Origin of the sequence: Bacillus altitudinis 41KF2b, assembly GCF_000691145.1 — a bacterium.
GTDB classification, from domain to species: domain Bacteria; phylum Bacillota; class Bacilli; order Bacillales; family Bacillaceae; genus Bacillus; species Bacillus altitudinis.
This window is the reverse complement of sequence record NZ_ASJC01000006.1, coordinates 57,672-173,014: the sequence shown is the minus strand read 5'-3', so window position 1 is coordinate 173,014 and position 115,343 is coordinate 57,672. Positions and strand designations below refer to the sequence as shown.

The following is a 115,343-nucleotide window of genomic DNA, read 5'->3' as shown; positions in this document are numbered from 1 at the left end:
GCTGTTCCAAGCTCTCAATGGGTGTATTTTTTAAAAATCCTGACGAATGATCAATTCCATCTACTCCATCAGTCCCTTTTTGAGCACCGCCGCCTCCGCCTAACGGTTCGACCACAGACATTTTTCTGCCTCCTGTTTGATCATCAGGAACAGAGAGAACGACGATAGCAGATTGACCTGCACCTGCCGCCGGCACTGCTTCAGGCAACAGCTTACCAATAGCACCTAGCACGACATTATACAGTCTCATTGTAATGGAATGCCGAATACCGACAGAAGCCGGATATTCTGGATGGACAAGCGTTCCTTTAGGTGAAATCACGTCTATCGGATACGTAATCCCACCATTAATCGGAATAAAAGGATCTTTACTAATGATGTAATTGATCAACCCTTGATACAAGAAGGAGTGCTTTTGACCATTGGTGACAAGATTAAAAGCTGTCTTAACTTGCGGGTCACACTCAGAGAAGTCCAGTGTCAGCTGTTTCCCTTTGACCGTCAGCTTTATCTTTAATCGGATCGGCACGTCCGAAATCATATCATCATCCAAGTAATCAGCGAATTCACTCGTTCCATCAGGGATGGCTTCAATTACTTTGCCTGCGCGATCCTCTGCTTGCTTCAGCAGATCAATCATTCCTTGCTTCACTTCGTTTTTTCCAAATTTCTCGATCATTTCTTTTAGTCTGATTTCTGCTGTATTAACAGCGGCAATCATCGCATTAATATCGCCATCATTTAAATGACTCGCCCGGCTATTAGCTCTTAAAAAGGTACGAACAACCTGATTCTCTTTTCCACCTTCATAGATTTTCACTGGTGGAATTCTTAATCCTTCCTGATGAACATCTGTTGCAGTTGGAGAAATGCTTGAAGGGACAAGACCTCCCACATCACTTACATGAACAAAAGACCAGGCATAGCTGACAATTTCATCTTCTATAAAAATGGGTTTGATGATATGGACATCTGGCAAATGAGTCGCTAAACCGTCTGTCGTATAAGGATCATTTGTGATGATAATGTCACCCGGCTGCATCGGTCCGCTTTCTTCAATCGCTTTTTTGAGACTCAGCCCTAAAAAGATCGTGACACCGACTGTTTTTGGGTAAACAAAGAAATCCCCAGAAGGCGTGGCTAATGCTGTGGCAAAATCCGCCGATTCTTTTACGAATGTTGTAAAGGATGTCCGCTCAATGACATGTCCCATGCCTGATGCAATCGCATTAAAATAACTCCTCATCATCTCAAGCTTTGCTGGATCAGTTCCCATGTAAAGCCGCCTCCCTTGAAATCACCAAGTTTCCTGAATGGTCTATGCTGCCTGCCCAGTTTGGCAAAATCAATGTTGTCGTATCATCTTGCTCAATGATGGCAGGTCCTTTCACAACAGCACCTAATGACAAAGTACTCCGATTGTAAACAGATGCTTCGTACTCTTTTTCTTCTATAAAGATTCGTCTGTATGATTGTGGTATTAAAGGCTGTCCGCTACTTTCATCACCAGGAGAGAAAGGCAGTGGAGGCGTTTCACCTATAACCCGAACTCGCAAATGAGTAAATTCAATGTTCGCCTGATCATCTCTATGGCCATATTGACGCTCATGCAGGTTGTGGAAAGCTTCAATCAGGTGATAGACGTCTTGTTCCTGCTTTAGCCAATCCACCGATAATGGCAATTCAATCTCAAATGCCTGTCCTTGATAGCGGGCATCTGCTAATAACAAAATGGACGTTTGTTTGATATGTTGAATGTTTTGCTGGCTGAACCAATCCGTTGCTTTGCGAGAGAGCATTTCATAATCTTGTTTTAATTCGTCAATCGTATAGTCTTGTAAGCAGATTTTCTTAGACAACACAGCATCATGGATAAAATCGGCTGTAAGTGCACCTAGCGCACATAATGTTCCTGGACTTGGAGGGACGACCACATTTTTTGCATGAATTTCTCTCGCAAGGAAATTCGCAACAACAGGCCCTGCCCCGCCAAATGCCAACAAACTAAAATCTCTAGGGTCAAACCCTTGCTGCTCCATGACATTGCTTAGTTCTGTGTACATATTGGCAACAGCCACTTGAATCAACTGGTCAGCCGCCTGTTCGACTGTTTTATGAAGCTGATCAGCAATTGGCTGAAAGGCTATTTCCGCTGCAGACCTCTGCAATTGTAAATGTCCTCCGGCAAACCGATCTTGATTGAGGTAACCGCATATGAGAAACGCATCGGTTAAAGCAGCTTTTTTTCCCTTTCCATACGAAGCAGGTCCAGGCTGCGAGCCAACTGATTCCGGTCCTGCTTTAAGAAGCCCGCCTTGATCAAGCCATGCGACAGAACCTCCGCCAGCCCCTATCGAATACATTGCAACAGATGGAAGAATGATCGGAAATCCTGAAAGCTGATTCGATTGAGCCATTGTAGGCTGCCCATTTTGAATGATCGAGATATCTGCACTTGTGCCACCAACATCAAACGTAATTAAATTGGGTTCATTTGCAGAAGTTGCAATTCTCGCCGCACCAATTACACCAGCTGCCGGGCCAGAAAAAAGTGTTTTAACGGGTGAAGTGGCTGCACTTTCTGCATCCATTAAACCACCATTTGATTGGGTAATGTATGGAGAAATTGGTACACCTTCTTCTTTCAAGCGGCTTTTCAACGTTTGTAAATATTGTTTCACCTTTGGTTGAATGTACAAATTGACAACAGACATCACTGTCCGCTCATATTCCCTCATTTGGGGCCATAACTCAGAAGACGTCAGGACTTCTAACTGTGGGTAATGATGATGAATATAGGCTTTTGCCTGTAATTCATGAACTGGATTCTGATAGCTATGTAAAAAAGAAATGACAATGCCTGCTAGTTTTTTAGACATGACCTGCTGGACAGCATCATCTAATTGCTGCAGTTGGAGAGGTTTTTTGATCGAACCATCGTGTATGAGCCTTTCAGAGATTGGATATACATGTTTTCGTGGTATCAATGGTTCTGGCAATTGAGAATTGAAGTCATAAGGAATGGGTAGACGTAAACGCTGTAATGACAAAATGTCTTGAAAACCTTCCGTTACAAAAAGGGCTAAATCTGCTCCCTTTCTCTGCAATAATGTATTAAGACCGATTGTCATCCCGTGTACGAGATATTGTATTTTGGATAAATCGACACCTCTTTCTTTTAGAAGTTTCAGCCCATTGATAATTCCTTGAGCTGGGTCATCTGTCACTGTAGGTGTCTTGAGTTCAGTCAGCTCCCCTGTCGCTTCATTCATCAGCGATAAATCAGTAAATGTTCCACCTATGTCTATTCCGAGCCGATAAGAGACATCCGCCATTTGTACTTCCCTCCTGCAATGTAATTGGAATCATATTTTGATAAATTACGACATTTTTTGATATTTGACTCCATATTATTAAAGCATATCGGTCTAGTCAATTTTATTTTTTTGAAATTTCTGTGTGTTAAAATCTTGAAATTAGCCTAAAAACCAATCATAAAGCCATTTTGCATCAGCATATATGTTTTTTGAGTAGCAAAATTAAATTTTTATGAGTTTGTACAACGAGGAAAAGAGCATAAAGAGGTAAAAAACGTTTTTCGAACTTTAAAAGACGTTTTTTCAAAACGAGGAGAAATTGGTAAGTAATTCTGCTATACTTCTGTTTACAAAATACGCTAAAGAGAAAGAGAGCTAGCATCTATGAAACTTCTTAAAACCATTCTCTTGCTTTTATTGATTGTCATTGGTATAGCGACAGGCTATGTCCAACTAGGGCAACATAAACAAGAGACGACAAACTCTTCTTATGACAAAACCATTCACTTTCCATCAGATCGATATCCAGAAACCGCGAAGCACATAGAAGAAGCTATTGACGAAGGTCATTCTTCCATTTGCACCATTGATCGAAAAAATAGTGATGAGCAAAGAGACAAATCACTTCATGGCATTCCTACAAAGCGTGGTTATGATCGTGATGAATGGCCAATGGCGATGTGTAAAGAAGGTGGAGCAGGGGCTTCTGTCAAATATGTACGTCCTTCGGATAATAGGGGGGCAGGCTCTTGGGTAAGTCATCAATTATCAGATGATCCTGATGGCACAAGAATCCAATTTATTATCGAGTAGCACTATCTTTCCTTTTTTCATAACAAAAATTTCTGTGTAAGTGCATTCACGTATATCAAACATTTTTTTCATGCCGATAATCCTTAAGGAGGGATACCCTACCTTATACCTAAAGGAGTAAAAAGCATGAAGAAAAAAGGAAAACTGAGGCTTGGCGCCAAAATAATGCTGATCTTTTTAAGTGTCCTCATCGTATTTTCAGCAGTGGTTGGTTATGTAGTGAACCGCGAAATGACAGAGAACATTAAGCAAATGGCCACCGAAAAAGCAAAAGGCGATCTAAAGCTAGGATACGCTTACCTAACTGAAAAGGTTGCTGGCTCGTGGCAGATAAAAGATGGCAAGCTTTACAAAGGAAATACTCAAATCAATAACCATGACACATTGGTTGATCAATTAGCCGAATATACTGGTGATACAATCACGATTTTCCAAGGAAATACCCGTGTTGCCACAAATGTCATGTTAAACGGGAAACGAGCTGTAGGAACTGAAGTCTCACCTGAAGTAAAGGCCGCTGTTTTGGATAAAGGCGAGAATTATTACGGAACAGCCAATGTTGCCGGGAAAGACTACCAAACGGCTTATATGCCCATCAAAAATGATACAGGGGAAACGATTGGTATTTTCTATACCGGTGCAAATCAAAGCATGATTTCACAAATGCTTCAGTCTTTCTTTATTCAATTTGTCACGGTTCTACTGTTAAGTTTAATTGTTTCTGTTATCATTATTTCTATTTTCACAAAGCGGATTCAGACACGTCTCAAACATATGGCATCTGCTATTAAGAGTGCAGGCGAAGGAAATTTAACCATCAACGTGACAGATCACACAGGCGATGAACTTTCTGAGCTGGCAGGTCACTTTAATAAGATGCGTGAGAAATTAAATCAAACCATTTTAAATGTGATCAAAACATCTGAATTAGTAGCCACCTCTTCTGAGGAGCTGTCAGCTAGCGCAGAAGAAACGAGTGCAGCATCAGAGAAGATTACCCATACCATTCAAGAAGTCGCTCAATCGTCTGAACAGCAATCAGCCCAAATGACAGCTAGTGAGCACACGATGAGACAAGTATCTAACGAGCTAGTAAACATCACTGAAAATGCGGGACAAATGGCAACAAGAAGCCAGTCCGCACAAGAAATGGCCCAAAAAGGTGTACAAAATATCGGTGAAGTCAATTCACAAATGACATCTATTGCAAAATCAATTGAAGAGAACGGTACAGCAATTCAAGCGCTAGAAACACGTTCAGCCGAGATTGATCAAATTTCCAAAGTGATTACAGATATCGCTAACCAAACTAATCTACTTGCTCTTAATGCGGCCATTGAGGCAGCACGCGCAGGTGAACACGGAAAAGGTTTTGCCGTTGTGGCAGACGAAGTGAGGAAGCTCGCAGAAGAATCGCAAACATCATCCAACATGATTTCACATCTCATTTCCGAAATACAAAAAGAGATGAATCATTCGACAAGTGCCATTAAACGAGTACGAGAGGAAGCGGCTCAAGGGGCTGTTCTTATTTCTCATACAGAGGATTCATTTATTGACATTCAGCAGTCAATGAAGGAAATGGCAGATGGCATTCAACATTTATCGGATGCATCCCAAAAAATCGCAGCTTATACAAATGATGCGAAGCAGACCTTTGCCTCTATCACAGAAGGCGTTAAACTGACGAGTGAACATTCACAACAAGTAGCAGGTTTAACAGAAGAACAATTTGCAGCAATGGAAGAAGTAACAGCTTCATCAGAGGCTCTTGCCCATTTAGCAGGAGACCTAAAAGAAATGGTTTCGCAATTTCACATCTAGATCCCTCATACAGTAGCGCAAGACGGCGACAATCGTCTTGCTGCCTAACATTCTCTTCAATTATCATACTTTCAAACATTCACTTTTCAACATGATCGCCAGCTGGACAAATTTTATGAATAAAGGAGTTATCTATATGAATGATTTAAATCAAACGTATCCCCTATCTATCTCCTATCACCAAATCACCGTATACACTGGAAGCACGACGCCACCTGTGATTGATTGGACAGATGACGATATTCTTCAAGGATTCGCAACTGGGGATCGAGGTATTTCTTTTGAAGGCATCAATAACGGAAAGGCTTCTATTATCGTGACATTAAACAGCCATGAGCCTCCATCATCCGTTGATAGAGTCATCACAGTGCCATTTACTCATTCAAGTGATCATGTTTATCTAACAAGCGTCATGGCACAGATACTGTCTTTCTCCATTCCAAAAGGAGACTATCAGCTCACCTGCTATATATCTGAGCACCCTGATCAAGATCTCTATTATTTTGATTTTCAGACTGCTTAGATCACGCCTGGTCGTACTGCTCAAGCCATTTTTCTGCAAAATCGACTGATTCTCTCATCGGCAATAAATACGAATTGGCTAGCCCGATTTGACTGTGGTTATAACTACATCCTGATTGTAAAAAGTCACGACCAATCTGTTCAAATAGTTCTTCTCTTGTGATGATATCTTGATACTCTTTCCACACCCTCCAACCATTCTCTAAAATGGGGGCCCCTCGTGTCATGAGGTCTTGCTGTGAGATTCGATATTCAGCTAAGTGAAAAGCTGTCACACTTTCGAATGACGTGCCAATTAGCAGCACTTTTGCATCAAGATCGTACATACGTCCAAGAGGTGAATTTTCTCCTAAACCATAAGGAAGCGCATGGTGGTTCAACACTTCATGTTTCCTTTTCCCCCAGGCGGTGAATGAGAAATGAGGATGATTGCTTCTTTCTACGCCTGGGTATTTCCAAAAGGTCTCCGCTACCTTTCCCATTGCTGTTGGAGCTGTGTAAGCTGGATCAAATGCAGGCATCGTGTCTTTGATCGGTTTCCACCAAGAATAAGGAACAGGCGGATTGATCCAATCAGCAGGATCAGACAGCTCTAATGTTTGTGCCGGCATAATCAGTGTTCCTTCATCTGTTAAAATATCCATCATAGCTTGTATAACGGCTATGGCCCCTCCATTCACCCAGCCAATAGATGACAAGGATGAGTGGACACATAAGGTCATGCCCTTCCTTACACCAAGTTGAACCAAATCCGCTTTGATTCTTTCCTTTGTGATCGGTTCAGCCTGATGTTCAATTAATCTTTTCATCGGTTATTTCCTCCTGCGCCTCATCTATTCTTGATGAGTGAGACGTTTCACAGCGATAGACAATTTATAATTTGCATGCTTTGTTAGCTCCGTTAAAAATTGATCAAGCTCATCATGACTGGAGAAATGTCCTTCAGCCATATAACAGCCCTCTCCACTTATTTTAAACAGGTTTTTGATTTCTTCCTTTTGATGGAGAAACGATAAAAGCGGTTCATGATCATGACTTCGGGTAAAGAGCTGTAAAAATGTTTGGATGTTCTGCTGTGTCCGCCAGTTAATTGAAATGGTATAAGCTTCAACAACCCCCTCTTCTTCAAGCTTTAACACTCTATTTTTAGCAGCTTGACCGGTTAAATGGACTTTTTCACCAAGTGCTTTCATCGTCAATCGGCTATTCTTTGAGAGTTCTTTTAATATATCCATATCTGTTTTGTCTAGCATTGGCTCACCTCTTTCAAAAATCAAGTCGTTCCGTTGAAAGACTTTCATGATCCTCTGTCACATGAGGCTCTTTTAATATACTGTAAACTTAATGAGAAAAAAAGGAGACCTTTCTAATGAAAATAACACTTATTCGTAATGCTACTTTATACCTTCAATATGGTTCGTCAACATTTTTAATCGATCCCTTTTTAGCAGCAAAAGGAACCTATCCACCATTCCCGCATACTGCCAATCAACATGCAAACAATCCAATTGTGGATCTGCCTGCAAACATTGATTTGGACAAGATATTACAGCCTGATGCTGTCCTGCTCACTCATTTACATGTAGATCACTTTGACGACGAGGCAAAAAAGAGGTTAGCGCAAACTTTGCCGATCTATACTCAATCAGAGAAAGATCGCACGGAAGTAAAAGAAGCTGGATTTCAGCATGTCACATGCATTGAAGATGAAATGGAAATTTGCGGTGTTCATATCAAACGAACTGGCGGGCAGCACGGGACAGGAGAAACTGCTAAACGGATGGGACAAGTGAGCGGTTTTGTTTTCTCTCATCCTGATGAGCCTACTCTTTATATTGCAGGAGATACCATTTGGTGTGATGAGCCGAAAGAGGTTGTGAATACATGCCAGCCAGATATTATTGTGGTCAATAGTGGGGCTGCCCAATTTTTAGAGGGAGACCCAATTACGATGACAAAGGAAGAGATTGTAGACATTCACCATACTCAACCACAAGCTCAAATCATCGCCTGTCACCTTGAAGCCGTGAATCATTGTTTATTAACAAGAGCCGCATTAACATCTTACATTCAAAAGAAACATGCAGATCAGGCCATTTTTGTCCCTCAAGATGGTGAGACGCTGACCTTTTAACACATAAACAATAAAAACCGGCACCTTGCTGCCGGTTTTCTTAAACTTATGGTCGATGGTGCTGTGGTTTTTTTAGTAATGGAACAAACCCGTTATTTTTTAAGTGATTGTAATGTTCATCCATTCGTTTTGTGATGTGCGTGCCTTGTTCCTTCGTTAACACACCATACTGAACGTATTTTTCGATCACTTCTTTTCGTTTAGACAAAATTTGCTGTTCAAGTACTTCAATTTGTTTTTGTTGCTCTGTCGTTAATTTTACTTGATGCGTGACGGGGCGCTTTTCCATTTGGGGTGTTTCTCCATGAGCCGTATTCACCTGAAAACCAAATAATAGCACCATCGTTAGTATGATCAAACCACTTGTTTTTTTCATCTCTGTCGTTCCCTCCTTTATTCGATTTTAATTTGCGCACTCTTTCCTTTTTTATACATTATTCATCCCATCAAATTGCACATAATATTCTTACTTTTTCGCTTTTCATCTGAAAACGTTGTCCTAACTGAAAAAGCGTGCTATGTTTTGTTTTGTATAAAAAATAGAGGAGGATTCTTAAATGAGTCGTTTTTATCATAGAAAACCTATATGGGTGCTGCTTGTTGTGTCTGCTCTCATGCTTGTCATGTCTGCTTGCAATCAATCAGGCTCATCTCAGTCTGGAGAATCAAAGTGGGATCAGATTCAAAAGAAAGGGAAAATCGTGGTCGCTACTTCAGGCACCTTGTATCCTACGTCTTACCATGATACATCAAACGGCAAGGATCAATTGACTGGCTATGAAGTGGAAGTCGTCAAAGAAGCATTTAAGCGCCTTGACGTAAAAGTAGAATTTAAAGAAATGGGTTATGACGGTATGCTCAGTGCCATTAATTCAGGTCAGGTGGATGCCGCTGCAAACGATATCGACATCACAGATGACAGGAAAGATAAGTTCGCCTTTTCAACACCTTATAAATACTCATATGGAACCGCTATCGTCAGAAAAGATGATCTGTCAGGTATTAAAACGCTAAAGGATTTAAAAGGAAAGAAAGCAGCAGGTGCTGCAACGACCATTTATATGGATGTTGCCCGTAAGTATGGTGCAAAAGAAGTCATCTATGATAATGCCACAAACGAGCAATATTTAAAGGATGTTGCAAACGGCCGTACAGATGTCATTTTAAATGACTACTACTTGCAAACACTGGCGCTTGCTGCATTCCCTAAGCTAAATATTACGATCCATCCAGACTTAAAATACATGCCGAATGAACAAGGGTTTGTGATGAAAAAAGACAATACAGAGCTTCAAAAAGAATTAAATCGTGTATTAAAAGAGATGAAAAAAGACGGAACCATGAAAAAGATTTCGGAGAAATTCTTTAATCATGCTGACGTCTCAAAGAAAATTGATGTTGATGTCGAAGATGTCGACATTTCTAAATAAGGAGCCGCAGCCGTGGGAGATATTCATTTAGAATATATCTTTAATCCTGCACTGGCAAAAGCGTCATTTCCGTTTGTGATGAAAGGCATCTGGCTGACGCTGCTCATTTCTTTTGTGAGCATGTTTTTTGGTACGATTCTAGGCTTTTTTATTGCCCTTGCTAGAATGGCAAATACATGGTTCCTTCGGCTGCCTGCACGGCTGTATATTTCATTCATGCGAGGGGTTCCCATTCTGGTCATTTTGTTTATCCTTTATTTCGGATTCCCTTACATCGGCATTGAATTTACAGCTGTCACTGCTGCTATTATTGGATTCAGCTTCAATAGTGCTGCATACATTGCCGAAATTAACCGGGCGGCTCTCTCCTCTGTTCCAAGTGGTCAAGTGGAAGCCGCCAAATCACTTGGTCTCAGTTATTGGCAAACGATGCGTGGAGTCATTTTGCCTCAATCCGTGCGCATTGCACTGCCGCCCCTGACCAACGTCATGCTTGATTTAATCAAAGCTTCCTCACTAGCGGCAATGATTACTGTGCCAGAACTCTTCCAGCAAGCAAAAATTGTGGGTGGACGAGAATTTGATTATATGACCATGTATATATTGGTTGCCTTGATTTACTGGGGCATATGCAGTGTGGTCTCATTGCTCCAAGACTTTTTGGAAAAACGCTATGCAAAATATCTATAACAACAAAAAGCAGATCCATGGGATCTGCTTAGATTGTTAACAAAGGGCTAAAATGAACTTGATTTTAGCCCTTTGTTTCCTTTTCAGCGTAAAAGAAAACCTTTGCAGTCTAGGAAGGACGAGCACTGGAGCAGAGCGAATTTGACATTCGTGAGCACCAGCGCGCAGGACTGACACCGAATGCGAGGGTTTGTCTTCACGCTGAGCAAATCCATTGGATCTGCTTTTTAATGTATCAACCATAACCACACATACAATCCCAATAACGTGATGATCAGCGTCGGTATGGTTAGAATGATTCCAGCTTTCATGTATGCCCCCCAAGAAATATGCACACCTTTTTTCTTCAAGACATGAAGCCACAGCAATGTCGCCAATGAACCGATTGGGGTCATTTTCGGCCCAAGGTTTGAGCCGATGACGTTGGCATAAATCAGTGCATCTCTCATCACACCTGCTGTATCTGTGTGACCGATGGCAATCGCATCGATTAAAACGGTTGGGAGGTTGTTCATGACAGAAGATAGCACGGCTGCCAGAACCCCCATAAACATCGTTCCCGCAAGTAAACCGTGTGACGCCCCCTGTTCAATCCACGCCGCTAAAATTTCTGTCAGGCCGACATTTTTCAGCCCATACACCACGACATACATGCCGATAGAGAAAAACACAATCGACCACGGTGCTTCTTTGACGACTCGTTTTGTCGCCACTTGTGGACTCCGTTTCGCCAGCCATAAGAAAGCAATGGCAATGCCTCCTACAATGATTGACACCGGAATGCCTGCCAATTCCCCAGCAAAATATCCAACAAGCAAGCACCCTAACACATACCAAGATAACCGGAACATGCGCAGATCACGAATGGCCGAAGCTGGTTCCTTCGCCTGCGAAACATCGTACGTTTTCGGGATGAGTTTCCGATAAAACACATACAACACAAGCATACTAGCGCCAAGCGATACAAGGTTTGGGACGAACATGTTTGCTGTATATTCAAGAAAGCCAATATGAAAATAATCGGCTGATACGATATTGACCAAGTTACTAATGACAAATGGCAAAGACGTCGTATCTGCAATAAAGCCGCTTGCCATGACAAATGGCAGGATCATACGCTCATCCAGCTTCAGCGCTCTGACCACAGATAAAACGATCGGAGTTAAGATAAGTGCCGCTCCATCGTTGGCAAAAAAAGCTGCTACCACAGCGCCGAGCAATGTTAAATAAATAAACATGCGGACCCCGTTCCCTCTTGCGGCTTTTGCCATATGAAGTGCCGCCCATTCAAAAAAACCAATCTCATCTAAAATCAATGAAATGATGATAATTCCAATAAATGCAAAGGTGGCGTTCCAAACAATTTGGGTAACTTCCCATACATCGTCCAAATGAACGACCCCAAAAGCAAGAGCAAGAATCGCTCCCCCGCACGCTGACCATCCAATGGTTAAACGTCCTGGCTGCCAAATGACAAGGACGAGGGTCATGATGAAAATTAAAATGGCCAAGGTGACTGATCCCAAAGGTGGCCCTCCTTTCACTTTCCTCATAAAATCTTTATCTATCATACAACGAAATAAGGCAATTGTATGCCATTTTATGATCTCGCATAAAAATCCGCAGGTCATCCTTTGCACCTGCGGAGTCCACGCCTATTGATCTTTTTTCATCAGCATCAATTCGATAAATAACTCACAACGCTGGCTAAAATGACTTAAATCGATAGACGTCATTTCAAAAATTTGTTTCATTCGATAGTTTAGTGTATTTTGATGAATAAACAACTGCTCTGCAGCTGGCTTTAGCTTGCAATTATTCAATAAGTAGACCTCTAAGGTTTTTAAAAATGATGTTTGGCTGTCACGGTCTTTTTCCTTTAAGCGCAACAAATCTGGATTAAAGTCGTTTTTCTTTTTTTGGTGACTGTAAATCGGGTCTAAGAACCGGAAGACCCCCAAATGCTCGTAATCGTATGGAATCAATTCCTGCCCCCCGACAATCTTCACTGCTTTCACGACTTCTATCGCTTCAAATCGACTTGTGCTCATTTTCATGACATCTCGATATTCTCTTCCCATCCCAATATATAAAGGAGATGGGTGTGTATGCGTTTTCGATTGAAGATGGGCGACGACATCCGCAGCGGTCGCTTTTGGTGAGTGTCGATCTGACAAACTGCCTAATATCACGACGATGTCTGCTTGCACAGAGTAGACGTGATTGACCTTGTCTTCTAGCTGTAAATAGGTTCTAATCATATCCTTCACATCTTCTGCCGTCTCACTTTTATTATCGGCGGCATGAACAACCATCACCGTAAAGACAGCTGGCAGTGGAATGCTTAAATTCTCAGCTTCCCATTTCAGCTCTTCTTCTGTATAAAAATGATCATCCATGACCTTTTTGAAGAACTCTTCAATCTTGCCTTCCTTTTTCTCCAACTGTTTCTTATTTTTATAAATAACTTTTCCAACCTGAAACGATGCCTCGTGTAAAAATTGCAGCTCCTCTTGAGAGAGAGAATCTTCAATGTCCTGCACCCAAATAAAGCCGACAACCTCTTGTTTGTGCTTGGCGCTCACAGCCACTCGTCGATTAAACCCGAGCTCCTCATGACCATTCACATAAAAAGGATTTGAATCTGTATATAGCTGCTCAATGACCCCTGTTTTTTTTAACCAATCCACCACAGCTCCCGGACATTCCTTTGAGAAAATGGTTTGCTGATTGACTGGGTCGAACTGCTGGATGCTGTAAGAATTATAAGCAAGCAGCTGACATTCAGTACTTTCTAAAATGACTGGTTTCTTTAAATAACCACTAATAAATGCAATTAATTTATCGACATCAAAAAATGTATGAAGCTTTTCTAATATCTCTTCCATCCCGATTGCTCCCTGAATAAGTGATACATTTATCATACTTCTTTCCAGTCATATTTGTATAGAAACAAGTCGTAGACAGGTAAAAAAAGCATGAACTCGCCTGCACGAGTTCATGCTTTTCCATATTAAAACATTTCGCTGATCGTTTTGGCCTGCATGTGCAGAGCAAGGTAATCTGGACCGCCTGCTTTTGAATCAGTTCCTGACATTTTAAAGCCGCCAAATGGGTGGTAACCCACAATCGCTCCCGTACAGTTACGGTTAAAGTAAAGGTTCCCGACATGGAACTCCTGCTTCGCACGGTTGATGTGATCACGATTATTTGTAATGACCGCACCGGTTAACCCGTATTCTGTGTTGTTGGCTACTTCAAGCGCCTCATCAAAGCTTGAGACTTTTGAGAAAGCTAGGACAGGTCCAAAGATTTCTTCTTGCATTAAACGAGATGTTGGCTCTAGATCTGCAAACACGGTTGGATGAATGAAGTACCCTTCTGAATCATCACTTGTTCCGCCAGTGACTAGACGGCCTTCTTGCTTGCCAATCTCGATATATTCTGTGATCTTGTCAAAGGAAGCTTGATCAATGACAGGTCCCATGTACACATCAGCTGATAACGGATTCGCTGTTGTTTTCGTTTCTGTGATTTCTTTCACTCGCTCAACGACTTGGTCATACAGCTTCTCGTGGACGACAGCACGAGATCCAGCTGAACATTTTTGACCTGAGAACCCGAAGGCTGATGTGAAAATGGCGTTAGCCGCTAATTCAACATCTGCATCCTCATCTACAACGACTGTATCTTTACCGCCCATTTCAGCAATGACACGCTTTAAATGCTGTTGTCCTGGCTGTACTTTTGCCGCACGTTCAAAAATACGTGTGCCCACTTCTCTTGATCCAGTGAATGTAATAAGGCTTGTTTTCGGATGATCTACTAAGTAATCTCCTACTTCTGCTCCGCTACCTGGCACGAAGTTGACAACACCTTTCGGAAGACCTGCTTGCTCCAGTTCTTCTACAAAGCGGGCTGCAATGACAGGCGTCGCACTTGCTGGTTTTAAAACAACTGTATTCCCTGTGACGATTGGTGCAACGGTTGTTCCTGCCATGATCGCAAACAAGAAGTTCCATGGTGGAATGACAAGCGTCACGCCAGTTGGTGTGTACACATATTGATTGCGTTCCCCTTCGCGGCTGTTCACCGGTTTGCCTTTCGCAAGCTCTAGCATTTGACGGGCATAATACTCTAGGAAGTCAATGGCTTCTGCTGTATCTGCATCCGCTTCATTCCAAGGCTTCCCTGCTTCTTTTACGAGAAGGGCTGAATACTCATGCTTTTTACGGCGAATGCTTGCCGCAGCGCGGAATAAGACGCCGGCTCTTTCTTCTGGAGACGTGTAGCGCCATGTTTCAAACGCTTTTGCCGCAGCTTGAATCGCTTGCTCTGCCTCTTCTTTCCCAGCTTTTGATACGGTACCCACGACTTCTTCCTTCTTCGCTGGATTGATCGAGACAATCTTGTCTGTTGTTTCGATTCTTTCTCCATTAATCACAAGCGGATAGGTTTGCCCAAGTGATTCTGTTACTTTGGCTAATGCTTGTTCAAACGCTTGGCGATTTTCTTCCTGGCTAAAATCCGTGAATGGTTCATGCTTGTAAGGTGTTGTCATCTTTGTCACGCTCCCGTTTCAAATTATTTTCTCGTCATCCCTTTTAAAGCAAATGCAATGTTTGCCGGTCGTTCTGCAAGACGTCTCATGTAGTAGCCATACCACTCTCGTCCATACGGGGTGTAGACCCTCATTTGATAGCCTTCCTTCACGAGTGCTTGCTGCGTTTCTGATCTCATGCCATACAGCATTTGAAATTCGAACTGATCTGTCTGTATATTGTGTTTTTTCACAATATGTTTCGTAAATTCGATCATTTGATCGTCATGTGTCGCAATGGCTGTATAGTTCCCTGAGAGTAACTGCTTTTCGATCAGCTTCTTGTAATTCTGATCGACGTCTTTTTTGTTTGGATACGCCACTTCGGCGGATTCCTTATAGGCACCCTTTACAAGTCTTAAAAATGGCTGCAACTCATTTAGGTCATCAAGATCTTGTTCTGTTCTGTACAAATACGCCTGCAAAACCGTACTGACATACTCATATTGAGATTTCATTTCTTTAAAAATGTCCAGCGTTTTTTGACAGCGCTGTTCATCCTCCATATCAATTGTCACCATAATACGGTGTTTCTCTGCCGTATCTAAAATGCTTTTCATATTGCGATACACGAGATCATCGTCAATATCTAAGCCAAGAGATGTCATTTTAAGTGATACGTGGGAATTGAGTCCCGCCTCTGCAATTCGCTGAATGGTTTGAATACACTCATTCGTCCGCTCATTTGCAATCTCTGCCTTTGTGACAAACTCACCGAGGTGATCGACCGTTACGGCCATACCTTGATCATTTAATCGTTTGATGACAGGGATAGCGCTCTCAAAATCCTTCCCACCGATGATTTTCTTTGATGCAACAGCACTTCCCCAATTACGAGCAATATGGTTCAAGAGACTGCTCTTTGACAAAAACAAGAAGAAATTTCTTGTGACCGACTCCATAAAGGGCACCTCCCACTCTTTGTAAGCTATGTCTTTATTGTAAGGCTCATGAGCTGTCCGCTACAATATTTGAAGATGACAAAAATTCTGACTTTTTTTGTGGTTTTATCACAATAAGAGATAAAAAAGAGCCTGCCGCTAACCGGCTGGCTCTTTCATGCTTACGCCCACACCTCATCAAGGGTAGACTGCAAAAGCTCATTTAATTCTTGCATCAGATTGTCTTTCGGCTGATTGTAGCTTTTCACCAATTCATCAAAACGCACCAGCTCTTGATCAATAAATGGATGGACATGAGCGAGACGGTTCTCTACATCCATTTCTTCTCCGTCCATTTTACGTTTGAGCAGTTCGTGAATTTCTGCTAACAGCGGGCCTTCCTCCACTAGCTCCTTGAGTAATTCATGAAAGTCCATTGGTGGAACTGTTCGGTAACGTTCAATCCACTGGCAGGCAAGCAGCGGACGAAGCACATAGAAATACTTCTTGATTCGCACCTGCTCCCCTCGTAAATGCCGGCTTTCATTCCGCTTCGCCATATTGAGGTAATGATACATCAAAGCCGCAGGGTAAAACGCTCGATCCTTTAATTCTCTTAGCTGCTTTGCCAAAGAGAAAGATTCAGCATAGATGATATCAGAAGACAGCCATTCCATAATGGATGGATTCGATTTATTGAATAAACGCAACGCCTTTCGCAGCTCCCAGCCGCTTATATCAAGCATGTCATCAATTGGCCGTTCAATGACATCACGATGCTCCTCCATCGCCCAGTACCATTCCTTCCGGGGAACGTATAAAAAGCGAACATCATAATCACTGTCAGTTGAAGGAAATCCCCATGCCCTGCTGCCCGATTCAACGGCGAGACAAATCTTGATGTCATACGTTTCTTCGATGATTTTCAGCTCTTCCTTAATTCTTTCTCTCAAGTGTCCATCAACTCTTTCTATAGAATTCTGCATGACTTCTTCACCTTTTGGGAAAATACGAATAAGACATATATGAAAAAGGAGTTGGATCTGATGTCTATATCTCGCATTATGAAATGGATCACTGGGATTTTTGAAGCTTGCCTTGCTATCCCTGTGATCGGAGGTCTATTCGTTATCAGCAATGGCTATTCACCGCTCATGGTCATGCTTATTCTGCATATTATCACACTCGTCTTATCGAAGCGAGACCAGGGACCAATGATCGGAAGTATCATTGGAATTGTCACATCCTGCCTTGCATGGATTCCGATTCTCGGATTCATCCTTCACATCATCACAGCCCTTGCCCTGATCGTTACAGCATTAGTACCTGATGAAAAAACAAGACAGAACACCAGTTATTAAGCTGAACGCTCCAATAGCTGAAAAAGACAAAGAGCTAAAATGAATGTCATTTTAGCTCTTTGTCATGCTCTTATGTTGATAGAAGCAAATGCTTTTGTAAAAAGGACAGCTTCTCTGTTTGAAAAGCAGGAATAAACTCGTGCCCAAAATATCGGTACACTTTCAGCTCTTTATCTGTTTCTAAATGATTGTATGCCGCAAACACGGTGGATGGCGGTGTCACTTGATCAATCAGACCGATCGCCATCAATGTTGGCTGTTTCACCCAGCCGGCTAAATTGATTAAATCAAAGTAACTTAATGTCTCAAATCCCTTTTCTTCAGCTTCAGGATCACTGTTTCTGCGAAAGTATGAATTGATTTCTAAATAAGGCTGCTCCAAGGCAACATCAACTGCACGCTCAAAATTTGATAAGTAAGGATAGTCTGCCACAACGACTTTTGGAATATCTGAAAGGGCTGCGGCCGCAATCGCTAACGCACCCCCCTGACTTCCACCGATCACGCCGATACGGTGTTCATCTACTTCGGGGAAAGACTGAATGACTTCGAGTGCACGAACAGCATCTAGATAAACACCTCGATAATAGTACGTATCCTTCGATAAAATGCCTTTTGTCATCCACCCTAATGCATGCCCGCCTGGCGTCACTGATGTGTCTTCACTGCCACCTTGACCACGGACAAGCATTCCAAACGTCGCATAGCCATGCAGCGCCCAGTTGACGATGTCGTGAATGCCGCCGTCATAGCTGGCATTATAGCCATGAAAACGAACGAGCGCTGGATGCGGACCAGTTTGATCAGGCACAGCATAAAAGCCTTCAATTTTAGAATGTCCAAAGCTTTGATACGTCAGGCGGTACACCTTGACGCCTTTCACTGGATAGTCATAAGATTCAAGTGTTGGCTCTGCCTCCACTTGGTGCAGTTCTTCGAGCGATTTCTTCCAAAAGTCTGAGAAATCAGGACGTGCTGTTTTCTTTGGTTTATATTTTTTTAGCTCTTCTAGTGATAAATCGAACAATTGCATATCATACTATTCCCCTTTGTTTTATTAGTTATGAGTATCATACCACTCATTTCTTGATTGAGAAAGTCATTTAACAAAACCTTCTGACATTTCTATTGGCAAAGATAGCGGAAAGCTTTATGATAAAGAAACTGGCTTGAAGACTAGATGTTTCAGGCAATATCACCCGAACCATTCATTGCATGAAACGAATAAAGGAGGAAGACCGACATGAACATCGCCCTGATTCAAATGGACGTACAAATAGGAGGACCTGATGTAAACTTTCAGAAAGCAGAAGCGTTTTTAGAAGAGGCCATCCGCCAACAGCCTGATTTGATTATTCTACCTGAAATGTGGAATACCGGCTATGCGCTGGAACAAGCGGATGAGCTTGCCGATGCAGATGGCGAGCGAACAAAACAACTCTTCTCTTCCTTTGCCCGCAAGCACCAAGTGTATCTCATCGCAGGCAGTGTTTTAAATAAGAGGACAGAAGATGAAAACATCACCAATACAATGTATGTCTTTAACCGCCAAGGTGAGCTTTTGTTAGATTATGATAAAATTCATTTATTCCGCTTAATGGATGAACACAACTATTTAACCGCCGGTCATCAGCTTGGTTTATTTAACTATGATGAAGATGTCAAGATTGGCACCATGATCTGCTATGACCTCCGCTTCCCTCAGCTTTCTAGGACGCTCGTGAACAAAGGGGCGAAGGTGCTTGTTAATACCGCTCAATGGCCGTCAGCAAGAGTGAACCATTGGCGCAGTCTGCTCATCGCAAGAGCCATTGAGAATCAGTCATTTGTGATTGCGGTGAACCGGACAGGCACAAGCAGAGACACTGAATTCCCTGGTCACTCCATGGTGATTGACCCGCTCGGACGCATTCTGCTTGAGACAAATGATGAAGAAGACATTTATTATGCAAACATTGATCTTCAGCTCGTAGATGAAGTGAGACAACAAATCCCCGTCATGACAGATCAGCGGCTGGATTTATATTAGAAAGCAGGGGCCCCCTGCTTTCAGCGTGTAGACAAACCCTCGCATTCGGTGTCAGTCCTGTGTGCCGGTGCTCACGAATGTCAAATTCGCTCCGCGTCGGTACTCGTCCTTCCTAAACTGCAAAGGTTTTCTATCACGCTGAAAAAAGGTAAAAGCAGGGGGATCCCCTGCTTTTTGCGTTTAATTAAACGTTTGTTTAAGCTTTTCCTTGATTCTGTTGAAGGTCCATGAAGGCTTGAGCGGCTTTCGTTAAATATCTTTCTTCCACATATGCAAACACAAGTGTACGGGTTGGGCATGAATCAATGTGTAAATAAGTGACTGCTTTCCTTTCCTCTTGTGCCACCATTTTCGGCACCACCGTCACACCTAGCTCATTTTCAACCAATGCCTGAGCTGTTTGAATATGACTTGTTTCAAATGCAATCCTCGGCCGAAAGCCATGATGACGGCACAGTTCCGTGACCACTTGCCGAAAGCCATATCCCTCTTTCAGCATAATAAATGGGGCATCTTCCAGAAGATGAAACGGGACAGACCCTTCTTGATCCGCTTGATTGATGATTTCATTGAGTTCATCCGTCAACCACGGTTGAGCCGTTTGCGGAATGGCGAGGAGAAGCGGCTCTGTCAGCATTTGTTTTGTTTTCAATGATTCATGCTCGACAGGCAGAGAAAGAATCGCAAGATCCAGTTTCCCAGCGAGTAAACGTCTTTCTAGCTCACGAGGCGATTCTTCTATCAAATGAACGTGAACGTGCGGATACGTTTGACAATAGGTTTTTAATAAACTTGGCAGGACATATCCCCCTGTGACAGCTGGCGCACCGATCTTCAGTTCTTTCCCTACCTCATAAGCAGCTTCCCCCATCTCACGTAACAAATCATCTCGTTCCTTCAAAATGGTCTCTGCTCTTTTAATCAATCGGTTTCCTTGAGGTGTAGGAGTGACTTGTCCATACTTCCGAATAAACAGAGGAGTATCTAATTCCTCCTCAAGTTTTTTAATTTGCTGACTTAACGAGGGCTGTGCAATGTGAAGTTTTTCCGCTGCTTTTGTAAAGCTTTGCTGCCGGTACACTTCCATGACATATTCCATCATTCGTATATCCACTTCTCTCACCTCATAGGTTTTAACTATTCATATCATATCTTTTATGTCTTAGACAAATCACGGGAAGAACCCTACGATAAAGAAACAACAAAAAGGGGGTAAAGGAATGAATCCATATTCAAAAGCCGAGAAACAATTCTCACAAAATGCAGAGAACTACCGAGATTCACCCATCTTTGCAGCTGGAAAAGAACTTGAATGGATGAAAACGGCGGCGAAGGCAAAGGGCGATGAGCATCTACTTGATATCGGCTGCGCAGCAGGTCATACCGTTTTTTCCTTTTCAGACGTCATCTCTAAAGGCATCGGGATTGATGTCACACACAAAATGATCGAGGTTGCTACAGCACTTGCAAAAGAGCGACAGCTGAACCACATTACGTTTGAGCAGGCATCCGCAGACGCATTGCCCTTTTCTGATGCATCATTTGATCTCGTCACATGCCGATTTGCTGCTCATCACTTCCCACATCTCCCGGCAGCTATGTCTGAAATCAGCCGGGTCTTAAAGAAAGGCGGCAAATTTCTACTTGTCGATCATTATGCACCTGAAAACCAAGCACAGGATGACTTTATTAATCATTTAAATAGACTGAGAGATCCTTCCCATGTGCGAGAAAGCTCGTTATCAGAATGGAAAGAGCTTTTCGCTGACAACCATCTGACGAAAGAAGATATCCGTTACTGGGATCTGCATATTGATTATCAGGACTGGATCATACGTGGACGTACACCAGAAAATGTTCAAAAGGAAATCGTTGCCCACCTTCATGCTGCAGACGATGAAACGAAACAGCTGTTTCAACTGCAATTCGACGAACATCGTCAGCCAACATCCTTTTGCCTAAAAGCCGCACTACTTCAAGGGATCAAACATTAAACTGATCGAAAAAGTCTACCCTAGCCGGTAGACTTTTATATTTCGATTATGCATTTCCACTATCTGATAGATATACTTTTCATGTTCATGACAAGGAGTGCTGATAATGTTTTATTATAAGATAATTGAACTGAGGTAGGTTAGGCTTTTTCAAAAGTGTACGTAAATCCTCTGAATAAAAAAAGAACCTACCCTCTTTAGAATAAGTTCTTCACTGCATGCATCACTTACGGTGCAATATCCTCTAAAACTTTCTCTCTCGTTTCGATCATTTTAAAAGCAAGAATTGCTCCCACTACAGTCACACTTGCAAAAAGAATAAAAATAGTTGAAACACCGCTCACCTCTAAAATAAAACCTATCATAATAGGAGCGATCGCTGAGGCCAGCCTGAGCCACGCTGTAGCAAATGCCGTACCAATTACCCTCATACGGGTTGGATAGATTTCAGGTGTATATAAATAGAGAAGAACTGTAATTGTCCCCATCATTCCGTAGGCAGCGGACCCTAAATAAATAACGCTTTCTGGAGAATTTGCTCCGCTGATCCATAAAGCCGTTAATAAAGCACCTGTTACGATAAATGCAATGGTTGCCCAGCGCTTCCGTCCTACTTTATCGATTAAAAATGCACAAGCGAATACCCCTATGGTCTGTAAAATATTTGTGAGAGAGGCTGCCCTTAATGAATCTCCAACTGGCAAATTGTAAACCGTATTATAAAGACTCGGTAACCAATTATTTAATCCATTCGATACAAAGTAGGCAGAAAACCATAGTCCCCATACGATCAATGTTCTTTTACGATAAAAAGTAGAAAAGAGCTCTTTCCAGTCGCCTTTTTCAGTGCTGCTGGACACTTGCTTTGCAACAGGCATTCGTTTGTCCGTACTAGCTTCAATCTCTTCAATGATTCTTTCGGCTTCATCTAACCTGCCTTTTGAAATAAGCCATCTTGGAGATTCACGCAACATGAAAAAGAAGACAAAGACGATTAAACCGCCAATTCCACCAATCAAGAACATCCATTTCCACCCAAAGCTAGGGACAACAAATGCACCAATTTGAGCTGAGATCATTAATCCTAATGGAAAAATCATCTCATAGAGCATAAAAAATCTCCCTCTGCCTTGGGCCCGGGACAACTCATTGATATATGAGGCCGCTACTGGCACTTCTCCTCCTACTCCAATCCCCTGTATAAAACGAAAAATAAAAAGGGCCATAAAGTTACCTGAAAATACACATGCGATACTCATAATAGACATGAGAAACACAGTCCACTTTGCACTAAATACACGGCCACGTCTTTCTGCTAACCATCCAAAGAAAATAGCACCAATCGCTTGTCCGATATAACCAGACCCAATAAGAAGTCCAATTTGAGCAGGTGATAAGTTCCACATGCCGATGAGAACTGGGAGAACAAACGCTAAAGATAGTGCATCAAAAGCATCAAAAAAGGTAGCAGATCCCATAATGATACGAGGTTTTAAATGCCATCTCGAAAAAGGTACACTTTCCATCCTAGTCAATAGTTGTGAAGCTCTATCAACAACTTGCTCATCATGAGAATTTGAATTTCCGCTGAGTTCTAACGTCATGATATCTCCTCCTTAATAGAGGAAATGATGCAAAAGTACATGCTGATGAGCACAAAAGAAATCGCTTACATTTTAAATGAAGAGACATTCTAAAGCGATCATATGAGTTTTCAGCATCTATCATTTCTTTTTTGGCGTTCCCGTGGTGCCACGATCTACATAGTACATCGGGAAGATATGTTCCATCTTCTCTAACTGTTCTCCTTCTACTAACTGCGTTAGTAAAGAAACCGCTTTTCTTCCCATTCCAACTAAATCAACATGAACAGAAGATAAAGAAGGGGTTAGAAAACTTGCAATGGGCACATCATCAGCACCAACGACAGACAAATCATGAGGTATTGACACATTTGCGATATCTGCCGCTTTCATGACCCCTATCGCCAAAAAATCTGAAGAGCAAACAACTCCAGTCATGTGCTGGTTTCCTTGGAGAAATTGAGAAACCACTTCTACTACTTTTCCCCCATCAAATTCATCTAACTCAAACACAAGCTCTTTGTTCATTGTTAATCCTAAACTTTTCAGTGTACGCTCATACCCCTTGTAATACCTCACACTATGCATCGAACTCATTGGACCATTGACCAGTCCAATGGTTCGATGACCTTTATCAAATAAGGCCGTGACAGATTGGCACACACCTTCCTCATCATCTGGCCTGACACATGGAAATGGAGAATCCTCTAAGTAACTTCCGACAACGATAATGGGAATAGCTAAACTTTTTAACCAATCCATGCTCAATTCTTCATTTCTTGGAGAAAATAAAATGGCACCATCTACAGCCTGCGTTTCAAGTAATCGCTGCTGCTGTACAGATGTAAATGACATCAACATATTGAATTCAGTCTCATCTAATTCCTTCGCTATCCCATCTAAAATCGTCGAAAAAAATGGATTATTCAAAATATATGAACCACGCGGAACCACGACAGCAATATTGCCAGTCTTTCTTTTAACGAGCCCTCTAGCTCCTAAATTAGGACGATAGCCTAATTCATCAATCACTTGTTTAATTCTTTCAGCCGTTTGAGCACCTACTCCTGGTTTGCCACTTAATACTCGTGAAACAGAAGCGATAGACACTCCAGCTTTCAATGCGACATCTTTAATACTTACTGACACATTTCATACCTCCGGGAGTCTGTTGTTTTATACTCTATTATAACCTGACTCACCTTCATCATGAAATCAATGGTCTGTTATTTACTAACGTTTTCCTTAAGTAAACCAACACTTTGAAGGCCCTGACGAATCTCTTCTTTTTCCTTATGAGTTAAAGGTAATACTGGCTTCCTCGCAAGCGAACTGCTGATCAAACCTCGCTGGAACATCGCTTCCTTCATTCGCAGATGAGAGGTAGAGGAAGGTTCATCCATTTTATACACAGCATGCTTTAATTCAAAGATTCTATCGTACACTTTATTAGCCGCTACAAGGTCTTGTTCTTCCACACATTTCACAAGCTCAGCAATCAAATCTGGTACAAAACAGCCGAAACCTACAAGCGCCCCATCAATTCCTTGAACTAATGTTGGCAATAAATATTCATCGTGACATGTGAGCAATGATACATCTGGTGCATGCTTTTTCAGTGCGCGCACATCGACTTCATATTGCGCCATGTCTCTTTGACCGATTTTAAATGAGACAACGTTTGGAATCTCCGACATTTCTAATAATTGACTGGTTGTATAAGAGGTTTTTGTCCATGTTGGATACTGATGGACGATGATTGAAATGTCAATTGCTTCTGCAACATCTTTAAAGAATTGGACAGGTGACTCAGGCTGCATACCGAATCTCAGCCATGAATGTGGCGGCATAAGAAGAATACCTTCTCCACCAGCTGCCTCCACTGCTTTTGCATGCTGGATCGCTTCAATTGTCCCTTCAGCTGAAACCCCAGAAATGACAGGAATTTCTCCCTTTAATTCGTCGGCTGCAATGCGCACAGCTTCAGCTCGTTCATGTGGCAGCAAAGTCATAATCTCGCCAGTATGTCCATTGACAACGATCCCATTAATCCCTTCGTGCTCCGCCACCCAGCGAACAAGCTTACGAAAAGCAGGTTCATCAATTGAATAGTCATCTTTAAAAGGAATTAAGACTGCCGGGAATACACCGCTCCATTTTTCTTTATTTTTCATCAACAAATTCCTCCCCATCCGTTATAGTAAACGTTTACGGTAAGCGTTTACGTTAATAATCATAGAATGATCTAACCGAAGGTGTCAACAATATTTTTAAAAATTATAATAATTCAAAAAAACGATTATTAGAATTTAGATACTATTTTATTTTTTCAAAAAAAGAAAATGAGAGATATATTTCGTTTCCCATATCAATCAAAAAACCTCATCATCTTGACCTAGTTGTAGTCTGATCACCACTTTTTTCAAACGGCTAGACACACCACACAAAGGATGCATACATTTTGATATAGTGACGAAGGAAAAAACATCTTTTCTTCTTTTTTTCATCCATCATCCAACTTAGACTGTGATTTCTTTGACTACTCCTGATCTAATAGAAAAAGTCTACCCCATAGGATAGACTTTTTTATTTCGAATATAGATCCCAGCCAAGCTTGAGTGTGTCGACAATATAATTGGCGACTTCTTCAGCTTCTAGATGATCTGTTTCCACTCTTGAGTTATGAAGGGAATAAATTTCCCGGCGCTCTTCAAACAGCTCTTTCATCTCGTCAAGCGTGCGGTTATGAAGAACAGGACGGTTTTCAATTAAAATATCCAGCCGTTGTTTCCAATTCTCCCAAGATAGGTCAAGGAAAAGAACCGTACAATGCTTTAAGCAAGATCGTTTGATTTCTTCCTGTTTAAACGCACCGCCTCCAAGAGACACGATCTTTAGCTGAGTATGTTCACATAAATCGACGATATAGTCCTTTTCAGCCTGTCTGAAGAACGCTTCTCCTTTTTGCTGAAACATTTCTGGAATCGTCATGTTGTACTTTTTCTCAATCTCCTGATCAACATCAATAAAATCTCTATATAACTTTTTGGCAACAAGCTGCCCAATGGTTGTTTTCCCAACGCCCATAAAGCCAATGAGGACAATATTTCGCTGTCTCACAGGAATCTCTCTATTGTTTTTCATGTTCGTGACACGTCCTCCTTACGACAAGGAATGCTACATAATGTTTCTATTATATGATAAATGGACTGAGAAAAGATAGGCATTCTTAAAAATTGTGTTTGACGACGTAACCGAGCTGTTCGGAGAGCTTTTCGGCATGCTCTTTCACTTTTTGCTGCAGCTGAGGGATGACATCTTCAGTAAATCGTTGGGTTGGTCCAGATATGGATAAACATGCCTGCACTTCCCCATGAATGTTAAAGATCGGTGCCGCCACTGCCGCCGATCCGACTTCCCGTTCATCAATACTGCAAGCGGTATGCGTTTCAAGAATATGACGACATTCTTTTTGCCATTCCTCCATCGTCATGTGATCAGCCTCAGACGCGAAAACTTGCTGTTGAAACTCTTCGCTTTGGAAAGCAAGCAGCACCTTTCCACCAGCACCAGCGTATAACGGCAGCTTCTCACCGATTTTCACAAGATGCCGAATCGATTGCAGCCCTTCGGCTTGTTCAATACATACCCTGCTTTTGTGATCCAGCACATACAGGTTGACGGTTTCCTTTGTTTCATCACGAAGTGTGTACATGAGCGGTTTTGCCAGTTCCCTCAATTTGATGGACTTCCCAGCAATATAACCGAGAAGATAAAGTCTTTGACCGAGCCGGTACTTCATTGTCTCTTGGTTCTTTTCCACAAAATGATTCATTTCAAGTGCCTTGAGCAGTCTCGTTGTGGTAGACATTGCTAAGTTCATCTCTTTTGAAATGTCTGTTAGCGTCAACTCTTGACGTTCTTCGCTAAAGCAAGAAAGAATATCCAAAGCGCGCTGAACGGTACGCAATCCTGATTCTTCTTTTGACTTCTTATCAGCCATGTTCACTTTCTCCTTTTCCCCTTTGATTTCTTATCGACATGATTGACCAATTTTGCTATAATCCATTTTAAATGTTCCATTAAAAGAAAACAAATTCCACTGTACGGAATAAAACCAATAGATGTTTTGATGGAGGAGATATCATGATCTACCTGCTCATTTTCACACTTCTTATTAGCTTATACATCGTTCATCAACTATTCCCTGCTCCCATTCTCTCCTATTTGGTTGGTCTGCTGGCGGCTGCTTCGCTCATCATTTCCTTTAAGAAGGCAAGTGGGCTTTATTTGAAAACGGGTGCTATGTTTCTCTTGATTGGATTGGTGTTATTTTTCTGGTCAGAACAGCCTTTGCATACGCTTTTTCTTCATTTTCATTCCATGCTAGGCTTGCTTTCTTTATTTTTCATGTTGCCATTTATTCATTCTCTCATACATGTTGGACATTTCGATACTCAATTAAATAAACTGCTTACTTTACATACAACGAGTACAAATCAGCTTTATCGCAAGAGTTCATTTGTCACTCATGTTCTTGGCATGTTTTTAAATATCGCAACGATTCCCTTATTATATACATCCATGAAACCATCGCTGAACGCCCTTCAGGAACAAATCAAACAGCACCTTTATACGCGCAATCTTTTAAGGTCATATGCGCTATGTCTTAGCTGGAGTCCTGTCGAAGTACTGGTGAGTGTCACCATTGATGCAACCAAATTGAAATATTATCAGATTGCACCCGTTACGTTTTGTTTAATGGTGCTTGTGCTGTTGACGGATTGGTTGCTGTTTTCTCGTCAAAGCAAACGATTGCCGCATATCATCCAGCCGGCGGAAGCTCACTCCAACCCTCATCGCATCAAGAGAAAAACCCTTCAGCTTGCTTTTATGCTGCTCAGTTTTATGACATTCGTTTCGCTTGTTGACGCCTGGATTGGGAAAGGTTATCTGTTCGCTGTTGTGCTGACGATTATTCCTTTCGCTCTATTATTCTCGTCTATCATCAATAAACGAAAACAATATGTAGCCGTCGCTATTCCCCATTGGAAAGAACGGACCCGCCAGCTCTCCAATTATATGTGTCTATTTTTAAGCGCAGGCTTCTTTGTCGATATGCTGCTTGTCACAAACAGCCTGCAGCCGATTCAAGCATTTATCGTCAGTATATCAGATCATGCCATTTGGGTTTATGGGGTCATCGGGCTGTATTTTCTCATCACCGCTCTTTGCGGTTTTCACCCGCTCGTTTCGCTTGCTCTATTAGTGAGCTTGATGGCACCTGTCATTCATGAACTGCCTGCCCTTCCCATCGCCATCATGCTCATTATCGCTGGAACCTCAACGGTCATGTTTAGCCCATATAATGTATCTGTTTCCCTATTAGCAGATGTGATGAAGGTCAACCCTTACCGAATCACTCGATGGAATATCTGGTTTGCTGGTTTTTATATCAGCATGGGGATCGCATGTGCAACGATCATCACCGTCATCTTTTATTCATAGAAAAAGAGAACCCAATGAGTTCTCTTTTTCTTGCTCTCTATTATTTTAATTGAATCCGTTCAATCTTACCTACAATAAAGATATACGACAACGCTCCCCCTAATGCCACTAGGCTGACGAATAAAATACCGCCGTTGTAAGAGCCTGTCGCCGATACAATGAATCCGATGATCAGCGGGGTGATGATGCCGGATAAGTTAGCAAAAAAGTTGAATACGCCGCCAGCCAGACCGACCATTTCTCGTGGTGCTACCTCAGACAGCATGGTCCAGGAGATATTAGACAGTCCTTGTGCAAAGGAAGCGATGGATAAAATGGTCAGCACAAGCGGAATATTCGTTGTAAAATTCGCTAAAACAATGGTACTTGTCAGAAGCAAGCCGACCACAACCGGTAGCTTTCTCGCTATATTGACCGATACACCCTTTTTAAGCAGCCAGTCAGACACATATCCTCCAAACAGTACCCCAAAGAATGCAGCAATGTATGGCAGAGATGCCGCAAAACCCACTTTGAGAAAGGCCATATTTTTCGCCTCTGCTAAATAGGTCGGAAACCATGTTAAAAAGAAAAAGAGGGTAGACGCAACAGAAAATTGACCAATATAGAGTCCAATCAATTTACGATATTTCAAAAGTGCGGCAAAGTCTGCCCATTTCAGTTTCTCCTGTGATGCCACTGTCAGCCCTTCGCCTTGACGGATCAATTCTAACTCATCTTCATTGATCTTCGGATGCTCTTTCGGTTCGTGATAATACTTGTACCAAAAGAAAGCAAATATAATACCGAGCGCACCAGCAGTGATAAAGACGGTTCTCCAATCGAAAGTTGTCATGATCCAAAAAAGAAGAGGTGTCGCAAATGCAAGCCCCACATACTCACCAGCGGTATAAACCCCTGTTGCAAATGCGCGTTCCCGCCTTGGAAACCATGTGGTCACAATGCGATTATTCGCAGGAAATGCGGGAGATTCTGTAATTCCGATAAACAAACGGCAGCCAAATAAGAAGGCAAAGCTGTTCGCAAACGCCTGTAAACCGGTGAAAATAGACCAAGTAATGAGTGATATTCCATACGTTACCTTTGATCCAAATTTATCAAGAATAAAGCCGCCAGGGATCTGCATGGCTGTATAGGTCCAGCTAAATGCTGAAAAGATGAGGCCTAATAAGGCAGGGTTTAATTGCAATGAAGACTGAATCGCAGGTGCAACAATGGATACACTGGCTCGATCAATATAGTTAATAGCGGTAATAAAAAACAACAGAATCAAGATGCCGAAACGAGCTTTTGTTGGTTTCGCATAAGCAGGCCGCAAGTCGTTCCCCTTCAGTTCTGAATGCACTTTCATAACCATCCTCCTTTGTTTCCGCAGCGTGCGGATCGGTTGAGTGTCTTAAATGACCCCTTTTTCTTCTAACTGTTTACACTCTTCTTCTGTGAAGCCAAGCATTTTCGTTAAAATTTCATAATTATGTTCACCTAAATCAGGCGCAATATGGCGAATACGGCCGGGGGTTTTTTCAAACTTCGGAATGATCCCAGGCACTTTCACTTTTCCAAGACGCGGATGATGCACCTCGACAATATTTTCTCGTGCTTTAAATTGCGGATGCTCAAAGATATCCCGAATGCTTAGAATCGGACTCACAGGCACACCATGTGTATCTAGAATGTCTAGGACGTCATCTCTTGTTTTGGACGCAATCCACTGCGAGACGATCGCATCCATTTCATCGTTATGCTTCAGCCTGGCTGCATTCACAGAGAATTTCTCGTTCTCAAGTAAATCTAAGCGATTCATCGCCTCTGCCAATCGATTAAAGGTCGAATCTGTACTCGTCACAAGAACCAAATAATGCCCGTCCTTTGTCTCATAGGTGCCGGCAGGGCTTGAATGACCGCTTAACCCTGGTGAACGCTCACGCACCTTCCCTAGCTTGTCATATTCAGCAACCAAAAATTCTAACATGCGGAACACAGATTCATAGAGAGCCAAATCCACCATTTGCCCAGTTCCTTCTGAATGTGTGTCACGGTAATACATCGCTGTCACAGTGGCAAACGCCACATAAATTCCTGCGATATAATCCGTAAGGGAAAAGGAAGGGCTGACTGGATGCCGATCTGTAAACCCTTGAATATATGTAAAGCCGCTAAACGCCGTCGCAGGTGTACCAAATCCCGCCTTGTCCTTAAACGGACCGGTTTGCCCATAACCCGAAACACGAATCATAATTAAACGAGGGTTGATTTCTTTTAATACATCGTACCCAACGTCCCATTTTTCAAGTGTTCCTGGACGAAAATTTTCAATGATCACATCAACCTGCGCTGCAAGCTTTTTAAAAATGTCTTTTGCTTCTTCTTTGTGTAAATCGAGTGTAAGAGATTTCTTATTCCTTGAAAGCCCTGACCATCTCAAAGGTTCACCATCTGCAAAAGGGCCAACATGCCGCAGTGTATCCCCTTTTCCGGGAATCTCGACTTTAATGACCTCTGCACCGAAATCCCCTAGAAGCACCGCGCCGTATGGTGCAGCAATCATCGTAGAAACATCTAATATTTTGATTCCTTCAAGCGGTGTATTCTTATTCATTGCTTGACTCCCTTTCATTCAATTGATAAAGGGCTAAAATGCTTTCTATTTTAGCCCCTTTTCTTCTTTCTCTCGTGCAAGGTTTTTTTAGTCCTTCGGAAGCTGCCCTTGCGGTGTATAGAGCCAAATCAGCCATAAAGGTTCGTCCCCTGTGTTCACATGCTGATGTGAGACACCATCTGGAATAAACATAAAGTCATTTTGTTTAAATGATTGTCTTTCTCCATCGCAAATGACTTCGCCAGACCCTTTAATCACATAATCAAATTCCTCTGAACCCGGGTGATTGTGTACCGAGCTTGCTTCGCCCGGCTCAAAAATAGTGAGACCTGCCATCATATGCTCTGACCCTACGGTATCTGGTGTGATCGTTTGAAACACTTTCCGAATCATTTTCTCTTCTGGATGATCTAAACCTAACCATAATGGATGACCGTCTTGAAATGGATTTAATACTTTAATTTTCATTGTTGATTCCTCCCTAGTCATGTTTAGTTCACACTGACATGTGAACGTTTTGTATTTGGTGAATAAATATCATTAATGTTCCAATGTCCATCAGTAGGCACTGGATCATTTTTCATCGCTACATCAATGACACATGGCTCCTGAGAAGCGATTGCTTCAGCCAAAGCTTCTTTGAATTCAGAAGCCGCCGTAATTTTGATCCCCTTCATCCCATAACCTCTTGCAATGGCTGCAAAATCAGGCGAATAGCTTTCTCCATCTTTTCTAAAAACAGTGCCGTAAGTCGTTTCATAGTGTGCCATTTGCAAGCCGGCGATCGTCCCAAACGCACTGTTGTTCATCACAATCCACACGACAGGAATGTTTTCTTCCATGGCTGTTGCGAGAACAGATGGATTTTGACCGAAACCGCCGTCCCCAACAAGTGATACAACGACACGGTCAGGTTGGGCAATCTTTGCTCCAAGTGCAGCAGGAGCGCCAAATCCCATCGTCGCAAAACCACCTGGGGTTAAAATAGTGCCTGGCGTGTATACAGGAAATTGCTGTCCGACCCCATTTTTATTCCAGCCAACATCGGTTGTAATGAAGGCATCAGGTGGCAATACTTCCCGCACTTCCTGCAAAATACGCTGTGGTTTCATTGGGAAAGACTCGTCTTGAATATTCGTCAAATTGCTCTTCTGAAATTCCTCACGATATGCCGCAATGTCCTTTTTCAATTGAGGGCGATCCAGACCTTCTGGCAGCCTTTCTTTCGCCACACGATTAAGTACAGTCAGCGCCTGCTTGAGATCTGCTACTGCTCCAATTTCCACAGGATAATTTCGGCCAATTTCATTCGGATCAATGTCAATATGGATGAGCTTGGTTGATTGGAAATTGAACGTATACTCCGATTCCCACGAACTCGCATCTGCTTCAGCAAAACGGGTGCCTAATGCCAATATATAATCCGCTGCTTTACACTGATCATTGATAAATTTCGTCCCCCAAAATCCTGTCATGCCAAGGGTCATTGGATGATCATCTGGCATCGCCCCTTTCCCCATCAAAGAATGGGCAACAGGGATACTCAAATGGTCAGAAAATGACTTTAACTCTTCTGCTGCATCGGCTAGTAAAATGCCTCCCCCTACATATAAAAGCGGTTTGTCTGCCTGCAGCAATCGATCTATTATCCGATTCGCTGTTTGATCATCAATAGATGGTTTTTCAACGGTGTGTGTATGATGAGCGATTTGTTCAAATAACGACACATCTAAGTCTTTTGAAAACACATCCATCGGAACTGAAATCAGGACTGGCCCAGGGCGGCCGCTTTCAGCTAACTGAAACGCTTTTGATAAAATTTCTGGAAATAATTCTGGAATGTCGACTCGCCATGCTCTTTTCACAAACGGGCGATAAATTTCGTATTGAGAAGCATCGGAATGAAGATTGATTTCTTGGTGTGGGTGCTTTCCGTAGTAATGACTTGGAACATCTCCTGCAATGACAACCATTGGAATGGAATCGAGTGCGGCATTCGCTACGCCTGTTGCCGCATTGGTGAGTCCAGGACCTAAATGACTGAGCACAACAGCCGTCTGTTTTTTCGCTCGTGCATAACCGTCTGCTGCATGCGCCGCTATCTGTTCATGTCTGACATTCACAAATTGAATACGGCTTTTTTCTAACGCTGATAAAAAAGCAATATTCGTATGACCGCACAGACCGAAGATATGCTCAACTCCTCGATTTTCTAAATACTGAATGACCTGTGTAGATATATTCTTCTTCATGTTTCTCTCCTCTCACGGTGCAGCTATGAATCTGCTACTCACTGATTCTTTGAAAACACAATCGATAGAACGGTATTCAAATCCTGTATCGCAACTTGTCCAGGTGCTGAGCTTTCTTTCCCTACAGCAAAGGTCATGACAGACCCAAAGAGTCCACCTACCATTCTTGTGAAGGCGCCGTATTCCCCCATCGCCATCGAAATAACGGGGATGGACAGATGCTTTTTCGCCTTGCCAGTCGCAGAGAGCAGTGTCAGTGCATCCTCATAGGAATGCGGCATGACGGCGATCTTTGCAATGTCGGCACCGACCGATTCTGCATTGGTGAATAGTTCCACGAGCCGATCCGCCTCCGGGGTACGCTGGAAATCGTGGTACGACACAATCAAGATGACCCCGTTTCTCTTAGCCGCCTGACTGACTTGCTGGATATGCGAGACATCATGCATTAATTCAAAATCAACGGCAGCCACAAGATGAGTGGTACAAAGCTCGACAAGCAGGGAAACTTTTTCATCCTCTGAGAGTGAGATGCGTTCGCCGCCCTCTTTTTCAGAACGAATGGTGAATAAAAATGGGATGTTATCTGCCTTTTCGATCATCCCTTTTAGGATGTCGATGACTTGTTCCTTGTCATTGAGGTGATTGAAAAAATCCGCTCGCCACTCTATTACATCAGGCTTCTTCTCAGCTAACACCTCAACTTCAAGAAACAATTCTTCCTTTGTTTGTCCAATGAGCGGCGTACAAATCATCGGCTGACCGCCTGTCTGCGCACTCTTTACCTTTTGCTGAAAGACATTCACATCCATCTGCCCCCTTTATAGCCCACTTGGCAGCACAACCATTTTGGTTTCGGTCATCTCCTCGATGGCGAAACGTGGGCCTTCCCTTCCAATACCGCTTCTTTTAATCCCACCATATGGCCAGTGATCTAGTCTGAAATTCGATGTCCCATTGATGACTACGCCGCCAGTTTCAAGCTCTTTTGCTGCGTGTAACGCAACATCTAGCTGATTCGTAAAGACACCTGCCTGCAAACCATATCGACTATCGTTTGCTTCTTTGATTGCCTCATCCAGCTCCTCATATGGGAGAATGCTGACAACTGGACCGAACACTTCTTCACAGACGACCTTGGCTTGTTTTGGCGGGTTTAGCAAAATAGCCGGTGTGATGCTTGCGCCATTTCGTTGTCCTCCAGATAGAAGCTCGGCACCCATTTTCTCTGCCTCTTGTATCCATGTCTCCACACGTTTTGCTGCCTGTACATCAACCATACAGCCGATATCACTTTCACTAGACAGCGGATCTCCAACGACGAGCTGTTCTACTTTTTGTTTAAGTGTCTCAGTAAACGTCGACAAAATTTGCTTGTGGACATAAATTCTTTGAACAGAAATACAGCTTTGACCAGAGTTGCTAAAGCCCGTTTTGGCACAAAGAGATGCGGCTTGCTCGATATCTGCATCATGATGAACAATCGTCGCTCCATTTCCTCCGAGTTCCAGCAGTACCTTTTTTAATCCAGCAGAGTTTGAAATATGTTCTCCGCCCACCGCACCGCCAGTAAAAGAAACAAGATTGGTTCTTTCATCCATGACTAACTGTCTGCCGGCGTCTACTCCTCCAATCACAAGCTGCAGGCTCTTTTCTGGAAACCCTGCTTCAAGCAGGAGCTTAACAAACGCTGTGGCGACAGCTGATGTTTGCGGTGCTGGTTTTAAAATAATGGCATTCCCTGCCGCAAAAGCTGGACCGATTTTGTGACAAATTAAGTTGAGAGGCGCATTAAAAGGCGTAATCGCCAGCACAACCCCAACCGGCACTTTAAATGTCATCGCCATTGCTCTCTGTCCACGGGAAGATACATTGCCAGGAATGGTCTCACCGATTAGTCGATTGGCTTCTTCGGCTGACTGCGCCAGCGTTTCAATTGATCGTGAGACTTCATCTCTTGTATTTTTAAGCGGTTTGCCTAATTCTAAAGAAATGAGTTTTGCAAAATGCTCTTTTTGTTCTTCCAATAAGACAGCTGCCTTTGTTAGAAGCGTTGAGCGTTCTAATGCTGATATTGCCGCTATTTGTTTTTTAGCTTGCTGCGCAATAGAAAGCGCTTGTTCTATATCTTCTGAGGATGCAAGATAGGATGTACCAATCATTTCCCCAGAGTATGGATTGATGATATCTTCTTTGCCATGGTTTGCATCCAGCCATTCGCCGTTTATATATGACAACGCTTTCAATTCACTCAAATTCTCTCACCCTCCTTCAAGTGCCGCGTCCCGACCCCCGCATAACGAACCAGTCTTTCTTCATTCGGACAAGGACCTTTCACTAGGGCACCTTTTGTCAGCTCTTCATATGCATGCGCCACGATGCCCATTCCTCTGGATAAGGAAAAGATGCCTTTTGCCGCTTCAGCTGGAATGCTTAATTCACATTGGATCGCAGCAGATACACCATCTATGTTCATCGTAATTTTTTTCCCTTTTAATTGTTCAAGCTCATGCCTAATCGCCTCAGCTAACCGTAAGTACGTTCCGCTGATATCACCTTGCTGCACATATGTTTGACTCAGCTCATACAGACGCCTCACTCTCGGATCATCATCATGCAGCTGATGTCCGATTCCCGGAATTTTTTCCTTGCGGGCTAACCACGTCTGACATACTTGCTTTGCAGCAGACTTGATATCCTCGTGTTCATCGTAGGCTGCTTTGGCTTCGTATAACATACGCATCGCCTTTTCTCCGGCTCCGCCATGAATATCACCTAATAGATTCACCCCTGTTGCAACAGAAGAATTAAACGAAATGCCGCACGTAACCGCCATTCTTGCCGCTGCAATAGACGGTGCTCTTGGCCCATGATCCGCACCTGCGACCAGAACACTTTCAAAAAGAGCTGCCTTCGAATCATCTAGTAATTCACCAACAAGCAGTAAATAAAGCATTTGTGGATACGATAATTGACCAATAAGCTCTTCAATTGGATAGCCCCGAAGTTCAATTGAATTTTTTTGAATATGACTAATCTCAGTCTCCCACCAAGCGCCTCCTTCTTTGTATATTTCCAGTGCACTTCGATTTTTCATTGTGTGAATCATTCCTTTAGCCTCTTATTTGGAGATGAACGACTCCTTTAATTCCGTCTAGTGGAATTCAATTTCACTTTTTGGAATGTGTTTTCATTGTAAGCGCATTCGTTTTTATCGTCAATCATTTTTTCTGAAAATACTGTCTTTTGATGAGAAATTAAGTGAATCGAACTAATTATTTCACCACTTATTCTTCAAAATATCCTTTATTTAGTCAAACAGACTTGTGTAGATCGTTCTACTAATTAATGAACCATTTTCGATTCATTCTGTCAAATTCAGCTGAAATTTGACATAAAAAGACCTCTCCATCTTCTGGAGAGGTCACTTATTTTATTTCCACCAGTCGTCAAACATAGAAGCGGGTACTTGACGTTTATGTTCTGATTGAACATAGCGTTTTTCAATCGCTTCTGCTGCTTGATCTGAAACTGGTTTTCCTTCTAAGTAATCATCAATTTCATTGTACGTAATACCAAGTTCTGTTTCATCCGTTTGCTGAGGCTTATCATCCAGCAGATCGGCTGTCGGTTTCTTTAAGTATAATCGCTCCGGCGCCTGAAGGGTCTCAAGCAACAACCGTCCTTGGCGTTTCGTTAAACCTGTGAGCGGAAGGACATCTGCACCGCCATCCCCATACTTCGTGAAAAAGCCCGTCACAGCTTCAGCTGCATGATCCGTTCCAATGACAAGTAAGCCTTCCTGTCCACCGACGGCATACTGTGCGATCATTCTCATGCGTGCTTTGACGTTCCCTTTATTAAAATCAGACAGCGCACCGCCTGTTTCCTTTTGGTATTGTTCACTGAATGCCGTCACGGCAGGCGCGATATCATATTTCCAAGACTTGTCCGGCCGAATAAATGATAGAGCCAGCTGCGCATCGTCTTCATCTTGCTGCGTGCCATGCGGAAGACGGACTGCAATAAAGACAGCATCCTCTTTTCCTTCTTGACGAAGCTCACTTACAGCGAGCTGAGCGAGACGGCCGGCAAGCGTTGAATCCTGTCCGCCGCTAATACCGAGAACGAATCCTTTTGCACCGGTCTTTTTCAAGTAAGCCTTTAGAAATCCAACCCGTTTTTCGATCTCCTGCTTTGGGTCAATTGAGGGCTGCACATGCAACTCTTGGCTGATTTTTTTCTGCAAACTCATACACTTTTCCTCCTAAGCATCCTCTACATGAAGAGAACAGGTTTTACTTCCATTTCAATTGATTTACCTACGATTTTAGCCACTTTATTATATCATGTTTTGAAAAAAGATATTTTTTAGACGTTCCCCTTTTTCATAAATGATCAAACATTCACAAACGAAATAGACCAAGTCTCTTTGACTGGTCTTTCCTTTTCAATCAATCTCCACCCGAATGGATGTACAGCTTGAGCCATTGCATTTTCCAATGTCGGCAGGACATGCAGACACCGCGACGATGAGATCCATTTCTGCACGCAGACGAATGTAATCACCAGGGAGCGATTTTGGTAGCTCGACAGACAGTTTTCCTTTCTCATCAATGACTGTATTCATAAACGCATTAAAAGGATAATACATATCCTCCTTTGGAATCCCGAATGGCTCAAAAGCCGTTCTGAGATTATCGTAGCATGTATGCATGACCTCTAGGTGCGTCCTGCCGTATAAGAGCTGATACATTTCTTGCCGGCACGCAGGCATATATAAATCATGACATTCGACTGTATCTTCGATGACCGTAAACATTGGTTTATATAAATTAGAATAAAGCTGATCTCCCTTTTTCACCTTGGAAGAGAACAGGCTATCCATTGTAGCGCCTTGATCAAATTTTTCATAAAAATCCTTTTCATGATAGGCCATCACGTCTGCTACTTGCTGCCCTTCGACATCAACCACTCGCATACATTGTCCTTTTCCTAACCGAAAGCCAAATCCATCCTTTGGTAAAATCACGTATTCTCCGTTCATCACATGCACTCCTTTCCATGTTGACAGTATGCCCAAAACGTCCTCTTGATCATGTATAAAAAAAAGAGGCGGTCACAAGCTAATGCTATTGAATCGGAAAGGTGTTGCACACAAATTGAAAGAAGAACAATCTTTATCTTGGTGGCAGCTTTCTCTTATCGGAGTCGGCTGTACAATCGGCACTGGTTTCTTCCTTGGTTCCAGCATCGCCATTACAAAATCCGGTTATTCCGTCTGCATTTCATTTTTGCTTGCGGCAGTCGGCACATATCTCGTCTTTAAACACCTGGCTGCGATGACAGCCGAGAACCCAGATAAGGGATCATTTTGTTCCTATGCCCGAAAAGCCTATGGGCGCTGGGCGGGTTTTAGTAATGGCTGGGTGTATTGGTTTTCAGAAATGCTGATCACAGGGAGTCAGCTGACGGCGATTTCTCTTTTTACTCGTCACTGGTTTCCATCCATTCCACTATGGGTGTTTTCAGCGATTTATTCCGCTCTTGCCCTGCTTGTGATTATCATTGGGCTTTCTTCTTTTCAAAAGACGGAAAATGTTCTTGCCGTGCTGAAAACCGGGGCGATCCTATTGTTTGTCGTCCTTGCCGTTCTTGTTTTATGCGGCATTCTCACAGAGCATAGGCCCACCCTACACCTGCCAAATAAAGACCATGAATGGATGCCGCTCGGCCCACTCGGTCTATGGAATGGGCTGATTTATGCGTTTTATGCTTTCGGGGGAATTGAAGTCATGGGGCTGATGGCGGTTCATTTAAAAGACCCGAAAGATGCCGCAAAATCTGGACGTGTGATGCTGATCATTCTTGCTGTCATTTATATCGTCTCCATCGGACTTGCGCTTTTGCTTGTGCCAGTGACAGCCTTTAACGAGAATAGCAGTCCATTTATTACATCACTGGAACCATTTCATTTATCGATTTTTCTTCATATCTTTAATGGCATTTTCATTATTGCTGGGTTTTCCACATTGGTTGCCTCCCTCTATGCAGTCACGACGCTGCTTGGCACGATGTCGGAACATCACGATGCACCTGCTTGTTTTAAACAAAAAGAACCATCTCATGTCAGATGGTCTTCGATCTTGTTAACTGCTGCTGGATTGATTGTCTCGATTTTGCTGGCACTCTTTTTGTCCAAACACATATATGAGCATCTCACAACAGCAGCCGGCTTAACTCTTTTATACACATGGGTGTTTATTCTGCTTTCGAGCAAAAAGCTGTCAAAACCATCTACTCGTCAAACGTGTGAAACGGTTCTTGCCCTGCTCTTGATTGGTGCGGCTGTTTCAGGCACTCTGACAGAGGCAAGCGGACGACCCGGCTTTTTTATAAGCATTGGGATCATCGCCGTGATTGGCATCATGGTACTCTTTATGAGAAAAAAGTGGAAACAGGATCAGGCCGCATCATAATTTCATCATGTTTTTTAAAGCAGTAAATGGGCATTTGGCGGAGGCTGGTTTCTCCGCCTCTTCATCTGGGAGAAAATATTGCTTCCATTCATGATTTGTTGGATCACCGTACCATTTTAACGATGGATGGACGTCAACTTGATCATATGCTTTGAGCCGCTTGCGAACGAGCTGGCTCATTTTTTGTCCAAACTTGGTCGATCCATTCAATTTTTCGAACACCCATCTGGGCTGAAATGCCATCATGACATATGGAAAGTGGCGGCTCTTTCTGAGCTTATGAGCTGGTGTTGAACACAGAATAAAATAAGCCTCGCCATGAAAGCAGTACTCCCATTCATGGTGATGAGGGTCCAGTGGAATCTCCGCTGGCCATGGCACTTCATCTTTTTGATGTAACCGTTGAAGCAATGACCAGAACTGCTGCTCAAATTCTTCAATTGGGCTTTCCTTTAAATCCTGCGGAGTTTCAAAAAAGCAGATAAATGAAGCGTATTGACCAGTTTGTTTAGCGCAGCCTTGATATTCTTTTAGCAGCTCTGCTAACTCATTCACTGCCCCGTCTCCCCGCAGATCACCGACAAATCCATAGCGTAAATGATCGAGAAAAAATCCTTGTCTGCCTGGTACACACGGAAATGTATCTGCCTCATCCCCTACCATCTCTCCAAACTGTGTGAAGGCATCTTGCTTCCATTCTTCGAGTGATCGTAGATTTTGATCAAGGCAACTTTTTGCATACAGCTGGGCCATTTTCTTCCACCTCGTTTTAGCGTCTTCTCCATAGCCTATGAGGAGGAAAAAGCTGTGGTGACTGTCCTTCAACGACTTTCACTGGACATTCACAAGGTAGTTGATTTGCCAGATGAGGCAGGAATTCACTTCCATTTATCTAATCATGTATGAGTATGCTTCTGCATATCATCATTTAGCCGCCTCTATCTAATAGAGTTGGTCATTATAAAAGAAATGGGTGAATGACATGCGTCTTCTTTTTCTCCATCCGATGTATCTGATCTTATTTACACTACCAGTGATGGCTTTCCTTTGGGGATTTGTTGGTTATCTGCTATTTAAACGGATATTTCCTGTCCTCATATTAACGTCCGTGATTTCGATGATTTTCATCTTCGCTTATACTGGATTTGACCTTAGCAATCTATATTGGGTCCTTCTGATGACGGCTTTTGCTTTTGTATCAAGCGGATTCTCGAAGGTCATACACGTTCATGTTCAAGAGAAAAAACGGGAAAAGCCTTTATGATTGTTTCTTCTTTAAAAAGGCGGAATCAAGCAGCCAATAAATGAAGGCCGCGCAAAAGCTAAATAGATAAACTTTGTAGCTAATAAAGACGACAACACCATAATCAATCCATAATGCGAGCGCCGTACAAACCACCCACGCCCCGATAAAATAAACCAATAAATCACGGCGTCGAAACTTCTCAGGATGACGGTGTAAAATCATTTGGATAGGTGTAGCAAATAGGACATAAGCGATCAAAATGAAAAGACTGGTGACCTCCACATAACTGAATCTGGATTCAGGTGGGGCAAACAACATGGTATAAACAAATGTCGCTGTGATCACAGACAAAATCAGCATACACACATAGTTGAATGCTGGCAGGAACATACGCATGGCAAAAACTCCTTCAATTTTATGTATCTCTTCCATCATTATTGAAGAATGTCCTATTTCTGTCAAATATGAAAAAGGGCTAAAATGATTTAGATTTTAGCCCTTTTTCTTATCAACCATTCTATCCAATGAGCGCCATGATTCCTTGATATCCAAAATAGGCACCGAAGCCAAGTAAAGAGAGACCTGCCAGAACGGATAAGCCGTGCAACATTCGTTCATTTAAATACCGTCTAAACGTACTGGCAAGCAGCGCCATACAGAAATCCCATATGAGCATGCCGATAAAAATAGCCATGCTGTACATCAGCATTTGAGATGCTCCATACTTTTCAATCGTATTGGCCAAAATACTTCCATAAATTCCAAGCCAAAATAAAATACTAAGCGGATTGGAAAGAGAAATAAAAAATCCCGTCATGAACGAATGCCCGATCGACGTGTTTCCTCCATCCTTCTTTGGGCTTTCCTGCAAATTGATTTTACGAAGGCTTTCAATACCGGTATAGGTCAGAACGAAAAAGCCGAACAGCCACAAAAAGGTTTTCACAAGAGGTGCAGTCAAAAGCTGGGCGACACCAAAATAGATGAGGAGCATATAGACAATATCCGCAGCCATAGCCCCCACACCAAAAATCCAAGCGTGCCAAAATCCACTTTTAATTCCTCTGTCGATTTGGGCTGCATTGACTGGCCCAACAGGCGCTGAAAGTGACAACCCTAAAAAGATATAACCAAAAAACACCGCCACATAGACGTCCTCCTTTTGATGCTGACTTGTACATGTTATTCACGCTTTCGTTGTTTTAGTACAAGTCCTTCGTCACCTTTTCTGAAGATATGCTATACAAAAGGAGGAGCCACCAGAGCAGCTGCTTATCGATCGGCTTTCATCGCCGGCGGCTGTGTGGGTATGGTTTCTTTTTTCCGAGATCGATTCATTTGAATGGCAGCCGCAAAAAGGAGAACAGCTAAAAAGGCGAAAACAAAGACGGCGCTTGCCGCACCTGCCCACTCAAGGCTAAACCCAATCAAAAAGGACAAACAAGCTCCACCTAAACTAGCGGCGGCAATAAAATAACTCGTGGCCTCGTCGATGGCATTTTCAATCATTAATGCAGAAGCCGTCAAGGCAATGGGGAACATGCCAGCTGCGCACAGACCGATGAAAAAGATAAGAATTAGCTGCGCGGCGATGTGGGTGGCTAGAGCAAATACGGCGAGCAGCACAATCATCAGCGCTGCGCTTAACTTTAAAAAACGCAGCGGATGCAGCTGATCGGCTTTTCTCGCAATGACAGTTCTGCCAATGACGATCGCTGTCCAAAAAGTAGAGACCGCAAAAAGACCCCAGTTGTCTCCCCCTTTTTCTAGCATGATCGACGGTAAAAAGTTCGCAAAGTTCGTTTCAATTCCTGCGTAGAAAAACGCAAAACAGATCATCAACACCACAATCATTCGATTCCCTCGATCAAACAGCAAGGACGGTTTCTTCATGTCTTGAATTGGAGCCGCCATCTGCCCACGAGGGAGTTTATTCATAAAGGTAAGCCAGAGCATGAGAAAAAAAGTCAGTGCACCGACTTGAAATAAAAACACATAATGCCACGTTTCCTCTGTCACAGTCAACAGAATCAATAGAGGAAATAATAATGCACCTAATCCAAAAAAGACCTCCATGATGCTGATTCGCTTTGCACTGTTTGCCATTGAAATGACATACGCCCCGGCCGTCGTCTCAAGACTGCCTGCACCGCTCCCAAGGAAAAAACCTGCCACCACAAGAATCGTCCAGCCCGGCACTAAAAGGCCAAGAAGAAGCGCTCCGATCATCAGCAGCAATCCCATCGTCAGAACAGTGCCGTAGCCTTTTTTCCTCACAAGAATGGGCGACAAAAGAACGCCTGTCAAAAAGCCAATAAACTGAAAGAAGATTAAAGAAGATAATTCCCCAGGACCCTTATCATAACTAGACAGCAAATAAGGCGTTAAACTGCCAAAAAACACATGAATGGTCCCAATAAAAAAATAAAAGATACAGCCAAAATAAAACACCTTTTTCATCTTTTCACTTCCTCTAAAAAGGAGCGGAGTTATGATATCCTCCGCTCCACCTCTTCATTAATATGCACGGGCAGAGACGACAGCCTCTTCCCTCTCGAAGCATGTATTCAGCGCAGCCTGCGCGCGATAACCATCTTCAAAATCAGCTACCTTCATATGAGATGGATATGAGTTTGTATTTACCCAATGCATCAGCTGATCACGGAATGTATCAGACCATCCATAAAATTCATTCGGCGGATCTGTCAGCAATGTTTGCGGCATTTGATGACGCTCTACACACAAACCATCACTGATCTCATATTCGTTTTTCATGTTTGTATGGTATTTAAAAACCTTGTCATGCCCCACCACTTCTACACTAAATCCACATTCCTCGGGCTGCGTACTTTTGGACGTCACCAAATGAAAGAACACTTGATTCTCCATTTGTCCAAAAATTTCGGTATGGTCATCAACCTGTACCTTTTTCTCTTCTTTTTCCTTTACATGTGTCAGCATCTTCGTATTAAGGGATTCTTTTTTCATTTCACTGCCAAATAAGTACCACAGCATATCAATCAAATGAATCCCTAAATCTCCTAATGCACCACTTGTACGCAGACTTTCGCCGCTGTCTCTCCACGAAAATGTCTTTCTTCTAAGGGCACTATTTTTCTTAAAATGTGTCCGTACTGTCAAAACGCGTCCTAATTCACCATTGGCAATCAAGTTCTTCAAAATATTCACAAAAGATAAATAGCGATAGTTAAAGCCCATACTGGCTTGAACCTGGAACTGTTTGGCTGTCTCCACCATTTCCTTCGCTTCTTTTAACGATACAGCCATCGGTTTTTCACATAAAATCGGCTGTCCTGCTCTAAGCGCCTGAAGGGCATGGTCCTTGTGACAGAAGTTAGGGGAAGCAATGATCAATCCATCTGATGCATCCGCTAGTGTTTCGATACTGGCATACACCCGTCCGCCGTACTGTTTAATAAATCCTTGTGCGACGGATTCGTGCAAGTCATAGACCCCAGATAATTCTGCACCTTTGATCGTTGATAATGCTCTAGCATGTGCTTTTGCAATATTCCCTGCTCCAACAATTCCAATTTTCTTCATGAATGTGCCTCCTCATGTTTATACATCACTGTTTTCAATGTTTCATAGATTCCTTTTGCATACCCATGATGACAAATTTGATGATGGTGCCGTTTGGCTTCGGCTGTTGCATTTTGGACAAGAAAGCCGTGCGTGACGGATTGAAGCATCCGCAGGTCATTCCCACTATCACCAAAAGCAAAGCCCTTATCTTTTGACAGGTTATATTGATTCAGCATAAACCGAACGATTTCATCCTTTCCTGTTCCAACTGGTAAAAAATCAACGTCATAGCAATCCGCAGGGTCACCCGCAAGTGGGTTGCATTTATTGATGTTCACCGCCACACCCCGCTCCTTCGCAAGTGTTTGGATGAACGATAGATGATGGAGATCTGTTCGTTCATCCTGCTCCTGATAATAGAAATTCTTTTTATACCCAGAGCTGCCTAGCTGCGTTTGCGGCCTAAGGGTAATCCCCTTTTCACGTACGGCTTGCAGAATATCTTCAATTTTTTCGTCTGAAAAGCCTTGTGCATCAAGCCGTTTCATCCATTCTGCATCTGGCTGTCCAAATTTCCCATCTGATGTATACACGATTTCAGTTCCTAAATTCGACGCAATGAAATGCGGGAATTGATAGAAACCACCCTTCTCCATTTTGCTCGTAACAGAATCGAGGCTGCTTCCCGTCACCCAGCCCAGCATGAGCTGTCCGGCTTCGCTCTTTTCTGCCACAAAAGCTTCCAGCCGTTTTACATCCTCTCTCTGCTCCTCGGTCATTCCGTGAGAATAATAGGTCTCATCGAAATCACAGAAGACGATCCACTGCGGATGTTGCGGTTGATGCACAAGCTTTTTATTGAATGGAAGATTTGATAACATGATGGACCCCCTCGATGACTTTCTCCTGATCTTGCAGCGGCATTCCTGGGTAAAGCGGCAAGTGGAGTAATTGCTGTACGGCTTTTTCCGTATGTGGTAGTTCCGTTTGTCTATACTTTTGAGAAACAAGATTCGTTTGATGCTGATGCGATAAGATTGGGTAATAGACGTCTGTTTCTATGCCCATTTCCAGTAATTTCTCTGCCAGCTCATCTCGGCTTCCCTTCACCACTCTGATCGGGAATAGATGCCATACATGATCGTCTGTCAGCTTCGGAAGCTTTATATAGCCTTCATCTTCCAGCGTTTGCAGCTGATCTATGTATCTCTTTGCCAAGTAAAAACGTTTAAAGTTTTGTAAACCTAAATATTTCATTCGTTCTAGCCCGATTGCGGCCTGTAAGTTATCAATCTTAGAATTAAAGCCATAGTCACTGCGCTTCACGTTTTTCTTTCCTGGTTCAAAACCGTGATAGCTGATTTCCATGCATTTTTCTGCTAGGGCTTCATCATTTGTTGCGATGGCTCCTGCCTTCCCGCAAACTCCAAGGTTTTTGTAAGGATTAAAGCTGAGAACAAGTCCATCCCCAAATGCCCCAAGCCCGCTGCTGCCAATCGCCTGACAGCCATCCTCAATGATCGATAGACCATGCCGTTTCGCAATCGTCGAAATGGCCTTCATATCCGCTTGCTTTCCATACAAATGAACCGGGAGAATACATACTGTCTTATCTGTGATATGCTTTTCTATTTCATTCGCCGCTAGGCAGTAGGTGTCTGGATCAATATCGGCATAGACTGGAACCGCACCAATCGCAAGCACTGCATTTTCTGTTGCAGCAAAGCTGTTAGCAGGTAGGATGACCTCATCTCCAGGATGGACGCCTGCTGATATTAAACTGATCATCAAGGCATCTGTTCCACTTGATGTGGCAATGACATATTTTTTCCCTAAGTACGCTGCGAGCGTCTTTTCAAACTTTGGAATATAAGGGCCTGATGTAAAACGGCCTGAACTTAATACTTCTTTCAGCACCTGCATAATATCATCGATCTCATCCTCCGAAATCAGTTTATCGACCGGCAGGAACGGTATCTTTTTTTCCTTATTTTGTTTATAATGGAAGAGAATTTTTTCCAAACCCGTACGCGCAATATCTTGCTCAAGGAACGCAGCAAGCTTATCATTCGCTAGATTCTTTTCAACTGAATCAGCCTTTACTTGAACACCTTGATTGATCATATCCAGCAACGGTAGATAATCCTTGCTTTTACCTGATATCTTCGTCAATATTTGCATTCCATTCCCTCCAATTAATCAATTCCATTTGTTAATATTTAACTTGTTTCACATTGTAAATGATGTTATCGATTTCAGAACAATAACTTTGTGTAAAGGATTTGTTAATATGTGTACAATTTATGAAATTGCCAAACGCTGCGGGGTTTCAACGACCACTGTTTCTCGGGTGCTGAACAACCATCCATATGTATCAGAAGAAAAGCGCCAGCACATTTTACAGGTGATGAAGGAAATGGAGTATACACCAAGCTCAGCAGCCCGCACCCTTCGGTCACATCAGACAAAAACCATTGCTGTGTCTGTTCCAGCTGTGGACCATCCTTTTTTTGCACAATTGATTAAAGGCATTTCAAAGGAAGCACTAGATCAAGGGTATAAAGCCATCGTGCTCCAGACGTTTTATCAAGAATCAGTAGAACTTGAAGGGCTTCAATTATTAAAAAGAAAAGAAGTAGATGGTGTCATATTGGGGGCGTTAGAAAATAAGTGGGAAACAATCGAGCCATTTTTAGCAAACGGCCCAATCGTCATGGCAAATGAATTTCATCAAACAGCAGACATTCCGATTATCGGATATGATGAGCGGGAAGCTGCCTATAAAGCGGTTGACTACTTGATTCAATCAGGGCGTACATCCATTGGATTTTGCTTTGATACAGAAAGCAGTGAAGCGCAAAAACAAAGAAAGCAAGGCTATCTTGATGCGCTTTCTGATCACGGTTTGCCGCTTAAAGAAGATTGGCTGTTCGGCGAGGCTTTTACCATTGAAGACGGCTTTCGTTTGATGGACTTAATCCACCGGATGCCGGATGCGCCGGATGCGATTTTCACCGGCAATGATCAAGTGGCAGCAGGCCTCATTAAACAAGCCATTTCATATGGATATGACATTCCTAAGGATGTAGCGGTGATCGGTTATGACAATCAAGACATTTGCGAGGTGACAGCACCAACGATCACGACCATCGACATCCCCATCGTCGAACTTGGCCAGCAGTCTGTCAAACAAATGATTCAGCTGCTACAAGATCAAAAACCATTACAACGTGAACATATTCAACTGCCTACTCGGCTTGTCACACGAGAATCTACATAAAAAAAAGACTGAGAAATCTCTCAGTCTCAGCGTGTAGACAAACCCTCGCATTCTTTGTCAGTCCTGCGCTCTGGTGCTCACGAATGCCGAATTCGCTCCGCTCCAGTGCTCGTCCTTCCTAGACTGCAAAGGTTTTCTTTCACGCTGAAAAGAAGACAAAGGGCTAAAAAAAGTATATTTTAGCCCTTTGTTAACAATCTGAAGACTGAGAAATCTCTCAGTCTTTCATTTTTCAATCAATCGATCAACCTATATAAATTGAGCAAGAATGAATGTCCATATACATACGATGCCGAGCAAAATGAAGCTGTACTTCACTGTTTTTTGGAAGAGCTCAGATTCTTTACCTGTTTCTCCAACAGCTGCTGTTGCAATAGCGATAGATTGTGGAGAAATTAATTTCGCCATTACACCACCGGTCGTATTTGCCCCGATTAACAAACCTGCCTGAGAGCCGATTTGAGAAGCGGTGACTGCTTGAAGGTTACCAAATAAGGCATTGTTACTCACAACAGATCCCGTAATAAACACGCCGATCCAGCCAAGCACTGGGCTGACAAGCGGGAATAAATCGCCTGTTTTAGCAAGTGCTAGTCCGATAGCAGAACTTAGGCCTGCAAAGTTCGCCAAGTTGGCAAAGCCCATGACAAAACAAATCGTAAGAACAGGGACCCAAAGCTCTTTGACCGCTGCATTTAAGCAGGCAGCCCCTTCTTTTAATGTAATATGTCTGCTGAACAACCCTGTCAGCATCACCGCAATTAGAATGGCGGTACCTGTTGCACTAATAACATCAATTTTAAAGATCGCATCAATCGGTGTTTCTGTTTGGGCAATTGGTGGTAATTTCACAATTTGCTGATGCAGAAACGGCATTTTCACTAAAATGGTTGTCCAGTTAAGCGGTCCTCCTACAGCAAATAATGCTTTAAAAGCTGGTAGGCTCCATACAGTAATGACGGCAGTTAAAATATAAAACGGAGACCATGCTTTCAGCACCTCAACTCCGCTAAACGTTTGTTTTTGTTCAATGGCCGGTGCGCCTTCTTCACGGTAAATGTGTTTTGGCTGCCATTTTCGAAGAAATAGTGCCAGAATTCCCATACTCGCTAAAGCTGAAATAATATTGGCAAGCTCAGGACCCATCGTGACCATTGTAACAGCCTGCAGAATCGCATAGCTTCCACTCACAACAAGCAAGGCTGGTAGTGTTTCTTTGATTCCCTTAAAGCCGTCTACAATGAGAATCAGCAGAAATGGGATACAGAAAGAAATAAACGGAATGGTGTACACAAGGGTTTGAGACAGCTCAAGCGGCGTCATATTTCCCATTTGCGCCCCTGTAATAACCGGGATACCTACTGCACCAAAAGCCCCAGACGCAGCATTCGCAATCAAGCAGAGCATTGCGGCTTTTAGTGGTTTAAACCCAAGCTCTGTTAAAAGAGCGGCACTAATCGCAATCGGTACACCGAATCCAGCGGCTCCCTCTAAAAATGCGTTAAAACTAAAACCAATTAATAAGAGCTGTAACCGTTGATCTTTAGAAATTCCTGCAATACTAGAACGAATGACATCAAACTTTCCAGACTTCACAGCAATTTTATAGAGCCACACGGCCATGATGACGATATACCCAATCGGCCACAGCCCATTAGATACACCGAGCACCACAGCAGATAATGCTTTTTCAATTGGCATATGAAAGAAGAAAACAGCTGTTACAAAACTGACGATCAAGGTAAAACAAGCGGCTAATACCCCTTTTAACTTAAATACAGTTAATGCTAGTAGGAAAAACAAGATTGGAAGCATGGCCACCAATGCACTGACGAACTCATTACCAAACGGATCATATATTTGCTGCCACATAGTGATTCATCCTTTTCTGCTCAGATAGGTTGCCTTTGATTGATTAAAAATGAGGAGCTAAAATCTCTTTTAACACATTTACACTGCGCGCGAATTTTTCTTTTTCTGTGTCATTCAGTGCGAGCTCCATCACTTCAGTTGCACCATTTCGGTTCACGAGGGCAGGTACACCAATGTAGACATCTTCTGCTCCGTATTCTCCATCTAAATAAGTGCTGACAGTCAAAATGCTGTTTTCATTGTGCAAAATGGCTCTAGTAATACGGGCTAAACTCATCGCTACGCCGTAATAAGTCGCGCCTTTTTTCTCAATGATTTGGTAAGCGGCATGACGGACATTTTCCATGATGTCGTCTAAATCTTCTTGTTTGTATTGATCATTTCTCTTCATTAGTTCTGTGATCGGTACACTTCCGATATTCGCATGGCTCCAAACAGCAAGCTCTGTATCCCCATGCTCTCCAATGATGTACGCATGCACATTGTGCGCCGCTGCTTCAAAGTACTCACTAAGCATGTATCTGAATCTTGCCGTATCAAGCGTTGTTCCACTACCAATCACTCGTTCTTTTGGCAGTCCGCTGAATTTCCAAGTCGCATATGTCAAAATATCAACTGGGTTCGTAGCAACTAAGAAAATACCATCGAATCCGCTTTTCATCACATTGTCTACAATGCCTTTAAATATATTTAAATTTTTCTCAACAAGATCAAGTCTCGTTTCACCTGGCTTTTGGTTTGCACCAGCGCAGATACATACAATATCAGCATCCTGACAATCCTCATAATCTCCATACCAAGTATTCACAGGATGCGGGGCGAATGCTTTCCCGTGGTTTAAATCCATGACGTCACCCATTGCTTTATCTTGATTCAAATCGATGACTACCAATTCATCTGTGATTGCTTGATTTATTAATGTAAAGGCATAACTGCTGCCGACAAAACCTGCTCCAATAAGTGCTACTTTGTTTACTTTTTCGTTTGTCATTTATCTCATCCTCCTGAGTAAAACTAGGTTGTTTTTCTTATGTGAAATATTTCACATTCTTATTGTGCAACACTTCACAAACTTTTGCAAGGGGATTGCTCAAAAAAATAATGTAGCCATTTTGTGAACACTCATATTGTGGTTTTAAACCGCTGTCCCCATACATGTTCTCATAAGAAAAAAGCCACCAAACACTCTTTGGTGGCTTCTCTCTTATTTAATAAGGTCCCCAATTGATCATGACACCGATACAAATAAAGACAAGGCCGATGACGAACCAAATGAGCGCAAGCGGCACCATAAAACGCAGCCATTTCACGTATGGAATCCCACTTGCAGCCAAGACAGCCATCAACACACCTGAAGTCGGATTCACGCAGTTGACCACCCCTTCACCGAGCATCACTGCTTCTACCGCTACTTGTCTCGTGATACCCATTAAATCAGCAAGCGGCGCAAGAATCGGTATAAAGACAACCGCTTCTCCTGATCCTGATGAAATCAAAAAGTGAAGGAGCGCACTGGCGATATACATGCCGATCGCACCAGCGATTGGACTAAACCCTGTCAGCATACTCGCAAGCCCATTCACCACAGTATCAAGCAGCTTGCCGTTTTCCAAAATGACTGAAATGCAGCGTGCCATGCCAACAATGAGTGCGCCGTATACAAGGCTTTGACAGCCGACAATAAACGTTTTTGCAATATCATTGGCAGCTAATCCCCCAAGCAGTCCAGCAGCAATTGCCATGAAAATGAACACACCAGCCATTTCCTTATCGGTCCAGCCAAGCTGAAGCGCACCATATAAGAACCCCCCAAGCGACAAACCGCACACCGCTAAAATCAGCTTATGTCTACCGGTGAATTCAGGCTTGTCCACAGATTCCGCATCAGCTCCTCCTAGCCCTTTAGCTGGAAACCACTCGTCACCAAGCAGGCTCCCCTTTTCTTTATTTTTCAAGCGTTTTGTATATAAATAGATGTACACAATACTAGATAGGAGAAAACAAAGATAAATGATGACACGCAGCCCAATACCAGAAAAAATCGGCAGTTCTGCAATCGTTTGTGATAAACCTAATGGAGATGGAGACAAAATGGTTGCGTTAAAACCTGCATAACAGCCGATGTAAATAACCGCCGCTCCCGCCACTGCATCCCACTTTAAAGAACGTGCCACAATGATTCCAATAGGAATAAAGCCAATGACTGAGTTCACCACAATTCCGGTCGTCCCAAGTACAGAAAACAATCCGCCAACAATACAAATAAACAATAGCTGTTTCGTTTGGAACCGGCTGATGACATTGTGAATCATCCCATTAATGGCACCTGTCTTTTCCAAAATTGCAATGGTTCCGCCAGTAAAAAGAATCAGAAAAATAATAGAGGATGAACCAACCATCCCTTCTTGAATCGCTGTAAAAAAACCAACCGGACTAACTGGTGATTGATCAATACGGTGATAACTGCCAGGAACAGCTGTTGTGATCTCTCCTGACGTTTTCCGATCAAATTCACCGGCTGGTACAAAATACGTTGCGATCGTACAAATTAAAGCAATCATAAATAAGAGTACATATGCATCCGGCATCTGAAGTTTTCTTTTTTGTTTCTCAGGTGCTGATACTGTTGCTGTTTTCATCTGTCAAAACCCCTTTGTCCCGATCGGAATTTCACTTAATTTTCAGAATAATCAAATGATGTGTTATATTATAAACACTGATGATATTTAAGATCAATATTATTTCACTAAAAGAATGTTTTGGCAGATTATCTGTCAGCAAGGAGGCTTCTCATGACAACTTTGACAAACGAGATGAAACAAACCGTGACAGACATCTTTGAACATCTGCACGCCCATCCAGAAATCAGCTGGGAAGAGACAAATACGACGGCTTATATTGAAGATCTATTAAAGAAAGCAGGCTGTAAAACGAGAACATTTGAAGACTGTACAGGGGTAATCGGTGAAATTGGGGAAGGCGCACCAGTGGTTGCTGTGAGAGCCGATATTGACGCATTGTGGCAGGAAGTAGATGGCGTATTTCAAGCCAACCATTCATGCGGACACGATGCTCATATGACGATGGCACTTGGGACATTCATGGCATTGAAAGAAAAAGAACTTCCGAGTGGCACGATCCGATTCATTTTTCAGCCTGCCGAAGAAAGAGGCGGCGGCGCTTTAAAGATGATCGAAAAAGGTGTGTTAGCTGACGTCGATTATTTATACGGGGTGCATGTGCGCCCAATTCAAGAAACCTTAAACGGACGCTGCGCTCCTGCCATTTTGCACGGATCAAGTAATCATTACGTCGGGACCATTCTAGGGGAGGAAGCTCACGGTGCACGCCCGCACCTTGGGGTCAACGTCATCGAAGTTGCATCTACGCTTGTGCAGAGACTGGCGCATATCCATGTCGATCCACGAGTCGCCCATTCTGTGAAAATGACCAATTTAAATGCAGGCGGCGGCAGCTCAAACATCATACCTGGCAAGGCCTCTTTTACACTCGACGTTCGGGCACAGACAAACGAAGTGATGGATGAATTAGAAAAGGAAATTGAAAGAGCATGCCATTCTGTAGCAGATGCTTTTGGCGCCTCTATCACACTTTCAACTGATCATCGTCTTCCAGCTGCGACATTAAATGAAGAAGCTGTGGAGATCATGTCACATGCCATAGAGCAAGTGCTAGGCAAAGAACAGCTCGATCCACCGATCGTGACGACAGGCGGAGAGGACTTTCATTTTTATGCAGCAAAGGTTCCTCATATTAAATCGACGATGCTCGGTTTAGGCTGTGATTTAAAACCTGGGCTTCATCACCCTTATATGACATTCGATCGCTCTGCGATTTTTACCGGCATTGAGATTTTGACGGAAGCTGTATACGAAACACTTCAGCAGCATTCATCGTAAAATAAAAAAACCACCCGTCTTTCCTGAAGCGGGTGGTCTCCTTTATTTTACGCATTCACATCTGTCATCGCCGGGACATTGATTTCTTTCACACAGGACACCCTGGATAGATGAATAACACATCTCGCCAGCTCGACAATATCTTGTACAGGTATTCTCGTTTCATCATACAGAGCAATGGCTTTTTCAGCGCCATCTTCGTACGGAACTTCTGCTGCCAGCTCCCCTGGATTGATACAGGTAACGGATATTTTATCTTTCCTTACGTGCTCTCTTAGTGCGTTCACAATACCACGAAGCCCAAATTTAGAAGCAACAAAAGAAACCTGAGACAAATTCGTATGGTCAAGTCCCGCAGTAGAACCAATGACGATGATCTTTCCATTCTCAGATGTCCTTACGTGCGGAAGCAGAGCTTGGATGTAGGTAATCGTTGAGGTAACGTTCACATTGATTAAATGAGCGATATCCTCCGGTTGATCATGATCGAAAGAATAATCATCTTCAAAGCCGCGTTTCTCCCATAAACCTACGTTATAAATGAGTACATCAATTGTCTGATCCTTCAATGCTTCGAGCATAAAAGGGATATGGGTTTGGCTTGATAAATCGATCTTCAGCCAGATTCTACGCACCCCATCGTCTATGTTCAAACTGCTTGGTTCACTTCGTGACACAATCCATACTGTATCTCCACTTGAAGGAAGACCTTTTACAAAGGCATCCCCTAATCCTTGACTCGCACCAAATATGATATAGTTTTTACTCATGCTTCCTCCTTCATGGCTCACTTACGAGCTTCCATCCATACACCAACTCATCTGTAAGCGTTTTATACCTATATCATACAATGTCTTATACATGCTTACCCCTTTTATGCTCATCTTCACTTTCTAAATGGCCTAGCTTCCTTATTTCCTTTAATTCCGCTGGTAACGCACGCTCTTCTATAAAGCTTTTGATCATGTCGACAAAAAGTTCTTTCTTTTCAAAAGTAAACGTATGTCCAATGTCAGGAACGATGAACCCGGCTGCATTCGGGTGTGCATTCGTGATCTTTTCTGCTGACCTAGTCATAATGCCCTTTTCCTTTTCTCCCACTGTCACAAGAATCCGTGCCTTTGCTTGTTGAAACGTGTCAGGGAGCTTGTAATGAAGATTTTCTTGAAACATCGTAAGCAGCGTCTTCTTCTGCAATTGTTTGGAATCCGCTGCATAATGATCCAGTACATCGTTTGGAAGTCCCATCTTTTCTGCTTGCAGCTGGATGAACCAATCTTTCTTTAATAACGGATATGTAAGAGGTAAAATGGGCCTTACCATCAAATAGAGCCATGGTAATGGCAACACAAGGGCGCTATTGATGATGGCGATGTCTGCGATGTCTGGCTCTCTCGATAACACATCAACGGCTACCTGTGCACCTAGAGAGAAGCCAATTAGAATGACTGTACGACCATGTGCATGCTCCTTTATCCATGAAATGATTTCAAGAGCACTTTCTCGCATGGAAAACGACTTTTCATTTGCTCTTGTCCCGTGACCGATAAAATCAGGGGTATAGCATTCATACGTTTCCTTGAATATTTCCATATGCTCCTGCCACATCCAGCTGCTTACGCCTCCACCGTGCAGGAAAATCATCATTGGTTTTTCCACCATCGACAACTCATCCACCATCCTTATATATAAGAAAAAGCAGTCGCTTTTTGAGCAGACTGCTTTTTCCATATGCTCCCTTCTATTATAAGGGAACTGTTATACAATTGGCTATTTTTTCAAATCTTCGATCGAGTTGACGTTTTTCATATAAGTCGGAACAACGAGACCCATGCGAAGACCCTTCATACTTGTACCGAGATCATCATATTTTCCTTTAAACTTCGCTGCATACGTTTTATGCGTATTTGGAAGCCATGCAGATAATGATGCATCAGCACTTCCGGTTGCAATTGCTGTCCACATTGGACCCGCTTCAACCTGAGTCAAGGTCACTTTAAAGCCAAGTTCACGCAATACCTCTGCGGCCACATTGGTACTTGCAATCTCACTATCCCACGCAACGTAGGCAAGATTGATTTTGTCACCGTTTGACTTTTTCACGCCTTTTGTCCATTTCGCTACTTGATCTTTATGCTTTTTCACATATTTAACTGCAGCATCCTTTGGTTTGACGCCATCCTGAATATCAAGCATCACTTCACCCATGTCATCTTGAGACCATTTAAACTGACTGAGCATTTTGGCTGCTTCCGGCTGATCCTTCGCAAATCCTTTACGAGAAATGGTGTGAATTTCTTCTTCGTCACCATATGATTTTTTCGGATCATCTAAATATTTCAAATCGTAGCGGGAAAACATCCAGTGAGGATTCCAGCCAGTGATGATAATCGGTTTTTTACGGTCATACGATTTCTTCAATGTCGCTGTCATCGCTGCACTTGAGGCAGATACAACCGTCCAATCCTCTAAACCGTAATCCTTTTTCGCTTGATCGGTTAAGGCCATAATACCTGAACCCGGATCAATCCCGATAATCGTTTTATTGACCTGCTGTGCTGCACTTGCATTTGAATCTGATTGTGCACCACAAGCCGCTAGTAAAAAGACGAGCAGGGCGGTCATCCCAATGTAGAGAGACTTTTTCCACATTAAGCATTCCCCCTGGTTTTTTTCGTTTTAATGTTTTGTGTAATACGATCTAGTGTGATCGCTACGATAACAATGGCAATACCAGCTTCAAAACCAATCCCTGTTTTCAGCTGCGTTACTGCACTATATACTTCCGAACCAAGTCCTGGTGCACCTACCATTGCCGCAATGACGACCATGGATAGAGCAAGCATGATACTTTGGTTAATCCCAGCTAAGATGGTTTTTGTAGCAAGTGGAAGCTGAACTTTGAACAAACGCTGGAATGTCGTAGAACCAAAAGCCTCTGTTGCTTCAATCAAATCCGCTGGTACTTGTTTAATACCGAGAATGGTCATACGAATCGTTGGCGGCATAGAGAAAATAACCGATGCCACAACCCCAGGAACAACTCCAATATTAAAGAAGAAGATCGCTGGTAAAAGGTATACGAATGCAGGCATTGTCTGCATTAAGTCTAAAATAGGTGTGACAATTTTACGCACCGTTTCCTTCTGTGATGCCCAAATACCGATCGGAACCCCGATCACGATAGAAATGACCACAGCTGTCAGAACGAGCGCAAGTGTTTGCAGCATTGGCTGCCAGTAGCCTAAATAGTCGATCAGTAAGAATCCAATAAGTGTGAAAAGAGCAACTCCTCTTGTACTGATCCACCAAGCAATGCCGGCAAAGATAAGCGTTAAAATAATGGATGGAATGACGCCAAGTGCAGCTACAATACCATTTACTGTTCCAGCTAATCCATTTGTGATGCCATCAAAGAAACCACCAAAGGTTAATGTTAACCAGTCAACAAATTGATCGATATAATCCGCGAACGGAATTCTAGGTAAATCACTCATACTAAACATCTTATTCTACCTCCTGTGCAGAAGGCTCTTGTGCTTTAATTTCCTCTAGCTTGTTAGAAGACATGTTGATATATTCATCATTACCTGATAATGCACCAATCAATGCACCTCTGACCACAATACCCTTCATTCTGTTTTTCTCATCTACAACGGCAATTGGAATGTTCGCATCAGACACCGCGTCAAAGATCTCTGTTAAATACGTTGATTCCAATACTGTCGTAAATTCTTTATCAAGAACAGTTTCTAGCGACGCACCCGTTTCTGCCGCTTTTTTCGCTGCTTGTGCAGAAATAACACCTAATAAATGCTTTTTCTTATCTACTGCATAGATAGACGAAATACCAAGGTTCTTCATGAGCGTGAGCGCAACACGTGCCCCTTTATCAATCTGAACTGTTTCTGCACGTTTCATAATATGACCAGCGGTTAATACTTTAGAAAGGTCTACATCTTCAACGAAACGTTCAACATACTCGTTCGATGGGTTCATCAGAATTTCTTCTGGTGTTCCGATTTGAACGATATTCCCGTCTTTCATGAGGACAATGCGGTCGCCAATACGAAGCGCTTCATCTAAATCATGCGTGATGAAAATAATTGTTTTTCCTACAGACGTATGAAGCTCAAGCAATTCATCCTGCATGTCTTTACGAATTAATGGATCTAGTGCGCTGAATGCTTCATCCATTAACAAAATATCAGGGTCATTAGCTAGTGCACGTGCCAATCCAACACGCTGCTGCATACCGCCACTTAATTGATTTGGGTACTGCTCTTCAAAACCTTCAAGTCCAACAAGCTTTAAAGATTCAAGCGCTTTAGAGCGGCGCTGTTCTTTTTCTACACCTTGCAATTCAAGCCCGTATTCTGTATTCTCCAGAATGGTACGATGCGGGAACAATGCGAAGTTTTGGAAGACCATGCTGATCTTTTTCCGTCTAACTTCACGCAATTGATCCTTTGACATATTTGTTATCATATCCCCATCAATATAAATTTCGCCGGAGGTTGGTTCGATTAACCTATTTAGCAGCCGCACAAGTGTGGACTTTCCGCTCCCTGATAGCCCCATGATGACAAATATCTCGCCGTCATACACATCAAAATTTGCTCGATTGACACCAACTGTTGCGCCGGTCTCTTTTAGGATTTCTCTTTTTGTCTTCCCTTTTTCAAGCATTTGAGATGCTTTTTTAGCATTTTTACCGAAAATTTTAGATACATTATTTATCTTGATTTTGATCTTTCTCTCTTCAGAATTCATTTTTTCCCTCCAAATTAGCATCTTTATAACCGTAACATAAGCGTTATGATGCGAACAATCTTTAGAATTCGCTTATTTCCGTACAATATGTATGAATTCCATATAGAGGTCTGGTGATTACAGTTTATACGCCGTATTACTCGTAAATCCTATAGAATGCTTCATAAACTACATATTTTACGGGGTATTTTCTCTCACCAGACAATATTTTACTGGAAATTCCTTATTGTGCTAAAAAATAAGTCGAATCCTTGTGATAGCGGGCTTTTTCTTTCATGGGTGAACCATGCCCCTGAACAGGATTTACCCGAAAAAGGTCACATAAAAACCTTTTTTCTCAAATTTTAATCAAATTCATGAAAAAACTGCCTGCAACTTTCGTTACAGACAGCCTGTTTTTTTAGGACTCTAGGGCAGCTTTCTTAATATTATCTTGAAGCTCAAGCATACGTTTTGTTCCGTCCTCACGTAATCGTTTGTTTTCTTCTTCAATCTGCTTCGTCTCTTTCATCCCTTGTACAATCGTATTAAAGGATGATTCGATCGTTTCAATGTCGATGCTTGGACGACCTGATAATTTAGCAATCTCAACACTTTGACTTGAGATATTTTCAGCATTTCGTTTCAGCATTTCATTCGTTCTTCTGTCCAGTTCACTCATGGAATCAGCCACAAGCTTTTGTCTCTTCGCTGTTACCGCTTGAATGATTCCATTTTTGAAAATCGGAATCGTAATGATGAAGGCAGAGTTAATTTTCCCGATTAATTTCGTATTACCACGCTGCAGCAAACGGATTTGCGGTGCCGTTTGAAGTGCCACCATCCGTGCCATATCAAGATCATATACACGCTCTTCAAGCGCTTGAATCCCATTACGAAGCGTATCCAGCTCCATTTGTGCCAGCTGGTTTCCCCCCGCCGCTTTTTCTTCATAAGAAGGAACCAATTGTTTTAATTCTTCGATCTTCATTTGCCCTGCGACGACATACTTTTCAAGCTCCATATAGTATTGAATGTTATGCTCATACATTTCTTCAAGCGTAACCGTCGATTTGGTCATTTCATCTTTGTATTTACTGATTTCCACATTGATTTTTTCAATTTCTGCACCGAGCGTTTGATATTTGCTGAATATCTTTTCGATCATGCTGCCGCCGCGTTTAAAGATTTTTGACAACAAACCGCCCTTCGGCTCGTCAAAATCATTTTTATCAAAACGATCCATAATCTTTCCAAGCTGTGTAAGCATCGTTCCTGAGTCTGTGACACTTGTTGAACGCATCATAGAGAGGATACGGTCAGAAAACTTAGAGATTTCGACAGCCGGCTGTTTCCCGTATTCAAGCAGTTCAAGCTGATTTTTGGCATCAATCTGTCTCGCAATGTTTTGGACTTCTGGTTCATTGCGCAGCTGAACGCGAATATCGTCTGCCTTTTCAATCGTGATTTCCTCTTTATCAATTGAAATGATGTCATTTCCGTTTGTATTTGTCATAAGCTTTGATCTCCTTATCGGTTTTTAATGGATTGAAATAACTTTCTCACAATGGACGGCTCTTTAAACTCTTGGTTCATGACCATTTCATCAAGCCAATGTGTATCAAATAATTGATCGTCTATATACCGCTCTATACACTGATAGCCGGCGGGATGATAGACGAAGAGATCCACACCCATTTCATTTAGGAAAATCAGGGCAGCCGCATCAGAACGAGTCAGCTCACCATTATATTCCGTATGGTATAAAATCACTTTCGGTACAGTCTGGGCATAATCAAAGGTTTGAATGAGTTCAATTACATCTTGGTTCATATGCAAAAGCTGCTTGAATAAATAAATACGCACATCTAATTCGGTCTCATGGCCTTCTTTTAACAGCTTCGGATGCTGACAAATGCGAGAAATGGCCTCTGCGATCGCACGCTGCGTGCCCTCATATAAATGCGAGAACTGCCACACATTGCTTTTCATTAACAAATCAGGGTCAACCTCTCCTGCTTTAGAGAGTGCATGCTGATAATGAAATTGATAATTCGAAGACACTTCTTGTGTGAAAGGGAAATGACGGATCGTTTTCGTTTCTTTCCCCTCCATTAGCGTATGGATACGGTCCCAATATTCTCGCTTGTCTCTCGTCACCCCCATCATCTTCGCAAAAAGATTCGGAATCTGTATGGTGTCACGGTCTGCTTTGAAATTCGGGCGGATAAACGACCGTTCCTTCGCAATTAAAAACAGCTCATCATACGTTGTCTTTAGCGTAATAGAATGAGGGGTATGATCTCTGAATTGCCATGGCTTATACAGCATGGAATCTTCTGTGTGAAGTACCTCTTCAAGCTCTCTTGTCGAACGGTACGCCACCGTTGATTTCCTCTCAGGCTTTTCAGTAGGGAACGGTTCAAGCTTTGACGTCCCTGGATACTGATCAATAAAAGTCAGCTTTTCTTCTGGATCTAATTCACGAAATTGATCCTTGCCTTCTGGATGAAACAGCACCACATCACAGCCAATCAGCATGACATAGTAAAGAAAATAAAGCTGACTTTTATTCGCCTCTCCATACCAAATGACAGCTGGCATTTTTTCTTCCAAATTGCCTTCCTTCAGCCATGGTCCTAGATGATTATTTGAAAACTTCACCACATCTAGCAGCACGCGGCGGAAATCAGGATGCTGGAATCCCCCTTCATGCAGCTGCTTGAAATGTTCAAACACCTGGATTAGCGAAAGGCGGATATGCCGGTTCATCACTGGGTTTGGATGACGGACAATGAGCTGTTCACCGTCTAAGAAAGCCACAAATCGATTCACGGACAATCCCTTTTCTTCCTGATTGATCATATGAATCCGCTGGAGCGCTTGAAAGTGCTCCGGCTCAATATGCCGGTTGAGGGTTTCACTTAAAATATGCATGCCGTCAGTTTCGTATAATTCATGTAAATAAATAAAATAATCGGTTGCATCATGCGGAGTTCCAAGGACACGGGCGGCGAGACGCGGCAAGGATAAGGTGTGCTCGTCCTTGACGTAGCCGTCTCGTTCAGGGAGCGGCTTTTTCAGCAGGTTTTTCCAAGCTTCCTGTTTCGCCCGTGTCTGGGTTACATTGATTTCTTTATAACTCACGCCGCTCCTTCCTTTCTCCTATATTTTCTCGAAAGCTACTACTATCATATCATTCAGCCTTCTACTTCTGCTATCGAATCGAAGGCTTTTTTGCTGTGTTCATCTTCTTTGCGACAGAAGCGGCGATTTCGTCTGCCGCCGCCATGCCAGAGGCTGTCGTCGGTTCAAGCGATAGATCAACATCTAAGACTTCCCCATGACTCGGAGCAAAGCCTTTATCCGCTTGAAGTATGAGATCAGCATCTAACAAGGAGTCGCCCGCACCATATACATATTCAAGGTGTAGCCTTTCTTTTAGAAAAGCAACAGCAGCCCACTTATTGAGCGGCTTTGGAATAAAATACAGCTTTCGGCCTTGAAGGGAAACTTGCCAGCCTCTCTCCTCACCCCACAGTCTTAATTCAGCGAGCGGAATATGAGAAAGAAACTCGTCTTTCATAATTAAATAAAGAAATCTTCCCTCAGCTGTTCGAGTACGTTTCACCCAAGCGGCAACCGGAAGTTCAGAGATCGCCCGCAGCATATCTCTCACCGGCATACACTCTTGCAGTCTCTCATCTACAATCGCCTGCCACTCCTCAAGCGGCTTACCATGATGAAGGATACAGCCGCCGTTTGTCGTGACGGCATACTCTGGTTTGATCTCTTGCTGAAAGAGAGTGATTCGTTCAAATTGTGCTGTCGTTCTTGTCGTCACTGGGATAAACCAGCCTGCTTGATGAATTGCCTGCAAGGATGCTTTCGTTTCAATAGACATGTAGGAAAGCGGCCGGTCGTCCAGCACCTCAATTAATTCGTATGCTCCCTTGTATGCATACTGCTCCAGCATTCGATGTGAGTATATCAGTGTCCGGTCTAAATCACTGGCAAATGCGATATTCTTCATGACGATTGCTCCAACGGGCGGATGAGCCCGCAGCATGTGTAGGACATGTTGGCATATTCAATGACGGGCACGCCTCTGTCCTCTGCGAGTAGTAAAATGTGCTTGAGCTTCTCCCGAGATCCAGGCTGAATGAGTATTTTCCAAGGGACTCTTCTGAGCAGCACACGGGTCGTCTCACCGACGCCCGGCTTAATCAAATGTGTATTGTCAATTTGGAACTCCTGACCAATCGCTTCAATGGAGGTCATCCCTCGCCAGTCAGGAGGCGTTCCTTTTGCGAGCAGGGTCTCTGCTTTCTCTTTTACATTTGCATCAAGTTCAGAAAACGCTTCTTCAATTGTATTGACATACAAATTAGAGACATCCTCATCAATGAGCTCTTCATAATACTTGGCCCCATGGAAATCATCGGCATGGATCCAGCGGTTGTTTAGCACCGTTCGACTAACTAGGCCAGAGACCGTTGAATTCAAGCAGGCACTTGGAATGAGGAAATCCTCTCTCGTTCCGTAAACACTCGTACAATAACCAGGATCAGCAAGCACAGCTAGCTCACTCGAAAGACGAATTCCATATTTCTGTTCAAAATCGAGCACCGCTTTTTGAAGCTCTTTGGAAATAGCACCCTTTCCGGTCCAGCCGTCAATAAAGGCAATCTCAAAACCTGGATGTTCTTTGAGTATATAATGCAGCGCATTTTCATCTATTCCACGATCACGAATAATAGAGATGCTATAATGCGGCAAATCGAGACCATATGTCTTTCTGATATACCGTTTAATGAGCACCCCGATTGGTGTCCCAGCCCGTGCCAAGCTGCACAGAACGGTTTGAAATCCTCGCTTTTTCACAATTTGTTCTGCGACAATCGCTACGGCTTCCGCTACCTTTTGCTTACTTTCTTCAAGAGATTGATAGAATAAGTCCATATAAGATGCCGTCGGCTTATATTCAATTGGCAGCATTTCTGAGTAATGGGCACCGCTTTGAATAGAGCGCTCCCGCTCTTCTGTACTTTTCTCCATCTCAATCGATGATAAATCCTTGAGTAAGAAGGTTACGTCCTGCTCTGGATAGCTTCCCATCTTTGTATACACGTTAGCCATTCACCTTCACCTCATCTGATAAAGTCACAATATGCACATGCTTCACATGCCGCTCGGCAAATAAGTGGATCAGCGGCATCAAAGCTTCTTGAGACACCTTTTTCTCAAAAAACAAAAAGACATCATCGTACTGATCTTTAGGGATATTGTACACGTAGTGCTGAATGCGAGCATCCTCTGGACTCAAAAATGCGAATCCGTTTTGAACAGCGTACCCTTCCTTTTCAACCGGATGAATCGGACTTCTTGTCGTCGAATGAAAAAGGACACCTTCGCCCATATGAGCTGCAAGTCTCATCGGCACATACATCAATTCTCCTGTTCCTAAGCAGAGTGTCTGTTTTCCTTTTCGTTCTCGCTGAAGCTTCAGCCCAGCCTCAGTAGCTGCTTGATCAATGGCGTCCGTGTCCACTGCGCTTAAACCGAAACGACCTGTTTCATGGATATACGGCGAATGCCCCGCCGGATTGACTGCATGGGAAAGTGAATATGGCACTTGCTTAAAGAAGGATTGAAGAGAATGAAAAGAGAGTTCAGGTCTTTTCTCTTGCGCAGCAATTTCATACGAATAAGCAGGCTCATCCAGCGTTGTCCCCCGAAACATCATCTGCCCTTTTAATAAAGATAATGATGTGATATTTACCCCTAGCTCCTCTTGAAGCTGAAGCATCGCTTCCTCGTGCTCCTCTGTTCTCCAATCTAAAATGGATAGAATCGTATAAGAGGATCTAGGGTGCTTTGCGTGCAGATCCCGAATGATATTCATATTTGTCCGGCCTGTCGTGACCTCATCATCTACTAGCACAATCGGGCGATCCGTCCGAAGTAAGGCGTCGTCTGCGTAGCAAAGCTGATCTGTCGCATGAGAATGTTCCTCTTCAAATACGAGTGAAGGATCAAGATCCAACAGCTGTTCACGTGTCGTATGAATGTAAGATGCTCCTTCTATGACGTCATACACACCATGACCAAGCGCAGTTGCCGTTTCAGCAAAGCCGATCACAATCGGCTCGTTTACCGCCGAAAGCTTCTCTTTTTTGAGCGCAGCATAGGCTTCAGTTAACTTAACATGATCATTCGTTTTTAGTGCTTCTACTACATCGTCTTGATGCGGGGGCGTCTTGCCTGTTTGTTCTTTTGCATAAGCCATTGCCAAAAGACCTGAGACGAGGAGTGGTTTCAACGGGTGAACAGGCATATGTTTCCCGAGCACCTTGCTAACAAATAAAAAGGCTCTCTTTTTGTTCACCCGTGCCGCCATGTCAAAAAGATGTTCTTTTTCAAGCTGAAGCGTACCCTCTTTGAGGTTAAGCTCCACCTCCATATGTTCCAAGATGTTCAGCGTATGTGGCTTCTGCTTCTGTGAGTATGTCGATATAGCTTCTATTTTCATGAAACACCCCGTAAATGTCTGACTTCATTAAAATGTTTTCCGCCCAGCGATAGTGCGGCTTCGTTTCGTTCATTTTATTGGAGAAGGTACTCTTCATCACGCCGACTGTACCATCTGCATGCTCTAAAATACTTAATGCATCCATGTACTCTTCCTTTGTGACAACGTACATGCTTTGAACTGGCTTGAGATGTGTTGGATGGATGACTGTCTTGCCATGAATACCGTTTACCACATCCAGCTTTGTCTCTTTGAGCAGACCTTGCATATGATCGAGTTCAGATGAGGAAGGTTCACCGCTCTTAGAAATTGCACGGATGAATGGATTTTGTTCTTTTCGTGCCGGTCCAAAATGCTCCCATACAGCACCTGATATCACAAATGAACGACCAAAATAATTGATGATATCTGTAATCAACTCAGAAATGACTCTGATCTCATAAATGGTGGTCTCGCGATCACGGCGAATGCCGTACAATCCACACAGATCCGTTGCCCCAATGCGAATATTCAAAATATATTCCTCATCATTCAGCATGATCTGCTTTAACTCAGACAACACCTGATATCTCGTTTCTTTTTCTAATAAATCTGGTGTTTCTAAAATGGGCATTCCGTATAGTGTTTTCTGAGTTTGTGCTGAAGCTCGTTTCAAACTGTCTACATATTCCTTTGCATTGTGAACGGAGCACTTTGGAAACACAAAACCAGTCAGTAAATGAAGAGAGGAACCGAGCAAATCTGCCATTTTGAGCAGCTGTTTGGGCGAACGAACCCGAATAAATAAAAGCGGCAAATGCTCAGCCATTTCTGGAGATTGATGAATTGTCTCAGAAAGGCAGGTCAATTGTGCCACTATATTCTGTTCAGCCATGTCCACTTCCTGATCACCAATGGCGTCCTCCAAGCAAAACACAACAGAGCAAAGCGCTTCATATTTCTGCGAAAGCAGCATGTCTGCTACATCCTGTCTTGTCGCAGGCATATACAAAGTAGCACCTAATGCATGCGCAAGTACATGCCTTGGCGTCAATGAATGAACTGCCGCCGGCCGCTTAAAAAAAATATCGTGCTGCCTCGTCTCTGATAAAAAACGAAAATATCGCATGCAGTGCCACCTCCTGTTGTAATGACTTGATGATTCAAAAAAGGATGGAGCCGCTAGTCAACTCCATTCCTTTTTGATCGTCCTATTCTTCTTTTGAAGCCGCAGCTTCGTTTGTTACACCTTGATGCTTCTTCTTATTGATTTTATGAACAATAAACGTTCCGATAAACGCTAGGATAATAATCGCAAAGAATGCGAGATGCGGGATTTCAATATGAGCAGCACTTAAGCCCATTTTGATGGCAATAATTCCAATGAGAATAAATGCCGTATTCTCAAGCTCTGGTATACGGTCGATGAGCACAAGGAATAATTGTGCCACTGTACGCATCATGAGAATTCCAAGCATTCCACCTAAAAGAAGAATCCATACTTCCTCAGATACAGCGAATGCAGCAAGAATACTATCTACCGAGAAGGCAAGGTCCATAATTTCTACAGAAATAACAGTTGCCCAGAAGACGCCAAATACACGAATCATCCAGCCTTCTTTTTTCAATTCCTTCGCTTCGTCATCTCCGTCACCTAACCAGAAGTGCTTAATGACCAGCCAAGCTAAGTATGCAGCGCCTAGAACCTTAATCCACCAAAACTTAATAAGCAGCATCCCTACGCCAATGAATAGAAAACGGAAGAAATAAGCGCCAATTAATCCGTAGGTTAATGCCTTTTTACGCTGCTTTTCAGGTAAATGTTTCACCATAACAGCTAATACAAGTGCGTTATCCGCTGACAACAAACCTTCAAGCACGACAAGGGTCCCAATAAGCCCCCAAGAGACAGGGTCTGTTAATACCTCTGCCCACATATGCCAATCAAAAAACGAGGCATACGTGTCCAACATATGTTTCAAAATGTCCAACTGGTTTTCCTCCTATAAGTGTAGAAGCATCAGCAGGCTTTCGCCTGCTGTTATTCTTGATCGCTGTTTCTTTCTCACTTTGGAAAATACCCTCATATGAGTCATTGGCAGCGCCTCTTGAATGAAGTTGTTTCTTCTCTTTACACTTCTAACCCATAATTTTGACAAAGAGCAGCAAGTCCGCCAGAGAATCCGCTTCCGATTGCGTTAAACTTCCAATCGCTGCCGTGTCTGTATAGTTCGCATACGACGACAGCTGTTTCAATTGAGAAGTCCTCCCCTAAATCAAAACGAATCAATTCTTCCCCGCCCTCTTCATTTACAACACGAACAAATGCATTAGAGACTTGTCCAAAATTCTGGCTACGTGCCTCTGCATCATGAATCGTCACTGTAATTCCGATACGATCAATGTTAGCAGGAATTTTCGAGAAATCAACGAGAATTTGCTCGTCATCTCCATCTCCTTCACCCGTACGGTTATCACCGGTATGAGTGACACTGCCGCTTGGATGCTGCAGATTATTATAGAACACAAAGTCTGTATCTTGTTGACAACGATTGTTTGCATCTACTAAGAAAGCCGAAGCGTCCAAATCAAATTCGGCTCCGCCTGAATATTTATTCGTATCCCAGCCAAGTCCGATCATCACTTTTGTCAGCCCTGGATTGGTTTTCGTTAAATCGACACGTTGTCCTTTTGAAAGCTGAATCGCCATATTCGTATCTCTCCTATCTCCTGAAAATATGAAAACGGGCGTTACCCGATATCTAAGCCGAAGTCTGTTGCAATGCGGGCAAGTCCGCCTTGATAACCTGATCCAACAGCTGAGAATTTCCACTCTCCGCCATGACGGTATAATTCACCTACAATAATCGCTGTTTCAATTGAAAAGTCTTCCGCCAAATCATAGCGAATGAGCTCTTCATTTGATGCCGCATTTAAAATACGGACGTAAGCGTTAGACACCTGTCCAAAGTTTTGGCTGCGTGCTTCTGCATCATGGATTGTAATGACGAAGGAGATTTTCTCAATACTTGCTGGTACAGTTGAAAGATCAACATTGACCTGCTCGTCATCTCCGTCTCCTTCACCTGTACGGTTATCGCCTGTATGTACGATACTTCCGCCACCGCCAGTTGTTTGATTGTAGAAGACAAAGTCAGATGGAGAGTTTGCTTTCCCTGCTGCATCTAAAAGGAATACGCTTGCGTCTAGATCAAAGTCATGTCCGCCATCATACTTGTTTACATCCCAGCCAAGACCTACGACTACTTTTGTTAAACCTGGATTCGTTTTTGTTAAATCAATTTTTTGACCTTTCGCTAAAGAAATTCCCACTAGGAACCTCTCCCTTCTAAATTAAATGTAGTTTCTCGTAATATCGGCAAGCTTCGCATCGTTTGTACCATTTCCTACAGCTGCAAACTTCCACTCATTCTCGTGGCGATAAAGCTCTCCAACGATTAATGATGTTTTACCTGCATATTCATCTTTCAAATTATATTTCACTAATTCTTGATTGTTTGAACGGTCAACAATTCGGATGTAAGCATTTTGAATCATACCAAAGTGTTGGTTTCTTCTAAGTGCATCATAAATGTTCACAACGAACACCAATTTATTCACATTGCCTGGCACCTTGCTTAAGTTGACGAGGACTTGTTCATCATCTCCGTCTCCTTCACCTGTCAGGTTGTCACCTGTATGCTCAACACTGCCGCATTTGCTTTTCAAGTTGCCAAAGTAAATCAAATCTTTATTTTCAACAAACTTATCATTTTTCAGCATCAGCACTGAAGCGTCACAATCAATATCAGCGCCGCCTCCGCCGCCAAACAGCTTTCCAAGAAAACCGCCGCCTTGTGACACAGGGTCCCAGCCAAGTCCAACTAGAATATTGGTTAGTCCTGCTTTTCCTTTTGTTAAATCAATACGTTGACCTTTTTCTAATGTAATCGCCAAATCAATCACTCCTCCAGCATAATAAAAATCTATTTATTAAGCGATGGACCCTATTAAAATCATCATACATGAAAATTCGACAAAATTCATGAAATGACATTGGAGCCTCTTACTCTTTTTTCTATTTACTAGTATATACGATCTATGTATAAAAGAGGTTTCAATATGATGATATTTTTTTAAAGAAAGATCCATGACAAAAATGATTCATGTCGTAAAAGAAGTGTTTCATGTGAAACATTGTCGAATGTTCCCGTTATACAGCCTCTCGCTTAAAAACAGAGCTCGCCTCCACTTCATATGTTGATATAGAAAATTCACATACATAGCTGTGATAAACCCTTTCATTTCCTTCCGTTCATGACTTTCTTTATACTTATGAATAGAATTCAACGTATTGATGAAAGGGTGTTGATGATGCCATCACTTCATATATTAGATCAAGTCGCCATCCCTAAAGGCCAGTCCGCACAAGAAACATTGGTTCATACGACAGAGCTGGCCAAGCTTGCGGAAACACTGGGGTATGAGCGGTATTGGTTTGCTGAACACCACAGCACGAGAGGACTCGCGAGTACAGCGCCTGAAATATTAATGGCACATATTGCTTCACACACATCGACATTGCGCACAGGCTCTGGGGGGATTTTACTCCCGCAGTACAGCCCTTTTAAAGTAGCAGAAGTCACCCGCCAGCTTGAAGCCCTTTACCCTGGGCGGATTGAGATCGGGGTTGGTAAATCCCCAGGCGGAATTGAACGGACGAGACTCGCTTTGACAGACGGCGTGAAGAAAGAACTGTCTCAATTTGACCGCCAGTTGGAGGACCTTCTTTTTTACTTATCTGACAGCCTGCCTTCTGGTCATCGGCATGCAGGAGTGAAAGCGGCTCCGCTCGTTGATTCTTATCCGCCAGTCTGGCTGCTTGGACTCGGGGAAAACAGTGCCATCCAGGCGGCATCACTTGGAATCAACTATATTTTCGGACATTTTATTCATCCTGCACGAGGCCGGCAAGCTTTTGAAGCGTATCGGTCACACTTTTCTCCATCCGTTTTCTCACGTCAGCCTCAGTCTATGTTTGCTGTCTTTGTGATCTGCGCAGACACAGACGAGGAAGCAAGCCGCATTTCCACCAGTACAGATTTATGGCTGCTTCGGGTTGAAAAAGGGCTGGACAGTCGCGTTCCTTCTATAGAAGAAGCAGAGAACTATCATTACACTGAGCAAGAAAAGAAAAAAGTGTTACAAAACCGCCAGCGAATGATTGTTGGCTCAAAGCAAACAGTGAAAGAACAGCTGCAAATCTTAATGGACCGCTATCAAACAGGCGAGATCATGATATTAAACAATTCATTTGATCCAATGGAAAAGCAGCGTTCCTTTGAACGAATCGCAGAACTATTTTGAAGCCAATCTTTCATTGGCTTCTTTTTTTACATTGTTATAAAAAATGGGAAATGTAACATCGAGATGTCAAAACGCTTCCTTCTGTCATCTGATCGCAAATGTGTCTTCTAATCGTTAGCGAACTGTAAACGCATTGTAGGTGTACCTTTTATATAGTAGAGGTACATATGAAGTAACGGTTTACAATGCTGAGAAGGAAGGAGATGACTGGCCATGAATAAACGACTCGACTGGGTGGATGCGGCTAAAGGAATCGGCATTCTGCTCGTCGTTATGGCACATGTACCCATTCCTGATTCATTCAAGCAATTTATATACTCATTTCATATGCCACTCTTCTTTTTACTATCAGGTATGATGTTTCGATCATCCTCACAACCTGCTATATCATTTATACAGAAAAAAGCGAAAAGCTTGCTCTTACCTTATCTCTATTTCTCCATTATTACGTACGTTTTCTGGTTCACGGTGACCCGATTTTTCGCCTTTAAGGGGCAAACAGATATTGATCCCTTCGTTCCATTTACGGGAATTTTCATTTCAAATGCCGATGAAGCAAGACTGACGCATAACCCAGCCATCTGGTTTTTAACGACGCTCTTTTTAGTGGAAATGTTGTTTTTCTTAATGCATCGTCTGACAAAAGGAAAACCAGCTGTATTGATGTTACTGACCGTCCTTTGCGGTGGAGCCGGATATGCTTCCACGCTATTGTTAAACCAGAGTCTCCCTTGGAATGCCAACGTTGCGTTAACGGCTGTTGTGTTTTATTCAATCGGATTTTTAGCAAAACAATGGTTTGTGGAATTAAAAACAGATCCTACCCTTCTGTTATGTACAGGTCTGCTTGTACTGACTGCATATATGCAAAGCTTTAATTCACGAATTGATATGCGGGTCAATGACTATGGAGATCTATTCATTTTTTATGCTTGTGCACTGCTCGGTTCAGCTGCTGTCATTTATTTAAGCTTCAAATTGAAAACGTCCACGATATTGACGTATCTCGGACGTCATTCCATTGTGATTCTCGTCCTGCAATTTGCCGGTATCGATATCATGAAGGCATTTGTTTATTACGGACTAGGCATCAATATCTCTGATACAGCGCAGCTTTCTTGGACGCTCTTTTATACGATCGGTACATTGCTGCTCATGGTGCCATGTATCTCTTTCTTGAGCAAGTATCCTATGCTGCTCGGCAAACCAGCAAAGTCAGCACACCGCTACAAAGAAAAAACATCCGCCGGCTAATGGGGCGGATGTTTTTCTATTATTCATCATTTAATTGAGAAGGATAAAGCGTCATTCCTCCATCAACAAATAATGTAGTACCTGTAATATAGGCCGCTTCTTTCGATACGAGAAATGCAGCGGCGGACCCAATCTCTTTCGGATCGCCAAACGTTCTCATTGGAATTTTCTCAAGCTGCTTTTGTTTTTTTTGTTCATCTTGAAGGTCGTCATTTGATTCCGTTGCCATTGTACCTGGTGCAATCGCATTGACCCGAATACCCGCTTCGGCATAATCAAGAGCCAGCGTCTTCGTCATCATATTCATTCCTCCTTTAGAAGTAGAGTAATGAACATTAAACGGACGCGGGATCTCTTGATGGACACTGGATATATTCAAGATGGATCCTTTCACATCATGTTCCATCATATAGGCAATCGCTGCCTTTGCTCCTAAAAATGAGCCTGTGATATTCACATCAATGACCTTTTGCCATTGTTCCAGCGTCATTTCATGCGGCATTGCTTCTTCACCATTAAATCCCGAATTATTGACGAACACGTCTAGTGCGTTAAAATTCTCCAGCGCGGCATCCATTAACGCCTGAATTCCTTCCTCTTTGGAGACATCTACGTGTACTTTCACCGCCCTACCTCCATGCTGCTGGATGGCTTGTACTGTTTCTTCAGCACCCTCTTCATCACCTTTATAATTCACAACCACGTTCATTTGTTCTTGTCCAAACCTCAATGCGATGGCTTGTCCTATGCCTTTAGAAGAACCTGTCACAATGGCTGTTTTCCCTTTTAAGTCTTGATACATTCTCATTTCCTCCAATCACGTGCTTCATCTTGTTGATACACAATGGTTACCCATTTTGAAAAAAAGAAAAACACAATCCTCTTGAATACAAAGGATTGTGCTGTTCATCAAACTAAAAGGTGTTATAAACATTCTCACATGTTTCAGCTGTGGGCTGGTAAAAGCAATGTGACTTATACCTTGCCACAAACGGCTGATTGTACCAAGTGGATGGACAATTTCCAGGCGGTTTAAAATACCAAAGACTGAATTTCGCAGGCCAAAATCGTTCACCATTAATGTTCCTCCGTGCAAGTGTCTTTTCACTTTCTCGTGCTCGCTGATAAAAATAGCCATGCGTGACCGCCTCAAACGCATGCTCCTGATAAATCATTTGTGGAATCGTACGCAGCCCTTTAAAGTCAGAACAGTTGGCACGCAAACGATTGATGCCTACATTTCCTACAAGCAGCATCCCTTGTTTCCCTTCACCTTCCGCTTCGGCTCTCAGCAGTCTGGCCATTAAATCAATATCAGAGCTTGTCGCTCTTACCACTGCCATACATCCACCTCCCATTCATTTCTCTTTTATTTTATGTAGGGTTTCTGTGTAGATGACTGCCATTTTGAAGGGAAAAGACACATTCCGTGTCGAGAGCCTGTCTAAATACCTCAACATTTCGCTGGACAAGTGTCTCTATGTCAACAACACACAAACCTAGTGATCATACACATCACAGGAAAAAATATTCATTACTAACGACTCATTTACAAGTCATAAAAATCCTTCTATTTGCTACATCTTCTTCAAAAACAGTCATTTGAACCTATTCAATAATCCGACTCAAAACCTTAAAATATAAAATGTTGAGTTTTTACAGGAGATTTCAAACAATAAAATACACATTTCTCCTCTCAACATAGTGTCATTTTTACTACTTGAAGTGGATGAACCTTTCGAACGCACTGAGGTATTGACAGTACTTTCGCTTCATTCTACAGTAAAAAACATACAGTATTTTTCTTTTTGTGCAAAAAGAACGATATGAACTAAAGCTTTCCAATGAAATTCACCATAAAACCCGAGGAGGAAAACATCTCATGTTTAAAAAGAAATTATCCCTGTTTCTTCTGATTTTGTGTGTAACTGTTGTCGCTGCTGCTTGTAGTGGTGGAAAAGACAAAACTGCTGCGAAAGAAAGCGATACAAAAAAATCCCTTGATGCAGCTGAAGTAAAAGTAGAAAGTGCTGAGTACACTTTACCACCTCAATACGATACATCTGTTCAGGATGATCAATATGTCCTAAAAGTGAATGTATCTGTAAAAAACATCAGCAAAGAACCATTGAATGTGGATAAAAGCAACTTTACGCTTTACCAAGATGACGCTCAGGTGTCTACCATCTCTCCTGATGACTACAACGAAGTATTATCTTCAAGCTCTCTAAATGCAGGTAAAGTATCAAAAGGTGGTCTTTTCTATGTAGTTGATAAAGAAAAAGACTATCAACTTGTCTACACAGAGCCTGGTTCTGGATCGAAAAAAGATGACAAAACACTAGAATTCGATATTAAAGGAAAAGACTTGATGAAAAAGGCAGATACACTTCAAGCGTCTGCAAAAGCCCTTTCTTCTTATATTGATGTCATGATTTTTGGTAAGAAAAATGACGATTTCGAAAAACTAACAGGTGATAACAAATCAACTGTCGTAAACGAATTTGATAAATCATTCAAACAAGGCTATATTTCTTCTTCTGGTATTTCATCTAGCTCAGCAAAAGACGAAAACCTTGATAAGCTTCTAAAAGCTGTGAAAGAAACATTAGCTGAAAAATCAAAAGTATCAACGAAAACAAAATCAATCAGCGGTGATAAAGCTGTCGTGACTGTGACACTTACACCAATTGATGCAAGCCCGCTTGTCGATCGTTTAAAAGAAAAAGCAACTGAATTCTACAGCAAAAACCGTACAGCATCTTATGATGATGCACAGAAATATCTACTTTCTATCTATCCAGATGAATTTAAAAAATTAGGACCATCATCTTCTGAAGAAACAGTAGAAGTGAACATGAAGAAAAACGATATCGACCAATGGAAACTTGATTTGAACGACTACAAAACAAGCTCATTGGTTGAAAAGTTCATCAAGAACTAAAGAAAACCCCCGGTTCCCGGGGGTTTTTTGTTATAATTTATCATCTGGTTTGGCGAACGTTCCCCCCTCTATCATAAAAAACAAGAATATAGTCAAGTTATCTTACCCTTGACAACATTTCTTTCTATAAGATCCATTTCTTTAGCTTGTTCACTATGAGGTATTCAATCCTGATTGTTCTTTTTTGTACTTAAGATTTTTTCTGCTTATCTGTGTTAAAGATGAAATGTAAACTCGAAGGAAAAAAATGTACTCCTCATACTTTATTTCTATTGAACTATATTATAGACCTAGCTTCTTTCCTAACTCATTATAAAAGTAAACCATCATTTTCATTCACCAACTCTTTTTTCTATTTAAGTTATTCCTTAATAAAACTCTTCTAAATATAAATAATTCCCTTTTTATAAAATATTCAAAAAAAAGGTTCTTTATGCTTATTTTAAGGTAATTTTAAACTTTTTATCATTGATATTATGCTAGAATTAGTAACTACTTCAAAGAGAAAATTTACCATGAAATTAATCCTTTTTTAAGGTAGTTTCAGCTCAATCGTTACTCTTAGTTCTTTATCATCTTTAACTAGTTTTACTAATTCTAAAAAGCTTAATGATCTTGTCTAATAAAATGCCTTAGCTTCTGAAACCTTCGAATGTATAGATACTAATGTGAACTAAATAATATTGTTCATCCAACAATTCAAATTTCGTAGATGAAATATTAAAAGACCTACTATAAGCAAGTTGACAAAAGAGGAAAAAAGTTATGCTATCAAATACTCGATTAACAAAAAGAGTGATTTGATGTTGTCGAAAAGATCTTATTTAGAGAAACATTAGTGATATTTTTCACAAGAATTCAGAAACATACCAAGACTTATTGGGGGGAACGATCGATTATTATTAAAAAAGAATCAAAATCTAAATAAAATAGGGTAGGAGGAAATGATTATTGAAAGAGTGAGAAAATATGACTGATAAAATTCTAAAGTTAAAGAAATGGTTCATTTTATTTGTTTTTATAATGGTGGTTTTATACTTTGGAGTGTTTAGTTTTTTGCTAAAAGGTGATTTAAAAAATGAAAGTACGAGAGAATTAAATGAAAAAATTAAAGTCGCGGTTTTAGATAGTGGAATTAATAAGAATCATAAAGATTTAAAAGGTAAGATTGTAAAAGAATTTAATCCGATAGATTCGTCCATTGAGTCTAAAAATAAATTAAGTCATGGTACATCAATCGCAGGAATAATTACAGCAAACAATACAAACAGTGAAGTTACTGGGGTTACACAAAATGTCGAACTATATTCTGTTAAAGTGATCAAAAATGATGGAAAGATTGAAAGACAGGGTTTTATAGATGGATTTAAGTGGGCTATATCCCAAAATGTAGATATAATTAATTTAAGTTTAGGTTTTCAAAAGGATTTTCCCGAATTAAGGGAGCTAGTGGACGATGCCGTAAATAAAGGGATTATTATTGTTGCTGCTAGCGGTAATACTTATGGTTTAAATAGTCAATTTCCAGCTCGATACGATAATGTTATTTCTGTCGGGGCAATTGATTCAAAGAATAAAGTACCACATTTCTCTGCTATAGGAAAAGTTGATTTTTTTGCACCCGGTGTTAATGTTTTATCGTTAAATAATAAAGGAGGTATTTCTGTTTATACAGGAACTTCTTATTCGGTAGCTTACATAACGGGCGTAATTGCCAATTTTCTTTATAAAGAGAAAATTAATAAAGATGAAAAGAGCTTTTCACAGGTCTATACCTATCTGGAGAGTTCATCTACGGAAATGCTGGATAATAAAAGTAAGATTATTCAGGGTTTCAATAAATAACGGAGGGATTTTATATGTGGTTAAAAGTTAAAAGTAAAATTATAATATTACTGGTGTTTTTATTAGTTGCTAGTCTGTTTCCAACCAATCATACCAAGGCAGAAGAAATCGATAATAATATGATTGTTGATGAAGAAGTAGTTTCAGAGATGTTAGAAGATCGTTTATCTGAAGAAAATATTTCTGTTGATAATTTTGAAGTATCAAGTGATGAATTGGTTTTAGATACTTCAATGAACGACGCGGAGGGAAATAAGGTTGAAGCTACTCTCAGTTTAGAACCTGGTGCAGATAGTTTTAATTTAACTACAAGAGAATTCAATGAAGTCGGTGAAGAAATCTCAAAGGAATATGAAATAAAAGTTAATCAATTTAAAGACGATGAGTTTGAAGCGACTTTTGAAGATGTTGAAACAGAGGAAATTTTCACCTATAATTCAGAGGAAGGTACAGCTTCATTCGCCTTTTTAATTCCGGTGGGAATAGCAATAACACCTGCAGTTATGACTGCTTTATTTCATACTGGTGCGGTGATTATTGTTGGAGGAGCTGGTTATGTAATTGCTACAGAAGCCATCAAGCACAGGTCTAAAAGCAAAAAAAAATATAATCACTATGAAGCTGCTATTAAAGGCGGAGTATATGTTGGAAAAGGACTAAGTAAATCGCAAGCAATCACTAGAATGAAGTCAAAAAAGGATATTTGGTCTATTTCTTCTAGTCAGGCAGAAGTTGTTGCAGCTGGAGCTAATACAAAAGGTAAACCATTTAAAGAAGTAGATAGAAACAAAGGTAAGCCGAAGAAAGGTTATTATTATCACTGGCACCCATATAAAAGAACTCCAAAAGCTCATTCATTCTACGGAGGTCCTGTTAAATAATTAATAGAGGTGAATCATGTATAATTACGAAAAGCTATATAAACAGTATTTATATAAAAAAGATCAATTGACTTTTACTAAAGAACAAGTCGTTGAGATGATAACGTCTAAATTTAAAGCTAGAGAATTTTCAAAAACAAAGATTTTAGATTTAGTAAATGATGATCACTTTGAATATACTAAGATATATAAATGTTTTGTCATTGATGATCCGAGTATATTGATTCAATTGTTTTCGAATGAGGAAAAAAAGGATCATCGTGAACAAGTACTTCATAATCGGCTTCATCCGCTAAATCCTAAAAGAGTAAAAGAATGGGATTATAATCACTTATTGCTTGATGAACTAGAAGGTAGAAGAATTGATATTATTTTAGAAAGTAAAGATGGAGTATATGTTTCAGAATTTACCGTAAGAGCTAGTTGCGAAAAGCTTGATAGGTATATAAATGCTTTAATTGTAGGTGCACTTATTGAAAATGAGTTAGAAGAATATCCAGTTGATATTCATGACGAGTATTTTCAATTTTATTTAGAGAACTTGGGTCAATTCGGCTTCTTAGACTAAAACATACGGTGATCGGCATTCACTTAAAAACGCCCTCTATCATAGAGGGCGTTTCTTTATTTCGCAAGCATCCATTTCTCTTTCATAAACAAACTTCTCACGATGACAAACAAGATCATCACTGTCAGCGCCGAGGAGCCGAGCGTCAGGGCAATTGACATCGGGTCAACGATGCCAAACATCAATTGCTTGCATAGTGCGTGAATATTAAGGAATGGGATCGCAAAGTAATACGTATCTAGCTGCGTAGCGCCTGCTCTCATGGTGAAAAACATCGGAATCACACCTAGTGTAATGATCATGGACATGTACGATTGTGCTTCTTTCACTGAGCTTGAAACGACACTGAGCAGCAGTTCAATCATGGATACCATGAATGAGAAGATAATTAATGCCGCTAACATAACGCCGATGATGCTCCACACTTGATCTCCGAAGTTCAGCGCTTGTTTCAGTTTTTCTGTAAAGAGCAATGTGGAGAGCAGCAGCATGCTAATCGCTACAATGCCACTTAATATACCAAACATGGAAACAGCTAGCCATTTTCCAATTAAAAGCTGAAGTCTGCTGGCCGGTGTCAGGAATAAAGCTTCAATTGACTTTCTATCCTTTTCACCTGCTACGATATCAAGCGCAGCTGGCAAAGCACCTGAGATCACAGAGGTCACTAAAATCATTGGAAGAAGAATCGACAGCAGCATGGTGGTCACCCCGTTTTCTCCATCCCCGTCCTCTCCTTCTTGCACATCAACCGATTGTACCTCAAACGGATGAATCACTGACGATTTGATCTGATCCTGTGCCAAACGCTTTTCTACGACTTGATTTTGATATTGCTCCAGCAACGATTGCAGCATTTGAACCGCAATCACGGAATCATCATCTGTTGGATACCCATGGACTTTAATGGCAAACGATGTTTGATGCTGAAGCATATCGCCTGCATCTTTTGGCATTTCTAGATAAGCATTTGCCTCACCGTCTTTAACGGCTTGTTGCGGGTCATCAAATGTTTCAAGTTTCAGGTTTTTCACTTCTTTGATCATGTCATTCATATCGGACGGAAGCTTTTCATTGATTGCGACTGTATACGTTTTATCGCCTGGATCAGCGATCATGCTTTCGTAGAAAAACACGAGTCCGAGCATCGTCAAAAGAGGGATCAACACTGTTAAGAGCAGCGTTTTTCTGTCTCTGAGCGAATCTGTCATTTCTTTTAAAAAGACGGTTTTCCACATTATGCATTCCCCCTTGCGAGCTTCGACATAAAGATGTAATTCAAGTCTTCACTTTGTTCCTGTGCATATAATTCTGGAAGCGTTCCTTTGTACACGAGCTCCCCTTGATGTATCATCATGACACTGTCACAAAGCAGGCTGACTTCTTCCATGATGTGGCTTGAAAATAGAATCGTTTTATTTTGCTGTTTCAACTGATGAATAAACTCTCTAAAAATATTACTCGATGTGATATCTAAACCTGTTGTCGGTTCGTCAAACAAAATAATGTCAGGGTCATGAATCAATGTTCTGGCAATCGCCACCTTTTGCTTCATCCCTCTTGAAAATCCTTTTACCTTGCGATCCATGTACTGCCTCATCCCGAATCGCTTTGCCAAATCCTCAATTCTTGCTTTGATTTCATGCTGATCTAAGCCATATAATTTCCCAAAGTATTCAAGGTTTTCACGAGCCGTCAAACGGTCATAAAGTCCCGTCTCGCCGCCAAATAAGACCCCAATTCGCTTCTTCACTTCAGTTGCTTCTTTGACTGTATCAAAGCCTGCAACATTGACTGTTCCATGAGTAGGCTCCAATAATGTCGCAACGGCGCGTAATAATGTGGTTTTCCCCGCACCATTTTCTCCTAAAATGCCGACGACTTCTCCTTCCTTCACGGAGAACGTCATATGTTTCATCGCCTTTACGACTTTTTTCTTATCTGTAAACCAGCAACTACAATCGCTGAGAGTAATCATTTGATTCGCCCCTTTCGACTATCTACGTCTATGATAGAAAAAATACCGCCTGTCTGACATAAAAATGTCGCGAAACGTCCTTTTTCTGTCTTGAAATGATCCATTTTAAAAAACAAATGGTAAAATAGACAAATAATAAGAAGAGTCATAGGTGATTTTTATGATAAAAGTAGGTCTTGTCGATGATTACCGAGTGGATTTAGAAAAGCTGCATGCCATTGTCGGCAGAATGGATGCCGTTGACATCGTTTTTGTGACGCTGTCAGCGGAGGATGCATATGAGAAGGTCAAACAGGGCGACATTGATCTATTGTTTGCAGACATTGAGATGCCTGGCATGTCAGGCTATGAATTAGCAGACCTTATTCACTCTCATGCACTGAATGTAGATGTTGTATTTGTGACGGGAAACAGTGGGTATGCTGTTCATGCCTTTGATTTGAATGTCCATGATTATATTATGAAGCCCTATCAAGCTGATCGAATTGCCAAATCTTTAGAGCGCTACATGTCCACCAAGCAGGAGAAAAGCATTCACGGACGGCTTCTCATCAAGCAGCAATCAGATATCCATGTACTGCAAAAAAAGGATGTCATCTTTGTTGAACGTACTGGCAGGTCGACGACCATTGTCACAACAACAGGAGATATTCAAACATACCAAACTCTCAACGAGTTAAAAGGTGATTTAGCTGAGAAAGACTTTATCCGCTCCCACCGGTCGTTTATCATCAATATTCATTACATTAAGAACTTTTCGGCGTATGCCAAAAATTCATTTATCGTGTCTTTTGAAGGGACTGATAAAAAAGCCATGATGACGAAGCAGCAATTAGAATACTTTAAGAAATACTACTTTTAAGGAGAACGAACGTGAACGCTTTTTATCTTGGATTTCGCATATATACGCTCATCTGGCTGGGTCTTGCAGTTCATGCTGCTGCTAAAGCTGTTCTGCCTTTGTCATCAAGCATGGTGTGGCTTCTGACCTTTTGCATCATGTGCCTTTACACCTTTTTCATTTACAAAAGGTTTTGGCTAGGTATGAGTGGTTACGTGATATTAGGCGCTTTTGTGCTCATCACCTGTTCAGGAATTTCACTTTTTCTCAATCACGGAAATGGGCTCAGCCATCTTTTAACTGTCATCATCATTTTGACAGCCGATCTCCTTTCCTTCAAGATAATGCAAACGGAGCAACGATTAAATGGACGGCTTCAAGAGCTGATTCATGCTGAGTCGAGAACCAATGACTTGCTGCTTGAGCTGCGAAGTAAACACCATGAAACAGCTAGACATTTAAATGCCTTTTCCGCATCGAATGACGAGCATGAGATCAAAGATTTGATTCAGCAATATGTGAAACATTTCCCTTGGATCAAAGGGGAAAATGCTTATTTGGCCTCAACCCTTCATTCCTTTTTCCAGCGGGCTGAAAAAGAGGACATCGCCCTTTCACTAGATCTTCAAGCACCCTTTTCTTCTCTGCCTTTTTCTAAGGCGGATCAGGTGAGTTTTACTGGCAACCTGCTTGATAACGCATTAGACGCCGCCATTGAAGCGAAGCAAGCTGGGAACGAGGGAAGCATCTCGATCACGACTTCCATACGGAGCGGGCTCTTTTTGATTCATTGTGAAAACAGTACGAAGGGAATGGAAAAACACGTATTAGATCATCTGTTTAAGACTTTTGGCCGCTCGACAAAAGGCGGTGATCATCAAGGTATGGGTACTTATATCATTCATCAGCTTGTTGAAAAGGCAGACGGCACGCTTGATTTTACGTATCGTTCTCCAAACCTGAGGCTCGTGATCAAGATTCCTCTCACAATGGCATAAAAAAATAAGGTGCTGCTTGGCACCTTATTTTTTATATTATGAAAAGATCTGATCGATTTCGTTGATTTCTTCTTTTGTTAACTGAACATCGTTTGTTTTCAAGTTTTGTAAGACTTGCTCGGCTCGTTTTGCACCCGGAATTATGGCATCAATGCCATCCTGCGCCAATAGCCACGCCAGCGCTACATGAGCTGTTTCGGCATGTTTTGATTGCGCAATGGCCTTCAGCTTGTCTACTTTTTCGAGGTTTTGAAGGAAAGCATCACCTTGGAAAAGCGGGTCCTTTGCTCGAATATCATCAAATGTCGCATCCTTTGTAAACTTCCCGGTCAACAGGCCTGACGCCAATGGAAAATAAGGGATAAAGGAAATCCCATGCTCCACGCAGTATGGGAGAAGGTCTTGCTCGGCCTGACGTTTCAGCAGAGAATACTCTGATTGAAGCACGTCTAGGTATCCATCTCGATTAAAGGTTTGAAGCTGTTCAAAATCAAGGTTTGATGCCCCAATTGCCCGGATTTTCCCCTCATCCTTCAATTCCTTTAAAGTACCTGCCACTTCATCCAGCGGCGTGCGGCCGTCTGGGAAATGCATATAGTACAAATCAATATAATCAGTTTGCAACCTCTTCAGGCTGTCTTCGACCTGCTGTCTTAAGAAATCACGGCTATTATCCAGTTCAATTTGCCCGTTTACCTCTTTATGAGCCCCTTTTGTCGCAAGAACCAGTTCGTCTCTGCCGCCTCTTTTGGCAATGATCTCACCAATCAATTCTTCTGAACGGCCCAGCCCATAAATAAAAGCAGAATCTAAGAAATTGACACCATGATCAAGAGCTGTTTCTACCAGCTCCCGCCCTGCATCTTCACTCAGATTCGGGAATAAATTATGCCCGCCTACTGCATTTGTTCCAAGCCCTATCGGATTCACCTGTAAATCAGTTCGTCCAAGCGTTACTTTTTTCAAAAGCTCATCTCCCTTATCTGCTTAATCATCCTTATTTTCCCATGAATCATTTTCAACATTCAAGTATTCTGCTCTCTGAAAATCTGAAAACTACCTCCATTTCAAGATTTTTATACACAAAACATTTAAAACTCATGATAAATAGATAAATTAATTCTTATTAACTAGTATATTTTACTTATTAAATTCCGTTTTTTATAGGTATTTGTGTAAAATCTATCAAAGATAGGGAATACAACCTATTCCTCATCACGAATGAAATTCGATAGAATGAATAGTGCAAATCGTCATTAGGAGATTTTCCCCTTTAACACCCGAATATACCATTCTATCTGTTTCTTTTTTCTCAGTCAGATAGCGGGAAGAAAATGACGAAAGAAAAGCAAAGGAGCATCAACTGTGAATCTTAAAAAAATAAGTGCACTCCTCATGATTTCATTCGTGATGATCATCTCTGCAGCCTGCCAGAGCTCAGCAAAATCAACAAAGGCTGACCAAAAATCAACAAAAACAGCAGAGGTAAAAGTGAATAGCTACGAATATACGTTACCAGAAGACTCAACAACTACCTTGCGAGACAATGAATTGGTGTTAAAAGTCAACCTGACGATCACCAACAAAGGTGACAAAGCCCTTTCACTATATAACTCTGATTTCACCCTTTATCAGGACGATGCCAAAGTCTCTGATTTAAAATTCTACGGCAGTAAAGACCGCCTTGATCTTGGGTCCTTGAACAAAGGGAAATCACTATCAGGAGCGCTTTATTTCCTAGTAGATAAAGGCAAAAAATATCAGTTCGTGTACCAAGATAGCATCAAGAAAAACAGCGATTCGATCGAAATGGAACTAGATGGCGAAAAGATACTGGATTCAGCGAAAAAGCTAGATAACCCAGCAAAAGCACTATCTGCTTATACAGATCTCATTGTTTTTGACAAAAAGAATGATCAATTCTCAGAATTAACAGGTGACAATCAATCAGATGTCGTTAATAAATATCACGAAATGTTTGTGAAAGACTTTAAGAGAAGTGCAGGCATATATGGAAACGAAGTCAGTGACCGCGATATTTTATCCATGTACAAACGCATGCAAAATACAATGAAGGATAAAGCGAAAGTGGAAACAAGTGTGAAAACCATCTCAGATGACGAAGCGAAGGTTGTCGCTCAAGTAACCGGTATTGATGCTTCTAACTTAAAAGACAAACTAGACAAACAAAGAGATGAGTTTTACAACGGCAAAATCCGTTCGAAAGAAGAATTGTATAAGAAAAGCTTGAATATGTACGCATCTGAGTTTGAAAAGCTTCCTCCAGTCTCAAGCCCTGCTGAGTATGAAGTGAAAATGAAACGTAACGGAGATGGTCAGTGGAAAATTGACCTCAATGATTATAATACAGAGCAATACATGAGTGGTTTTATTAAAACAAGATGATGAAAAAAAGACGCTGGCTCCTTGAAAGGTGCCGCGTCTTTTTTCATGCTATGATACAGTCGTCTCTTGCTCTTCTTTGACCGCATTTCCAATGTCTTTAAATCGGCTCGATACAGTGGACGCACTAATGCCATACTTTTTAGCAACTTGTGCTTGAGAAAGCGGGGCATCGCTTGCAAGTGAATGAATATAATATTCGATTCCCGCAGCAAATGACGCCGCTTTACGGATCACAGGTGCTTTCTGATCACAGTAAGCTTTCCAAACTGTTAAAGCGCCATCTGTCAGGCTTTGGTCACCGTGCTCTTTCATCCCGTCTTCAATCAGCTTGGCTGTTTCCAGCTGAACATCACTAGCCCAGTCCATCCGATCTGCTGATAGTCCTACTGTACTTCCTTCTGTTTGAGCAGGCGCTTCTGTTTCTTCAACTTCTTGCTTCGCAAACATACACTTCAGCACTTCAGGGAAGGCTTCTCTCATAAATGTGCTGCGTGCTCCTCCGTTTGCCTCATGCGCTTCAACGAGCTGGCGAACCTGAAGAAGAAGCGTATCAGTAAACTCTTTCGCAAACATCGTATATTGAATGAAAAACTCTGCCTTTTCTTCAAACTGAACAGGGAAACCTAGAACAAGACTACCTTTCTCTGGCAGCACAGTTTGATCCGGCTTCACATCAACTTCAACCTTCTCAGCTGTCACCATATTCTCAAAGTAAAGAGACTCGTCCGTTTTTTCATTTAATAAAAGCAAAGATGGCTCCATGTCTGTCCAAGATTCAACCACTTGTCTTGTTTTAGGACGGGTAATATCTTCTGCTTTTTTTGTCAGGAATTCTTGGAAGATGGTCTCTTTCTTATCTGTTAATGGGCGGAAGAAAATGCCCCATACACTCAAATGAAAGACTGAGATTTGTTGCGTTTCTTTATCCATATCTGCTAGGAAAGAAAACTCATTAATGAATTGATTGATCGCTCTCTGATGCTTAGAGAACGCATAATTCATTAAATCCTTTTGAACTTGTACAGCTTCCTTAAACACAAGCTCAGACGTTTGTTCTCCGCCTGACTTTTGACCACAGCAATGTTTATATTTTTTTCCGCTTCCGCATGGGCAGAGCGCATTTCGTTTAATTTTTCCCAAAATAAAACCTCCGACATTCTAGTCTAACCTCACTATTTTAACAAACGATTGCACAGGAGAGTTTTATTTTCAAGAAAAAAGAAAAATCAGAATGATCAGATAAATAACAAAGACGTCTAAAAGAGCAAGGCGGCTCATAGTCAAAAGCACTCTGTCTCTGTTTATTTTCTCCAATCATTCCAATAGATTTCCCTCAGCTCATCCCTTCGAATAGCTGCTTTGCTTCAAAATAAAAGATTTGCACGAACTTTTTCGTATTGACTCTGCCTGTTGACCCTGCAGATGAAGAAGTCTTCTGCATTTCTTTCATTCTTTGGCTGACATCAGTGAAATCAAAAAACTTCGACGCATAGTGCTCAAATTTAGGATTTGAAAAATCTGTGAGCCCAAGTGATGCGAAATGATTTAAGGAATGATGGATGGCTCGTCTAATTCGCTGCTCTGCTGCTTTCACTTCCCGCATCACTTCCACATCCGCCGCACCACGACCTAGCTTTCGTTCCGCCGTTTTGATAAATAGCTGCTTTAATGGCGGAAAATTCACCTCATGAGAATTGGCTGTCTGTGTTTCATGTAAGTAGATCAATATCTCTAGTAAATCCTTAGAGCCACTCTCTCCGACAATTCCTAATTCAGATAGGAGGAATTCTCCTGCCTCTTTCATCGTTCTTCGCTTTAATCCAGTACCTGTCTCATGAGAAAGCACTGGCTCTAATGGCAGCACATGTCGAAGAGAAGCTTGAATATCGTAAATTGATTTTTCCAGCTTGATCCGCTCCATGACCTTTCGAATGACACTGACAATCTCAATTCGATTGACGGGTTTATGAATATAATATTCAATTCCAAGTTCATAGGCTTCTGCCATCATCTCTTTTGCTTCTACTTGAGATATCATGATGACCTTGCCTTTGAATTCAGGGTGAATATGACGTATGGTTTGAATGCCGTCTCTAGCTGGCATTAAAAGATCAATCAGAAGGATGTCTACTTTTTTCAGGTTCAATGAATGCGCTTCTAATCCAATGCCGTCATCAGCTTCATCCACGACCTCTCCTAGATCCTCATCCTCAATGATCTGACCTAAAATCGAGCGTATTGCACGATCATCATCTGCAATGAAAAATCGCATACACTCACCCTCTCTGTATTAAATTTTTTATCGGAAGGACAAGCTGAAAAGCTGTTCCCTTCGTTTCTTTCTGCTCAATCTGGATTTGACCGTCCAGCTCTTGAACCAGCTCTCTCACATAGGATAAGCCAATCCCAGTTGACGGTGTTCCATATGCATCAAATTTTGAGGTATATCCAGGATCAAATACAATCTCTCTCAATTTCTCAGGAATACCCGGTCCATCATCCTCAACTCGAATCTCTATTTTATCATGACTCCCTTTTAATACGAGTGAGATGGCTCCATCATGCTTGATTGCTTCAACTGCATTTGCCATTAAATTATTAATCAGCGATAAGAAAATGAACACATGATACTCATGCAAGTGAATGCCTTTTATATCAGATGTAAAGGAAATGTTCTTCCCGAGAGAGAGCGCATATTTCTCTTGAATGCGAATCACGATTTGAACAAGATCCTCTGCCCTCATATAATCTTGCATATTTTCCTTTGAAATCAGCTTTGAAAGCCCGGCGTAAATACGCTGATTGTCCTTTTTGACTTCATGTATTTCCCCTGCAAGCTTGAGCAGCTCCTGACTCACTTTCCTTCCCGCCTCATGTTCATTCAGCAGACGATAGAGCCGATAGGATTCTTGCGTTATGTGCTCTGTATGATTTAACGTTTTTTTTAAATGAACTGTTTCCTCATATAGATTTGAAATGACCATCATCATATGCTCATTTTGCTTCATGATTTGTTTCTCTCTTGATTGTGCCTCATACAGCCTCATCATATTAAAAAAGCTGATGACCACGAAGCTGTGAGCAAATGCAATGAGGATCATATCACTCAGCTTTGAGAAAGTCATGGTTGTATCAAACACTAAAAATTGTACAAACAGCTCAACAAAATCAGCAAGCAGTTCAATCATCAGTCCGATCAGCCCAATAAAAATGGAACGCTGCTTAAAACGTCCTGTACGGACAACAAAGAAAAGAAAAGCATAAGTAAAGTAAAAAAAGAAGCTTGGAAACTGCTGATAAAATGACAGAGCCAGATCAGCTTTTTGCTGAATAAGATCTAAACCTACCCGAAATAGGACAATGGCTGCGCCTGTTAAAAACCCTGGCAGCAATGGTCTTGATTTTCTTAAAAGTAATAAGCAAAAGAAAAACGCAGGTGCCCCAAAACTAATACGAAATGTTTCATTCACAGGATAAAACTTCAGCTCTCCCGCAAGCGGCACAATGACGATCATAAAAATCAAAATAAATGCGTCTTTTTTGACAAGCTGGTTTAAACTCAAATGACTGACATCCCTTCCCCTGTTTACATAGCCACAGTATACAAGGAGACTCTTTGCTTCACAATGAGCAAAAAAATTATTTTCACGGCTACTTCTCTCTTCAAAATCATTTTTTATGACTATTCTCCGAGGAGGCATGGTGACCTTTCAGCTATCCTACGATTTGGAGATTGTCTACAATAATAGGAATTGTTTAGACAATTGTATGCAGACTGATTTTTTATTTGTAAGTTTTTCTGTAGATTTTCGTCAGATTGTGTAGTTTCCAAGATAAATTGAATAAATAATTTTAGTGAAACTATATGTAAGCGTTTTCTTACTTTTCACTAAAAACCCTTTTTGTTGTTTCGCCGCCAAAGCCTTCATTTGAACATATATTTAGGTGTAAAGGAGTGGTACAAGCAGCGCATGACAAGTTCTTTGAAGATGTGTAACATGTTTTCGTGCCTATTTGATCGCATTTTTTGTCATCCGCCAATTCAATAGGGTACTTTTTGATTTTTGATTGGAGGAATCGTATGAAAACAGCAATTTCTAATAATACACAACACGCATGCCAGTCTTCTGTTGATCAATGGGCAGAAGAAATACGTCCGTATTACAAAAACGGGCAGAACGCTGGCTACATTCCAGCACTCGGAAAAGTAAATTCCTCTCAACTTGGTATCAGCGTGATAGGCCCAGATGGATCATCTGTACGTTATGGTGATTGGGACGTTCCCTTTACCCTGCAAAGTATCTCAAAAGTCATCAGCTTTATAGCTGCCTGTTTAGGAAGAGGCGTTCCGTACGTCTTGGATCGGGTAGATGTAGAGCCAACTGGTGATGCATTTAATTCCATCTACCGCCTTGAGATGCATAAACCAGGGAAACCCTTTAATCCAATGATTAATGCTGGAGCTATTACCGTATCCTCCATCCTTCCTGGAAAGACTTCTACAGAAAAGCTAGCATATATTTTCGATTTAATCGAAAACTTAATAGGTAAGCGTCCTTCTGTTAATGAAGAGGTTTATCAATCAGAATGGGCAACTGCACACCGCAACCGGGCACTTGCTTATTATTTAAAAGAAACCAATTACTTAGAATCAGATGTCGAGGACACGTTAGAAGTGTATTTAAAGCAATGTTCCATTGAGGTCACAACAGAGGACATCGCCTTGATTGGACTGATTATTTCAAGTGATGGCTACCATCCCTTTAAACAAGTCCAAGTCATCCCAAAAGATATCGCAAGACTAACAAAGGCATTGATGCTGACATGCGGCATGTACAATGCGTCTGGTAATTTTGCTGCTTTCGTAGGCGTTCCAGCCAAAAGTGGTGTGTCTGGAGGAATCATGGCTTGCGTTCCGCCAAGCGCAAGAAGAGAATTCCCATTTCAGACAGGCTGCGGTATCGGCATTTATGGTCCTGCCATTGACGATTGTGGAAATAGTATTACCGGTGTCATGATGCTGAAGAAACTCGCCAAAGAGTGGGATCTCAGTATTTTTTAAAAAGAACAGTGATGAAATCGAAGAGGTGATGTTATGAACGAAAAAGCTTTGCTATCTTATTTAACAACTACAAATGATTTTATTTGGACTTATCTAATCATTGCTCTGTTACTTGGAGTAGGGGTCTACTTCACATATAGATCACGCTTCCTGCAAGTCAGAATGCTGAAAGAAATGCTGCGTGTTCTAAAAGAAGGAAGAAAAGAAAAAGAGGGAATCTCACCGTTCCAAGCATTTGCCATCAGTATGGCAGCACGTGTCGGAACAGGGAATATCACAGGGATTGCCATCGCTATTGCGATCGGTGGACCTGGCGCAATCTTCTGGATGTGGATCGTAGCGATTATCGGTTCTGCTTCAAGCTTTGTTGAAAGTACACTAGCTCAGGTGTATAAAGTAAAAGATAAAACAGGATTCCGCGGTGGACCTGCTTATTACATGGAAAAAGGGTTAAATAAGCGCTGGATGGGGATTTTATTTGCCATCCTGATCACGATCTCTTTTGGGATTGTCTTTAACGCAGTGCAATCAAATACAATCACCGTCGCTTTTAAAAACTCTTTTGGCCTAGATCGTTTAACTGTCGGAATCGTTATGGCTGTTATTTTTGCGTTCATTATTTTCAAAGGGATCAAAGCGATTGCAAAAGCATCTGAATATATTGTCGTTTTTCTTGCCGTTGCTTACATCGGGATTGCTTTCTTTGTCATTATCACAAATATCACTGAATTACCAGGCGTCATCAGTACGATTGTGAAACACGCTTTCGGATTTGAACAGTTTGCCGGCGGTACATTAGGTGGAGCATTGTTACAAGGGATTAAACGCGGTCTCTTCTCAAACGAAGCCGGTATGGGTAGTGCGCCTAATGCAGCAGCAACTGCTGTCACGAGCCACCCTGTCAAACAAGGGTTAATCCAAGCATTTGGTGTGTTAACAGATACGTTAATTATTTGTACAAGCACAGCCTTTCTTGTTCTGTTCTCTGATGCGTATAAAACAACCAACCTGGAAGGAATTGAGCTAACTCAGGCTTCATTAAGCCAGCACATTGGGCCTTGGGCTTCTGGATTCCTAGCCATCATGATTTTCTTATTCGCTTTTAGTACGTTAATCGGTAACTATTACTATGGTGAAACGAACATTGAATTCTTGGGAGCGAATAAAATTTGGCTCAACATCTATCGTGTGGCTGTCATTGGCATGGTTCTATTCGGAGCCATTGCCACTGTTCCTCTCGTTTGGGGTCTGGCCGACTTATTCATGGGTCTCATGGTCATCGTCAACCTCATTGCCATTACCATGCTGTCTAAAGTCGCCTTTGCAGCACTGAGGGATTACATGCGACAGAAAAAAGAAGGCAAAGATCCTGTTTTCTATAAAAACGCCGTTCCGAACAATGAACAGATTGAATGCTGGGACGACGAACCTGTTTCCTTGAAAAAGAATCAAATCGGATAAAACAAATAAGCTCTGGTCATATGATCAGAGCTTATTTCTTTATGTTAAAAATTCGAGTATGAGCTTATTCACAACATCTGGTTTTTCATGATTAATCCAATGAGTGGCATCATCGACAAAAATCAGCTGTCCATTTGGGCAAATTTTGATCGTTTCTTTTGCGAGCTTTCTGCTTAGAAACTTGTCCTCCATTCCCCAGATCATGCGGACAGGAACGAGAATTCGTTTGGAAATCGGTTTTTCAAAGCCGCCTTTTTTAATACCTCGATACCAATTCAACATGGACGTAATGGCTCCCGGCTGCGTCCATGCCAACTTATAGCTTGAGACATCTTCTTTTGTAAACAAATGAGGTCTAGCAGATAGTCCAATGGCTTCATCCAGTCTTTGAAAGTGATTTTCTTGAAGGGCTGCCTCTGGTACATTTGGAAGCTGAAAGAACGCGATATAAGAGCTCTTCTTCCACTGCGGCGGATAAAACGGAAGGACCTTCATCATCACACGAGGATGCGGCATGTTGACGATGATTAATTTTTCTACATATTGAGAACGGGTTGAAGCAAGATGCCAAGCAACAGCTCCACCCCAATCATGTCCGCCGACAATGGCCTTTTGATTTGGGCTCAGTGCCTTAATTAATCCCACGATATCATCTCTTAATTTGTCTAAGACGTATGATTCGACTCCTTCTGGTTTGTCACTCAGATGGTATCCCCTTTGATCAGGAACAACGACACGATACCCCGCCTCAGCTAGGGGGAGGATTTGATTTTTCCAACCATACCAAAACTCAGGAAATCCATGCAGCAGGACCAGCAGTGGGCCATCTTTAGGACCAGCCATTGCTGTATGGAGCTTTATACCGTTTGTTTGAATATATTGAAACTCAACTTGATCCATTCCTTTTCCACCCTTTCCCCATGTCTTATCATTCTTCCAACATAGCATATTTTCCATTTTTCAGAAAATAAAAACACTCACAAAAAAACCTTCACAAGGGTGAAGGTCTTTATTTATTTCATATAATTCAGCACCCATATCAGACCATTCTTCCGATCTTGTACTTGTCCATGAAGTGCGCCAAAAAACGTATCCTGTAATTCCACAAGGACATCTCCGTCAGCTTCAAGCGCCTCGTATACAGCCTTTAACTCTTCCTCATTGTCAAACTGCATGATCAATCGAAGATTCTCTGGTTTTGGTGTGCGGCCAAATGTATCTGAAAAGTGGAGCAGTGATTCTCCAAGGTGTAGCTCAGCATGCAATACACGGTCTTGATGTTCATTTAAGATACGAATATCTCCGCCAAAAATTCCTTGATAATATTGAAGAGATTCTTTGACGTCTTCTACGACAATATAAGGACTAACGCTGATCATTTCCCTCATCCTCCTCTTGTTCCGTTCATTATCTCTTATATAGCTTATCCCAAATCGTATGAAAAAAGGCACAAATCGTCAACGGATTTGCACCTTTTTCTCAAGCAGATTTCGCTAATTCACTGTGTTTGTTAGAATACGCTGCGTACATGACGACACCGATAATCAGCCAAACCCCGAAGTACAGCCATGTCCGGCCTGGTAAATTGAGCATCAGAAACACACAACAGCCCATCGAGATAATTGGCAAAACCGGTACAAACGGAACCCGAAATCCCCTTTCCAGCTGTTTATGTGTCTTTCTCAAAATGAGTACGGATAAACTCACCATCGCAAACGTTAATAATGCACCGATATTGGCTAGGTTGGACAGATCCTTCAAATCAATAAACCCTGAAATAACAGCTGTCATCCCGCCAATCACCCATATACTCGCAACAGGTGTATCACTTTTGTTTGTTTTTGAAAACACTTTAGGCAAGAGCCCGTCCCGCCCCATCGCAAAAGCAATTCGAGTTGCTGCATAATTATTGGCGAAAATCACAGCCATCAATCCAATCACAGCACCGACAGAAATAATACCAGCTACGCTATGTTGATGGACACTTTGCAATACATAAGACATCGCCTCTGTCACATTCAACTTCGTATAGTGCACCATGCCTGTCATGACCAAACAAACGACAATATAAATGATCGTACAAATGAGCAATGAACCAATAATGCCAATTGGCAGGTTCCGCTGTGGATTTTTCACCTCTTCTGCAGAAGCCGAAATGGCATCGAATCCTAAAAAGGCAAAAAACACAGCAGCGGCTCCAGCAATAATCCCTTCCGTACCAAACGGCATGAACGGCTGCCAATTGGCTGGCTCCACATAAAAACCACCTACTACAATGAAAAGAACAATAATGCCAAGTTTCACAAACACCATGATATTATTGAATTTTTTACTTTCTTTCGTTCCTCTAGATAGGATCCACGCAATGAGTAAAGCAATAATAATTGCTGGCAAATTCATATATCCGCCTTGTTCTGGACCAGCTAAAAATTGATGTGGAATTGAGATTCCAAACCCCTCCAGCAGGCTGTTAAAATAACTCGACCAGCCACTCGCTACAGCTGAAGCAGTCAGCATATAAACAGATAATAACGTCCATCCCATGAGATGACCTACGAGCTCACCCATTGTGGTATATGAATAAGTGTACGCACTGCCGAACACAGGCAGCGCAGAAGCCATTTCTGCATAACAAAGTGCTGCTAAACTGCACACAATCGCTGCAATCGCAAAGGAGAAAATAACAGCCGGTCCTGCATCCTTAGCTGCTGTAATTCCGGTTAACACCATGACCCCCGTCCCAATCACAGCCCCTATGCCAAGGAGCGTGAGATCAAGCCCGCCCAGTGTTTTCTTTACCTTTTGCTGTCTGCTCTGTTCTAACAAATCGTGAATGTGTTTCTTACGAAGTATATGTCGCAAACCCTTTCCCTCCAAAACGTTAGAAAAACAAAAAAATCATTCAAATTTCATTATAGCAGAATAGGTCCTACGCATTCACAACCAATTCACGTAAATCTTTCTTCATGATTTTACCAAGTTTATTTTTTGGCAGATCGTGCGTGAAATGAATGGATGGCACTTTGTAATCTGCTAAACGTTCCTTGCAGTAATTCAACACATCTTCTTCGCAGAAATCGACAGATTCGTCTTTTACGATATATGCACTTGGTACTTCACCATATAAGTCATCTGGTACCCCAATGACAGCAGATTCAATTACACCTGGAATTTGATCAATGACCTCTTCCACTTGGTCAGGATAAATATTATCCCCACCGTATAGAATCACATCTTTGTATCTCCCTGTGATGTAAAGAAAACCGTCTTCATCCAAATAGCCTGCATCCCCCATATGGAACCAGCCATCTTTGAGCACTTTCTCTGTCGCTTCAGGTTGATGATAGTAGCCTAAGAAATAAAATGGGCTTCTCATGACGACCTCGCCAATTTCTCCAGCTGGGAGCGCCTCCTCTGTCTCAGGATGCACGATTTTGACTTCTACATCCGGATCCACTTTACCAGCAGAGCCCATCTTATCCTCACCCATCGCTGGATGCCACGCACTCACAACCCACGCTTCCGTACTTCCGTAGCCATGCATCATCTGAATGCCTACTTCTTTGTAATCTCTAATTAAGCGTACCGGTACCTTCGTACCACCAGAAATCGCAATTTCAAAAGATGAGAGATCGTACGAACTGCGCTTCATTTCTTCTAGCATGTACGTATAAGCTGATGGAAAAGCCATCATAAACGTAATTCTTTCTTTCTCAATCGTTTCTAAAATGCGTTTCGGTGTTGCATCATGTAAGAAGACTAACGTATATCCTTCTATTGCAGCTGCAATCAAGTGATTAATAGAACTCATATGATACAGCGGATGACTTGCCAAGTACCGTTTTCCTTTCAGATCAAATCCTCGATTCCCACGTCGTGTTAAAAATTGATAGATTCGTCCATGTCCGACCATACAGCCTTTTGGATTGCCTGTTGTACCTGAGGTGAATAAAATCATGGCCAAATCTTCTTCTGATACCTGTTCAGCAAGATCACTTCCATCATTAGACGCCAATATGTCTTCAAACAGCTGTGTTGTTTTCGCATTGACACCAGATTCCACCATGAGACAATCTTCTAAAGACACATTCACTGCCGCAATGATGTCACGGAATTCACGGTCAAAAAATAAAGCCTTTGGCTCTGCTTTTTTCAAGATACCTTCTAGCTCAAAAGAGGTAAGCTGCCAGCTAAGCGGTACGGCGACAGCACCTGCTTTAATGGCTGCCAGCATAATCGTAGAAAAGTGATGATGGTTTTGACAAATAAAGCACACCCGGTCACCTTTTCGAATTCCTTTACGATGTAAGTAATGCGCCAGCTGATCAATGCGTTTTGCATATTCTTCAAATGTATAAGACACACCTCCGCCAGTTACCGCTTCAATTTGTGAAGAGCGTTCCATTCTGTCGTTTAGTAATGCCTGTAAAGTATTCAATATCTTCATCTCCAAACGTTTGATGTCCAATAGCCAATTTCCAGTGAATTGGATTGGCAGATTTTATCTCATTCACATTCTAAAATAAAAAAAGGTGAAAGTAAAATCATTTCATTTTGGAATTGTTCCTTTTATTAATTGATAATATAGGTAATTTTATAGCCGTCTTCCATTTTGGTTTAAATGATGATGCTTATTATGATAAGATAGACCTAGTAATTGATCGGAAAATGCGAATGCAATAGGAAAAGAGGTATGGAGAATGCAACATTTCGAGCTAGAGGCAAGTTTGTTAGACCATGCACTGACAAAGTATTTAAAGGCGACGAAACGAATAGATGAAGAGAATATCCCGAAAAACGTCACGAATGTAAAAGGGTTTATTTTACGCATCATCTACCGCCATCAATCATGTACTGTGAAAAATATTCTGCAGGAAGTTTCATTATCTCCCTCCGCAACAACAACCGCTCTCAATCACTTAGAAGATGAAGGGCTGATTATCCGCTCTAGAAATAACAATGACCGCCGTACGGTATGGATTACACTCTCTGAATCAGGTGAACAAATCGCCAGACAAATGATCGACAATCGTCAGCTGCTTGTCAATCAACTGTTCAATCACCTATCAGAAGAAGATAAAAAAACATTTTTTGAATTAATCGAAAAAATGATGGACGAGCGCACATTAAAGGCTTAGGAATTATCCTAAGCCTTCTTTTTATGGCTTTAAGATGACTTTTATACAATCATCTTGTTTTTCATTGAATATGTGATACGCATGAGCTGCGTCATCTAGCGGTATTTGATGTGTGATGATCGCTCTAGGATCAATTTCCCCGGTTGTCACTTTTTGATAAAGCTTTGACATGTACCCTCTCGCTGGCGCCTGTCCCATTTTCAGCGTGACGTTTCTTGCGAAAAAAGCACCCAATGGGAACATATTGTAAAGACCTCCATACACACCCGTCAGCTGAACAGTCCCGCATTTCCTCACGGCTTTTGTGGCAATTTGAATGGGCCCTATCGTTCCGCCTTGCAGCTTGAGCTTCTGTTCAATCTTTTCAAGCGGTGACTTTTTTCCATCCATCCCCACACAATCAATGACAACATCCGCCCCGCCTTTAGTGAGCTCTTTTAGGGTTTCTCCCATGTCAGGGTCTTCTGTAAAATCAAATACTTCTACGCCGCTCATTCGTTTTGCATGGTGAAGGCGATAGTCTATGTAATCAACAGCAATGACCCGCTCTGCGCCCTTTTGCCAAGCAAATTGCTGTGCCATTAACCCAACAGGTCCACACCCCAGCACAATGACTGTATCCCCCTTTTTTACACCTGCGTGTTCTACACTCCAATAAGCAGTTGGCAGAACATCTGATAAAAACAGCAATTGTTCATCCTCTAGCTCACAATCATCCGGCACCTTAAATGGTGTATAGTTTCCAAAGGGCACACGTAAATATTCAGCCTGTCCTCCGGGGTAATTCCCATATTTCTCACTGTATCCAAAAAGTCCGCCTGAATCATAATGGGGGTTTGAGTAATCGCATTGACTTTCTAGATGATGATGGCAATACTGGCATTGACCACACGCCACGGTAAATGGAATGACGACACGATCTCCCTTTTTCACCGCAGTGACATCCGGCCCGACTTCCTCTACCACCCCCATCGGTTCATGCCCAATCACATAGCCGATAGGAAGCGGGAAATTCCCTTGATATAAATGTAAATCTGACCCACAAATAGCTGTAGATGTAATTCGAACGATGACATCTTCACGATCTTGTATAGATGGTGCATCTACTTCCTTCACCGCAATGCGGCTTTTCCCTTGATAGGTGACAGCTCTCATCTGCATTTCCTCCTTTAGCTAAGGTCATCATGTCTATAGCTTCACCTTGAATGGATGGTTCATGCATATGAATATGGATGCTGTTCCATAAGGGAAATAAAATAACCCGCCGATTGATTCGACAGGCTGTTTATTCAAATCTGTGTAACGCGTTACACAGCTATTTATCTTCGACAAACACCAAATCATACTGAGCAGAGGTCTCCCCACCCTCCATCATGTTCCCTTCCTGTATAAAATAAGGGCACATACCTGGACTTTGTGCTTCTTCAAATTGTTCAAACACTTGCTCAATATAGCCAGGCAGCAGCAAAACCAACATTTTATTTGAATGTGATACGAATTCATACGAGTGAACGGTATTCGGAGGAATATAGGCAAAATCCCCTGGCATCAAGCAAATATTTTCCCCGTTTAACTGAAGATTGATTCTGCCTTCAACACAATAAAGTGCTTCTGTATGCATTTCATGATAATGCGAACGTAACCCTTTTCCCTTTGTCCCTTCAATCACAAAATAACTAAATCCGTCTCCTGTTGTTTCCGTTGTCGCAATCAGCTCATGAAGCTGACCTTCGACCATGTATTGCTTTCCTTCACCAGCCTCCAGCACATATGGCTGCACTGCGCGCGGGAGCTGACTATGAAACAAAACAGCTGGCTTGGTTGTATTGGATAGCTCCCTAATGCCGTGCATCAATATGATATCGCTTTCTTTTCCAGCCTGTTGAAAGCTGTCTGCATCAAATGGGTGATCAGTCATCGGCCATTCATTCTGCAACAGCCTCTTTCCGATTTGCTGATAGACATCTGTCATTTGCCCGCCCAGTGTATAAGAAATAAACCTTGTTTTGTGACTATGCATTCTATAGCCATGAATTGTTTTGGGCGGAATATGAATATAATCGCAGGCCGTCACCATATACTTTTTACCGTCCAGTATCACTTCCAGCTTCCCTTCCAGCACAAAGATGGTTTCAAATAGCGTCTCATGACAATGCAGCGGAAAGTAAGCACCTTTCCCACCTGTGATTAAGACAAGCTCAAACAGTTGATTTGTTTGATTTGCTTCTGCCAGCACATGTACAAGCTGATTTTCCAAACCATACAGCTCCCCCGAACCAGACACGGTATAAAAAGAGGTACCTTCGGATTGCTTGATCGATTGTGGTTGCTCCGACATCCCATCACTCCTCATGACTAATTGACTATCTTTATTATATAGACCAATTGATATAATAGATAGGCAATATGCGAGAGATTTTACTCTTCTCGCATAAATAAGTGTCTAAGGTAACATTTTACGTGCTCTAAAGGTGTCGTTTGCTTTAATGCAGTAGTCATTGATAATCCGCCGATGACCATTGAATGAAGGAGAGATGCCCGCTCATCCGCTTTTGTTTCATCATATCCGCTATTCATCAGCTTTTCTTTGACAAGCTCTTGCCAGCGGATCATTTCTTGTTTGCATGCAGCATGAAGTTTTGTATGTTCAGGTTTTGACTCAGCCGCCAGTAAGACAATCGGTATCCCTCTTTCACTTTCTTGCTCCATAAAACCCCGAATAATATTTGTCATAAAATGATCGACGGCGACATATGGGTCATCAGAATAGGCAAAGCTTTCTTCAATTTGATCGATGACCCTTTGACTCATATATTCAACGGCTGCTATGGCTAGCTCTTCTTTTCCATTTGGAAAGTAATAATAAAGAGATCCTTTCGGCGTGCCGCTCTCTCTAATGATTTGATTCAACCCTGTCGCATGATACCCCTGTTTACGTAAAAGAAGTGCGGCCGTTTGAATGATTTTGTCCTTCGTACTCACGTGTGACACTCCTTTCCTCCATAGACCAACGTCGATGCCATTGTATTATTGATTCAGTAATGGATGCGTTCCTTTCCATAATGAGGATGATTCTATTTCTGACGCCAGTCTGAGCAGCCAGTCCTCTTTTCCTTTCGGTGCTGTCACCTGTACGCCTAAAGGCATGCCTGCTTCTGTGAGATGAACTGGCACACTCATAGATGGCTGGCCGGTTAGGTTAGCCAGCTGTGTAAATGGTGTGTAGGTCAAACTCTTGAGGAACATTTCATAAATCAGATCTTGCTGTGCTTGCATTGAAAGGGATGACACACGTAACAATGCAGAGATTTCTTGATCGTTATGCATCAGCTCGCCAACCTTTGGAGCCGAATAGGCAGTAGCTGGGGTCACATATAGATCGTAGGTTTGATGAAATGCGGCCATTTTTGCAGCGGCCATATCCCATGCATCAAGACTTTCTGTATAAGCAGCAGCTGTCACATTTTTTCCTGCTTCCGCCAGTACCCATGCCACAATATCTGTCTCCTCAGGCTTCACCGGACGCCCGAATGAACGAGCCAGAGAGGTAAATAAGGCAGACATTTCACCGCTGTTCATGACATAATATTGCTTCATCAGATGGACACCATCAATGTTCGGCTTCGCTTCCTCTATTTGATGCCCTTGTTCACTCAGCCATTTCACTGTGTTCAAGACTGCCTGCCTTGCTTCCTCACTGACCTTCGTGCCTACTGGAGAGTCTACACTGTAAGCAATTCGCATAGAAGAGGTTCGTTTCACCAAATCCTCCTGATAGCTGCCGTCATATAATGGCGTTTGGAACGCAGCCTCTGGCTGAATGACTTGAAGCAAATCAAGCAGGGCTGCACTGTCTCGAACTGTTTTTGTGAGCGTAAAGTCAATGGAAGCTCCTTGCCACTGCCTTCCTGCACCCGGGCCGACCGGTGTTCTCCCCCTTGTTGGCTTGAGTCCAAATAAACCAGTAAAGGATGCCGGAATCCGAATAGACCCTCCGCCATCACTCGCTCCACCCGCCGGTACGATGCCGCTTGCCACAGCTGCTGCCGTCCCGCCGCTTGAACCGCCCGGAGAATAGTCAGCATTCCAAGGGTTTCTCGTCGGACCATATAAAAAGGGTTCTGTCACATTTCGCAATCCGAATTCAGGTGTGTTCGTATGACCGATCATGAGGAGCCCAGCCTGCTTCAATCGACGGACAAAGTGGGAATCTGTTTGCGCCTTTACATCCTTTAACAGCAAAGCACCCGCCGTCAAAGGTTCATGTTCCAGCCCCTGCGATATATTTTTCAACACAAACGGAACACCAGCAAACGGCTGATCCGCATCTAGTGACTTCATGTCTTTGAACACTTGATCTCGCCTTGTCTGAATCACCGCATTTAGTACTGGATTCACTTCTTCCAATCTAGTAAATGCAGCTTGTACAAGCTCTTCGGGCGTGACCTGCTTTTTCTGCACAAGTGATGCCAGTCCCGTCGCATCATACGTCATATACTCTTTTATATTCATCGGCATGTCCTTCTTTCTCATATTATGATCTCTCTATTGTCTACTAGAATTCTATGAAATTCAATTTCGGGATACGTGTGAAAAAAACTTTCTTTCTAGACTATGATTCTTCTAACCATCCATCTTATTTCTCCGATATAATAAAGAAAAAAAGACGGAGGTCACCTCATATGCAAGGAGCCATTGCCTTGAAAAAGAAAATCGTCGTGGTCATCGCGTTTCTTCTTGCTTTGACAACTGCTTTGCCCTTCCATTCGCAGGCAGCTGCACCACCAAAAGAAACAGATGTCATCATCGTCTATAAAAATCAAAAAGGAAAACAGACGGCTATTCAAGAAAGTGAAAAAGTGAACGCTCAATACATACATCTTCCAGCTGTAGCAGTGACAGCAGATGAGCAAGCTGTCACCTCACTTAAAAAAGACCCGAACATCGCTTATGTTTCAAAAAACGTTAGGGTCAAACTCGCTGCTTCTACCGTGAAAAAAACGGCTGCTGCTACTGGTCAGGATGCTTTGGTACAAAAATCTTATAACCTGCAGAAGCTCAATGTAAAGCAAGCAATCAAAGAAGGTGTGACAGGGAAAAATGTGAAAGTAGCCGTTCTGGATACTGGTATTTTCCCACATGAAGATTTAAAGGTAGCCGGTGGTAAATCATTCGTCGATTACACGTCTTCTTACAAAGACGATGAAGGACATGGAACACATGTCGCCGGTACAATTGGGGCGCTTAACAATGATTACGGTACGGTCGGTGTTGCTTCTGGTGTGAAGCTGTATGCTGTAAAAGTATTAGATAAAAAAGGAGAGGGCGACTTATACAGTCTGCTCCGAGGCATTGATTGGGCGATTAGCAATAAGATGGACATCATCAATCTAAGTCTAGGTTTTGAAGATAACATTCCGATTTTACGTTCAGCAGTTGATGAAGCATACAAAAAAGGACTGCTGGTCGTTGCTGCAAGTGGAAATGATGGAAAGAAGAATGGTATTAGTTATCCTGCCGCATACAATAGCGTCATTGCTGTTTCCGCAACGACTGACAAAGACAAACTCGCCTCCATCTCTAATACGGGGAAAGGAATTGAATTTTCCGCTCCCGGCGAGAACGTCATCAGTACCTATTTGAAAAATGAATATTGGTATGCAACCGGTACATCACAAGCGGCACCACATGTCACAGGGATGCTGGCGCTGTTAAAACAGCTACATCCTAAGAAAACAAATGTTCAGCTCCGCACTTTATTGCGAAGCTATACAGTGGATCTTGGCGCAAAAGGAAAAGATCCACAATTCGGCTATGGCCGCGTGCAATATGTGCCGCAGTCAACCTTTTTAAAGGCTGCGACAAGCGCAGTCAAGACAGCCGAAACATCTAAAAAACAGACAGATGTTGATCAAGCCAAAACGAAAATTGGCAGACTCACTACCAGCAAGCAAAAAACCGCACTCACTGACCGAGTCAAAAAAGTCCAAACAGCCATTGATATTCGTGACGCACGAGCGAAGGTCAAATCAGCTGAAAAAAATAAAACCCAAGGCTCGATTAAAAGTGCCCAAACGGCTATTAAAAAGCTATCCAAAGGCAAAGAAAAAACAAGCCTGCAAAACCGGCTCGACAAAGTCAAAAAACAAGTCGCCTATCAAAAGAAAGTGACAGATGCCAAACAAAAAGTAAAAAAAGCGGAAGCCAAACGAACAAAGAAAACAAAAGCAACCGCTCAAAGTGCGGTCAAACAACTAAAAGCATCTAAAACAAAAACTGATTTACAAAAACGAATCAACCGGATCAAGGTTTGATAAAAAAACGATTCCTTTCAGCAAGGAATCGTTTTTTCTATTTCAACATCTTCTGAAACAGGGTGTGATGATATTTCCCTTTCGCATCCAGCCTCACTTGATCGAGGATGTGCGCTAACGAATGGATGACATCATGTAGTGCTCGTTGAACAGAGCCGTGTTCAAAGGAAGCTAAACTCTCCGGCAGTTCATCTTCATCCAAAACAAAGAAATCACCATTCGGAAGAACGAGTAGATCAATCAACAAATCTTCAAAAACAACCGCTCGTTCTTCAAACCATGTATGTCTGACGATATTCACATAAGAGCCAAGTTCATTGCCTTGATCATCCCGCCAAAAATAGACATTGTAAGGTCGGTCCGTCCAATAATAGGCGGTCGTATAACTCCCTTTTGGAATCGTGACAGTGCCATCACCAGCAACCATTGTAAATGGTTCTTGAATTTTATGAAACAACACGACTTGCTGCTCCTGTGCGTCTAACAGCTGACACGTATGTTCCACAACCTGATCATCGTATTTGATTTTTCTCTCAATGACGTCATCCCAAGAATTTGCATATAGCGGAAACAATCGGTCACAACCCCTTCTGCATCTACTTCTTATTCTAGTATACACTGCTTTCCTTTGAAGAAATAAAGGTTCACTGCTGCTGCCTATGGAAGACATATGGTGAGGTGAAAACAAATGAACGGAATCACAATCATCGAAACCGTAGCAGAACTCGGACAAATCATCTTGGTTTTTTGTGGTTATGCCCTTTACTGGCGGCTTGTGAAAACGAAAAGAGATCGAAAGCTGACCCCTTATGAACATGTGTTGAAATTCTTTGTCATGTTCGGGTTAATCTCCTGGTGCTTTTCATATATGGCACTGAACGTATGGGTGTCATGAGAAAAAGGAAGAGTCCCGTCCATGCAGGACATACTCTTCCTCTTCTTATTCGGTGTATGTTATGAGCCAGCCGGCTGTTCTTTTTTAATCACATACTGATAGCTCTTCACATGCGTCCCATTTTGATTCACAAATTCTTTATCAAGCGCCCGTTCAAAGCCCATTCTTTCATATAAACGAATGGCGGCCTGCATTTTATCCGACGTATGAAGGTACAGGACGTTCTCGCCCCACGATTGCGTCAGTTCTATACTTTTACGCAACAATGACTCTGCAATACCTTTTCCTCTCACATCAGGATCTACCCCTAAAAACCGGACAATCGCTGAAGTAATGCCCATCTCCGGCTTGTCATATGCCTGTTCTGATGATCGGAACATTTGAAGTGTCCCCACGACCTTGCCCTCAAGCTCGGCCACAAGCATCAACTCCATGTTTGGGTTATCTACAGCCGCTCGCAGGGCTGCAGAATAATTTTGCCAGCCTTCCTCTGTAAATTGAGGCTCATACTGTGCGTATGATTTGATCAGCACATGTGTGATCGCCTCATGATCTTCACTCACCGCTTGACGAATGATCAACTCTTGCTGCTCCATGCCAGCACCTCCTGTTTGTCTATGAATGGATATACGTATCATGCAATCACTGCATGCCGATGACCTGATTCTTTTCTCTACTCATTCAATGTAAAGAGTCTCCTTCGAAAGATCAATGATTTTGCACGAAAACTTCTTTGAAAATTTTGATTGAAATGGAAAGCTTGATTCATTATGCTGATTTGAGGACGTATACGAGGAGTGTCATCATATGAATTCTTTATCTTATCCCCAAGAATCGAAAAAAAATCGATTCCTCCTTGCCGCGCTTCTTGGCTCTTTAACAGCCCTGGCACCGCTGGCAATGGATATGTATTTACCTGCTTTACCTAATATCGCCCGTGACTTTGAAGCAAGCACGGCGCTGTCTCAGTTAAGTCTCATGGCTTGTTTGATTGGACTTGCGCTTGGACAGCTCATTGCAGGTCCAATCAGTGATACAGTTGGCAGAAGAAAGCCGCTGATGGTTGGATTGATCATTTTTATTGCGGCCTCTCTTTTATGTACAGTGGTCACATCAATTTGGACATTCATTCTTTTAAGGCTGATTCAAGGACTTGCTGGTTCAGCAGGCATTGTTATTGCACGAGCCATCGTGAGAGATCATTATGAAGGCTCAGAAATGACGAAATTCTTTGCTTTGCTCATGTTAGTCAACGGAGTGGCTCCAGCAGCGGCACCGATCGTGGGCGGACAAATGTTACGGTTCACGACGTGGCAGGGTGTGTTTGTTCTGCTAGGAATCCTCGGGGCGCTCATGCTCCTAAGATCGATGTTTTCATTGAAAGAAAGCTTACCTGTGGAACGCAGACAGACTGGAGGCTTCAAACAGATCCTAGGTGCGATGAAAATTCTAGCGAGCGATCGACTCTTTGTCGGATATGCTCTCTCACAAGGACTTGTCTTCGCCGCCATGTTTGCGTATATCTCTGGATCACCGTTTGTATTGCAGGAGATTTTCAACCTTTCTCCGCAAGGCTTCAGTGCTGCCTTTGCGGTGAATAGTCTTGGCATCATCACAGCCGGACAAGTATTTGCCCGCGTTGCTGCGAAAATTGGTGAGGAGAAAGTTCTTCGCATTGGGCTGCTGACAGCTGCTTTAGGGGGCGTCACCTTGTGTGTGATGATCTCTATTGATGCAGGATTATATGGCATCCTCATCCCGCTCTTTTTTGTGGTCTCTAGCGTTGGGATTGTCGGCACGTCTGCTCCTTCTCTTGCGATGCAACATCACGGTGCGCATGCTGGAAGTGCCGCTGCCCTCATCGGTGTGGCACAAATGCTTCTTGGCGCATGCATGACACCCCTTGTCGGCTTAGCTGGAAGCCAGACTGCCTTTCCCATGGGGCTGATTATTATGCTCTGTGACCTTGGCGCACTCTGTTGTTATTTTTTCTTTGTTGCCAGAGCGAAAAAAAGACCCGCATAAGCGGGTCGGTATCCAGAGGCAAAAGAAGACATCAAAGAAACGATTCAGCGGATCAAGCAATTAAATGAAGCTCATCGTGCCAATAAAGACCGTTAAAAAACTGCCAGTACGAGCTGGCAGTTTGAGATTGTTGACAAAGGGCTAAAATGGGCTTGATTTTAGCCCTTTGTCTTCTTTTCAGCGTATAGAAAACCTTTGCAGCCCTAGGAAGGGCGAGCATCGGCGCGGAGCGAATTTGACATTCGTGAGCACCGAAGCGCAGGACTGACACCGAATGCGAGGGTTTGTCTACACGCTGAGACCCGCATAAGCGGGCCTTTCATTTATGGCTTGCTCCAATTGATCGTGCGGAAGATATTGTTCTGGTCATTGTTTTGATATGCATCTAGGTCAAAGCCTGAAAGTCCAAAACCAATTGCCATGACAATTCCTCCGGCAACGGTGAAGATGATCCCCCATTTGATGCATTGTTTTTTTAAATCATTCACGTTCATACTCTCACGACCTTCTTTTTAAACATTCCCATGAATGCCTTAGTGGTTTGAACAGTCCCTTGCACAAATAGCTTTGTCAAATACGCCGTGGCTATGCCGCTTAATAATCCGACACCTAATAGAAGAATCCCAACTCCGATCTGCGTCACCACCACATGCAAACCGTCTTGAAAAATAAACGGTGAACCAATGATACTCCAAAAACCACCGAGCAGACCAACTAGCGTCATTGTACCTGTCACGAGTGGAATGCACCAAATCACCATATACACAGAAAGAAACAGCAGGAAGACTGTTGCTAGAATGCTGCCCCATAACGGAAAGCCTAAAATGAGGATGGAGAGCCTTGTGGCTTTTTCTCCAAACGTCGGCACCTGAATGGTTTTGATTCCTTGTTCCTTCAGAATCCCTTCAGCGATGATGGCAGGCTGACCGACTTGATGAACTGCTTCCTGTTCACTGTAGCCATCTTCCTGATAATCCTCGATTATTTCATCGTAATACTCGATGAACCGATCACTTTCTTTTTCGCCCAGACGATGCAGATGCTTCTCCAAGCTGGCTAAAAATTCTTTTTTATTCATTGCTCTGTCCTCCAGAAATAAAGTCGTAAATCGCCATCACTTGATCCCATTCCGCTAAAAATTGCGCGATATGCTCCCGTCCGTTCCCAGTCATCCGGTAGTATTTTCTTAATCGACTGTTATGTTCCTGTGAATAGGTCTCCACATAATTGTTTTGCTCTAACCGCTTTAATATCGGATATAATGTCGATTCTGAAATCTCAATACAATGGGACATATCTTTAATCATTTGATAACCATAGGAATCGCCTTTCTTTAATACCGCCAGTACACAGAATTCAAGTAATCCTTTTTTTAGTTGTGCATTCATGTTTACAACTCCTAACTATTTATACTATACAATACATAGTATGATGTGACAAGAGGTATCTTTTGCAACTTTTCACTCTCAACGTCGCTATAAATTTTCATACAGGAAGTTTCTCTTTCTTCAAGGCTTCACCTGATCAAGATAAATCTAGCGTGTGTCTATTGTAGACAACAAACATACACAGGAACGAATATCATAGGAAACAACTCATTTAATCTCTTTATTTTAAAGGGATAAGCTGAATTTTATGGAATTAAGAAGTTCATTCACAATGACTTATCCTTATGAACTTCATACTAAGTTTTACGAACACTCAACTCGAATTAAAGTGATGAGAACGGCTGAAAGTGGCTAGTTCTTTTCAACCCAACCAATACCGAATAATGGTAGACCTTAAAAAACGAGGAGCTGATGACCTTGAAAAAAATGTGGAGTAATTATCTCACTTTAGTCATTACACTAACTTTGTGTTATATCGTGTATTTGTTCATCTTCAAACAACCTTTTACCATTACACCCATCATCCTGTTTGTGGTGGGAGCCGCCATTTCTGAGTGTATACGTTTTTTCTTTCTGAAAAGTAATGAGAAGAAAGATGATACCTTGAAAAAATAGTCCCTTAAACATAAGATCACTCAACATATGAAAAGACACCCCCACTTTATAGTGGAGGTGTCTTTTTTTTACTTTTTATATATTCACAAATCCTTCTCCAAACACATCACGCACATCATGGACAACAACGAATGCGTCTCGATCAATTTTCTTAATGATTTTCTTTAAACGCATCAGCTCCTGTTTTTGAATGACTGCATAGAGAATTTCCTTCGATTCCTTCGAATAATGACCGCGACCGTTTAAAATGGTCACGCCTCGATCCAAGGTGTGATTGATTTCTTCTGCAATATCATCTTTGCATGAAGAAATAATCGTCACTGCTTTTTTCGTGTTAAGCCCTTCTATGACGAAATCCATCACCTTAGTCGCCACATACAGCATCACAATCGTAAACATTAATTTTTCCGCACCAATAATAAAGTAAGAAGCAAAAACAACGATCAGATCAAAGAACAAGATGGCGTAGCTCACGTTCCAGTCTAGATACTTATTCGCAATTCGCCCGAGGATAGCAGATCCCGCTGTTGTACCGCCCGCTCTTAAAACAAGACCAATGCCAATCCCAATGATGATCCCTGCGAAAATAGAACCAATGATCAATTCATGGACATTCACCACCCATGTAGTGGTCAAATGTAAAAATAGAGAGTTACTTGCGACAGCTACCACTGTGTAGATCGTGGTCTTCTTGTCCAAGTATTTATACCCCACAAGTAATAAAATCGCATTCAACACAAGGTTTGTCAGCCACGGCGCAATCTCAAACATATAGTAGAAAATGATGGACAGCCCCGTTACGCCGCCTTCACCAAACTCAAGTGGAATGACAAACATGTTCACAGCTGCAGCAAATAAAAAAGAACCGACTAGAATCATTGCAATATCTTTTACACATTTTTTCAATTTCTTCTTTCCTCCTTTTCTAAGCATATAAAAAACCCTCTTTCTGCACGAAAGAAGACAGTCGATGGACAAAATAAAAATCAAAAGACGGCGCCTTTTGATGAAGCTTTCTGAAATGAACCTTTTCATAATATATATCTCTTTTTAGAGGCTGTCAATGACTTGGTTTTCTATTATTTCAACTGTATGTTTATGCACTCAAACCCGCATGTTTTCAGGGTTTTTCCGTCATATGATGCTTATTCCTCTCCTTGACAAAAACACTTTAGTCATTTAAACTACTGCCTCATATCATATCCATTATTTCCGATCGACAAAGGAGGCTGTTTGATTTATATGAATCCTATTCAAAGCCGTTTACAGGCTCACGCACCTTTGATTTTAGATGGTGCACTTGCAACGGAGCTTGAACGAAAGGGCTGTGATTTAAACGACAGTTTATGGTCAGCCAAAATCCTCATTGAACAGCCAGAATTGATTCAGCAAGTACACTTGGACTACTTCCAAGCAGGTGCTGACTGTGCAACAACAGCCAGCTACCAAACGACGATTGATGGCTTTGCTGAAAAAGGCTATACAAAAGAAGAAGCCATCGAATTAATGAAACGATCTGTCACGTTAGCAAAAGAAGCGTGCGAGCAGTTTTGGCAGGATGAGACACAACGTAAAGAGCGGGCAAAACCATTTGTCGCTGGATCTGTGGGGCCCTTCGGCGCTTATTTGTCTGATGGTTCAGAATATAAGGGAAATTACGGACTCACAGAACAGGCGCTCATTGATTTTCACAGACCAAGAATTCAAGCATTGGTAGAGGCTGGTGCAGATATTCTCGCTTGTGAAACCATCCCTTGTCTCATTGAAGCAATCGCCATCGCTAAACTGCTGGAGGATGAGTTCAGCGGTGTATATGCGTGGATTACATTTAGTGCAAAGGATGGTCAGCACATTAGTGAAGGAGATTTACTTAGGGACTGTGTACAAGCACTCGAGCCATATGAGCAGATCGCTGCTGTTGGCGTAAACTGTACACCGCCGCAATATATGTCTTCTCTTATTCAGGAGATGAAAAAAGGGACGAGCAAACCGATTGTCGTGTATCCGAACTCAGGGGAATTATATGATCCTGAAGAGAAGGTTTGGAGCGGAGATACGTCTCACCATACATTTGGTGAATGTGCGCAGCAATGGTATAAAGACGGCGCACAAATCATCGGCGGCTGCTGCCGGACGACACCAGAGGATATTACCGATATCTTAAAACAGGCAACATCGTAGCATCATGACTCAACACACATACTTCTAAGCAAAAGGGCGGGAAGACATGGAACAAGCAAAAGATCAGTCACAACAATATCAACGAAAAATGACAAGCCGTCACCTGTTCATGCTTTCTTTAGGTGGCGTGATTGGCACAGGACTCTTTTTAAGTTCAGGATATACGATCAATCAGGCCGGACCTGCGGGAACGATTTTGGCTTATCTGGTTGGGGCATTAATTGTGTACCTCGTGATGCTCTGTTTAGGTGAACTGTCAGTCGCAATGCCGGTTACAGGCGCTTTTCACACATATGCAACAAAATACATTGGGCCCGGCACTGGCTATACAGTGGCTTGGCTTTATTGGCTGACATGGACCGTGGCACTTGGTTCAGAATTTACAGCGGCAGGTCTTTTAATGCAGCGCTGGTTCCCGGACACATCGGTTTGGATGTGGAGCGGTGTTTTTGCACTTCTCATCTTTTTACTCAATGCTTTTACAGTTAAGTTTTTTGCAGAATCGGAATTTTGGTTTTCTAGCATTAAAGTCATGGCTATTATTCTCTTTATTATCCTTGGTGGAGCCGCGATGTTTGGATTGATTCCACTAAAAGGCGGTGAGGCCGCTCCGTTCTTCTCTAACTTCACTGGAGATGGGGGTCTCTTCCCAAACGGCTTTTTACCGATTTTAATGACCATGCTGGCTGTTAATTTTGCTTTTTCGGGTACTGAGCTGATTGGGATTGCTGCGGGGGAAAGTGTCAATCCAGATGAGACCATTCCCCGCGCGATTCGCACGACTGTGCTACGTCTTGTCCTGTTTTTCGTCGGAACGATCGTGGTCTTAGCCGGCTTAATTCCAGTAGAAGAAGCCGGGGTGATCAAAAGTCCTTTCGTTGTGGTATTTGACCGCATCGGTATTCCTTATGCGGCAGATTTCATGAATTTTGTCATTCTGACAGCGATTTTATCTGCTGCAAACTCAGGGCTATATGCCTCATCTCGCATGCTATGGTCCCTTTCTGAAGAACGAACATTACCTAAAAAGCTGGCAAAATTGACGTCAAAGGGAATTCCTTTGAATGCACTCATTTTGAGTATGATTGGGGGCATTCTCTCTTTGCTATCGAGTGTCATCGCACCTGAAACGGTGTATCTGGTTCTTGTTTCAATCTCTGGACTCGCCGTTGTTGTTGTATGGATGGGAATTGCAGCTTCACAGTTCATGTTTCGCAAAAAATTCTTACAGGATGGCGGACAGCTTCATGATTTATCTTTCCGAACCCCGCTCTATCCGGTGGTTCCGATTGCTGCCTTCCTCCTATGCCTTGCATCTGTGATCGGCATTGCTTTTGATCCAAATCAGCGCATCGCTCTCATCTGCGGTATCCCTTTTATCGCACTCTGCTATGCTGCCTATTACGTGACAACATGGATTCAGAAAAAACGAGAAAACCCTGGTGTATAGCACCAGGGTTTTTTGTTTGCCCCAAAAAAGGATATCACTAGCAAAACAAATACATTTTGGTATATGATAGGAATCTATGATTTTCAGGACGTATCAAGGGAGCTGTTTTTAATATGGAAATGACCATTACAAGAGCATTAAGTGAACTGAAAATGTTAGATAAAAGAATCAACCGAACGATTGATGAAGCTGTACTCGGTGGCTTGGTCATCGGGAAACATATACAGAACGGATTTCAAAATCAAGAAGAAGTAGAAAAAAAGGCAAAAGCAGATGACCAATCGATTCAAGCATTAATCAAACGCCGAAATGCCATTAAATCAGCCATCGTGGTGTCGAATGCTACGACAACGATTGAGGTGGCGGGTGTTAGCATGACCGTAGCAGAAGCCATTGAACGCAAGACATCCATAGATTACGATATTCGTTATTTACGAAAATTAAAAAAGGTCTACACAGAGCTGGTTGACCGGTCAGAACAAATCAATGAAGATGTGAAAAAGAGACTGGATCAGCATTTAGAAACACTATTTGGGAAAGATGGGAAAACACAAGCCGCTGCCAACCAAGAGATCGTCAAGTCATTCCTAGCTGAAAATGAGGCGGCGATCATTGACCCTCTTCGTCTTCGAGTGAAGATTGAACAGCTTTCGAAAGAGATTGAAGATTTCCAAATGGAAGTGGATTTCTCCTTATCAGAAAGCAATACCTTGACCAAAATACAGATCGACTAGTCGATTTTGTTAGTGAGCCGAAAATCGATAGGACTAAACACCTTCGAGGGAAAGGTCATTCCCTCCTCATCTGATGATCATCTTAGGATGATCCATGATAAAAGCTCAAAGCCGAACGTTCAAAGCTGAAAGCTCAAGTATTCAAAGTTCTTATCCATCAAAGCTCAAGATGTAAAGCTCAATGCTCGATCGAATCTGGGAGAAACGGCTCATGAGTGTTTGTTTATCGACTCTTTCGGTTGCCGCCCAGCAGGTTTGCTAACAAAAAGAAAAGGATGTCACTAGCTGACATCCTTTTTTTCTATGAAAACGACAGGGCTTGCGCCAAGTCGCCTCTTCTAGCAGATTAGTAACGTGATGTATATGCCAAATGGTACACACTTGTCACATTTGAAGATAGCGTGATGTCGTTTGAAGTGAAAGTCACTGGAACGATATCGTAGTAATGTGTAGACCAGCCTGCATTATTGTATGTACGGTAGCCTGCACCTGCAGGAACTTGAATCGTTAGTGAAAATTGTCCATTCTCGTCTGTTGTACCTGTCGCTGTTTGAGCATATGATTTGATTGCTGCTTCAAAATAAAGCTGAATTGGCTGATTCGCCATGAGTTGACCACTTGTGTCCTTTAATGTTCCTTTAAAAGTAGCTGGATAATATGAACCTACACGATATTTACTGCCAGAACCGTAATTAACCATACCACCGTCTGCTGCTGTGACGCCTGTTACTTGTACGGATGCTGGTACTGCTCCTGTTTCCTCTGCATGTGCAAAGCTTGGGAAAACGAGAAGCAATGATAGAAAGAAAGCAAACATGATTTTTTTCATCGATAAATCCTCCTTTTTTTTCCTACTATATTACTATCGACAGTTATTGTCATTTTTCCAGTAAAAACAAAAAACTTCCCTTTTTATTCAAAAAAGGGAAGCTACAAGACTATTTTTTCACAACAACTTTCACTGCTTTACTTTCTCTTTTTCTCACATCTGAAGCCGTCACATACAAGACGGTTTTGGCTTTTTGCGGCTTGATTTTAGCCGTAAATGCGCCTTTGCTATTGGTTTTGACCGTTTGAATGACTTTCTTTGATTTGTTCTTCACCTTGATCGTCAAGCCTGCACCCGCAGTTCCTTTGACCGTTTTACTTTTCACTGTTACTCGATTCACCTTTGGCTTAGCTGGCGCTTTGCCCTTTTTCACGACCGTTTTGAGCGAAGTCGCAGCCTTTCCTTTTGATATCTTGATGTGAAGCACTTTATTTTTGTTTTGATGCTTGATCTTCACACTAAAGGTTCCCTTTTTGCTTGCCGTGCCTTTTCCAAGCAGGGTTTTGCCTCTATACACAGAAATGGCAGCGCCGGCTTTCGCCTTTCCTGTCACCTTTTGATGCTGATCTTCTACTTTATTAACTGATGCGTTTAATTCAACAGCACTTAACGCGGCAAAAGCATTGAGTCTGCCATGTCCTGTCATCCAATCGATACCCGGAATTTTCGGATCAACAACAGGCTCGTCATTTTCATCATAGAAAACGTCATCTGTTCCATCAACAGCTTTAAATGAAATATCATCCGCTGTATTTTGTAAAATATTTCTCACTTGATTTGGTTTCAGGGTTGGATTTTTAGAAAGCAGTAATCCTGCTGCTGCTGCAACATACGGTGTAGCCATTGATGTCCCGCTCAAGTATGAAACATTCCCATCAGGCATTAAGCTTGGGATATCGGACCCTGGTGCAGACATGCTTAATCCTTTCCCATAGCTTGAGAATTCAGCGGCAATATCCATGCGATTGCTTGCACCAACTGCCATGGCGTACTTGGAAGTCGCAGGATAACCCATTTCTGGAATGCCATCGTTTCCGCTCGCCACTACCACTAATACATTCTTTTGTGCAGCATAGTTCATCGCATATTCAATGACCTTGCTGTAGTAGCCGCCAAGGCTCATGTTGATGACCTTTGCACCTTTGTCCACTGCATGTTTAATGCCAAGAGCAATATGCTCTGTATCTCCATTTCCATACGCATCCAGCACTTTGACTGGGATGATTCCTGTATGTTGATTCAGCCCTGCCATGGAGTAATGATTATCGGCTTTTGCTGCAATGATACCTGCCACATGGGTGCCGTGGCCATTGTCATCAATTGCATCTTTATTACGGCCGATGAGATTAGCACCTAAGTCTGTGCGAACCGTCCCGCTTAAATCGGACAAACGGCTGTCGACACCTGTATCCACAACAGCGATTAACGTTTGCTTCATTTTGCTTGTGCCAATCAATGTATTCATTTGTTCAAACTTCACATCAGCGCCTTTTTTCCCACTGTTCTGCGCACTGTTTTTCAGCGGCCACTGGTAACCATACTGCGCGTCATTACTGAGCGCACGATACGTTTGTACAGGCTCTGCAAATTCAACATTCGGCATACTAGAAAGCTTTCTCGCCGTGCTTTTGATCACAGCTTTGCCTGCTTTAAGCGTTTTGCCAGCTGATTCTTTCCCTGCCGGTACATCGTAAACATACATTCCTTTGAATAAAGGATTTACTGACTGAGATGTCACACGGTTTTCTTGAATTCCGTAGCCTTTCATCTTCTTTTTTGCGGATTGAAGCGTTTGTCCATCCTTTAATTTAAAGATGATTTTGTTTGTGTTGACCTTTTCTTCTGGAACAAGCTTTTGTTTCTCTAATACATAACCGATCGATTTTCCTTCAAGCTGATCGATTCCTACTTTTTGTCCCACTGTTTCTAATTCCTTTTTTAGATAGGCTGGACTTGCCTCTTTGAGCATATCAAAAAGGGAACGGATCGCCTGTTGCTCTTTCTCTGTGACGATATGACCGCTGAATGCACCATTTTTCTCTACGTCATTCAGCAATGATTTTAATGTAAGCAAATGATTGTACACCGTTTGCTGCTTTTTTTGATTGTTGATGAGTTTAGATTTAAGAAACGGCTTTGTTTTTTGTAGCAGACGTGTAAGCTTCTGACCATCGGCTGTTTCATTGAATCGTTTGTCTTCGATCGTACGAATGGATTGAAGAATTTGACGTCCATGCTTTTTCTCAATAATGATGATCCCTGGCTCTTCTTCTTCAGGGAAAATCGGTTCAGATGGCGGAAGATTCGCGCCTTTATACCCGATTGTATATGCTGCATCCTCTTCCTCATCACGGCTGTCTTCCTCTGAACCTAAATACAGCACTTTGACATAGTAAGGACCTGACCATGCATGCGGGAAGTTGATTTCTGTCTCTCCACTTGCTGTGTCCACACGATATCTCGAATAAGTGTCATCCTTTATCGCTCTATCCTTACTTGGGTAGACCGATACAGATAACACTTGTTTGCTTTTGACAGCAATTTGCATATGTGTATGTTTTGCCACATCTTGTGCAGATGGCGTGATTTGGTACCATGACTCTTCTTTTTCATTCTGTAATGTACCTGAGATAACTTCACCATTTTTTAATCCAATGGCTTCATTGACACTTGTGCCCTTACTAACTGCTGATGCCTCGTACCCAGGTAATGCAGCCATACATAGAATGATGGCCATGAGTACAACCACACAGGATTTGACCTGCTTTTTAAACATGAAAAGACCCCCCCTTATCTTTTACAATACCTTGGAAGAATATCACAGAATCCCTTTTAGTAGAATCTGTTTTTGACATAATTAAACTCGTTTTAAGCTAGGATTTGAGATATTCAGATGGCTAGTCTGATCGCTTCATAAACTTTTTGCCATTTCAAACGGAAAATGATGCTATTTAACCATGTCGAAAAGTACATTACAATCAAATTGTAAGCGCTTAACAAACAAGAGAGAAGGGATCAGCTTGTTC

General features: G+C 42.2%; 107 protein-coding genes and 1 pseudogene (2 of these 108 cut by a window edge). 33 read left to right on the top strand and 75 right to left on the bottom strand.

Going from position 1 to position 115,343, the window contains the following annotated elements:
- A protein-coding gene (locus tag BA79_RS12875) for a hydantoinase B/oxoprolinase family protein (protein WP_035703172.1) crosses the window boundary here: on the bottom strand, nucleotides 1-1,276 show its 5' portion. It extends 710 nt beyond the left edge of the window; 1,276 of the gene's 1,986 nt are visible here — the first part of the coding sequence; it begins with the start codon at nucleotides 1,274-1,276; its stop codon lies off the left edge, out of view.
- The gene (locus BA79_RS12870; protein WP_035703168.1) at nucleotides 1,266-3,335 is read right to left on the bottom strand and encodes a hydantoinase/oxoprolinase family protein; all 2,070 of its coding nucleotides are present in this window, start codon (nucleotides 3,333-3,335) and stop codon (nucleotides 1,266-1,268) included. The genes BA79_RS12875 and BA79_RS12870 overlap by 11 nt, the downstream gene beginning before the upstream one ends.
- Before the next feature lie 366 nt (nucleotides 3,336-3,701).
- Between BA79_RS12870 and BA79_RS12860 the strand changes: the two genes are divergently transcribed.
- The 3 genes from BA79_RS12860 to comJ all read left to right on the top strand — a co-directional run bounded on the left by BA79_RS12860 (nucleotide 3,702) and on the right by comJ (nucleotide 6,477).
- Entirely contained in the window at nucleotides 3,702-4,130 is a 429-nt protein-coding gene (locus BA79_RS12860; protein ID WP_007498233.1) for a NucA/NucB deoxyribonuclease domain-containing protein, read from the top strand.
- Nucleotides 4,131-4,256: 126 nt separating this feature from the next.
- A complete protein-coding gene (locus tag BA79_RS12855) occupies nucleotides 4,257-5,954 on the top strand; it encodes a methyl-accepting chemotaxis protein (protein ID WP_035703163.1) in 1,698 nt (565 codons plus the stop codon).
- A gap of 136 nt (nucleotides 5,955-6,090) precedes the next feature.
- Entirely contained in the window at nucleotides 6,091-6,477 is a 387-nt protein-coding gene (gene comJ, locus BA79_RS12850) for a competence protein ComJ (RefSeq protein WP_035703161.1), read from the top strand.
- A 1-nt stretch (nucleotide 6,478) separates the two neighbouring features.
- Here the strand turns inward: comJ and BA79_RS12845 are convergent, their stop codons facing one another.
- The gene (locus tag BA79_RS12845) at nucleotides 6,479-7,285 is read right to left on the bottom strand and encodes an AAC(3) family N-acetyltransferase (RefSeq protein ID WP_035703159.1); all 807 of its coding nucleotides are present in this window, start codon (nucleotides 7,283-7,285) and stop codon (nucleotides 6,479-6,481) included.
- Between the two features lie 24 nt (nucleotides 7,286-7,309).
- Nucleotides 7,310-7,729 (bottom strand): Lrp/AsnC family transcriptional regulator, encoded by a 420-nt coding sequence (locus tag BA79_RS12840; RefSeq protein ID WP_035703157.1) that lies wholly within the window; start codon nucleotides 7,727-7,729, stop codon nucleotides 7,310-7,312.
- Nucleotides 7,730-7,845: 116 nt separating this feature from the next.
- On the opposite strand from BA79_RS12840, the gene BA79_RS12835 reads away from it, so the two are divergent.
- Nucleotides 7,846-8,610, top strand: coding sequence for an MBL fold metallo-hydrolase (locus BA79_RS12835; RefSeq protein ID WP_035703155.1), 765 nt, complete (start codon nucleotides 7,846-7,848; stop codon nucleotides 8,608-8,610).
- A 46-nt stretch (nucleotides 8,611-8,656) separates the two neighbouring features.
- Here the strand turns inward: BA79_RS12835 and BA79_RS12830 are convergent, their stop codons facing one another.
- Nucleotides 8,657-8,986, bottom strand: coding sequence for a YckD family protein (locus tag BA79_RS12830; RefSeq protein WP_017366586.1), 330 nt, complete (start codon nucleotides 8,984-8,986; stop codon nucleotides 8,657-8,659).
- A 238-nt stretch (nucleotides 8,987-9,224) separates the two neighbouring features.
- On the opposite strand from BA79_RS12830, the gene BA79_RS12825 reads away from it, so the two are divergent.
- Both BA79_RS12825 and BA79_RS12820 read left to right on the top strand, forming a co-directional pair.
- Nucleotides 9,225-10,040 (top strand): transporter substrate-binding domain-containing protein, encoded by an 816-nt coding sequence (locus BA79_RS12825; protein WP_370529221.1) that lies wholly within the window; start codon nucleotides 9,225-9,227, stop codon nucleotides 10,038-10,040.
- Nucleotides 10,041-10,052: 12 nt separating this feature from the next.
- A complete protein-coding gene (locus tag BA79_RS12820) occupies nucleotides 10,053-10,730 on the top strand; it encodes an amino acid ABC transporter permease (protein WP_008347854.1) in 678 nt (225 codons plus the stop codon).
- Nucleotides 10,731-10,957: 227 nt separating this feature from the next.
- On the opposite strand, the gene BA79_RS12815 is transcribed toward BA79_RS12820, so the two are convergent.
- The 5 genes from BA79_RS12815 to BA79_RS12795 all read right to left on the bottom strand — a co-directional run bounded on the left by BA79_RS12815 (nucleotide 10,958) and on the right by BA79_RS12795 (nucleotide 17,197).
- Nucleotides 10,958-12,256 carry an arsenical efflux pump membrane protein ArsB gene (locus BA79_RS12815; protein ID WP_035703154.1) on the bottom strand — a complete coding sequence of 433 codons (1,299 nt, stop codon included), beginning with the start codon at nucleotides 12,254-12,256 and terminating at the stop codon, nucleotides 10,958-10,960.
- A gap of 129 nt (nucleotides 12,257-12,385) precedes the next feature.
- Nucleotides 12,386-13,618: a PucR family transcriptional regulator gene (locus BA79_RS12810; RefSeq protein ID WP_035703153.1), complete on the bottom strand. Its 1,233-nt coding sequence runs from the start codon at nucleotides 13,616-13,618 to the stop codon at nucleotides 12,386-12,388.
- A 125-nt stretch (nucleotides 13,619-13,743) separates the two neighbouring features.
- Entirely contained in the window at nucleotides 13,744-15,291 is a 1,548-nt protein-coding gene (gene pruA, locus BA79_RS12805; protein ID WP_007498254.1) for an L-glutamate gamma-semialdehyde dehydrogenase, read from the bottom strand.
- Nucleotides 15,292-15,314: 23 nt separating this feature from the next.
- Nucleotides 15,315-16,232 carry a proline dehydrogenase family protein gene (locus tag BA79_RS12800; protein ID WP_007498256.1) on the bottom strand — a complete coding sequence of 306 codons (918 nt, stop codon included), beginning with the start codon at nucleotides 16,230-16,232 and terminating at the stop codon, nucleotides 15,315-15,317.
- A 161-nt stretch (nucleotides 16,233-16,393) separates the two neighbouring features.
- A complete protein-coding gene (locus BA79_RS12795; RefSeq protein ID WP_079920380.1) occupies nucleotides 16,394-17,197 on the bottom strand; it encodes a nucleotidyltransferase domain-containing protein in 804 nt (267 codons plus the stop codon).
- Nucleotides 17,198-17,257: 60 nt separating this feature from the next.
- Here BA79_RS12795 and BA79_RS12790 point away from each other — a divergent pair, with 60 nt between their 5' ends.
- Entirely contained in the window at nucleotides 17,258-17,572 is a 315-nt protein-coding gene (locus BA79_RS12790) for a hypothetical protein (protein ID WP_008342068.1), read from the top strand.
- Between the two features lie 70 nt (nucleotides 17,573-17,642).
- Here BA79_RS12790 and BA79_RS12785 read toward each other — a convergent pair whose 3' ends face one another.
- The gene (locus tag BA79_RS12785) at nucleotides 17,643-18,605 is read right to left on the bottom strand and encodes an acetylxylan esterase (RefSeq protein ID WP_035703150.1); all 963 of its coding nucleotides are present in this window, start codon (nucleotides 18,603-18,605) and stop codon (nucleotides 17,643-17,645) included.
- 210 nt (nucleotides 18,606-18,815) lie between these two features.
- On the opposite strand from BA79_RS12785, the gene BA79_RS12780 reads away from it, so the two are divergent.
- Nucleotides 18,816-19,601: a carbon-nitrogen family hydrolase gene (locus BA79_RS12780; RefSeq protein ID WP_035703148.1), complete on the top strand. Its 786-nt coding sequence runs from the start codon at nucleotides 18,816-18,818 to the stop codon at nucleotides 19,599-19,601.
- Nucleotides 19,602-19,797: 196 nt separating this feature from the next.
- On the opposite strand, the gene BA79_RS12775 is transcribed toward BA79_RS12780, so the two are convergent.
- Nucleotides 19,798-20,703 (bottom strand): LysR family transcriptional regulator, encoded by a 906-nt coding sequence (locus BA79_RS12775; RefSeq protein WP_017366581.1) that lies wholly within the window; start codon nucleotides 20,701-20,703, stop codon nucleotides 19,798-19,800.
- 118 nt (nucleotides 20,704-20,821) lie between these two features.
- On the opposite strand from BA79_RS12775, the gene BA79_RS12770 reads away from it, so the two are divergent.
- The gene (locus BA79_RS12770) at nucleotides 20,822-21,595 is read left to right on the top strand and encodes a class I SAM-dependent methyltransferase (RefSeq protein ID WP_025206716.1); all 774 of its coding nucleotides are present in this window, start codon (nucleotides 20,822-20,824) and stop codon (nucleotides 21,593-21,595) included.
- Nucleotides 21,596-21,822: 227 nt separating this feature from the next.
- On the opposite strand, the gene BA79_RS12765 is transcribed toward BA79_RS12770, so the two are convergent.
- The 5 genes from BA79_RS12765 to BA79_RS12745 form a co-directional block, all read right to left on the bottom strand.
- Nucleotides 21,823-23,199: an MFS transporter gene (locus BA79_RS12765; RefSeq protein WP_024718969.1), complete on the bottom strand. Its 1,377-nt coding sequence runs from the start codon at nucleotides 23,197-23,199 to the stop codon at nucleotides 21,823-21,825.
- 120 nt (nucleotides 23,200-23,319) lie between these two features.
- A complete protein-coding gene (locus tag BA79_RS12760; RefSeq protein ID WP_017358562.1) occupies nucleotides 23,320-24,327 on the bottom strand; it encodes a LacI family DNA-binding transcriptional regulator in 1,008 nt (335 codons plus the stop codon).
- Between the two features lie 77 nt (nucleotides 24,328-24,404).
- A complete protein-coding gene (locus BA79_RS12755) occupies nucleotides 24,405-25,352 on the bottom strand; it encodes a dihydrodipicolinate synthase family protein (protein WP_035703141.1) in 948 nt (315 codons plus the stop codon).
- 412 nt (nucleotides 25,353-25,764) lie between these two features.
- Nucleotides 25,765-26,322, bottom strand: coding sequence for a shikimate kinase (locus BA79_RS12750; RefSeq protein ID WP_007498270.1), 558 nt, complete (start codon nucleotides 26,320-26,322; stop codon nucleotides 25,765-25,767).
- A gap of 85 nt (nucleotides 26,323-26,407) precedes the next feature.
- Nucleotides 26,408-27,181: an IclR family transcriptional regulator gene (locus BA79_RS12745; protein WP_017366579.1), complete on the bottom strand. Its 774-nt coding sequence runs from the start codon at nucleotides 27,179-27,181 to the stop codon at nucleotides 26,408-26,410.
- Nucleotides 27,182-27,324: 143 nt separating this feature from the next.
- Here BA79_RS12745 and BA79_RS12740 point away from each other — a divergent pair, with 143 nt between their 5' ends.
- Nucleotides 27,325-28,686, top strand: a complete 1,362-nt coding sequence (locus BA79_RS12740) for a hypothetical protein (protein ID WP_035703138.1) — start codon at nucleotides 27,325-27,327, stop codon at nucleotides 28,684-28,686.
- A 40-nt stretch (nucleotides 28,687-28,726) separates the two neighbouring features.
- Here the strand turns inward: BA79_RS12740 and BA79_RS12735 are convergent, their stop codons facing one another.
- The 9 genes from BA79_RS12735 to BA79_RS12695 all read right to left on the bottom strand — a co-directional run bounded on the left by BA79_RS12735 (nucleotide 28,727) and on the right by BA79_RS12695 (nucleotide 38,584).
- Nucleotides 28,727-30,037, bottom strand: coding sequence for an MFS transporter (locus BA79_RS12735; protein ID WP_035703133.1), 1,311 nt, complete (start codon nucleotides 30,035-30,037; stop codon nucleotides 28,727-28,729).
- A 45-nt stretch (nucleotides 30,038-30,082) separates the two neighbouring features.
- Nucleotides 30,083-31,285 carry a CaiB/BaiF CoA transferase family protein gene (locus BA79_RS12730; protein WP_035703129.1) on the bottom strand — a complete coding sequence of 401 codons (1,203 nt, stop codon included), beginning with the start codon at nucleotides 31,283-31,285 and terminating at the stop codon, nucleotides 30,083-30,085.
- 87 nt (nucleotides 31,286-31,372) lie between these two features.
- Nucleotides 31,373-31,753, bottom strand: a complete 381-nt coding sequence (locus tag BA79_RS12725; RefSeq protein ID WP_008342095.1) for a cupin domain-containing protein — start codon at nucleotides 31,751-31,753, stop codon at nucleotides 31,373-31,375.
- Between the two features lie 23 nt (nucleotides 31,754-31,776).
- Nucleotides 31,777-33,537 (bottom strand): thiamine pyrophosphate-binding protein, encoded by a 1,761-nt coding sequence (locus BA79_RS12720; RefSeq protein ID WP_035703127.1) that lies wholly within the window; start codon nucleotides 33,535-33,537, stop codon nucleotides 31,777-31,779.
- 38 nt (nucleotides 33,538-33,575) lie between these two features.
- Nucleotides 33,576-34,349: a type I 3-dehydroquinate dehydratase gene (aroD, locus tag BA79_RS12715; RefSeq protein ID WP_035703125.1), complete on the bottom strand. Its 774-nt coding sequence runs from the start codon at nucleotides 34,347-34,349 to the stop codon at nucleotides 33,576-33,578.
- Between the two features lie 9 nt (nucleotides 34,350-34,358).
- Entirely contained in the window at nucleotides 34,359-35,792 is a 1,434-nt protein-coding gene (locus tag BA79_RS12710) for an aldehyde dehydrogenase family protein (protein ID WP_035703123.1), read from the bottom strand.
- Nucleotides 35,789-36,646, bottom strand: coding sequence for a citryl-CoA lyase (locus tag BA79_RS12705; protein ID WP_017358571.1), 858 nt, complete (start codon nucleotides 36,644-36,646; stop codon nucleotides 35,789-35,791). The genes BA79_RS12710 and BA79_RS12705 overlap by 4 nt, the downstream gene beginning before the upstream one ends.
- A gap of 324 nt (nucleotides 36,647-36,970) precedes the next feature.
- Entirely contained in the window at nucleotides 36,971-37,792 is an 822-nt protein-coding gene (nadE, locus tag BA79_RS12700; RefSeq protein ID WP_035703121.1) for an ammonia-dependent NAD(+) synthetase, read from the bottom strand.
- 195 nt (nucleotides 37,793-37,987) lie between these two features.
- The gene (locus BA79_RS12695; protein WP_024718981.1) at nucleotides 37,988-38,584 is read right to left on the bottom strand and encodes a DUF1989 domain-containing protein; all 597 of its coding nucleotides are present in this window, start codon (nucleotides 38,582-38,584) and stop codon (nucleotides 37,988-37,990) included.
- Nucleotides 38,585-38,666: 82 nt separating this feature from the next.
- Here BA79_RS12695 and BA79_RS12690 point away from each other — a divergent pair, with 82 nt between their 5' ends.
- Entirely contained in the window at nucleotides 38,667-40,016 is a 1,350-nt protein-coding gene (locus tag BA79_RS12690; RefSeq protein WP_025206708.1) for an amino acid permease, read from the top strand.
- On the opposite strand, the gene BA79_RS12685 is transcribed toward BA79_RS12690, so the two are convergent.
- The 7 genes from BA79_RS12685 to BA79_RS12650 form a co-directional block, all read right to left on the bottom strand.
- Complete coding sequence (locus BA79_RS12685; RefSeq protein ID WP_035703119.1) at nucleotides 40,011-40,769, bottom strand: YqcI/YcgG family protein; 759 nt, start codon at nucleotides 40,767-40,769, stop codon at nucleotides 40,011-40,013. The genes BA79_RS12690 and BA79_RS12685 overlap by 6 nt on opposite strands.
- Before the next feature lie 505 nt (nucleotides 40,770-41,274).
- Nucleotides 41,275-41,658 (bottom strand): UPF0715 family protein, encoded by a 384-nt coding sequence (locus tag BA79_RS12675; protein WP_035703115.1) that lies wholly within the window; start codon nucleotides 41,656-41,658, stop codon nucleotides 41,275-41,277.
- A 121-nt stretch (nucleotides 41,659-41,779) separates the two neighbouring features.
- The gene (locus tag BA79_RS12670) at nucleotides 41,780-42,409 is read right to left on the bottom strand and encodes a LysE family translocator (protein WP_035703113.1); all 630 of its coding nucleotides are present in this window, start codon (nucleotides 42,407-42,409) and stop codon (nucleotides 41,780-41,782) included.
- Between the two features lie 125 nt (nucleotides 42,410-42,534).
- A complete protein-coding gene (locus BA79_RS12665) occupies nucleotides 42,535-43,722 on the bottom strand; it encodes an MFS transporter (protein WP_025206703.1) in 1,188 nt (395 codons plus the stop codon).
- 57 nt (nucleotides 43,723-43,779) lie between these two features.
- The gene (locus BA79_RS12660) at nucleotides 43,780-44,826 is read right to left on the bottom strand and encodes a Gfo/Idh/MocA family protein (RefSeq protein ID WP_007498302.1); all 1,047 of its coding nucleotides are present in this window, start codon (nucleotides 44,824-44,826) and stop codon (nucleotides 43,780-43,782) included.
- Nucleotides 44,823-45,689 (bottom strand): HAD-IIB family hydrolase, encoded by an 867-nt coding sequence (locus tag BA79_RS12655; protein ID WP_024718989.1) that lies wholly within the window; start codon nucleotides 45,687-45,689, stop codon nucleotides 44,823-44,825. The genes BA79_RS12660 and BA79_RS12655 overlap by 4 nt, the downstream gene beginning before the upstream one ends.
- Complete coding sequence (locus BA79_RS12650) at nucleotides 45,664-46,989, bottom strand: DegT/DnrJ/EryC1/StrS family aminotransferase (protein WP_035703110.1); 1,326 nt, start codon at nucleotides 46,987-46,989, stop codon at nucleotides 45,664-45,666. Before BA79_RS12650 ends, BA79_RS12655 begins: the two co-directional genes overlap by 26 nt.
- A 109-nt stretch (nucleotides 46,990-47,098) precedes the next feature.
- On the opposite strand from BA79_RS12650, the gene BA79_RS12645 reads away from it, so the two are divergent.
- Nucleotides 47,099-48,088: a LacI family DNA-binding transcriptional regulator gene (locus BA79_RS12645; protein WP_035703108.1), complete on the top strand. Its 990-nt coding sequence runs from the start codon at nucleotides 47,099-47,101 to the stop codon at nucleotides 48,086-48,088.
- 249 nt (nucleotides 48,089-48,337) lie between these two features.
- On the opposite strand, the gene BA79_RS12640 is transcribed toward BA79_RS12645, so the two are convergent.
- The 3 genes from BA79_RS12640 to BA79_RS12630 form a co-directional block, all read right to left on the bottom strand.
- Entirely contained in the window at nucleotides 48,338-49,960 is a 1,623-nt protein-coding gene (locus BA79_RS12640) for an L-lactate permease (RefSeq protein WP_035703106.1), read from the bottom strand.
- Between the two features lie 43 nt (nucleotides 49,961-50,003).
- Nucleotides 50,004-50,951 (bottom strand): L-lactate dehydrogenase, encoded by a 948-nt coding sequence (locus tag BA79_RS12635; protein ID WP_008342118.1) that lies wholly within the window; start codon nucleotides 50,949-50,951, stop codon nucleotides 50,004-50,006.
- A 217-nt stretch (nucleotides 50,952-51,168) separates the two neighbouring features.
- Nucleotides 51,169-52,599: a YfcC family protein gene (locus BA79_RS12630; protein WP_007498311.1), complete on the bottom strand. Its 1,431-nt coding sequence runs from the start codon at nucleotides 52,597-52,599 to the stop codon at nucleotides 51,169-51,171.
- A 153-nt stretch (nucleotides 52,600-52,752) separates the two neighbouring features.
- On the opposite strand from BA79_RS12630, the gene BA79_RS12625 reads away from it, so the two are divergent.
- Nucleotides 52,753-53,880 carry a M20 peptidase aminoacylase family protein gene (locus BA79_RS12625; RefSeq protein ID WP_008342120.1) on the top strand — a complete coding sequence of 376 codons (1,128 nt, stop codon included), beginning with the start codon at nucleotides 52,753-52,755 and terminating at the stop codon, nucleotides 53,878-53,880.
- Between the two features lie 47 nt (nucleotides 53,881-53,927).
- On the opposite strand, the gene BA79_RS12620 is transcribed toward BA79_RS12625, so the two are convergent.
- From BA79_RS12620 to BA79_RS12550, 15 genes are all read right to left on the bottom strand, one after another.
- Nucleotides 53,928-54,650, bottom strand: a complete 723-nt coding sequence (locus BA79_RS12620; RefSeq protein WP_019743827.1) for an SDR family oxidoreductase — start codon at nucleotides 54,648-54,650, stop codon at nucleotides 53,928-53,930.
- Between the two features lie 85 nt (nucleotides 54,651-54,735).
- Complete coding sequence (locus BA79_RS12615; protein ID WP_234781013.1) at nucleotides 54,736-55,542, bottom strand: alpha/beta fold hydrolase; 807 nt, start codon at nucleotides 55,540-55,542, stop codon at nucleotides 54,736-54,738.
- A 108-nt stretch (nucleotides 55,543-55,650) separates the two neighbouring features.
- A complete protein-coding gene (locus tag BA79_RS12610) occupies nucleotides 55,651-56,532 on the bottom strand; it encodes a glycine betaine ABC transporter substrate-binding protein (RefSeq protein ID WP_008342122.1) in 882 nt (293 codons plus the stop codon).
- Nucleotides 56,532-57,377 (bottom strand): glycine/proline betaine ABC transporter permease subunit OpuAB, encoded by an 846-nt coding sequence (opuAB, locus tag BA79_RS12605; RefSeq protein ID WP_029575460.1) that lies wholly within the window; start codon nucleotides 57,375-57,377, stop codon nucleotides 56,532-56,534. The genes BA79_RS12610 and opuAB overlap by 1 nt, the downstream gene beginning before the upstream one ends.
- A 10-nt stretch (nucleotides 57,378-57,387) precedes the next feature.
- Nucleotides 57,388-58,653, bottom strand: a complete 1,266-nt coding sequence (gene opuAA, locus BA79_RS12600) for a glycine/proline betaine ABC transporter ATP-binding protein OpuAA (protein ID WP_017358586.1) — start codon at nucleotides 58,651-58,653, stop codon at nucleotides 57,388-57,390.
- A 400-nt stretch (nucleotides 58,654-59,053) separates the two neighbouring features.
- Nucleotides 59,054-60,148, bottom strand: coding sequence for a toxic anion resistance protein (locus BA79_RS12595; RefSeq protein ID WP_007498324.1), 1,095 nt, complete (start codon nucleotides 60,146-60,148; stop codon nucleotides 59,054-59,056).
- Nucleotides 60,149-60,162: 14 nt separating this feature from the next.
- Nucleotides 60,163-61,779 carry a YceG family protein gene (locus tag BA79_RS12590; RefSeq protein ID WP_035703101.1) on the bottom strand — a complete coding sequence of 539 codons (1,617 nt, stop codon included), beginning with the start codon at nucleotides 61,777-61,779 and terminating at the stop codon, nucleotides 60,163-60,165.
- A 70-nt stretch (nucleotides 61,780-61,849) separates the two neighbouring features.
- Nucleotides 61,850-62,665, bottom strand: a complete 816-nt coding sequence (locus BA79_RS12585) for an HAD family hydrolase (RefSeq protein ID WP_035703099.1) — start codon at nucleotides 62,663-62,665, stop codon at nucleotides 61,850-61,852.
- The gene (locus tag BA79_RS12580; protein WP_035703097.1) at nucleotides 62,662-63,771 is read right to left on the bottom strand and encodes a cysteine protease StiP family protein; all 1,110 of its coding nucleotides are present in this window, start codon (nucleotides 63,769-63,771) and stop codon (nucleotides 62,662-62,664) included. Before BA79_RS12580 ends, BA79_RS12585 begins: the two co-directional genes overlap by 4 nt.
- Nucleotides 63,764-65,095: a phosphoribosyltransferase family protein gene (locus tag BA79_RS12575; protein WP_025206691.1), complete on the bottom strand. Its 1,332-nt coding sequence runs from the start codon at nucleotides 65,093-65,095 to the stop codon at nucleotides 63,764-63,766. The genes BA79_RS12580 and BA79_RS12575 overlap by 8 nt, the downstream gene beginning before the upstream one ends.
- On the bottom strand, nucleotides 65,079-66,272 hold the full coding sequence (locus BA79_RS12570) for an HpcH/HpaI aldolase/citrate lyase family protein (RefSeq protein WP_035703094.1): 1,194 nt from the start codon (nucleotides 66,270-66,272) through the stop codon (nucleotides 65,079-65,081). The genes BA79_RS12575 and BA79_RS12570 overlap by 17 nt, the downstream gene beginning before the upstream one ends.
- A gap of 82 nt (nucleotides 66,273-66,354) precedes the next feature.
- Nucleotides 66,355-67,134 (bottom strand): TerC family protein, encoded by a 780-nt coding sequence (locus BA79_RS12565; RefSeq protein ID WP_008342130.1) that lies wholly within the window; start codon nucleotides 67,132-67,134, stop codon nucleotides 66,355-66,357.
- A gap of 140 nt (nucleotides 67,135-67,274) precedes the next feature.
- Nucleotides 67,275-67,853, bottom strand: a complete 579-nt coding sequence (locus tag BA79_RS12560) for a TerD family protein (protein ID WP_007498343.1) — start codon at nucleotides 67,851-67,853, stop codon at nucleotides 67,275-67,277.
- A gap of 41 nt (nucleotides 67,854-67,894) precedes the next feature.
- Nucleotides 67,895-68,476 (bottom strand): TerD family protein, encoded by a 582-nt coding sequence (locus tag BA79_RS12555; RefSeq protein WP_008342133.1) that lies wholly within the window; start codon nucleotides 68,474-68,476, stop codon nucleotides 67,895-67,897.
- 21 nt (nucleotides 68,477-68,497) lie between these two features.
- Nucleotides 68,498-69,100 carry a TerD family protein gene (locus BA79_RS12550; RefSeq protein WP_017358594.1) on the bottom strand — a complete coding sequence of 201 codons (603 nt, stop codon included), beginning with the start codon at nucleotides 69,098-69,100 and terminating at the stop codon, nucleotides 68,498-68,500.
- 417 nt (nucleotides 69,101-69,517) lie between these two features.
- On the opposite strand from BA79_RS12550, the gene BA79_RS12545 reads away from it, so the two are divergent.
- Nucleotides 69,518-70,510, top strand: coding sequence for an LLM class flavin-dependent oxidoreductase (locus BA79_RS12545; RefSeq protein WP_035703092.1), 993 nt, complete (start codon nucleotides 69,518-69,520; stop codon nucleotides 70,508-70,510).
- 213 nt (nucleotides 70,511-70,723) lie between these two features.
- The gene (locus BA79_RS12540) at nucleotides 70,724-71,764 is read left to right on the top strand and encodes an acyltransferase family protein (protein ID WP_035703090.1); all 1,041 of its coding nucleotides are present in this window, start codon (nucleotides 70,724-70,726) and stop codon (nucleotides 71,762-71,764) included.
- A gap of 19 nt (nucleotides 71,765-71,783) precedes the next feature.
- Here BA79_RS12540 and BA79_RS12535 read toward each other — a convergent pair whose 3' ends face one another.
- Nucleotides 71,784-72,566, bottom strand: coding sequence for a glucose 1-dehydrogenase (locus tag BA79_RS12535; RefSeq protein WP_035703088.1), 783 nt, complete (start codon nucleotides 72,564-72,566; stop codon nucleotides 71,784-71,786).
- 112 nt (nucleotides 72,567-72,678) lie between these two features.
- The gene (locus BA79_RS12530) at nucleotides 72,679-73,107 is read right to left on the bottom strand and encodes a cell wall hydrolase (RefSeq protein ID WP_008342138.1); all 429 of its coding nucleotides are present in this window, start codon (nucleotides 73,105-73,107) and stop codon (nucleotides 72,679-72,681) included.
- A gap of 539 nt (nucleotides 73,108-73,646) precedes the next feature.
- Between BA79_RS12530 and BA79_RS12525 the strand changes: the two genes are divergently transcribed.
- The 4 genes from BA79_RS12525 (at nucleotide 73,647) to BA79_RS12510 (ending at nucleotide 78,002) form a co-directional block, all read left to right on the top strand.
- A complete protein-coding gene (locus BA79_RS12525; protein WP_035390550.1) occupies nucleotides 73,647-74,708 on the top strand; it encodes a DUF4352 domain-containing protein in 1,062 nt (353 codons plus the stop codon).
- Between the two features lie 969 nt (nucleotides 74,709-75,677).
- Nucleotides 75,678-76,553 carry a S8 family peptidase gene (locus BA79_RS12520; protein ID WP_051626191.1) on the top strand — a complete coding sequence of 292 codons (876 nt, stop codon included), beginning with the start codon at nucleotides 75,678-75,680 and terminating at the stop codon, nucleotides 76,551-76,553.
- Between the two features lie 14 nt (nucleotides 76,554-76,567).
- Entirely contained in the window at nucleotides 76,568-77,434 is an 867-nt protein-coding gene (locus tag BA79_RS12515; RefSeq protein ID WP_035703086.1) for an SAR2788 family putative toxin, read from the top strand.
- 16 nt (nucleotides 77,435-77,450) lie between these two features.
- Nucleotides 77,451-78,002 (top strand): hypothetical protein, encoded by a 552-nt coding sequence (locus BA79_RS12510; protein ID WP_035703078.1) that lies wholly within the window; start codon nucleotides 77,451-77,453, stop codon nucleotides 78,000-78,002.
- Between the two features lie 56 nt (nucleotides 78,003-78,058).
- On the opposite strand, the gene BA79_RS12505 is transcribed toward BA79_RS12510, so the two are convergent.
- Complete coding sequence (locus tag BA79_RS12505; RefSeq protein WP_035703077.1) at nucleotides 78,059-79,240, bottom strand: ABC transporter permease; 1,182 nt, start codon at nucleotides 79,238-79,240, stop codon at nucleotides 78,059-78,061.
- Nucleotides 79,240-79,980, bottom strand: a complete 741-nt coding sequence (locus tag BA79_RS12500; protein ID WP_007498365.1) for an ATP-binding cassette domain-containing protein — start codon at nucleotides 79,978-79,980, stop codon at nucleotides 79,240-79,242. The genes BA79_RS12505 and BA79_RS12500 overlap by 1 nt, the downstream gene beginning before the upstream one ends.
- Before the next feature lie 160 nt (nucleotides 79,981-80,140).
- Here BA79_RS12500 and BA79_RS12495 point away from each other — a divergent pair, with 160 nt between their 5' ends.
- Nucleotides 80,141-80,842, top strand: a complete 702-nt coding sequence (locus tag BA79_RS12495; protein ID WP_035703075.1) for a LytR/AlgR family response regulator transcription factor — start codon at nucleotides 80,141-80,143, stop codon at nucleotides 80,840-80,842.
- An 11-nt stretch (nucleotides 80,843-80,853) separates the two neighbouring features.
- Nucleotides 80,854-81,819 carry a sensor histidine kinase gene (locus tag BA79_RS12490; RefSeq protein ID WP_017366548.1) on the top strand — a complete coding sequence of 322 codons (966 nt, stop codon included), beginning with the start codon at nucleotides 80,854-80,856 and terminating at the stop codon, nucleotides 81,817-81,819.
- Between the two features lie 36 nt (nucleotides 81,820-81,855).
- Here BA79_RS12490 and BA79_RS12485 read toward each other — a convergent pair whose 3' ends face one another.
- Nucleotides 81,856-82,785: an aldo/keto reductase gene (locus BA79_RS12485; protein WP_007498377.1), complete on the bottom strand. Its 930-nt coding sequence runs from the start codon at nucleotides 82,783-82,785 to the stop codon at nucleotides 81,856-81,858.
- A gap of 399 nt (nucleotides 82,786-83,184) precedes the next feature.
- Here BA79_RS12485 and BA79_RS12480 point away from each other — a divergent pair, with 399 nt between their 5' ends.
- Nucleotides 83,185-84,225, top strand: coding sequence for a DUF4352 domain-containing protein (locus BA79_RS12480; protein ID WP_035703073.1), 1,041 nt, complete (start codon nucleotides 83,185-83,187; stop codon nucleotides 84,223-84,225).
- A 48-nt stretch (nucleotides 84,226-84,273) separates the two neighbouring features.
- Here the strand turns inward: BA79_RS12480 and BA79_RS12475 are convergent, their stop codons facing one another.
- The 3 genes from BA79_RS12475 to BA79_RS12465 all read right to left on the bottom strand — a co-directional run bounded on the left by BA79_RS12475 (nucleotide 84,274) and on the right by BA79_RS12465 (nucleotide 87,788).
- On the bottom strand, nucleotides 84,274-85,365 hold the full coding sequence (locus BA79_RS12475) for an SEC-C metal-binding domain-containing protein (RefSeq protein ID WP_035703071.1): 1,092 nt from the start codon (nucleotides 85,363-85,365) through the stop codon (nucleotides 84,274-84,276).
- Nucleotides 85,366-85,558: 193 nt separating this feature from the next.
- Nucleotides 85,559-86,497 (bottom strand): response regulator, encoded by a 939-nt coding sequence (locus BA79_RS12470; RefSeq protein ID WP_035703068.1) that lies wholly within the window; start codon nucleotides 86,495-86,497, stop codon nucleotides 85,559-85,561.
- A gap of 4 nt (nucleotides 86,498-86,501) precedes the next feature.
- Complete coding sequence (locus BA79_RS12465; protein WP_035703066.1) at nucleotides 86,502-87,788, bottom strand: ATP-binding protein; 1,287 nt, start codon at nucleotides 87,786-87,788, stop codon at nucleotides 86,502-86,504.
- Between the two features lie 518 nt (nucleotides 87,789-88,306).
- Between BA79_RS12465 and BA79_RS12460 the strand changes: the two genes are divergently transcribed.
- Both BA79_RS12460 and BA79_RS12455 read left to right on the top strand, forming a co-directional pair.
- Complete coding sequence (locus BA79_RS12460; RefSeq protein WP_008342152.1) at nucleotides 88,307-89,287, top strand: glutaminase; 981 nt, start codon at nucleotides 88,307-88,309, stop codon at nucleotides 89,285-89,287.
- Between the two features lie 33 nt (nucleotides 89,288-89,320).
- Entirely contained in the window at nucleotides 89,321-90,748 is a 1,428-nt protein-coding gene (locus BA79_RS12455; RefSeq protein ID WP_035703064.1) for an alanine/glycine:cation symporter family protein, read from the top strand.
- Between the two features lie 39 nt (nucleotides 90,749-90,787).
- Here BA79_RS12455 and BA79_RS12450 read toward each other — a convergent pair whose 3' ends face one another.
- The 4 genes from BA79_RS12450 to BA79_RS12435 all read right to left on the bottom strand — a co-directional run bounded on the left by BA79_RS12450 (nucleotide 90,788) and on the right by BA79_RS12435 (nucleotide 95,186).
- Complete coding sequence (locus BA79_RS12450) at nucleotides 90,788-91,648, bottom strand: alpha/beta fold hydrolase (RefSeq protein WP_035703062.1); 861 nt, start codon at nucleotides 91,646-91,648, stop codon at nucleotides 90,788-90,790.
- A gap of 113 nt (nucleotides 91,649-91,761) precedes the next feature.
- A complete protein-coding gene (locus BA79_RS12445; protein ID WP_008342155.1) occupies nucleotides 91,762-92,127 on the bottom strand; it encodes a VOC family protein in 366 nt (121 codons plus the stop codon).
- Nucleotides 92,128-92,227: 100 nt separating this feature from the next.
- A complete protein-coding gene (locus BA79_RS12440; protein WP_035703060.1) occupies nucleotides 92,228-93,610 on the bottom strand; it encodes an amino acid permease in 1,383 nt (460 codons plus the stop codon).
- A gap of 67 nt (nucleotides 93,611-93,677) precedes the next feature.
- Entirely contained in the window at nucleotides 93,678-95,186 is a 1,509-nt protein-coding gene (locus BA79_RS12435) for a class I adenylate-forming enzyme family protein (RefSeq protein WP_035703058.1), read from the bottom strand.
- A 262-nt stretch (nucleotides 95,187-95,448) separates the two neighbouring features.
- Between BA79_RS12435 and BA79_RS12430 the strand changes: the two genes are divergently transcribed.
- Nucleotides 95,449-95,886, top strand: coding sequence for a MarR family winged helix-turn-helix transcriptional regulator (locus tag BA79_RS12430; RefSeq protein ID WP_007498406.1), 438 nt, complete (start codon nucleotides 95,449-95,451; stop codon nucleotides 95,884-95,886).
- 21 nt (nucleotides 95,887-95,907) lie between these two features.
- On the opposite strand, the gene BA79_RS12425 is transcribed toward BA79_RS12430, so the two are convergent.
- The 4 genes from BA79_RS12425 to BA79_RS12410 all read right to left on the bottom strand — a co-directional run bounded on the left by BA79_RS12425 (nucleotide 95,908) and on the right by BA79_RS12410 (nucleotide 100,398).
- Entirely contained in the window at nucleotides 95,908-97,041 is a 1,134-nt protein-coding gene (locus BA79_RS12425) for a zinc-dependent alcohol dehydrogenase (protein ID WP_035703055.1), read from the bottom strand.
- 160 nt (nucleotides 97,042-97,201) lie between these two features.
- On the bottom strand, nucleotides 97,202-98,224 hold the full coding sequence (locus BA79_RS12420) for a quercetin 2,3-dioxygenase (protein WP_035703053.1): 1,023 nt from the start codon (nucleotides 98,222-98,224) through the stop codon (nucleotides 97,202-97,204).
- Nucleotides 98,225-98,304: 80 nt separating this feature from the next.
- On the bottom strand, nucleotides 98,305-98,868 hold the full coding sequence (locus BA79_RS12415; RefSeq protein WP_025206681.1) for a TetR/AcrR family transcriptional regulator: 564 nt from the start codon (nucleotides 98,866-98,868) through the stop codon (nucleotides 98,305-98,307).
- 45 nt (nucleotides 98,869-98,913) lie between these two features.
- Nucleotides 98,914-100,398 carry an amidase gene (locus BA79_RS12410; RefSeq protein WP_035703052.1) on the bottom strand — a complete coding sequence of 495 codons (1,485 nt, stop codon included), beginning with the start codon at nucleotides 100,396-100,398 and terminating at the stop codon, nucleotides 98,914-98,916.
- Between the two features lie 188 nt (nucleotides 100,399-100,586).
- On the opposite strand from BA79_RS12410, the gene BA79_RS12405 reads away from it, so the two are divergent.
- Nucleotides 100,587-102,200, top strand: a complete 1,614-nt coding sequence (locus tag BA79_RS12405) for a S8 family peptidase (protein ID WP_248596538.1) — start codon at nucleotides 100,587-100,589, stop codon at nucleotides 102,198-102,200.
- Nucleotides 102,201-102,237: 37 nt separating this feature from the next.
- On the opposite strand, the gene BA79_RS12400 is transcribed toward BA79_RS12405, so the two are convergent.
- Complete coding sequence (locus BA79_RS12400; RefSeq protein ID WP_035703049.1) at nucleotides 102,238-102,774, bottom strand: ribonuclease FAU-1 family protein; 537 nt, start codon at nucleotides 102,772-102,774, stop codon at nucleotides 102,238-102,240.
- Between the two features lie 114 nt (nucleotides 102,775-102,888).
- Here BA79_RS12400 and BA79_RS12395 point away from each other — a divergent pair, with 114 nt between their 5' ends.
- A complete protein-coding gene (locus BA79_RS12395; RefSeq protein ID WP_008342164.1) occupies nucleotides 102,889-103,095 on the top strand; it encodes a hypothetical protein in 207 nt (68 codons plus the stop codon).
- Nucleotides 103,096-103,154: 59 nt separating this feature from the next.
- On the opposite strand, the gene BA79_RS12390 is transcribed toward BA79_RS12395, so the two are convergent.
- Nucleotides 103,155-103,691: a GNAT family N-acetyltransferase gene (locus tag BA79_RS12390; protein ID WP_008342165.1), complete on the bottom strand. Its 537-nt coding sequence runs from the start codon at nucleotides 103,689-103,691 to the stop codon at nucleotides 103,155-103,157.
- A 211-nt stretch (nucleotides 103,692-103,902) separates the two neighbouring features.
- On the opposite strand from BA79_RS12390, the gene BA79_RS12385 reads away from it, so the two are divergent.
- Both BA79_RS12385 and BA79_RS19725 read left to right on the top strand, forming a co-directional pair.
- On the top strand, nucleotides 103,903-105,120 hold the full coding sequence (locus BA79_RS12385; RefSeq protein ID WP_024719029.1) for a multidrug effflux MFS transporter: 1,218 nt from the start codon (nucleotides 103,903-103,905) through the stop codon (nucleotides 105,118-105,120).
- A 15-nt stretch (nucleotides 105,121-105,135) separates the two neighbouring features.
- Nucleotides 105,136-105,216, top strand: a pseudogene (locus tag BA79_RS19725) (DUF2573 domain-containing protein); the annotation flags it as partial.
- A gap of 227 nt (nucleotides 105,217-105,443) precedes the next feature.
- Here BA79_RS19725 and BA79_RS19615 read toward each other — a convergent pair.
- From BA79_RS19615 to BA79_RS12365, 4 genes are all read right to left on the bottom strand, one after another.
- The gene (locus BA79_RS19615; protein WP_165378688.1) at nucleotides 105,444-105,614 is read right to left on the bottom strand and encodes a hypothetical protein; all 171 of its coding nucleotides are present in this window, start codon (nucleotides 105,612-105,614) and stop codon (nucleotides 105,444-105,446) included.
- Nucleotides 105,611-106,198 (bottom strand): DUF1700 domain-containing protein, encoded by a 588-nt coding sequence (locus BA79_RS12380; RefSeq protein ID WP_035703046.1) that lies wholly within the window; start codon nucleotides 106,196-106,198, stop codon nucleotides 105,611-105,613. The genes BA79_RS19615 and BA79_RS12380 overlap by 4 nt, the downstream gene beginning before the upstream one ends.
- On the bottom strand, nucleotides 106,191-106,508 hold the full coding sequence (locus tag BA79_RS12375; protein ID WP_035703044.1) for a PadR family transcriptional regulator: 318 nt from the start codon (nucleotides 106,506-106,508) through the stop codon (nucleotides 106,191-106,193). Before BA79_RS12375 ends, BA79_RS12380 begins: the two co-directional genes overlap by 8 nt.
- A 690-nt stretch (nucleotides 106,509-107,198) precedes the next feature.
- Nucleotides 107,199-108,029 carry a YitT family protein gene (locus tag BA79_RS12365; protein ID WP_025206673.1) on the bottom strand — a complete coding sequence of 277 codons (831 nt, stop codon included), beginning with the start codon at nucleotides 108,027-108,029 and terminating at the stop codon, nucleotides 107,199-107,201.
- Between the two features lie 336 nt (nucleotides 108,030-108,365).
- Here BA79_RS12365 and mmuM point away from each other — a divergent pair, with 336 nt between their 5' ends.
- The 3 genes from mmuM (at nucleotide 108,366) to BA79_RS12350 (ending at nucleotide 111,488) form a co-directional block, all read left to right on the top strand.
- Nucleotides 108,366-109,304, top strand: a complete 939-nt coding sequence (mmuM, locus tag BA79_RS12360; protein WP_035703182.1) for a homocysteine S-methyltransferase — start codon at nucleotides 108,366-108,368, stop codon at nucleotides 109,302-109,304.
- A gap of 46 nt (nucleotides 109,305-109,350) precedes the next feature.
- A complete protein-coding gene (gene mmuP, locus BA79_RS12355; protein ID WP_008342173.1) occupies nucleotides 109,351-110,754 on the top strand; it encodes an S-methylmethionine permease in 1,404 nt (467 codons plus the stop codon).
- A 113-nt stretch (nucleotides 110,755-110,867) separates the two neighbouring features.
- Nucleotides 110,868-111,488, top strand: a complete 621-nt coding sequence (locus BA79_RS12350; protein WP_017360397.1) for a hypothetical protein — start codon at nucleotides 110,868-110,870, stop codon at nucleotides 111,486-111,488.
- A 346-nt stretch (nucleotides 111,489-111,834) separates the two neighbouring features.
- Here the strand turns inward: BA79_RS12350 and BA79_RS12345 are convergent, their stop codons facing one another.
- Both BA79_RS12345 and BA79_RS12340 read right to left on the bottom strand, forming a co-directional pair.
- On the bottom strand, nucleotides 111,835-112,317 hold the full coding sequence (locus tag BA79_RS12345; protein ID WP_007498435.1) for a DUF2059 domain-containing protein: 483 nt from the start codon (nucleotides 112,315-112,317) through the stop codon (nucleotides 111,835-111,837).
- A 109-nt stretch (nucleotides 112,318-112,426) separates the two neighbouring features.
- Nucleotides 112,427-115,093 carry a S8 family peptidase gene (locus BA79_RS12340; RefSeq protein ID WP_035703039.1) on the bottom strand — a complete coding sequence of 889 codons (2,667 nt, stop codon included), beginning with the start codon at nucleotides 115,091-115,093 and terminating at the stop codon, nucleotides 112,427-112,429.
- Nucleotides 115,094-115,337: 244 nt separating this feature from the next.
- Here BA79_RS12340 and BA79_RS12335 point away from each other — a divergent pair, with 244 nt between their 5' ends.
- Nucleotides 115,338-115,343, top strand: partial view of a PTS sugar transporter subunit IIA gene (locus tag BA79_RS12335; protein WP_024719036.1) — the 5' portion only. 453 nt of this gene lie beyond the right edge of the window; the window shows 6 of its 459 coding nt (coding positions 1-6); it begins with the start codon at nucleotides 115,338-115,340; its stop codon lies beyond the right edge, outside the window.

Coding starts and splice junctions, on each gene's coding strand:
- BA79_RS12705 (WP_017358571.1), bottom strand. CDS start 36,646: ATGATTCACACAATGAAAAATCGAAGTGCACTGGAAATATACAAAGAA.
- BA79_RS12650 (WP_035703110.1), bottom strand. CDS start 46,989: ATGCAAATATTGACGAAGATATCAGGTAAAAGCAAGGATTATCTACCG.
- BA79_RS12525 (WP_035390550.1), top strand. CDS start 73,647: ATGTTTAAAAAGAAATTATCCCTGTTTCTTCTGATTTTGTGTGTAACT.
- BA79_RS12615 (WP_234781013.1), bottom strand. CDS start 55,542: ATGGTGGAAAAACCAATGATGATTTTCCTGCACGGTGGAGGCGTAAGC.
- BA79_RS12635 (WP_008342118.1), bottom strand. CDS start 50,951: ATGACAAACGAAAAAGTAAACAAAGTAGCACTTATTGGAGCAGGTTTT.
- BA79_RS12595 (WP_007498324.1), bottom strand. CDS start 60,148: ATGACAAATACAAACGGAAATGACATCATTTCAATTGATAAAGAGGAA.
- BA79_RS12425 (WP_035703055.1), bottom strand. CDS start 97,041: ATGAGAGCTGTCACCTATCAAGGGAAAAGCCGCATTGCGGTGAAGGAA.
- BA79_RS12750 (WP_007498270.1), bottom strand. CDS start 26,322: ATGAAAAACAATAGAGAGATTCCTGTGAGACAGCGAAATATTGTCCTC.
- BA79_RS12655 (WP_024718989.1), bottom strand. CDS start 45,689: ATGTTATCAAATCTTCCATTCAATAAAAAGCTTGTGCATCAACCGCAA.
- BA79_RS12745 (WP_017366579.1), bottom strand. CDS start 27,181: ATGGCTGATAAGAAGTCAAAAGAAGAATCAGGATTGCGTACCGTTCAG.
- BA79_RS12470 (WP_035703068.1), bottom strand. CDS start 86,497: ATGCGATTTTTCATTGCAGATGATGATCGTGCAATACGCTCGATTTTA.
- BA79_RS12795 (WP_079920380.1), bottom strand. CDS start 17,197: ATGCAGAATTCTATAGAAAGAGTTGATGGACACTTGAGAGAAAGAATT.
- BA79_RS12770 (WP_025206716.1), top strand. CDS start 20,822: ATGAATCCATATTCAAAAGCCGAGAAACAATTCTCACAAAATGCAGAG.
- BA79_RS19615 (WP_165378688.1), bottom strand. CDS start 105,614: ATGAACGTGAATGATTTAAAAAAACAATGCATCAAATGGGGGATCATC.
- BA79_RS12775 (WP_017366581.1), bottom strand. CDS start 20,703: ATGATGGAATATGTCATGGAAGTGTACCGGCAGCAAAGCTTTACAAAA.
- BA79_RS12385 (WP_024719029.1), top strand. CDS start 103,903: ATGAATTCTTTATCTTATCCCCAAGAATCGAAAAAAAATCGATTCCTC.
- BA79_RS12380 (WP_035703046.1), bottom strand. CDS start 106,198: ATGAATAAAAAAGAATTTTTAGCCAGCTTGGAGAAGCATCTGCATCGT.
- BA79_RS12540 (WP_035703090.1), top strand. CDS start 70,724: ATGAATAAACGACTCGACTGGGTGGATGCGGCTAAAGGAATCGGCATT.
- BA79_RS12870 (WP_035703168.1), bottom strand. CDS start 3,335: ATGGCGGATGTCTCTTATCGGCTCGGAATAGACATAGGTGGAACATTT.
- BA79_RS12800 (WP_007498256.1), bottom strand. CDS start 16,232: ATGGAGTCGGTCACAAGAAATTTCTTCTTGTTTTTGTCAAAGAGCAGT.
- mmuM (WP_035703182.1), top strand. CDS start 108,366: ATGAATCCTATTCAAAGCCGTTTACAGGCTCACGCACCTTTGATTTTA.
- BA79_RS12510 (WP_035703078.1), top strand. CDS start 77,451: ATGTATAATTACGAAAAGCTATATAAACAGTATTTATATAAAAAAGAT.
- BA79_RS12725 (WP_008342095.1), bottom strand. CDS start 31,753: ATGAAAATTAAAGTATTAAATCCATTTCAAGACGGTCATCCATTATGG.
- BA79_RS12575 (WP_025206691.1), bottom strand. CDS start 65,095: ATGGAGGTGGAGCTTAACCTCAAAGAGGGTACGCTTCAGCTTGAAAAA.
- BA79_RS12845 (WP_035703159.1), bottom strand. CDS start 7,285: ATGAAAAGATTAATTGAACATCAGGCTGAACCGATCACAAAGGAAAGA.
- BA79_RS12625 (WP_008342120.1), top strand. CDS start 52,753: ATGACAACTTTGACAAACGAGATGAAACAAACCGTGACAGACATCTTT.
- BA79_RS12450 (WP_035703062.1), bottom strand. CDS start 91,648: ATGGATCAAGTTGAGTTTCAATATATTCAAACAAACGGTATAAAGCTC.
- BA79_RS12780 (WP_035703148.1), top strand. CDS start 18,816: ATGAACATCGCCCTGATTCAAATGGACGTACAAATAGGAGGACCTGAT.
- BA79_RS12390 (WP_008342165.1), bottom strand. CDS start 103,691: ATGGAGCAGCAAGAGTTGATCATTCGTCAAGCGGTGAGTGAAGATCAT.
- pruA (WP_007498254.1), bottom strand. CDS start 15,291: ATGACAACACCTTACAAGCATGAACCATTCACGGATTTTAGCCAGGAA.
- BA79_RS12570 (WP_035703094.1), bottom strand. CDS start 66,272: ATGCGATATTTTCGTTTTTTATCAGAGACGAGGCAGCACGATATTTTT.
- BA79_RS12720 (WP_035703127.1), bottom strand. CDS start 33,537: ATGAAGAAGAATATATCTACACAGGTCATTCAGTATTTAGAAAATCGA.
- BA79_RS12660 (WP_007498302.1), bottom strand. CDS start 44,826: ATGAAGAAAATTGGAATTGTTGGAGCAGGGAATATTGCAAAAGCACAT.
- BA79_RS12535 (WP_035703088.1), bottom strand. CDS start 72,566: ATGTATCAAGACTTAAAAGGGAAAACAGCCATTGTGACAGGTTCTTCT.
- BA79_RS12375 (WP_035703044.1), bottom strand. CDS start 106,508: ATGAATGCACAACTAAAAAAAGGATTACTTGAATTCTGTGTACTGGCG.
- BA79_RS12410 (WP_035703052.1), bottom strand. CDS start 100,398: ATGAATATAAAAGAGTATATGACGTATGATGCGACGGGACTGGCATCA.
- BA79_RS12580 (WP_035703097.1), bottom strand. CDS start 63,771: ATGGCTAACGTGTATACAAAGATGGGAAGCTATCCAGAGCAGGACGTA.
- BA79_RS12505 (WP_035703077.1), bottom strand. CDS start 79,240: ATGTGGAAAACCGTCTTTTTAAAAGAAATGACAGATTCGCTCAGAGAC.
- comJ (WP_035703161.1), top strand. CDS start 6,091: ATGAATGATTTAAATCAAACGTATCCCCTATCTATCTCCTATCACCAA.
- BA79_RS12735 (WP_035703133.1), bottom strand. CDS start 30,037: ATGAAAGTGCATTCAGAACTGAAGGGGAACGACTTGCGGCCTGCTTAT.
- BA79_RS12620 (WP_019743827.1), bottom strand. CDS start 54,650: ATGAGTAAAAACTATATCATATTTGGTGCGAGTCAAGGATTAGGGGAT.
- BA79_RS12645 (WP_035703108.1), top strand. CDS start 47,099: ATGTGTACAATTTATGAAATTGCCAAACGCTGCGGGGTTTCAACGACC.
- BA79_RS12455 (WP_035703064.1), top strand. CDS start 89,321: ATGAACGAAAAAGCTTTGCTATCTTATTTAACAACTACAAATGATTTT.
- BA79_RS12765 (WP_024718969.1), bottom strand. CDS start 23,199: ATGACGTTAGAACTCAGCGGAAATTCAAATTCTCATGATGAGCAAGTT.
- aroD (WP_035703125.1), bottom strand. CDS start 34,349: ATGGATGTGAATGTCTTTCAGCAAAAGGTAAAGAGTGCGCAGACAGGC.
- BA79_RS12445 (WP_008342155.1), bottom strand. CDS start 92,127: ATGATCAGCGTTAGTCCTTATATTGTCGTAGAAGACGTCAAAGAATCT.
- opuAA (WP_017358586.1), bottom strand. CDS start 58,653: ATGAATTCTGAAGAGAGAAAGATCAAAATCAAGATAAATAATGTATCT.
- BA79_RS12740 (WP_035703138.1), top strand. CDS start 27,325: ATGATCTACCTGCTCATTTTCACACTTCTTATTAGCTTATACATCGTT.
- BA79_RS12610 (WP_008342122.1), bottom strand. CDS start 56,532: ATGTGGAAAAAGTCTCTCTACATTGGGATGACCGCCCTGCTCGTCTTT.
- BA79_RS12345 (WP_007498435.1), bottom strand. CDS start 112,317: ATGAAAAAAATCATGTTTGCTTTCTTTCTATCATTGCTTCTCGTTTTC.
- BA79_RS12500 (WP_007498365.1), bottom strand. CDS start 79,980: ATGATTACTCTCAGCGATTGTAGTTGCTGGTTTACAGATAAGAAAAAA.
- BA79_RS12395 (WP_008342164.1), top strand. CDS start 102,889: ATGAACGGAATCACAATCATCGAAACCGTAGCAGAACTCGGACAAATC.
- BA79_RS12685 (WP_035703119.1), bottom strand. CDS start 40,769: ATGGCCCAGCTGTATGCAAAAAGTTGCCTTGATCAAAATCTACGATCA.
- BA79_RS12585 (WP_035703099.1), bottom strand. CDS start 62,665: ATGAAGAATATCGCATTTGCCAGTGATTTAGACCGGACACTGATATAC.
- BA79_RS12860 (WP_007498233.1), top strand. CDS start 3,702: ATGAAACTTCTTAAAACCATTCTCTTGCTTTTATTGATTGTCATTGGT.
- BA79_RS12810 (WP_035703153.1), bottom strand. CDS start 13,618: ATGGAAGAGATATTAGAAAAGCTTCATACATTTTTTGATGTCGATAAA.
- BA79_RS12835 (WP_035703155.1), top strand. CDS start 7,846: ATGAAAATAACACTTATTCGTAATGCTACTTTATACCTTCAATATGGT.
- BA79_RS12630 (WP_007498311.1), bottom strand. CDS start 52,599: ATGAAAACAGCAACAGTATCAGCACCTGAGAAACAAAAAAGAAAACTT.
- BA79_RS12730 (WP_035703129.1), bottom strand. CDS start 31,285: ATGAATAAGAATACACCGCTTGAAGGAATCAAAATATTAGATGTTTCT.
- BA79_RS12755 (WP_035703141.1), bottom strand. CDS start 25,352: ATGAAAAATAAAGAAAAATGGAGCGGTGTATTCCCGGCAGTCTTAATT.
- BA79_RS12430 (WP_007498406.1), top strand. CDS start 95,449: ATGCAACATTTCGAGCTAGAGGCAAGTTTGTTAGACCATGCACTGACA.
- BA79_RS12560 (WP_007498343.1), bottom strand. CDS start 67,853: ATGGCGATTCAGCTTTCAAAAGGACAACGTGTCGATTTAACGAAAACC.
- mmuP (WP_008342173.1), top strand. CDS start 109,351: ATGGAACAAGCAAAAGATCAGTCACAACAATATCAACGAAAAATGACA.
- BA79_RS12350 (WP_017360397.1), top strand. CDS start 110,868: ATGGAAATGACCATTACAAGAGCATTAAGTGAACTGAAAATGTTAGAT.
- BA79_RS12830 (WP_017366586.1), bottom strand. CDS start 8,986: ATGAAAAAAACAAGTGGTTTGATCATACTAACGATGGTGCTATTATTT.
- BA79_RS12340 (WP_035703039.1), bottom strand. CDS start 115,093: ATGTTTAAAAAGCAGGTCAAATCCTGTGTGGTTGTACTCATGGCCATC.
- BA79_RS12460 (WP_008342152.1), top strand. CDS start 88,307: ATGAAAACAGCAATTTCTAATAATACACAACACGCATGCCAGTCTTCT.
- BA79_RS12840 (WP_035703157.1), bottom strand. CDS start 7,729: ATGCTAGACAAAACAGATATGGATATATTAAAAGAACTCTCAAAGAAT.
- BA79_RS12545 (WP_035703092.1), top strand. CDS start 69,518: ATGCCATCACTTCATATATTAGATCAAGTCGCCATCCCTAAAGGCCAG.
- BA79_RS12690 (WP_025206708.1), top strand. CDS start 38,667: ATGCTATTGAATCGGAAAGGTGTTGCACACAAATTGAAAGAAGAACAA.
- BA79_RS12515 (WP_035703086.1), top strand. CDS start 76,568: ATGTGGTTAAAAGTTAAAAGTAAAATTATAATATTACTGGTGTTTTTA.
- BA79_RS12675 (WP_035703115.1), bottom strand. CDS start 41,658: ATGCGTATGTTCCTGCCAGCATTCAACTATGTGTGTATGCTGATTTTG.
- nadE (WP_035703121.1), bottom strand. CDS start 37,792: ATGAGTTTGCAGAAAAAAATCAGCCAAGAGTTGCATGTGCAGCCCTCA.
- BA79_RS12640 (WP_035703106.1), bottom strand. CDS start 49,960: ATGTGGCAGCAAATATATGATCCGTTTGGTAATGAGTTCGTCAGTGCA.
- BA79_RS12790 (WP_008342068.1), top strand. CDS start 17,258: ATGTCTATATCTCGCATTATGAAATGGATCACTGGGATTTTTGAAGCT.
- BA79_RS12420 (WP_035703053.1), bottom strand. CDS start 98,224: ATGTCGGAGCAACCACAATCGATCAAGCAATCCGAAGGTACCTCTTTT.
- BA79_RS12825 (WP_370529221.1), top strand. CDS start 9,225: ATGCTTGTCATGTCTGCTTGCAATCAATCAGGCTCATCTCAGTCTGGA.
- BA79_RS12520 (WP_051626191.1), top strand. CDS start 75,678: ATGACTGATAAAATTCTAAAGTTAAAGAAATGGTTCATTTTATTTGTT.
- opuAB (WP_029575460.1), bottom strand. CDS start 57,377: ATGAGTGATTTACCTAGAATTCCGTTCGCGGATTATATCGATCAATTT.
- BA79_RS12695 (WP_024718981.1), bottom strand. CDS start 38,584: ATGAACGGAGAATACGTGATTTTACCAAAGGATGGATTTGGCTTTCGG.
- BA79_RS12785 (WP_035703150.1), bottom strand. CDS start 18,605: ATGCAATTGTTCGATTTATCACTAGAAGAGCTAAAAAAATATAAACCA.
- BA79_RS12855 (WP_035703163.1), top strand. CDS start 4,257: ATGAAGAAAAAAGGAAAACTGAGGCTTGGCGCCAAAATAATGCTGATC.
- BA79_RS12530 (WP_008342138.1), bottom strand. CDS start 73,107: ATGGCAGTGGTAAGAGCGACAAGCTCTGATATTGATTTAATGGCCAGA.
- BA79_RS12495 (WP_035703075.1), top strand. CDS start 80,141: ATGATAAAAGTAGGTCTTGTCGATGATTACCGAGTGGATTTAGAAAAG.
- BA79_RS12665 (WP_025206703.1), bottom strand. CDS start 43,722: ATGAAAAAGGTGTTTTATTTTGGCTGTATCTTTTATTTTTTTATTGGG.